The organism is Bacillus sp. AFS012607, from assembly GCF_002558005.1.
Lineage (GTDB): Bacteria > Bacillota > Bacilli > Bacillales > Bacillaceae_G > Bacillus_A > Bacillus_A thuringiensis_S.
Map to the genome: position 1 here is coordinate 346,028 of NZ_NTVM01000006.1, position 115,343 is coordinate 461,370.

Consider the following 115,343-nt stretch of genomic DNA (forward strand, 5'->3'; position numbering starts at 1 on the left):
TGCTTACAATGTAAGTAAGGAAAAGTATTTGGACATATATAGTATAAGTATAGTGATTGTTTTAATTGCCTTAACGGCATTTTTCGTTGCAGCAGAATTTGCAATTGTTAAAGTGAGAAGTTCACGAATTGACTATTTAATTGCAGAAGGAAATAATCGTGCAACATCGGTCAAAACAGTCATTACAAACTTAGACGAATATTTATCTGCTTGTCAGCTAGGAATTACTGTTACAGCTTTAGGAATTGGGTGGTTTGGTAAACCTGCGTTAAAGCAAATGTTTGATACGCTTTTTGCAAATTGGAATATCTCTACTCAACTAGCAGACATTTTTGCTGTAATTTTAGTATTTTTTTTAATTACTTTTTTACATGTTGTAATAGGGGAATTGGCCCCAAAAACATTTGCAATTCAAAAATCTGAACAAGTAAGTTTGCTTGTTTCTAAGCCGTTAATTTTCTTTTATCGTATTGCATTCCCATTTATTTGGATATTAAATGGTTCAGCTCGAATCATTACGAAGCTGCTAGGGTTGAAACCGCCGAAGGGGCATGATGAGGTTCATTCAGAAGAAGAATTACGGTTGTTAGTTTCAGAGAGTTATAAAAATGGTGAAATTAATCAATCTGAATATAAATATGTAAATAAAATTTTTGAATTTGATGATCGGATTGCAAAAGAAATAATGGTACCTCGAACCGAAATGAATATTATAAGTAAAGAAATGCCTGCTGAAGAAGCTTTGCAAAAAATGTCTCGTGAAAAATATACAAGGTATCCAGTTGTTGATGGCGATAAAGACCACGTAATAGGTTTTGTGAATTTTAAAGATATTTTTACTGAGTTTGTACAACATAAAGCTGTTAATAAAAAGACAGTAGAGCAATATATGAGACCAATTATTTTAGTTATCGATTCTATCCCAATTCATGATTTGTTTTTAAAAATGCAAAAAGAAAGAACACATATTGCTATATTGATAGATGAATATGGTGGGACATCTGGACTTGTTACTGTTGAAGATATTCTGGAAGAAATTGTTGGAGATATTCAGGATGAGTTTGATACGGATGAGCAGCCAGAAATTCAACAAGTTAGTGAAACGAAGACGATACTAGAGGGAAAAGTACTTGTTAGTGAAGTGAATACGTTATTTGGTTTAGGGATTGATGATGATGGTGTTGATACAATTGGTGGTTGGATTTTAACGAAGAATATAGAGATTGCTGAAGAGGATTCCATTGAAATTGAAAATTATAAGTTTTGTGTGAAAGAATTAGATGGACACTATATAAAAAGATTGGAAGTTACAAAGATAGTAGAATCGATTGTTATTTTAGAAGATGAAAAACAAATTTCATTACAAGAGCAAATTAGCTCGTAAACTCTGCTAAATAGCAGAGTTTTTTTGAGCATAATGTTTTTTGAGGGATAGGGGCTATGATACAATGACATAAGCCAGACCTTTCACTAGGTGAATTATTGTTCTATACATATATTTGGAAGGAGAAGAAGTATGAAAAAGCATTTATATATAAATGGAGATTGGAAATCTGTAAACACGTATAAACCATTATACGCACCATATTCTGAAGAAATATTAGCAGAAATTGCACAAGGAACGGAAGAAGATGTAAAAGAGGCTGTTATTGCTGCAAAAAATGCAATGACAAAAATGAATAAATTATCCGCATATGATCGTGCGATTATTTTAGAGAAGGTTGCACAAAAAATGGATGAAAGAAGAGAAGAATTTGCAGAGATTATTGCAAAAGAAGCTGCAAAACCAATACGTGCTGCTAGGGGAGAAGTGGATCGTACTGTTCAAACATACAAATTTGCAGCTGAAGAAGCGAAGCGTATATATGGTGAGACATTGCCATTAGACGCCGCACCTGGTGCGGATGGGCGTATTGCATATACAATCCGAAAGCCGATTGGTGTAATAGGGGCTATTACACCATTTAATTTCCCATTAAATTTAGTTGCGCATAAAGTTGGACCTGCAATTGCTGCCGGAAATACAGTTGTGTTAAAGCCAGCTGATCAAACGCCATTATCATCTTATGCATTAGTTGAGTTATTTGAAGAGGCAGGATTGCCAAATGGAGCTTTAAATATCATTTCTGGTCCTGGCTCCACGGTGGGTGAGGCAATCGTTAAAAATGATTATGTTGCTTCTATTACTTTTACCGGAAGTCCAAAAGTTGGAATCGGAATAAAACAAAAGGCTGGGTTAAAACGAGTTACGTTAGAACTAGGATCAAATGCTGCTGTTATAATTGATGAAGATGTAGAGTTAACAGATGAAATCATTGAACGTGTAAAATGGGGAGCATTTGTTAATAATGGGCAAGTTTGTATTTCCGTACAACGTGTTTTTGTACATGAAACGAAAATGCATGAATTTCTTTCGAAGCTAAAGAAAGCGATGGAATCAGTAGTTGTTGGTGATCCACTGCTTGAAGAAACGGATGTATCAGCTTTAATTTCAAAAAAAGATGTAGAGCGAATTGATATGTGGGTTCAAGAAGCAATCAAGGAAGGAGCAACTATTTTATACGGTGGTAAGAAGCGGGATGCAAGAATTTTTGAACCGACTGTATTAACAAATGTTCCAAATCATGTATCTGTGCAGTGCCAAGAAGTATTCGGTCCACTCATGACAGTAAATACATTTAAAGAATTTGATGAAGCGATTGAGCAAGTAAATAATTCGCGTTACGGCTTACAGGCAGGAGTATTTACAAATAATTTATTTAAAGCAATGCGTGCAATCGATGAGTTAGAGGTTGGTGGTGTCATGATTAATGATATTCCAACGTTCAGAGTAGATCATATGCCTTATGGTGGTGTGAAAGAAAGTGGCACGGGGCGCGAAGGAATTAAATATGCAATAGAAGAAATGACAGAAATGAAATTAGTATGTATTAAAAAATAAATTAGAAAAACTTAAACTTTGCGCTAAAAAAACGAGTAGGAAATGTTTACGATTCCATACTCGTTTTTTACGCTTCTAGTAACTATTTAATTAAGTGTAACTTTTACTTCATTTCTTGTTTGAAAATAGTATCTTCTACATAAATTTGTTCTTTATCTACAGCAGTAGCATGAGTTAATACTAAACCGATTGGTGTTTTTGTATCTTTATTTTGAACAATTGTAAAAGGAACATTTTTTTCGTTTGCTAATTTAATGTATTTTGATAAATGTGGGTAAGCAATGCCACCATTTAGGAGGAGTTGTAATGATTGAGAAGAGCGCATGCTACCCGCCACTTCAGAGTATACATTACTTTGCATTACTTGACCGATCGTTAAAGCGATTTCTACACGCTCACGTAATGTAGTTAAATACATATTACGTTCTTCTGGTTTGTTTTGCTTTTGGCCGTAAATGCCTTCTTGGAGATAATCTTCCACATTTTTATTTACCATATTTTTCACACCTTTCATTTTCTATTGTACGCAAGAATTAAAAATGATGCAAAAAAAAGTCGTGTTGACTACGGAAATAATGAAAATGTGTGAAGGAAAAAGGGTATTTGCATACAATTAGTTAAATAAGAAAGAAAAAAATAATTTTATCAACAGAAATTAACAAAATGTGACAAAAATCTATTAACGAATCATCTTTTTTGTGTTAATATTCAAAATATAAAGGGTATTCGTCGTATGGAAATGGAGGGAATGGAGGTTTTTCCAATCGATAAGGATATTAAAGAAATATTTTGTTCACACTTGAAAAACAATAGGCACCAATTCGTAGAGAACTGGAAAAACAAAATGATAATTTCCGAAAAAGATCCATTTAAACTAGAAGTAGTTCAAAATGGAGAGGATTTACTAGAGTTGATTATCGAACTTACTATGGAAGATAAAGATATAAATTATCTTCAACCGTTATGCGAGAAAATTGCTATTGAACGTGCTGGAGCAGATGCGAATATTGGAGATTTTGTTTATAACGCAAACGTGGGAAGAAATGAACTTTTCGAAGCGATGTGTGAATTAGATGTTAGCGCTCGTGAATTGAAACCAATTATGGCAAAAATACATACTTGTTTTGACAAATTAATTTATTATACCGTTTTAAAATACTCGGAAATTATATCGAAGAATTTAGAGGAAAAACAGCAATATATTAATGAAACACATAAAGAAAGGCTGACGATTTTAGGGCAAATGTCAGCTAGTTTTGTACATGAATTTCGTAATCCGCTTACTTCCATTATGGGATTTGTCAAACTATTAAAGGCAGATCATCCGAGTTTATCGTATTTAGATATTATTTCGCATGAATTAGATCAATTAAATTTTCGTATTTCGCAATTTTTACTCGTATCGAAAAAAGAAATGTGGAATGAATCGGAACGGTTTTGGCTTAATGACTTGTTTCAAGACATTATACAATTCTTATATCCGAGTTTGGTCAATGCGAATGTTTCAATTGAAAAGAATTTACCGTATCCAATTCCGCTTGTTGGTTATCGAAGTGAAGTGAGACAAGTATTTTTAAACATATTAATGAATTCAATTGATGCTCTTGAATCAATGAAAGAAGAACGAAAAATTATCATTGATGTATTTGAAGAAGATCAAGCTATTCGAATTGTGATAAAAAATAATGGACCAATGATTCCAGCTGAAAATGTAGAAACGATTTTTGAACCGTTTGTAACTACTAAAAAGTTAGGAACTGGTATTGGCTTATTTGTATGTAAACAAATTGTGGAAAAACATAATGGGTCCATTATGTGTCGATCAGATAACGATTGGACAGAATTTCAAATTGCATTTCAAAAATAAACAGTCTACACCAAATGAATGGTGTAGACTGTTTTAATTTGTGAGTATAACGGCTTCTAATTTAGGATCTTTAGTTGAATAACCTACTATTGAAATTGTATAAATAACATTTGGTTCAACATTGAATTTCGGTATAGTCAATAAAACGTTTTTATTATTTGCGAGTGAAATTTCAATATCCGCTGTACCGGGGCTAACTTGCAAAAAATCTGTTATCTGTTTAAAGAGTACATTTTCAAATAAATGATCTCCATCTTTTAAATCGACATTTACAACAGGGGTATCTGGAGAGAAATGTGCAAAGCGTATTTTGGCTTGACCAGCTGGTAAATGTGTATTATCAAGTATAGGTTGTAATTGTAGGTGATTATCACTATTTATTGCAGCAAGAGTATAAGTATGATTTCCCATTATTGGTACCAATGCTGAAAAGATTGGAGTTTCATTTCCGACAGGGACAATATCTATACGGTATTTACCTTGTACTAATGATAAATAAGGGCTGAATTGCTTAAATGAAATATTTTTAATAACTTTTTGTCCGTTTACTAAAATGTCAACCGCCGGTATATTTGGATCGGCATGAAAAATTCTTATATGTGACGGTAAAGTAGCTTCTTGTGAATCCCTTGTTTCATGCGCCTGTACAAGTTTTGAAAGTGCATCGCAATATTTCATATATAATTCTATATATTTTTTAGGATTACGAAACTGATAGTAACGTGCGAGCTGTTCGTATTGCGTAACTTCTTGTCCATATTTTTCAATTTCAGATTGAGACATGAACATTCCTCCTTTGTCATCATTAAAATTATATGCGAAGCAAGAAAGCGGTTATGCGAAAAAATGATTTTATAAAGGGGAAAATTAAAAATTTACAACAAATATGTTGTCATAAAGAGGTGCTTGTGCTTACGAGTATTTTGCAGAGTAAAGCAGTACATATGATTGCACGAAAGTAAAATAAATGCCAAATTGAAAGTGCATTTCAATAACATATTGAATACATGTCCAGCAATCGCTAGAAAACTAGGGTTTTTTTTAATTATAGGCAAATACACATACAAAGTGATAATTGTCCTACATAAATTATAAAGGAAAGGTAGTTTGAATCTGAGGAAAGGGGTGCCACTTCGGGATAGGGATATCCTGATAGTAATTGTGAATGAAGTTATGAAAAGGTTTTGTGTTATAGGCTGTAGGATGAATTTGTAAACTTGATTTTTCTATTTATTTTAGCAATTGACAGTATTAACCCATAAGAGAGCGTCATGACGAACTGATTAATGTGGTTAATCGGTTCTTTTTTTATAGTTTAAAAATGAAAAATTTACATATTAAATATGAATCTGAACTGATTAGAAAGGTGTAGCGTTGTCGAAATTTGTTTTAAAATATGCAATTTAAAGTAGGATAATAGGAAGGAGTTTAACGGGAGTTCCGTCGAAGTGTACAGAATGTCGGCATTTGAGGGCAGCTGGCATTATGCTATAAAAACATTTGGTGATGTAGTCATTTCATATAAAAGGGAGGGTTACTTGGGCGTATAGAAAAGGGTTGGTCTTCATTTTTAAGTTCTGAATTTTCTGTTTTATAGGTATTTTTAAGCACTCATTTGTATATTTTATAATAGTTTTTTGATAAATTCACTGCTTTTGCAGAGGATTCTTTTTTATGAAAGAAACGTCAATTTTCTTCATATATATATACAAATTGGAGAAATGGGGGAGCGCTATGCGCGATTACTTAATTAAACCACTTGTTGGTCAGCCGTATCCAATGATTTCACATGGAAAAGGTGTTTATTTGTATGATCAAAATGGTAATAAATATTTTGATGGTTCGTCAGGAGCAATTACGGCAGGTATTGGGCATGGCGTAAAGGAGATTGCAGACGTTATTAAAAAGCAAGCTGAGGAGATTGCTTTTGTTTATAGATCACAGTTTACGAGTGAACCAGCTGAAAAATTAGCGAAGAAGTTAAGTGATTTAAGTGTAGGAGATTTGAACTGGAGTTTCTTTGTAAATAGTGGTACGGAAGCAAATGAAACAGCTATGAAAATTGCAATTCAGCATTTTCAAGAGCGAGGTATTCAAGGTAAGCATAAAATTTTATCGAGATGGATGAGTTATCACGGTATTACGATGGGTGCGTTATCGATGTCTGGTCACCCACTACGTAGACAACGTTTCGTATCTATTTTGGAAGATTATCCGACTATACCAGCTCCATATTGTTTCAGGTGTCCTGTTCAAAAGGTATATCCAACTTGTCAGCTGGCATGTGCGACTGAATTAGAAAGATCAATTGAAAGAATTGGTGCAGAGCATATTGCTGCTTTTATTGCTGAGCCGATTATCGGAGCAGCTGGAGGCGCGGTTGTTCCGCCAAAAGACTATTATAAAGTCATTAAAGATATTTGCAACCATTACGATATTTTATTTATTGCGGATGAAGTAATGACTGGGCTTGGTCGTACGGGAGCATGGTTTGCGATGGAGCATTGGGGTGTAGAACCTGATATTATGACACTTGGTAAAGGGCTAGGAGCGGGATATACACCGATGGCAGCGACAGTTGTAAGTGATCGTGTTATGGAACCAATATTACGTGGATCACGTTCAGTAATGAGCGGTCATACGTTAAGTGCAAATCCATTGTCTGCAGCAACGGCTTTAGCTGTTATTGAATATATGGAGAAACATAATCTCCCTGAAAAAACAGCAGAAAAGGGAGAATATTTAATAAAAGGCTTACAGAAAGTTCAACAACAATCGACAATCATTGCTGATGTGCGCGGAAAAGGGTTGCTAATTGGAGTAGAATTGCAACCGTTTACAAAAGCGTCGGAGCTTATTTCGGTTGCAGCTAAAAATGGCCTGCTTTTATACCAAGCAGTTTCAGGGCAAGCAGGAAAAGAAGATAGTGCACTGCTAGTAGCACCGCCAATGACAACTACATATTCCGAGTTAGATGAATTACTTTCAATTTTCTCTAAAAGTGTGGAAGAGATGATGCAAAAAGGAGGGCATAGTATCGCATGACAACTATTACAAATACATTCGGTAAATTAAAAGAAATTGAGGAAGTAATTTCTTTGTTCCATGATGATATGACATTAATGTTTGGGGGATTTGGAGGGATTGGATCCCCTCCATCTTTAATACAGGCAATTTTAGAAAAAGGCGTTACAAATTTAAATTTGGTTGGAAATGACACTGGATTTCCTGATGTAGGTATCGGTCGTCTTGTTACAAATGAAAGAGTTAAATCACTAATTACTTCTCACATTGGCTCCAACCCAAATGCAGGAAGGCAACTAAACGAGGGAAGATTACAAATTGAGTTTTCTCCGCAGGGAACATTAGCAGAGCGCATTCGTGCTGGTGGTGTTGGTCTTGGTGGTGTTTTAGTTGATGTAGGTGTTGATACGATTGTGGAAGAGGGAAAACGAACGGTTGAAATGAATGGTAAGACATATTTAGTTGAAACAGCATTAACTGCTGAAGTTTCAATTGTATATGCGAAAAAGTCAGATCCGTTTGGTAACCTTGTTTTTGACAAAAGTGCACGAAATATGAATCCTCACGTAGCAATGGCTGGGGATATAACAATTGTAGAAGCAGAAGAAATAGTCCCGCTAGGAAGTTTAGATCCAGAGGAAATCGTCGTTCCAGGTGTTTTCGTAAATTATATTGTACCGTCGGAAGGAGTGAACTGGAAATGGGTATGGGCGTAGAAGTGAGAGATAAGATTGCTAGGCGAGCGGCGAAAGAAATACAAAATGGCATGATTGTAAATTTAGGTATTGGCATACCATCGCTTGTACCAAATCATTTGCCTGACGATATAAATGTTATGTTTCATGCGGAAAATGGAATCGTCGGAATGGGACCAACACCAAGTAAAGGGAATGAAGATGAAAATTTGTGTAACGCAGCAGGTTTACCAACTTCTCTTATAACAGGAGCGAGTTATTTCGATAGCTGTACAGCGTTTGGTATGATTCGAAAAGGTTTGCTAGATATAACGATTCTTGGTTCATTACAGGTAAGTGAAAATGGTGATTTAGCAAACTGGATTGTACCTGGAAAACGTGTTCCAGGCATTGGTGGAGCAATGGATTTAGCACAAAAAGCGAAGCGGGTCGTTGTTGTGATGAATCATGTTGATAAGTATGGAAATGCAAAAATTGTTTCAGAGTGTACATTGCCATTAACTTCAAAGAAATGTGTAGATTTAATTATTACTGATATGGCGGTCATGGAGGTAACTCCGAGTGGACTTATATTACAAGAATTAATGAGTCCATACACAGTAGAAGATGTAAAACGACATACAGAAGCTGATTTTCAAATTAGTTCTAACTTACTAGTAATTGAATGAAGGGAGATGTAATATGTGGAGCAATTAAAAAAGCAAGTTTGTGATTATATTGAGAGTCATGAAGAAGAAAGTGTAAAATTTTTAAAGCGATTAATTCAAGAAAAGAGCGTATCTGGTGATGAAAGCGGTGCGCAGGCGATTGTGATTGAAAAATTACGTGAATTAGGTTTAGACCTCGATATTTGGGAGCCTTCTTTTTCTAAAATGAAAGGTCATCCTTATTTTGTATCACCCCGTACAAGTTTTTCAGATAGCCCAAATATTGTAGCAACTTTAAAAGGAAGTGGCGACGGGAAATCTATGATATTAAATGGGCATATTGATGTAGTTCCGGAAGGGGATGTGAATCAGTGGGAACATCATCCTTATAGTGGTGAGAGAATAGGAAATCGTATATATGGCCGTGGAACGACGGATATGAAAGGCGGAAATGTCGCACTCATGCTTGCGATGGAAGCGATTATTGAATCTAGCATTGAATTAAAAGGAGACATCTATTTTCAAAGTGTAATAGAAGAGGAAAGTGGCGGAGCAGGGACATTAGCAACTATATTACGAGGATATAAGGCAGATGGTGTCATTATTCCAGAACCTACTAATATGAAGTTTTTCCCGAAACAACAAGGTTCCATGTGGTTTCGTCTACGTGTAAAAGGGAAAGCAGCACACGGTGGAACGCGTTATGAAGGGGTTAGTGCAATTGAAAAAAGTATGTTTGTTATAGAACATGTAAGAAAGCTAGAGGAGAAAAGAAATAGTCGAATCACAGATCCGTTATTTAAAGGAATTCCGATTCCAATTCCAATTAACATTGGGAAAATTGAAGGAGGGAGTTGGCCAAGTTCTGTTCCCGATGAATTAATTTTAGAAGGAAGATGCGGTGTTGCGCCGAATGAGACTATAGAGGCGGCAAAAGAAGAATTTGAGAATTGGATTGCTGAATTAAATGATGTGGACAATTGGTTTGTTGAAAATCCAGTAGAAGTAGAATGGTTTGGAGCGAGATGGGTTCCTGGTGAATTAGAAGAAAATCATGAACTTATTACCGCACTTCATCATAACTTTGTTGAAATCGAAGGGAACGAACCAATTATTGAAGCATCTCCTTGGGGGACTGATGGAGGTTTATTTACACAAATCTCAGGTGTACCAACTATAGTATTTGGTCCAGGAGAGACAAAAGTAGCACACTATCCAAACGAGTATATAGAAGTTGATAAAATGATAGCTGCCGCAAAAATTATTGCATGTACATTACTAGATTGGTGTGAGGTGAAAAAATGAAATACTATGAATCTTTTAGAGAACAGACGAATTGTTATACAGTAGAAGGCGTTTTAGATTATTTTAATAAACGTATCCGAGTAGACCACTATACAGGAAATGTTGAAAGTATTATACAGACAATTGACGAACTAGCAGAGAAACATTCTTTCACTAAATGTATTATTAAAGGAAAGGGAGAGCATGTTTCAACATGGCTCTCTTTCGGTTTTTTGTTGGAAGCAACGATACCTCATTATTTTCAAGGACACGATGCATACTTTTTTGTGAAATATAATAATGATGAAAGACGAAATAGTATGCATTGGACTGAGGAAGATACTATATTAAGCGGTGTAAAAGGAAAAGAAATAAAAGAAAAAGTAGTTCCAGAGAAATTTCTGCTGAGAAAAGCGACTGAAGAAGATGCAGAAGAATTAGCAACTGTATTCGGAAAAGTATTTGAAGTGTATCCGACACCTTTAAATGAAGCGAGTTATGTATTACAGACGATGAAAGAAGACGATACAATTTACTACGTGTATGAATTTGAGGGGGAAATTATTAGTACAGCATCTGCAGAAATGAATATAAAAGAAGGGAATGCAGAATTAACAAATTGTGCTACTTTACCTGAATATCGTAAACATGGATTTATGAAAAGTTTACTAATTAAATTAGAGGAAGAGCTCCGAGAAAAATCTATTTTCTGTTCCTATACAATTGCTCGATCGCTTTCTTTCGGAATGAATGCTGCATTTCATCAATTAGGCTATACGTATACAGGAAGACTGGCGAATAATTGCTACATTTTCGATAAGTTGGAAGATATGAATATATGGGTGAAAGATTTATCTAGCTATTCGAAAGCAGTAAAAATTCCGCCTCAAAATTCGGCTGTAAAGCAAAATAGTTAGGTGGAGCTGGGTGTTCGAAAAAGCCGTACTAATTAAAATATAAAATTGATCAAAATTATAGAACGGAATCGTCATGCTTACAATCGCACATAGGTATGCCGAAAATTCGGCATGTAATTGCTGGATTTTCGGCAAAAGGGGGGATGACATTGCTAGCAGTTTCGACACAAGAAGTCATTGAAGCGATTTTGGGCAGCATTGATGAGGCTATACACGCTGTAGATGAAAATGGAATTACAATATTTTATAACTCTGTAGCTGCAAAACACGATGGATCCAAGATTGAAAAAGTGTTAGGGAAGCATTTGTTAGAAGTGTTCCCGTCTTTATCAAGGGAAACGAGTACATTGATGAAAGTATTAGATACAAAAAAACCTATCGTACATCAAGTACAGCATTATCAAAATTTAAATGGTGAAGATGTTTGTACAGTAAATACGACGTTACCTATTTTTATAGATGGAAATATTGCCGGGGCTGTTGAAATTGCAAAGGATTACTCTACAATTCAAAAACTTACTGACACAATTGTTGATTTACAGTCGAAAATAAAACGGTCATCTAGAAAAAAATTGATTAAAAAGCATGCTGCATTTGAGACGATAGTGACAAATGATACGCGGTTTAAACAGACGAAAGAGCTAGCACAAAAAGTAGCACCAACAGACGCAAATGTTTTAATATATGGTGAAACAGGAACAGGAAAAGAACTGTTCGTACAAGCAATTCATGAAGCTTCTAAAAGAAAAAACAAGCCATTTATTGCACAAAACTGTGCAGCTTTACCAGAGTCGTTATTAGAAAGTTTATTGTTTGGAACGACAAAAGGAAGCTATACAGGAGCGATTGAAAGAGCTGGGCTATTTGAACTTGTTGATGGTGGTACATTATTTTTAGATGAACTAAATTCAATGCCTCTTGATTTGCAGGCAAAAATGTTACGAGTGTTAGAAGATGGAGTCATTAGAAGAATTGGTGATAATAAGACGAGAAAAGTAGATGTTCGCGTTATTACCGCAATGAACCAGCCTCCAGAAATATGTTTACGAGAGAATAAAATTCGCACTGATTTATATTATCGCTTAAACGTATTTTCATTATATATCCCACCGCTTCGTGAAAGAACTGAGGATGTACTATTATTAGCATCTTATTTTTTGAAAGAATATAATAAAAGTTATAAAAAAGGTGTACTTCAAATTGATGAGGAAGCGAAAGATAGACTGCAAGCTTATCAGTGGCCTGGAAATGTCCGGGAGTTAAAACATACGATTGAACATGCTGTCATAATTGCAGAAGGTAATACATTAACAGCTAATTGTTTACCGCGTACATTTCGGAAAGAGAATCTTCCGAAGAAGAAGAGCATATTGCCACTTAGAGAAGCACTTCATCAAACAGAAAAAGAATTAATAGATCAAGCGTTGATTGAAACGGAAGGGAATATATTACAAGCCGCAAAAATGTTAGGTATCCCTCGTCAAACGCTTCAATATAAACTGAGCAAGTACGACAAAACCGCCGAATAATCGGCGGTTTTTGTGTGTTTGCACGAATAAAAGAGCGTTTACATATATAAAAAGTAATGAATATAATGTTAAGTATTGATTTCATACAACGCTTAAAAATATTTTTTCGCTTATGTAATAGGGTTCTCCGCACATTTACTTATCAACAATGTAAAGTTGGCATAACTATTGCTTATATAAAGGATGAGCGTATAAAAAGGGGGAATAGCAATGTTACATGATGTATACAAACCAAATCGTCACTGGAAGGATATCGAATTATGGAAAGATGTTACTGAAGAGCAATGGAATGATTGGGTTTGGCAATTAACGAATACGATCAAAACGTTAGATGACTTAAGAAAAGTAATTAACTTAACACCTGAAGAAGAAGAGGGCGTTAAAATTTCAACGAAAACGATCCCGTTAAACATTACACCGTACTATGCTTGGCTAATGAATCCTGATGATCCACGCTGTCCGATTCGGATGCAATCAGTACCGATTTCGGAAGAGTTATATAAAACAAAATATGATTTAGAAGATCCGCTTCACGAAGATGAAGATTCACCAGTTCCAGGGCTAACACATCGTTATCCGGACCGTGTACTATTCTTAGTAACAAATCAATGTTCTATGTATTGTCGTTACTGTACACGCCGTCGTTTTAGTGGACAAATTGGAATGGGTGTACCGAAGAAACAATTAGATGATGCGATTGCTTATATTAGTGAAACACCACAAGTACGAGATGTATTAATCTCCGGTGGTGATGGACTTCTAATTAACGATAAAATTTTAGAATATGTATTAAAAAATTTACGAGAGATTCCGCATGTTGAGATTATTCGTATCGGAACGAGAGCACCAGTAGTATTCCCACAACGTATTACAGAAAATTTATGTAACATTATTAAAAAATACCATCCAGTATGGTTAAATACACATTTCAATACATCTATTGAAATTACTGAAGAATCGAAAAAGGCATGTGAAATGTTAGCGAATGCTGGTGTTCCAGTCGGAAACCAAGCAGTAATTTTAGCTGGTATTAACGACAGCGTTCCAATTATGAAAAAACTTATGCATGACTTAGTAAAAATCCGTGTACGTCCATATTACATTTATCAATGTGATTTATCTGAAGGTATCGGTCACTTCCGTGCACCAGTATCTAAAGGTCTTGAAATTATTGAAGGTTTACGTGGACACACATCTGGTTATGCTGTTCCGACATTCGTTGTTGATGCGCCAGGTGGAGGCGGTAAAATTGCACTTCAACCAAACTATTTAATCTCACAAAGTGCAGATAAAGTTGTACTTCGTAACTTTGAAGGTGTTATTACGACGTATCCAGAGCCAGAGAGCTATATTCCAGGAAGAGCGGAAGGATACTTTAAAGAGATTTATCCGAACTACGAAGAAAAACGTTCAGATGTTGGTATCGCAGGTCTTATGAGCGATAAGAAATTTAACCTCGTTCCAGACGACTTACAGCGTATGAACCGTCGTAAAGACTACGAAGATAATGATACTCATGCATCTTTAAAAGATAAACGTGATAAGCGTGATCAATTAAAAGATAAAAAATATCAAGCACAAATGGCTAAATTAGAAGAAAACGACAAAAAAACTGAGGGTGATGCAGTATGAATTGTATGTGGTGTGACAGTACAGAAGCGAAAGAAAGCTTGAATACTGTATATTGGGAATTACCAGATGGTACGAAAGCCATTGAAATCCAAAAGACACCATGTATTTCTTGTTCCTCGTGCGGGATGGACTATCAATCAGACCATACAGTAAAAGAAATTGAAGATCAGTTATTTTTAATTTATACGAAAGATTTACCAAAACAACTAACATATGAAGAATTAATGGGAAGACCACGTCTATTAAAAAGAAATTACTTCGACTTTTAACCAGCTTTTATGCTGGTTTTTTTCTTTTTTGCCTTGTATAATGTACCCAAGTTAGAAAGGTAGGGAATATTTTTGAAAAAGACATTTTACCATTATATGATGAAGCATCGTGCAGCTTTATTTAGAAATGAAATTTCAGATTTAGCAGAGGCGATGTATGATGATTTAAGTTTTCCGAAGCAATCTGAAGACTATGATGAAATTAGTTCATACTTAGAGTTGAGCGGAATGCTAGAAAGTATGTCTATATTTGATGAAGCCTGGGATTTATACATACAAGATAGATAAAAACTATTTGAAAACATACAGAATACATTACTTTATTTAAAGTGAAGTATTCTGTATGTTTTTTTATTGATTTGAAGCTAGTCTAGTTACTAGCTTTTCTTTTGAGTGTAACGTAAATTTTATAAGATTATAATTTTTATTGAAAAAATTTATGAATATAAGCTTCTGTGATAAGCGTTTTTATGTAGGTTGCATATACTGTTATCAAAATCACGACGTCAAAAAAAGGAGAGATAGAGATGGCAAGAAAAAAACAACCTAAATATAACGTAGGGGACATAGTCGTGATTACGCTATATGGAACCGTTGGGAAAATCACAAATATGAAGGTTTTAGATGGAGTTTATGTATACGAAGTCAATAATCACGATGGATTTTACGTAGAGCAAACGCTGCAGCACGTTACAGAGCAAGATATGAAGAAGGGCGATACGGAGTGGATTGAATTAAATTATAATTTCACGTTTGGTGATCTTGTGCAAGTAACTGGATATGATAAAGATGTTTTCCGTATTGTTGGTTTTCGTACAGAAGTATGGAGATATAAGAATGACGCATGGGAAGATACAATTTATGAATTGTCACGGATTACGGATGGTGAATGGTTAGAAGCGGATGAGTCAGATTTAACGTTACTTGCCAATGCTCAAACGGCAAATGCAATTTTGAAGAAACTGAAACAAGATAAAGCAGGTATGAATAAATTAGATTTAGGTAAGTTAAAGTCAATTAACAACTCGAAAAAAGTGAGTGTTAAGACGAATCGTCAAGAAATCATTGATGGATTACTTGATATTTATAACGATTATCAATTATTGTTCGATACATTTAAAGATGAAGAATATAAAATTGTAATGGATGTTGTTCATAATTATTTAGTTAAATTGACAGAGAAAAAATAGTTAACTAGAAAGAGAGAATAAATTGAACAACAACATATGCAGTATAAGGTATGCCTACAATTATTAAAAAAATAAAAAGCCACTTTATAAGAGAGTCTGCCCATTGATCTTCATGCATGAACTCTTCTTTTGTTTGTCCTACTTCATATTGATTTTCCATTATTATTTCCCCCTTTGAATAGCTTGTACTACAATCGTATGCATCTCGTCCAAAGCTTATGACCTATAAAAAAATAAAATCTATTTTTCTAATCTCATATACATAATTTTGAGATTTTTTCATAAAACAGAAATAAAGGAGTGATGCTCATGAAGGAAATTGAAGTCGTGATTGATACGGAAGAGATTGCGGAGTTTTTTTATGAGCAACTAATTGAAAGAGGGTACGTCCCGAAACGAGAAGAAATTGAAGATCTCGCAGATATTACATTTGAGTATTTATTAGAGAAATGCATGATTGATGAAGTTTTTGATGAAGAGGATGAATGAAAGTAACGACGGGCATAACTCGTCGTTTTTTTACTCTTTACAAACCTGTCACAAATATAGTCAATAATTATTGGTATAATTAAAATGAAATTTTACTCAAGAGGTGAAGGGATGTTCAAAAAAATTATTGATTCTTTATTAGGAAAGAAAAAATATCGTTCGTATTCAAGTAGTGATTACCGTCGTAGAGGGCGCTCGTATTCAAGTAGCGATTATAAACGACGTTCATCTGGTTATGGACATCAACATTATAAAAGAAAACGTAAAAGCCGTAGCTTCTTTTCAAGTAGCTGATGAAATGGCGTCGTGTACTAGCATTATTTGATAGACCACTGCGGAAAAATACAATTGTTGCAGAACGTTATAAAATTGAATCAGTAATTGGAATGGGCAGTTATGGGGTCACATATGTCGTTAATGATTTACAAGTAAATAGATATAAAGTCTTAAAACAATTAAGACAAAGTAAACAAAGATATGAGTCTGGTAGAAAATCATTTGAACAAGAGAAAATGATTTTACAAACATTAAATCATCATGCAATTCCTAGTCTGTATGATCATTTCATATGGGAGAAAAAGAGCTTCTTTGTGATGGAGTACATGCCTGGTAAAAATTTTGAAGATTATATTTTCATAGATGGGTATGTATATACAGAACGTGAAGTTTTTGAGATTTTATATGAAATATTAGAAATTGTATCGGTGTTTCATAGTGAAGGCATTATTCACCGAGATTTACGCATTCCAAACATATTAATGAAAGAAAATCAAATTAGTATTATTGATTTTGGATTGGCTAAATGGAAAGGTGAGGGTGATGAGAGAGCTACAACTTACGAAGGTGAACAAGCTTTGATGCGAGAAGTCCACTTTCGTAGCGACTTTTATGCACTCGGTCATTTCTCGTTATTTTTATTATATGCAGGATATGAATCTAATGAAAAACAGGAAAAACCATGGTACGAAGAATTAACTTTGGAAAATTATAATCGCGAAATGCTTATGCGAATGTTACAAATAAAAACGCCGTACTATGAGAATGTACAAGATTTAAAACAAGATGTAGCTTCTGCTTTAGAAAGGATGGAGACTCCATGTTTCAAAAGTTTTTAGCAAGCGTTGGTATTGGGAGTGCAAAGGTAGATACTGTTCTTGAAAAAGATGAGTATATTGTTGGGGAAGAAATAGTTGGAAATGTTCATATAACTGGAGGTTCAGTTAGCCAGCAAATTGAAAGCATTTACTTAACATTATCGACGTCGTATGTACGAGAAGTGGATGATAAAAAAGTAACAGCAACGTATGATTTAGAGCGAGTACGCTTAACAGAACCATTTTCTATAGAACCGAATGAAAAAGTTGAAATTCCATTTTCTTTTCCAATGCCAATTGAAGCACCACTTACACTTGATATGAAAACGGTTTGGATTCATACAGGTCTTGATATTAAACATAGTATAGACCCAAGTGACCGCGACTACGTTCAAGTGTTACCCAATGCATTATTAAGTAGTGTTTTAGATAGTGTAAATGAATTAGGGTTTAAAGCACGTCATATAGAATGTGAAGAATTACCGCATCGATTACGTAAGCAAGTTCCATTCGCACAAGAATTTGAGTTTATTCCAGTTTCTGGAGAGTATTATGGGAAATTAGATGAATTAGAATTATTAATCTTGCCACGTGCATACGATCGACTAGAAATTATTATGGAAGTAGATAGAAAATCTCGTGGTTTAGCTGGATTATTCGCTGAGGCGCTTGATCTTGATGAGAAGGTGATTCGTTTTACCGTAACAAGAGAAGATATCCCTGAGATGAAGCAAAAAATTAATAATTATATTTTTTAATAAACTATGCATAAAAAAGGAATGGAGAGGAAAACTAAAACAACCGCTCCATTTTTTTGCATAGTGAGGTTATGTATGTGAAACGATATCGACATTTATACTTGCTAAGTTTTACGTTACTCATTTGTTTTGTCGTATTATCACTTTCGTATCATACCGCTTGTATTGAGAATTTTGACAATATAGTCGCACATTTTATTCAAAGCTTTCGAAACGATTATTTGACGACCTATTTTACTTGGGTGTCTTTTATCGGTTCCAAAAGGATATTTTTCCCATTACTCATTATTCTTGTAATGTATTTTCTCGTTAGAAAAAAGTTGCTTAGTGCATTGCTTCTAACAATTAATTACTACGGATCTCGTTATTTAAACAGTCTGCTTAAACTATGGTACGAACGAGCAAGACCTGATGTTACGCAGCTTGTTACTGCAACTGGATATAGTTTTCCGAGCGGTCATACGATGAATGCTACGGCTTTTTTAGGATTTATTGCATACGTCACAATTACTGAAGATCGTATTTCGTTGCATAAAAAATTGCTAATTATTCTTATAGCAAGCTTTGTTGTATTATCTATTTCAGTTAGCCGAATATATCTTGGCGTGCACTATCCATCTGACATATTAGCAGGATGGGCAGCTGGCGGTAGCTGGCTCGTTTTATGTGTTATATTCCATAAAACGTTCATAAAAAAAGAACCTATGTCATAATAGGTTCTTTTTTCATTGGCTCAACATGAATGTGTGCATGGTAAATTCCAAACTTTTTGCGAAGCATAGCTTCGATGTTGTCGGTAATACAGTGACTTTCTCCAACATCCATACGAGCATCTACTTCAATTGTAATATCAACGTACGTTTGATTCCCGTACATACGTGCTCGAATATCTACAATGTTTTCCACACCGCCAATATGCTCAATAGCATCAGCGTATTCCTCCATTTTATCAGGGTCAATTCCATCTGTTAGCATATGAGAAGATTCTACGAAAATCTCCCATGCAGTTTTACAAATAATAAGACCAACAATTAAAGCGGCAATAGGGTCTAAAATAGGCATTTGGAACTGAGAACCGACAATACCTACTACAGTACCGATACTTACGAGTGCATCTGATAAATTATCTTTTGCAGCAGCTTCTAGTGATTTACTTTTTGTTCGTGCTGCAATTTTTTTCGTATACAAATACACGCAGTACATAACGACAGCAGAAAATAAAGCAACCCATGCAGCGAGTACATTAGGTGCTGCTTGTTTCGGATTTAAGAAAGATTGAATGGCACTAATAACAACTTCTAATCCGACTGTTGCCATAATGAAGGACGCAACAAGTGATGCGATTTGTTCGGCCCGTGAATGCCCATACGGATGATCTGGGTCACGAGGTTTACGAGATATTTTTAGACCAATTAATATCGCTAAAGAAGCACCGATATCCGTTAAGTTATTTAAACCGTCAGCACGTAATGCGCTAGAGAGGGTAATATAACTGATGATGATTTTCATAGAGGATAAAAATATGTAGGCCATAATGCTGACAATAGCACCTTTATCAGCTTCTTTATGAGAAAGAGTATCCATTTTAATCACTCACCTTTCTTTAAAGGAATTTCTTTCTATAAATAGAGTATCAAACGAAAGTCGTGTGGGTCTATACAAACATTGTTGACGTTTTATAGCTTTTTAAGAAGGGGATAACAAAGTTTCGTGAAGGAAAAATATGTTGAAAAGTACAAAGTCAGGGTGTGAACCTAATTAGAGTTTATTTACTAAAGAGATAGGAGGGTAGATGGATGAAGAAGCGAATACTTTTCTTACTATGTACTATTCTTATAATGACAGGGTGTAATTCATTAAACGATGAAAAACATCAAAAGATAATTGTGAAAACAGATGAAAGCCCTCTGAAAAATATTTTCCAGAGGGCTTTTATTTTAGTATGCTTCTAAAAACTCAGTAACTTGCTCTTCAGTTTTTGCATTAGCACTATGTAAGTGGCCTAGCTTCTCACCATTTTGGTATACAAGTAAACTTGGAATACCCATTACTTGATACTCTTCAGCGATACTTGGAAACTCATCTTTATTAATAGAATACCATTCAAATTTATTGAACTCTTCCATTACATCTCCGATAAAGTTGTCCATACGTACGCAATCTGGGCACCATGTAGTAAAGAACTTAACAACTACTGGCTCCTCGCTTGCGATGATGTCTTTGAATTCTTGTTCTGTTTTAATTTCTTTCATAAGTAAAACTCCTTTCAATATTACACGAATTTATATGCAAAATTCGTATTTGCAAACATGTTGCAAACTTATTATTTGTTTTTTAGTTTTGTAGTTCGTTCACACTTATAAAACTGTATTTTAACTTGTATATAACATGACTGCACTTCTAAGTGTGAAAATAACGGAACCTCACTTTTCTTTATAAGCTTTTTCCAGGATTGTGTCAAACTTCTGAATTGCAGGGTTACCATTTACATTAAATCATCTGTTTTTATTATTAGAAAGTTTCGCCTATTTAAAAAGAAAACAAGAAAGAAAAAACAAATAATTGAATTCTAGATTATTTACTGCAATAAATAACCTAAGCTTGAATAATTCTCTATCATGGGAAGATAAAGATGTTTCTTGTATGTTTCATAAACTTAAGGATTCTATCGCTTGTATCAGATGCGGCATCGCTATTTTAACAGTAGAATTGTATTAAAAGATAAGTAAAAGGCATCTAATTAAGATGCCTTTTTATTTTAATTACAAAAATTGAATAAGGTTAGAAATTATATGATTGTAATGGGAATTAAGGGATATTAATAAAAAAATTTTATTAGGGATTTGCCTTAAACATTTATTGCAGTTAAGAATATTTATAATAATATGAACTAAAAAAGGTCCGATTTTTGTAATGTTGGAGGGGATTATTGTGGACATAACTCAAAGCGTATCAAGAATAGTGGTTAATGGAAAAGATCTTTCTTTCACTTCAGTTCAAACCTCTGCATGGAATCATGGACCTGTAAATGATTTAATTGTTACGACGAATCAGAGAGTGAATGAGCTTTATCAATTCATGTGGTCACAAGTACCGGTTACGATTTCGGTATATTTTCTTCAAGGGGCGGATTTACTGAGGTTCGTTAGGGTTGCGGGAATTGATGAGCGTGTAACAGGAGAATATGTATATCATTTCATTTGGTGATAAGAAGAATTCGAGGTAGTCTAGCAGCTACTTTTTTATTTTGTCATTTGAATATAAGCGAGCGGACTAGCTTTATAGTACCCACTGAAATAAAGAATCATAATATAATTTGTAACAAATTATATGGAAGTGAGTTGAAAATCATGTTTTATTCATATTTTAATTCTCAAGCTGGCATGCGACCAGCGTACGGTACGTCTATAACGTATAGTGGAGCACAAAGTACAGTCCAAGCTATTCAACAAGCATTACAAATGCAACAACAAATGCAAATGCAGCAGCAAGGAGTACAACCATATTACTCATCCGTAGAGTATTTTTACCCAGTACATCATGTTACACCGTATGGAAGTTCTTTTCTTACTATTCCATATGGAACTGTATACAACTTATAACTAGTAAGGAATGAAGTGGTGTATATAAATAAGGGTGCAGGTTAATAGCGCCCTTATGAACAATAAAAATAGCTAGTCCAAACCTTATAAATCAATCTTACATAATATGTAGTAATAAGTTTGAAAGGGGAATTAGTATGTCTTGTTATTACTACTGTAAGTATTGTAAGGAGTATAAAAAGAAGCACCATGATTGTTGTAAGAACACTAGTAAGTGCCATGATAACAAGGACAATCTTGTTAGAGCATCGGCATTTAGAGCTAGAAATACTGTGAATCAAAATGTTCCTGCTAATACTTTTGTGAAAGTGTTATTTCAAAATGAACAATTTGATTTAGCGAATGAGTATAATCCAGCAACATCTATTTTTATGCCGAAGACTAAAGGAGTATATTCTATTATTGGAACGATTGGTTTCTTTCCAAACGATCCAACTTTAAATTATAGAGCGCGTGTAGAAATTCGTGTGAATGGAAACGCAGCGATAGCTATAGATAATGACTTTTTTGGTCCAATAAGTTTTGGAAATGTAGTAAGTGTTTCGACGATTGTTCAATTGAATGCAGGGGATGAAGTTGAGGTTTATGCACAAAGTAGTATAGATGGAGTTTTAAGTCCTTTAGAAGATGGTGCACATTTTGAAGTAGCAAGATTTCCTTCTCCGATTAAATAAAGTCATTAAACATTGAGTTTACAGAAGCTTAAAGGTAAATCCTCACCGAAATGGTGAGGGTTTTTTACTCTATTAAAAATAGTAACAGGTCGTCCAAGCTATTCTAATCTATATAGCATACTATATAAAAATAAGTGTAAAGGGGGACTAACTATGTCTTATTATTACTGTAAGTATTGTAAAGATTACAAAAAGGAAAGTCATGATTGTTATAGAAAAAGTAGTAAATGTGATAGGAAGTATGTAAAGGTGAAGTGTTGTGATGATAAGAAAGAGGAGTTTGTAAGGGCATCGGCATTTAGAGCTGTGAATACAGTTAATCAACCTGTTCTAGCAAATACTCCTGTTAAAGTATTATTTCAAAATGAACAATTTGATCTAGCGAATGAATATAATCCAGTAACATCCATTTTCACTCCGAAAACTAGAGGGGTATATAGTGTATTAGGAAATATAACATTTTCTCCAAATGATTTTAATGTGAATTACAGAGCTAGAGTAGAAATTCGTGTAAATGGAAATCTAGCAATAGCGATAGATAATGATTTCTTTGGAACAGGAGTATTTTTTAATAATGATGTTTCAGTAACTACTATTCTTCAATTAGAAGCAGGAGATTCAGTTGAAGTTTTTGCAGAAAGTAGTATTGCGGGCGTAATTGTACAAAATGTTAATGGTTTAAATACGGTTCACTTTGAAGCGGCAAGATTTCCTTCTCCAATTAAATAAAACAGATCATTAAATGTTTTTTAGTAGGTTTAGTTAATCCCCTTACCAAATGGTGGGGGATTATTATTGTTTTTCTAAAATATATAAGTAAACAGGTAAAAGTGTAGTTTAATTTGTAGAGGCTTTAACCTTATTCAGATAATGAAAAAAATAATATGTAAATAAGTAACATGCTTGTGAAAACTCAGTGTTAGTAAGTTTACTAGTTTTTTTATAGAACAAGAAAGACGAAATACATAAAAGATCGCATCATTACGTTTTTTCTTTACTATATAGAAATTACATATTGAACATAAATTTGTGTAGGGAATGCTAGTACACTGAAAAGAATAACATAAAGGCGATTACACTATATAAAAACAAAATCAATCCTAAGATGAGTAGTATTGGATGCAGCTTGAACATATTTGACCTCCTTGAGTACATAAAGAATTTTAATATATTGTTGGTCAATTTAGAAGGGGACGGTTACATAAAAAAAGAGCATACATAATAAGTACGCTCCAAAGAAAGATAGGTTTTATGAGTGGATAATCTCCATACGATAATATATGTCCTTTTAATAAAAACGTGTAAAAAATCAATGAATTATCAATGGAATATCATAAAATGAGTAATTTTAGTCTAGGAATGCAGTCATTTTCTTTCTCAGTTATTTTAGGTAACAAAGTTGTGAAAATCGTGCATTATGCGGACTAACAACGGGATAACGATCGTACTTCAGTTACATATTTCTTAAAGTCTGGATATTGCGTGATAGTTTGACATTTTGGGGTGCATAGTTGATTAATAATAGACACATTTGTAATTACTTCGTTACAAGGACCGAAAAATGTAACTTTTAGCTTTGAATTTGGTGGGATTTTGAACACGATAGGCTTTTTTTCCATGAAATCAGCTCCTAATATTGAGTATTATAATTTAATGGATATAGAGTCGTATTAGTATAATATGAAATTTCAGTGGATTTGCTTATAATAAAGAATTTCATAGTAGTAAAAGTGCTTAAAGATGTAAAAGGGAAATTGAGAATGCGAAATAAAATGTTTAATTAATATAATCAATAAATACGAAAATAGTTAATATAACTAATACATTTTTTAATTTGTTACATATCATGTTAGTAAGAATTGTATAAGGAGGTAGTATAAAATAGTGGAAGAAAATGTACAAGCTCAGCTTTCGCCACCGTGGATCACATATTTTAATGAATTAAAAAATTCAATAGGTGCTGATCCAACTGTTACAGTTGGGCCACTTATTCCTGTTGGTGGTAATTATATTATTTTAGTGCATGCGTTAAGTAATGAAAAAGCGAGAGCGTTAGCAACGTTTTTAAAATCTTTTGTACAATTTGGGAATGTAAGTGTGACAGTTATTGTAACGAATAATGAGAATGAAATTGTAAATCCATTTCCTTGTCCACTAGATGCATTTGAAATAGCTCATTTATTTCAAGTAGCACTAGAAAACAATCCTTATTTTGAACAAGTTGTGGTACAGCCTCAGTTCCCTGGCGGACCGAATGTTGTCTTTCCGGTGTTCACTGCGGAAGTCATTCAGTTTTTCAATGACGATATTTCTAACTTATGTCAAACGTTTACAGGTGTTGCTGCCAATGTATTTCGTGATGTAATGAATGATGAGGTTTGTGATAGCCCAATATTATTTTCTACAAGTTGTGTTATGAACAGTGAAAATACACAATTACAAAATAAAGATTTAACACCAAAATTGTTTTATTAGACTATAAAAAGACATTTTCAGTAATAGAAAATGTCTTTTTTATGCACCAATAGTGTTCAGGTTGGACAATTGTAGGTTAACAGGAATAATTTTCAATTAATTAAAATTTTTCTAAATCTCATATTTCATGGAAAGATAGTAATTTTGATTTAAGAATATATAGAAAATGAGGAATGATTTTTATTAACTGAAAGGGAATTGATACTGGAAGTTTTAAGTTAATATTATAGGAGGATTTTTTCTAATATCCGTAAAAATGATCAATACCTAAATTGATAGGATGAGACTACATAACAAATAGTAAGGTATATTTCGAATATGATAATATTTTTTGTGACATACATGTTAAAGCTAATAGAAATATTTCTGAAAGAGAATATATTTTGAAAAACAGTAACGATTCTTTTTATTTATATTATAGATAGCTAGTTTTAGAGAGATAAGGCTTACAATAAAACAAGCTATGAATAAGACATTAAAAAGGAGCTGGAATGTATGGGTTATATTGTAGATATTTCAAAATGGAATGGAACTATCAATTGGGATATTGCAGCATCTCAGCTAGATTTAGTGATAGTTAGAGTTCAAGATGGCTCTAATACGGTGGATTTTATGTATCAAAATTATGTTAGTGAAATGAAAAAGTATAGTATCCCATTCGGTAATTATGCTTTTTGCCGTTTTATATCTATTGCTGATGCAAAGAAAGAGGCACAAGATTTTTGGAATCGTGGTGATCAATCAGCTAAGTTTTGGGTGGCGGACGTAGAAGTTCAAACGATGGCAGATATGCAAGGCGGGACACAGGCATTTATTGATGAATTACGCCGTTTAGGTGCGGAAAAAGTAGGATTATATGTAGGGCATCACATGTATTTATCATTTGGAGCACGTAATATTGAAGCTGATTTCGTATGGATCCCTCGTTATGGAGGGAATAAGCCAGCATATCCATGTGATATTTGGCAATATACGGATTCAGGGAATGTTCCTGGGGTTGGGAAATGTGATCTGAATCGATTAGTAGGAAATAAGTCACTTTCTTGGTTTATAGATTCGAACAAAGCAAATCAACCTAACATAGTGTATACACAGCAACCGAATGGCATTGGTATTGCAGTTTCGAAATATCCTGATGGATACGGAATAAATTTATATGAGAACCCTATGAATCCTCAATTTACAGGTGCACTCACTCAGAAAATTCCATATTTAATCTTAACAGGTTATTGGGGAGGCGGTGAGCAAGATATGATTTGTTTAGGGAACGATAAGCAGTGGGCATATTTAAAACATTTTAAGGTGAAATGGTTTTATGCAACTTCGAAATATCCTGTCGGCTACAGAGTAAATTATTATGAAGAGCCTGAATGTATGAATTATAAAGGAAATATAGATGGATCGACATCTTTTCGAGTGTGGGATAGAGTGGGAAATGCGGTAGATATCGGGCAGAATAGTTGGATACCTGAAGAACATGTAATTATTAAGTAACTATAGAAGTTATATTTTTTTGGAGCATATAAAGAGTTTTCTTACTNNAGTAAGAAAACTCTTTATATTTAAAAATGAAAATACATGATGCATAGTCTACTCATATGAAATGAATTACATGTAGAAAACACACTGTTTTCACAATGACTGTGTATAGTTAATTTGCATAATGATAAAAGTGAGGTATTTGAATTGAAAAAGAAAAAGATATTTATTGGAACGATTATTTCATGCTTGATGCTAGCATTATCTGCATGTGGTTCCTCAGACAACGTAGTAACATCAAAAGTAGGAAATGTTACAGAGAAAGAATTAAGTAAAGAATTACGACAACAATATGGAGAAAGTACTTTATATCAAATGATGTTAAGTAAGGCATTGCTAGATAAATATAAAGTTTCAGATGAGGAAGCAAAAAAGAAAGTAGAAGAAGCAAAAGATAAAATGGGTGAGAACTTTAAATCGACTTTAGAACAACTTGGATTGAAAAATGAAGATGAATTAAAAGAAAAAATGAAGCCAGAAATTGCATTTGAGAAAGCAATCAAAGCAACAGTTACAGAAAAAGATGTGAAAGATAACTATAAACCAGAAATGAAAGTAAGTCACATTTTAGTGAAAGATGAAAAAACGGCTAAAGAAATAAAGGAGAAAGTAAATAATGGTGAAGATTTTGCTGCCTTAGCAAAACAGTATTCAGAAGATACTGGTTCAAAGGAACAGGGCGGGGAAATATCTGGTTTTGCTCCTGGGCAAACAGTGAAAGAATTTGAGGAAGCTGCGTATAAATTAGATGCAGGCCAAGTAAGTGATCCAGTTAAAACAACTTACGGTTACCATATTATTAAAGTGACGGATAAAAAAGAATTGAAGCCATTTGATGAAGTAAAAGATAAAATTCGTAAAGATTTAGAACAACAAAGACTAGAAGATACGACAGGTAAATGGAAACAACAAGTAGTCAATGATTTATTGAAAGATGCTAATATTAAAGTGAATAATAAAGAATTTAAAGATACATTTAAATTTCTAGAAAAGAAATAATGACTGTAATCATAACTAGAAAAGGGAACTCATATAGAGTTCCCTTTTCTAATTAGTGTGTGAGTTATAAATAGATAGTAAGACAATACAATATTACATTTAAATATTAAGAATTACAATGGGAAATTATGGGTTTAAATTAAAGGAATTATAATTATTTCAATGGAAGTAGATATGATACGGTTTTCATTATGCAAGTTTGTTACATATATTTACTCTTTAATAATGGGTATCGAACATAATTTACAAAATAATACATATAATGTTTTTGAATAAATATTTAACGTGGATAATTAGTAAAAAGCTGAGCATTCGATTGGAAAGGATGTTCTTTTTAGTATGAAAATTTTAGGATAAAGAATGAATCGCTTTAAACGCGTCATTTACCATATCAATAAATTAAGGTGGAGAGAATATATGAAAGTAATCTTTCAGGGAGAGGGCGGCGCGAAAATTTTTGAGTCATATGATGAAAATATAAGTGATTTATTAGCAATATTAAAAGAAACGAAAGGGATTAAAATAGGGATGGTTAAGTATAAAGTGTTAAAGTACGAACTTAATTATTTTCGTCATCCGAAAAAATCGGATACAGAGAGAGAGTTACATATAATAGTACAACCTATGTAATAAAATATAATAATAAAAATCACCGATTCAGTTTTGCAAAGTTTCATAGAGTATGTAAGAAAAGAGAGTGTTGTAAATGTTCTCTTTTCTTATGCTTTGTGAGTTCGTTCATCATAGTATATGTTTTCAGTTATAGATGGTTAATAAACGAAAAAATTTAAAACTTTTTTGTTTGGGTAGGGATTTTATATATGAATAAATATACTATGAAGTATTTTTTATACGAATATTGGAGGAGTATAAAATGAGTTTAGCTAGTTACATAGGCTGTAATGTAGAAATTCAGTTAACGGTTCCAGATTCTAATGATGTAATTGTTTTTGGACCGTGTTTTTCAGATGAAAGTATGCTTGAAATTGTACAAGAGTATCAATTCCAAACAAATTTCACATATGAGGTTTCAACTAGTTGGGGAATTGAATTTGTCGAGTGGCAAAACGTAAAGGAAAAAAGAAGCGAAAGAAAAACTTTTAACTTTATGCAAGATTATGGAAGGCTATTTGGAAGATGGAGACTATTTCGAATTATTTAGTTGTTGGGTTGGTGATGAAGGTAAGGAATGAGTAGGGGAATTGAAATTAAAAATAAATCATTTTAATATAGATGAATTATGTATTCCAGAAAGAACATTAGTTAGGATAGAAAAATAAAATTTGAAATATTTTTTAGAAAAAGGCGATTTCACTTTGTGTGAAGTCGCTTTTTAGTTGTTATATGTATTTCATTTTACATAAGAAATGAGAAGTTTATTTGATAAAGGAAAAAGAAAGTATAGAGGTAAATAAAATTGTGTTTTTTGTTAAAAAATAATAAGTATGGCTCTTCTCAAAAGAACGTAAGTTCGTGTATAATAAGAACTAATGTTCCTTAGAGGGATAACCTAATTATAATTTAGAAGTAAATCCGAGTTTAGTGAGTATTAAAAATAACTAAGGGATAGTATGACTAAATAAATGTATAAATGATCAAGGAGATAAAAAATGAACGATGTAAAGATACAAAAAGAAGAAAGAGAGTGGGTTCCGTTTACAGTAATATCCGAACAACTTTTAAATATGAGAAAGATTATTGGAGAGAAATTAAAAGTACAAAAACCGCTTTTAACAAATGAAGCAAAAGAGAGAATTTCTGATAAATTATTAAATTCATTACTGTCTGAGAAAGAAATATTGGTAACATATTTTGAAGATGGCTACATATTAACAAGCTACATGACAGTTGTACATATTAATCCGGTAAAACAATTTGTAATTTGTACAGACGCCTTTTATAAAACTTACGTATTTAACGCTATGGATATTATTGAAATAACGTAAAAGAAGCTGAATATTAAATGGCAGCTTCTTTTATTTCTGATTTATGAAATAAATAATACAAGAAAAAGCAGCTAGCTTCGCGCTAGCTGCTGAGCCCCAGGGAAAGGGAGAAAAAGATAGGGTACTCCAAAATCAACAAGAGCTGTCAAACAGCCTGATTATAGTATAGACAAATTAAAATTTTCTATACAGAAAGTTAAACATAAGATTAGGCTGTACCCACTTGGTTTTGATCTGCAAGGTCAGAATCAAATGTATTGGTCGCGCTAACACCGCTAAAAGTATTAACAACAAAACCAACGTTTGATGCGCCGGAGCCATTATAAGCTTTCGTATTTTCTTTCGGAGAAACGTTGTAGAAATCACCTAAGTTAAATGAACCATTACTATTTTGTACAACTAAATTTCCTACAACTGATGGCATAATTTTCACCTGCTTTATAATAAGTTGTTAACATTACTATATGGAGTTATAGTCCAGATGGTTCATACAATAAAAATTGTGGGATAGTAAAACGTTTGGAGCATGGATTTCAATAAAAGTGTGTTAAAATTAATATAATAAAGTTGAGTATTTTTTTGAAAAATTTGTATAATTAATATATATGAAAATAAAGGAGGCAAAATGTAATGAAAGATATTATGAAAAAAGTTGATTTAACAGATGCCAAATCAAGTAATCTTGTTGCACTAATTTATAGTAATGAAGTTATATTAGTTGAAGACGCATTTTGTCCAAATGAAATAAAATTAAAGTTTAATGAAATTGCAATTTTATCTGCAATTAAAACAGCTCATATTGCGAAAGTTTCTATTAGGAAAGAACTTGAAGCGCTTTTTCATGATACGGGTGTTATATTAGTGAAACAAAATGTTGATTATGGTAGTAGTCAATCTATTACCATGCATTTTGAGCAATTTAAAAAATTGCAATATGAGATTGAACATTTAAATAAAAGTATGTCATAAGGCAGCTAAATAAAGGTTCTATCATAAAGGTGGAATGTGTTGTGTTGAAAAAGTGGTTTAAAAATTATTTGGGTGAATCGCATTGTAAACATAAATATATTTTTATTAAGATGCAGGATAATGAGGATTTTAAAAAAAGGTACATTAGGTGTAGTTTATATTTACTAGTGTGAGAAATGTGGAAAAGAGAAGTTGAAATGTAAAAACAATAATGAAATAAACAATAAATTTTTAGATAGGTAGCAAAAAGTAACCATGATGGTTACTTTTTTTGTTTATGTATGCAATATCAAAACTATTACTAAAGTATGAGTTGAGTTGATACTATAGTAAATGGCTGAATAAAAATGAAGAGAGTAATATATAGGGAAGGAGGATGAGCGAAATGAAGAGAAAAGAAATTGGTAAGTCTGTAATTATTACAGGTGTGACACAAGGGTTAGGACGTGCGATGGTTGATCGATTTCATGAATTAGGGTGGAACATATATGGTTGTGGACGCTCAAAAGATAAAATTGAAGAACTAAAAAAACAGTACAGTAAAATACATGATTTCCAAGTAATTGATATTTCAGATTCTCAGCAAGTTAACAATTGGGCAAATTATATACTTAATAGACATAAGGCTCCCAATCTGATAATAAATAATGCATCGATTGTAAATCAAAATGCACAACTTTGGAAAATTACGGCTCAAGAATTTGAAAATGTAATGAATGTAAACGTGAATGGTGTAGTAAATGTAATAAGAGCGTTTGTTCCAGCAATGGTAGTTAGGAAAGAAGGGATTATCATTAATATGAGTTCTAGTTGGGGAAGAGAAGGTGAGGCTGAGCTTGCGCCATATTGTGCCTCGAAATTTGCTATTGAAGGTATCACTAAATCTATGGCCCTGGAATTACCCTATGGCATGGCTGTAGTTGCTTTAGATCCTGGAGGGAGTATTAGTACTCCAATGCTGAAGTCATGTGCTCCACAATATATAAATGAATCACCTACACCTGAAACTTGGTCACATAAAGCAATTCAATATATATTGAATATAACAATAGATAAAAATGGAGATTCGTTGACATGTCCAGCATGCATATAAAAAAGCACCTTTAAGGTGCTTTTTTATATTGGTAGTACATTATATCATTCACAAAATCACATATGAAAAATAAAATAAACGATTAAGGGTGAGATTTGTTTGTTTTGAAAGCTTTAGAAAATATTTAAATAGGTGATAAAAATGAATCCACGCGGTTTAAAAGTGACAGGGGCATGGTTTCAAGTGGGAGGGAACCTTACAGCTGCTATTGGGACGACAAGAGGATTTATTGGAGAAGAGAAAGTTGAATCGGACCTTGTTATTGTAGGGAGCTCATTACAAGCCCTCGGGTATATATTACAAATCATTGCGAGCAAGTATGATGACGGGGAAGAAAAAAGAGAAAATCAAAATATAGGCTTAGAGAATCAAAGTAAATTACTTGATAAAATAGGAATTGAGTTATTAGCATTAGGGAATATATCAAATGTAATAGGAACATATTTTAATATAAATGAACAATTGAAAGAAAATGATTTTCTTATTATTATAGGGAACAGTTTACAATCAATCGGTGCTTTTTTAGGAGTAGAAGCAGCTTTGATGGATATAAATGTACTACAGAAAATTATTATACTAGGTAACTCCATGCAAAGTTTAGGAGCTGGATTACAAGCGTATCAAGGCGTTTCAAATTTATTGAAAGATGAGAGAGAAAATGAAGATAGTATTTTTGATAAGAAGGATGAGAGAATAATTGCACTCATTGGTATTTGGATACAAGCGCTTGGAACGTTAATTTCTGCAATTGGAGTAACTGCAATAGAGGAAGAAAATAGGCTAGCAAACAATGAAAAGTCTGAAATACTTATATAAGTAGAAGGAGAGACATTGATTTTAGAGGCAAGTTAAGATTAAAATAGTAGTAGGTTTCTTTGCGTATATTTTGAAAAGTGATATATAAAATACAAAATAAGGAGTTTTCAAGGGATGATGTATTTATTAGCAATTTTTCTTCCGCCTGTTGCTGTATTATTTTGTGGAAAACCAATTCAGGCAATAATAAATTTCATATTAACACTAATATTTTGGGTTCCAGGAGTTATACATGCAATTCTTGTAGTGCATGATAAAAAAGCTGATCGGCGTTTGAAAAAACAAATTCAAGCATATGATGAAATTAATAAGAGGAATCGAAGGTAATTTATCTGTAAAATATTTTTTAAAAAAAGGAGGATTAACCTCCTTTTTTTAGTGGGTGTTAAGTTTAAATTTTTGTGTGGCGGAAAGAATTTTTAATGTAAGTTTTATGATAATAACTTTTAGATTGTGCATGTAATAGGCCAGTATAGATACTTTCTGGTACATTAAAGAAATCGTACATACCATTCTTTAATTGGATTCGCAAAATCATAGAAAAAGGATTGTAGCCAACAGCAACTATATTTTTTGAAATCACGGGAGATAGCTTCATCATTACGCAACTCCTCACTTTTCATTTTTAATAATTTCTTGTAGATGTTGAGGTTATGAAGTTGAAATCCTTATAATTTAAGAGGTATTATACTTATATGCAATATATTAAATGTTTGTTATACGTAATTATAAGGAAGTTCACACGAAGTACATATCGTTGTGCTATTTTTATTTCACCTTTGATTTATAAATAAGAAAATATTGACCATTTGAAAAAAAGGTATATTATTTATACGAGGTATTAAAAATTCACTTTTTACATTCTATGCTTAAAGGGGCAGCGTTATTAGGAAAAATAGAAGTGAAAATAGTTTGTATAAGAAGTATTCTAAAAATTATAATCTGTGAATTGGGAAAATATTGAATGCTCCAGGTCAATATACTTTCTTAATCAAATTCATTTTAGAAAGTGACCTCAATATTTTTAAGTAAATCAACGGGAGAATTGAAAGGCAGGAGAAAGTAACATGTCAGAAAATTATCGTTCTCGAGAGGAACGACGACAAGTTAAAAAGAAAAAACAGCCAGCGTCTAAAACACAAAAACCAAAAGGTAAAACATCATTCTTTCGCAAGTTTTTAATTACTTGTTTATTACTTGGTATTGTTGGTTTAGTGGCGGGGGTTGCTACCTTTTTTGTAATGATTAAGGATGCACCAAAACTTGAGAAAGCAAAACTTGTTAATCCGTTATCCTCAAAAATTTATGATAAAAACGGGGATTTGGTATATGAATATGGAAAAGAAAAAAGGACGAATGTTACGTATGAGCAAATACCTAAATTAGTAGAAAATGCATTTTTAGCGACAGAAGATTCACGTTTTTATGAGCATAGCGGAGTAGATTTTAAAGGTACTGCCCGTGCTGTTCTAGTAAGTCTTAAAGGAGATTATGGTTCTCAAGGTGGAAGTACGATAACACAGCAAGTTATTAAAAACTACTTCTTATCAATGGACAAAACACCAAAGCGTAAGGCACAAGAAATATATTTAGCTTATAAGCTAGAACAACAGTATTCAAAACATGAGATATTAGAGATGTACTTAAATAAAATTAACTTAGGAAACCGTTCATATGGGATCGCAACAGCAGCACAAAACTACTATGGTAAAGAATTGAAGGACTTAACATTACCAGAAGTTGCGATGCTTGCAGGTTTACCGAAAGCACCGAATAACTATGATCCAACGAAAAAAGAAAATGTTCAAAAAGCAACAGAAAGAAGAAATGTTGTTCTAAACTTAATGAATCGACATGGATATATAACAAAACAGGAAATGGAAGAAGCATCAAAAGTTGACGTAGAAAAGGGACTCAAGCCTGCAACTCAACTACAAACAATGCCATATCCTGCATTTATGGATGCAGTTGTGAAAGAAGTAGAAAAAGAATTGCCAGATGCTAATATAGGTTCTGACGGTTTAGAAATTTATACAACGTTAGATCCGAAAGCACAGAAACTTGCTGATAATATTTTAAATAATAATATCATTGATTATCCGAACGATAAATTCCAAGGTGCATTTACATTTATGGATACGAAAACAGGAGAAGTTCGTGCTATAGGTAGTGGCCGTGGAGAAAATAAAGCTGTATTTAAAGGACACAATATGGCAATTGAATTAGATCGTGCAGCTGGTTCAACGATGAAGCCGATTTTCGACTACGCTCCTGCAATTGAATATTTAAAATGGGCTACGTACCATCAAATTGATGACTCTCCATTTAAGTATTCAACGGGACAAGAAGTACGAAATTCAGATAGAAGTCACATGGGTCCAATTACAATGCGTGTAGCATTAGAAAAGTCACGAAATATCCCAGCAATTAAGACTGCGAAAGAAGTCGGAATTAATAAATCAAAAGACTTCTCTGAGAAATTAGGCATTACATTTAATGCAGCACCGACTGAATCAACAGCGATTGGTACAAATGAAGTATCACCAACTGAAATAGCGGGCGCTTATGCGGCATTTGGTAATGATGGTAAATATACGAAACCGCATTTTGTTAAGAAAGTCGTTTATCCAGATGGTAAGTCACAAAGTTTTGGACAAAAACCAAAACAAGTTATGACAGATTCTACAGCATATATGATTACAGATATGCTTCGTTCTGTAGTTAGATCAGGTACTGGTACATCTGCAAATGTAGCATCTTTAGATGTAGCTGGAAAAACGGGTACGACAAACTACTCATCAAAACAATTAGCTCAATATAAAATTCCAGAAAGTGCAACTCGTGATAGTTGGTTTGCTGGATATACACCGCAATATACGATGGCAGTATGGACTGGGTATATGAAAGATGGCAAAGACGAGTATATTAGTAGTAAAAATACGAAAATTGCACAGTTGATCTTTAAAGAAATGATGAGCGAAATGGCTACAGATAAATCACGCTTTAAAATGCCAAGTAGCGTCATTCAAGAAGGTAGTGAGCTACGTATAAAAGGTGAAAAACGTGATTCATCGCCAAATACTAGCGTACCGGATACAACGGAGCAACCAAAACAAGATCAACAGCAAAAAACTGAAGAAGAGAAAAAGCAAGAAGAATTAAAGAAACAAGAAGAACTGAAAAAACAAGAAGAACAAAAGAAACAAGAGGAACTTAAGAAGCAAGAAGAACAAAAGAAACTAGAAGAGCAAAAGAAACAAGAAGAAGAAAAGAAACAAAATGAACAAAATAACGGAGGAGGCCAAGGAACGACACCTCCAGCGAATAACGGAGGAGGCCAAGGAACGACACCTCCAGCGAATAACGGAGGAGGTCAAGGAACGACACCTCCAGCGAATAACGGAGGAAACCAAGGAACGACACCTCCAGCAAATAGCGGAGGAGGTCAAGGAACGACACCTCCAGCGAATAATGATGGAGGTCAAGGAACTCCAACCCCACCTGCAACAGTACAACCAAATAATGGTGGAAATGCAGGAGAGGTTCCTGCCAATAATGGACAATAAGAAAAATTTATAGAAAAGTTTTCAAAAAAGCACTTAAGATTTGTGGGAATTTACAATCTTAAGTGCTTTTTTCATTTTGCTATAGAAAATTTTATGTTAAGGGCCGGATAGAAGAAAAAGAGTGAATGTAGTTTATGTGAAATGTAACGTAAAGAGAGAAATGATTGTATGTATGGGTTATTCCGGAAAGGGACTAACTGTAATGGATTACATAAAGCATTAAATAAGTGGGAATTATATTCAAGTCTTTAATAAATGTCTTTCTTTAACGGTTACTTTCGTTTGGAAAACAATAAAAAAGTCGAATTTCTTATTTAAGAAATTCGACTTTTTATGTTGAAACTGGATTAAAGGTTCGCTTTATTAAGATGTAGGGTAATACAGTGATAGCTATTAAATGTTAAACGTACCATAAAAATTTTGGAAATAAATTGAAGGGAAATGATAAAAGACTTGAGTCGGAGGTAGTGGAGGATAACTATGGCTATAAATGGTAGTACTACTTGGGTGTGCACCATGATGCCAAAATGAGGGGGTAACTTGACCGGGAATTTGATATTGTTGCCAAGTTGCGGGAAGTTCAATTCCTACATCGGAGCTAGCTGTATGAACTGCAGGAACATGTATCCCAGGAGTCGAAGGAACTACGGCAGTTACTCTTAATGATACCCACATAAAATATTCACTCCTAAGTTGTGTTAATAAATTAGTATATTCTTTTCACACGTATAAAGGTACATATATAGGACTTTCGTTTAAAACATGCGTACAAAGTCTTAAGACTAATGTAAGCTGATGGTGGACTATTTAATATGAAAAGATACGTCTATTTGCGGAGGGAAAAGAGATCAATAAAATGTACAATGAGGTTGTTAATCGTAATATTTTACGAGTGTATGGAGGTATTTTTATGGAACGATTATGGACGAAATCATTTATTAAAATGACTTTCGCAATGTTATTTTTATTTACAGGATTTTATTTACTTGTTCCAACGCTACCGCTCTTTATTAAAGAGATAGGTGGCAATGAATCGCAAGTTGGACTCATGATGGGGATGTTTACGATAGCTGCTGTAGTAATACGACCGATTATTGGAGGAATGCTAGATCAATATGGTAGAAGATCCTTTATTATTTTCGGACTTATCTTTTTTGGATTAACGATGTATTCCTATAATATAGCATCGACTATTGTCCTTTTAGCTGTTTTACGTGTTATTCACGGAGTAACATGGGCTGTTTCTACAACAGCTGTTGGAACAGCAATAACTGATATTATTCCAGATTCACGCCGTGGAGAAGGAATGGGCTGGTACGGGATGGCGATGACAATTGCAATGGCCATCGGACCTATGATTGGATTATGGGTTGTGCAAAATTATTCATTTAATGGTCTATTTTTATTAGCGACGTTGTTATCTTTTATGGCAGTCGTATTATCACTAATAACGAAGATGCCATTTACGCTACAAAAAGAAAAAGGAAAAATTCAGCTATTTGAGAAATCCGTATTAACAATCACGATTGTAGTATTCTTTTTATCGTTTGCATATGGAGGAATAACAACCTTTTTACCGTTATTTGCATCATCAATTCATGTAAATCCGGGAACTTTCTTTCTTGTATATGCAATTGCATTAACAATTGTAAGACCAATTTCAGGGAAACTATTAGATAAGTGTGGAGAGGTATTCATCATACTCCCAGCATTATGTATTACTATTTTAGCTATAGTTGTTTTAACTATTTCAAATGGTTTGATAGGTGTAATTATCGCAGCAACATTATACGGTATTGGATTTGGTTCAGCGCAGCCAGCTTTGCAAGCGGCAATGCTTACAATTGTCGATCCGAGTAAAAGAGGAGTTGCAAATGCTTCATTTTTTACAGCGTTTGATTTAGGAATCGGGTTAGGTGCTATTGTACTTGGAGTTGTTTCACAAATGTTTGGTTATCGTATTTTATTTTCAGGGAGTGCAATTTCAGCATTGATAGCCTTAATTATTTTCGTCTTCTTTGTAAAACAACGATTAGGAAAAAAAGAGTTTGTGTAAACTGGAGGAATAAAGCTGGAAATTTCAATTGATCGTAAAGCTCTGCAATGGTTCCAGGAAGAATTACGTATAAAGCACGGTGAATCTGTACGTGTTACTGTAAGGTACGGAGGGGATAGTTCAATTCAGCCCGGATATTCTTTAGGGGTTGTTGCTGAGAAACCAGATGGAGAAATAGTGTCAGTTGAGAAGGAAGGTATTATATTTTTTGTAGATTGTGATGATCTTTGGTATTTTCAAAACTATGATTTATTTGTAAGTTATCATGAGGAAATGGAAGAAATTCAATTTAATTATGTAAAATAATAACTTTATTAAAAATGAATAAGTTTTATATAAAAATTATATTTAAGAGATAGTGAAATAAATATCATATAGTAACGAGCTGTATTTATGTATAGCTCGTTTTTTTTATTTCTCAAATAAAATTAGAATAATTGTATATTTGGCGGTGTTATATGAAAAATCTTTATATCTTGTTTTTTAAAATACGCAAAGAAGTCTATTCTTTCTTTATAAAACATAAGAATTATTTTCAAAAAATTGTATTGTTACAGTAAGAAAAGTGTAGGAAACTTATCATTATAAAATAAATTGAAATCTTCTAAAAACTCTGATACATTGAAGTAGAAATGTAGTTTCACAATATTGTAAAGGCTTACAGTTATGTGCACGAAGATCTATTAGGATTGGAGGAAATAATGATGAAAGCTGAAGAAAAATTTTCCCCGGGATTAGATGGTATAGTGGCAGCGGAGACGAAAATTTCGTTTCTTGACACAGTAAAAGGTGAAATTGTAATTCAAGGGTATGACTTAATCGAACTCTCAAAAACAAAAGAGTATTTAGACATTGTGCACCTTTTATTGGAGGAACACCTACCGAATGAAGATGAAAAAGCAACACTTGAAAAGAAACTAAAAGAAGAATATGCAGTACCAGAAGGTGTATTCAACGTACTAAAGGCATTGCCTAAAGAGACGCATCCCATGGATGGATTACGTACAGGTGTGTCAGCGTTAGCTGGTTACGATAATGATATCGAAAACCGCTCGTTAGAAGTGAATAAAAGCCGAGGGTACAAGCTGTTAAGTAAAGTGCCAAACATTGTAGCGAATAGCTATCATATTTTAAATAATGAGGAGCCAATTGAACCTCTTAAAGAATTATCTTATAGTGCGAATTTCTTCTATATGTTAACTGGTAAAAAACCAACTGAACTTGAGGAAAAGATCTTTGATCGTTCCCTTGTTTTATATAGTGAGCATGAAATGCCAAACTCTACATTTACAGCTCGCGTTATTGCATCAACACAATCAGATTTATACGGTGCTTTAACAGGTGCAGTTGCATCTTTAAAAGGAAGTTTACATGGCGGTGCAAATGAAGCGGTTATGTACATGCTTTTAGAAGCTGGTAATGTTGAGAAATTTGAAGAGTTATTACAGAAGAAACTATATAACAAAGAAAAAATTATGGGCTTTGGACACCGTGTTTATATGAAGAAGATGGATCCAAGAGCACTTATGATGAAGGAAGCTTTAAAACAGTTATGTGATGTAAAAGGTGATTATACACTATATGAAATGTGTGAAGCTGGAGAAAAGATTATGGAAAAAGAAAAAGGAATTTATCCAAATCTTGATTATTATGCAGCTCCAGTATATTGGATGCTAGGTATTCCAATTCAACTTTATACACCAATCTTCTTTAGCTCTAGAACAGTGGGGTTATGTGCGCACGTTATTGAGCAACATGCAAATAATCGTTTGTTCCGTCCACGTGTAAATTATATTGGCGAGCGACATGTACTTAGTAAATAAGAACAACTGGGGAGTTGTTAGCGCCGCCCGCCAGATGGGTGTTTGACCGACACCCATCATTAATAATAACGAATTTTCGACAGAAAGGGAAGGATAGCATGATTAAAACAAATGAAATTAAGCAAAAAGATGCATTATTAGAAGAGATTACCGATTATGTATTAAATAAAGAGGTTACTAGTGCAGAAGCATTCAGTACAGCTCGTTACGTATTACTTGATACACTTGGATGTGGAATTTTAGCACTGCAATATCCAGAATGTACGAAATTACTAGGACCAGTTGTGCCAGGAACAATCGTGCCAAATGGTACACGTGTACCAGGTACGTCTTATGTACTAGATCCAGTAAAAGGTGCATTTAATATCGGATGTATGATCCGTTGGTTAGACTATAACGATACTTGGCTTGCAGCAGAGTGGGGACATCCATCTGATAACCTAGGCGGAATTTTAGCGGTTGCAGATTATATTAGCCGTGTTCGTATTTCAGAAGGAAAAGAAGCTTTAAAAGTACGTGAAGTATTAGAAATGATGATTAAAGCACATGAGATTCAAGGCGTGCTCGCTTTAGAAAACAGCTTAAACAGAGTTGGTCTTGACCATGTATTATATGTAAAAGTAGCAACAACTGCAGTAGTTGCGAAAATGCTTGGCGGAACACGTGAAGAAATCTTTAATGCATTATCACATGCGTGGATTGATAATTCTAGTCTTCGTACATATCGTCATGCTCCAAATACGGGCTCACGTAAATCATGGGCTGCAGGTGACGCAACGAGCCGCGGTGTTCATCTTGCAATGACTGCTCTAAAAGGTGAAATGGGTTATCCAACGGCCCTATCTGCACCAGGATGGGGATTCCAAGATGTATTATTCAATAAACAGGAATTAAAATTAGCAAGACCACTAGAGTCATATGTAATGGAAAATGTATTATTTAAAGTGTCATATCCAGCAGAATTCCATGCACAAACGGCTGCAGAATGTGCAGTGAAGTTGCATCCGGAAATTAAAGAGAGATTAGATGAAATTGACCGTATTACAATTACAACTCATGAATCAGCAATTCGTATTATTGATAAAGAAGGTCCATTAAATAACCCAGCTGATCGTGATCATTGCTTACAATACATTACGGCAATTGGTTTATTAAAAGGAGATATCGTTGCAGACGATTATGAAGATGCAGTAGCAAACGATCCACGTGTAGATGAATTACGTAATAAGATGGTTGTTGTTGAAAACAAACAGTACAGTTTAGATTACCTTGACCCGAACAAGCGCTCAATCGCCAACGCTGTTCAAGTTCACTTTAAAGATGGCACAGTAACAGAAAATGTGGAATGTGAATATCCACTTGGTCACCGTTTCCGTAGAGACGAAGCAATCCCAAAAGTTGTTCAAAAGTTCACTGCAAATATGGCAGGTCATTATTCTAGTAAGCAACAAGAACAAATTCATGAAGTTTGTTTAAATGAAGAAAAACTAGAAAATATGAATGTAAACGAATTTGTAGATCTATTCTTAATTTAATAATAGGGGGAATTTAGAATGGCTTGGGTTGTGAAAAAGCAGTCAACACAAGAGGAGCTTGCGAATCGATTCCGAGCTTTAGTAGAAGCAAATGAAATTTTGCAAATTCCAGGTGCTCATGATGCAATGGCGGCTTTAGTTGCAAAAAATACAGGTTTTTCAGCTCTTTATTTATCCGGAGCTGCTTATACTGCAAGTAAAGGGTTACCAGATTTAGGTATCGTGACGTCTACTGAAGTGGCTGAGAGAGCAAGAGATTTAGTAAGAGCTACAGACTTACCTGTTCTTGTTGACATTGATACAGGATTTGGTGGTGTACTAAATGTAGCGAGAACAGCTGTAGAAATGATGGAAGCGAAAGTAGCAGCTGTCCAAATTGAAGATCAGCAATTACCAAAAAAATGTGGACATTTAAATGGTAAGAAACTTGTTACTACAGAAGAATTGGTTCAAAAAATTAAAGCAATTAAAGAAGTTGCACCGAGCTTATACATTGTAGCACGTACTGATGCTCGCGGCGTTGAAGGATTAGATGAAGCAATTGAAAGAGCAAATGCATATGTAAAAGCCGGTGCAGATGCAATTTTCCCTGAAGCGCTTCAATCAGAGGAAGAATTCCGTCTATTTAATAGTAAGGTAAATGCACCTTTACTTGCGAATATGACTGAATTCGGAAAAACTCCATATTATAGTGCAGAGGAATTTGCGAATATGGGCTTTCAAATGGTTATTTATCCTGTAACTTCACTTCGCGTTGCAGCGAAAGCGTATGAAAATGTGTTTACTTTGATTAAAGAAACAGGTTCTCAAAAAGATGCACTTTCTAATATGCAAACGAGAAGTGAATTATACGAAACAATTTCATATCATGACTTTGAAGAGTTAGATACTGGTATTGCAAAAACAGTATTATCAGAAGATCAATAGATAAAGCAGTGAAGGCGATGAAAATACATCTTTGGCAAAATAAAATGCTTGATGTGAAAAATCATCGCCTTCTATTTTCAAAAAAAGATATTCCACTCATCGTAGACGAGCATAAGCAAAAAGCTATGAAAGCCGAATGATAGGGGGATACATATGGAGAAAACGAAGTTACCATGGGATGAATTTTTTTCACTCAATAAAGATATAAATCATACTTACTTTACACCAGAAGATTTTTCAGGTGATGAAGATTTAATCGCAAAAACGACAGAACAATTCGTTAAACAAGAAATTGTTCCACAAATGGAGAATATTGAACAACATAACTATAAAGTTTCTCGTCAATTATTTGAGAAAGCTGGGGAACTTGGATTATTAGGCATTGAGGTACCAGAAGATTATGGCGGGTTCGAGTTAGGAAAGGCTGTCTCAGGTCTTGTAGCAGAGAAAATGGGTTACGCTGGTGCATTTAGCGTTTCATTTAATATACACGCTGGTGTCGGTACATTGCCTTACATATATTACGGAACGAAAGAACAGAAAGAAAAATATTTACCAAAAATCGCATCGGGAGAATGGATTGGGGCTTATGCTTTAACTGAGCCAAATGCTGGTTCGGATGCATTAAGTGCAAAAACGAGCGCAGTATTGAATGAAGAGGGAACAGCTTGGAAGTTAAATGGTGAGAAGCAATGGATTACAAATGCTCATATGGCAGATGTATACGTTGTTTTTGCGAAGACAAATAAAGGAATGACAGCATTTATTGTCGAAAGAACATGTGAAGGTGTATCCATTGGGTTAGAAGAAAAGAAAATGGGTATTAAAGGTTCTTCAACGGCGACTCTTATTTTAGAAGATGTTGTCATCCCTGTTGAAAATGTTTTAGGGGAAGTTGGGAAAGGGCATCACGTAGCTCTTAATATTCTTAACTTTGCTAGACTTAAACTTGCTTTTGGAAATATTGGAACAGCAAAACAAGCAATTGGTTTGTCGGTTCAATATGGAAAAGAGCGAAAACAGTTCCAAACGGAATTAGTAGACTTTACGATGATTCAAGAGAAAATTGCAAATATGATCATTGCTACATATGGAGCCGAAAGTGCAGCTTACCGTACAGCAGGTGTAATTGATGAAGCAATTCATGAGAGCGATGAAGATCTTATGAAAAAAATGTCTCAATTTGCAATTGAATGTGCACTAAATAAAGTAAATGCTTCTGAAACACTTGCTTATATTGTAGATGAAGCTGTACAAATTCATGGTGGTTACGGTTATATGCAAGAGTACGAGGTAGAACGATTGTATCGTGATGCTAGAATTAGTCGTATTTTTGAAGGAACGAACGAAATTAATAGATTAACAGTTGCCAAAATGTTAATGAAGCAAATCGAACAATTAGAAGATACTGAAGTAGAAAGTGATGTAGCAAATGTCGAAAGAAACCATCGTTACATTTTATTAGCGAAAAAATTGTTGAAACAATCTTTGAAAACGCTCTCTAAAACTCCAAGTCTAAAAATCGACCAAGAACAAGAATATTCACGTGTAATATCAAATATGTTGACGGACGTGTACGTCATGGAATCAGCGTTTTTACGTACGAGAAAAGCAGTAAGTAAAAATGGTGAGGAAAAAGAACGTACGAAGCAACAAATAACGGATGTTATTTGTGAAGAAGGATATCGTAAAGTAGAAGAAGCGGCGATTTCTGTACTTTCAGCGGCTGTCACAGAAGAAAAAGATAGACATGTGATTTTAGCTGAAATCCGTCAATTATTAGTACCTTTATACACGAACGTATTTATGAAGAAGAGAGAAATTGCGAAAGCTATTATAAATCGTGGGAAATATATTGTGTAAATAGGAGGAAAGCGATATGAAAAAGATTGGTTTTATCGGTTTAGGTAACATGGGTCTTCCGATGTCAAAAAATCTAGTTAAATCAGGTTACACGGTATATGGCGTGGACTTAAATAAAGAGGCAGAAGCGTCCTTTGAAAAAGAAGGCGGAATTATCGGTCTATCAATCTTAAAACTAGCAGAAACATGTGATGTAGTTTTTACAAGTTTACCTTCACCTCGTGCTGTTGAAGCGGTATATTTTGGAGCAGAAGGATTATTTGAAAATGGTCACTCGAATGTAGTTTTCATTGATACAAGTACGGTATCGCCGCAGTTAAACAAACAATTAGAGGAAGTTGCAAAGGAAAAGAAAGTAGACTTTTTAGCAGCACCTGTGAGTGGTGGAGTAATCGGAGCCGAAAACCGTACATTAACGTTTATGGTTGGTGGATCAAAAGAGGTATATGAGAAAACGGAATCTATCATGGGCGTACTAGGCGCGAACATTTTCCACGTTAGTGAGCAGATTGATAGTGGTACAACTGTTAAGTTAATTAATAACTTATTAATTGGTTTTTATACAGCTGGAGTGAGTGAAGCTTTAACATTAGCGAAAAAGAACAATATGGATTTAGATAAAATGTTTGATATTTTAAATGTAAGTTACGGTCAAAGTAGAATTTATGAACGTAATTTTAAAAGTTTTATAGCACCTGAAAACTACGAGCCAGGATTTACTGTGAACTTATTGAAGAAAGATTTAGGATTTGCAGTTGACTTAGCTAAGGAAAGCGAACTCCATTTACCGGTAAGCGAAATGTTATTAAACGTATATGACGAAGCTAGTCAAGCTGGATATGGTGAAAACGATATGGCTGCTTTATATAAGAAAGTTAGCGAGCAATTAATTTCTAATCAAAAATAAATTATACAAAGGAGAGAATACAATGATTACAACTGAAATTAAACGAGTAAAAAATCACATTAACGGTGAGTGGGTTGAATCGACAGGTACGGAAGTAGAAGCAGTTCCAAATCCAGCGACTGGAAAAATTATCGCTTACGTTCCACTATCTCCAAAAGAAGATGTTGAAAAAGCTGTTGAAGCGGCAAAAGCAGCATTTGAAACGTGGTCTAAAGTACCAGTTCCGAATCGTTCAAGAAATTTATATAAATATTTACAGCTATTACAAGAAAACAAAGATGAGCTTGCGAAAATCATTACGCTAGAGAATGGTAAGACGCTAACGGATGCAACAGGTGAAGTACAGCGTGGTATTGAAGCAGTGGAACTTGCAACATCGGCACCTAATTTAATGATGGGTCAAGCGCTGCCGAATATTGCTAGTGGAATTGATGGATCAATTTGGCGCTACCCAATCGGAGTTGTTGCTGGTATTACGCCGTTTAACTTCCCAATGATGATTCCGTTATGGATGTTCCCACTTGCAATTGCTTGCGGTAATACATTCGTATTAAAAACATCGGAAAGAACGCCACTTTTAGCGGAGCGACTTGTAGAATTATTCTATGAAGCAGGTTTCCCAAAAGGCGTATTAAATTTAGTACAAGGCGGAAAAGATGTTGTAAATAGCATTTTAGAAAATAAAGATATTCAAGCTGTTTCGTTCGTCGGTTCTGAGCCAGTAGCTCGTTACGTATATGAAACAGGTACGAAACACGGAAAACGTGTACAAGCGTTAGCGGGTGCAAAAAACCATGCGATTGTAATGCCAGATTGCAATCTTGAGAAAACAGTACAAGGTGTAATTGGATCTGCATTTGCAAGTAGTGGAGAGCGCTGCATGGCATGCTCAGTAGTAGCAGTAGTGGATGAAATTGCTGATGAATTCATTGATGTATTAGTAGCAGAAACGAAAAAATTAAAAGTAGGCGATGGCTTTAACGAAGATAACTATGTTGGACCATTAATTCGTGAATCTCATAAAGAGCGTGTTTTAGGCTATATTAATAGTGGTGTAGCAGATGGGGCAACTTTATTAGTAGATGGCCGTAAAATTAATGAAGAAGTTGGAGAAGGTTATTTTGTAGGTGCGACAATCTTTGATGGCGTGAATCAAGAAATGAAAATTTGGCAAGATGAAATTTTTGCTCCAGTATTAAGCATTGTACGTGTTAAAGATTTAGAAGAAGGTATTAAACTAACAAATCAATCTAAATTTGCAAATGGTGCGGTTATTTATACGTCAAATGGTAAACATGCACAAACATTCCGTGATAACATCGATGCTGGTATGATTGGTGTAAATGTAAATGTTCCAGCACCAATGGCATTCTTCGCATTTGCAGGAAATAAAGCTTCATTCTTTGGTGATTTAGGTACAAATGGTACAGATGGCGTTCAATTCTATACACGTAAAAAAGTTGTAACTGAGCGCTGGTTTTAATAAAGAGTAGACTGTCAAATTAGTTGTGAAATGAAAAACACCACTATTAATAGTGGTGTTTTTCGTTTTTATCAATTACTTTTTTCAAAAGCTAGTTTAACACCAAATCCAATTAGGACGATTCCTGTTAGCCCTTGAATATAACGTTGCGTTTTCGGTTTTTTCATAAAAGCACTAATTTTATCAATTAAAAATATATAAAACGCAAACCAAAAGGCGGTTAAAACGAGGTAAGTAAGGCCCATTACAAGAAGTTGAATAAATGTATTATGATTTGGATTTAAAAATTGCGGTAAAAAAGTTAAAAAGAAGACTGCTATCTTAGGATTTAATAAATTCGTTAGAAATCCTTGGCGAAAGCAAGAAGTATGTTTGTTTTCATTATTTAAAGATATATCATTTGTATCTACGCCTTCTTTATTTCTTACTGCTAAAAGGGCTTTAATACCGATATATATTAAATAGAGAGCCCCAACGTACTTGAAAATAGAAAATAAAAGAGCTGACTTTACAATAAGTGCAGAAAGACCAATTACAGCAGCTAAAGTATGAATTAATAGCGCGATACATGTACCGAACACTGTTTTTACTCCACCGACTTTACCGGCAATCAATGTATTTTTCGTAGCCATTGCTGTATCTGGACCAGGTAAAATGATAAGACAAATAGACATAATGATGAAAAGAAGATAATTTTCTATCATAGCCGTCCCTCCTTTTTATTTTTAGAATATTTGATTAAAATTAGTGTAGCACAAAAGTGGATTTAATAAAATTAAATCTTATTAAAAATCATTAAATAAAAAGGCTATATAGTAGCTGTAATTACACTACTATATAGCCTCGATTTTATCCCGCTATTTGCGGGTAGTAAGATTTCCACCGCACAAGATTTAGCTGAAGCAAAGAAGTTAGGTGGGGGATGAACAAAACACCCACGCATTACAGTTTCATTTTATGCATTAAGTAAGTTAAAGAAACGATTCACATCTTCTTCTGAAACGTCACTTAACTGTTTATATTTATAGTTCGGATTTTGATCTTTATCAACGACAACGGAGCGTACTCCTTCGAAGAAATCTTCATGTCTCATGAAATTTTTAGCAAGTATAAGGTCCGTAGCGAAGCATTCTTCAACGGATTTATCTTGTCCATCAATAAACTGTTTTAAGGTTACTTTTAGTGAAATAGGGGATTTTGATAACAGTGTTTCTTTTGTTTTTAGAGCAAAGGAACTTTCATCTTTCTCCAATGAATGGATGATTTCTTCAATTGTATCGAAAGCAAAATGTGAATTGATTGCTTCTAATGAAGGAGTCAGCTCGCTTTCTAAGTTTGGAGCAGTTGCAAATGTACGAATAACTTCTTTTAAATTAGTATGTACATCATCTTCTTTATGCCAATTTACACTTTCAAGTTCAGTAAGAAACTCTGGTAATGAATCAGATGTCATAAAGTAATCAGCAGCATTAATAAATAATACGTCAGAAGCTTTTAAAATAGATGCTGTTAAAGCAACGAAGCGTCCTGTATATCCAGGTGCTTTATTTAAGAAATATGCAGCTCCGACGTCTGGGAAGAAGCCGATATTCATCTCTGGCATTGCCCATTTCGTACGCTCAGTTACAATGCGATACTTCGCACCATTTGTAAGACCGACACCACCGCCCATTACAATTCCATCTAAACAAGCAATAATCGGTTTTGTATATTGATAAATATATGTATCAATTTCATACTCTTCTTCAAAAAAACGTTCTGCATGTTGCAATGCCACTTCATTGGAACGCGCTTCATAAAGAGTTTTAATGTCGCCGCCTGCACAAAAACCTTTTGTGCCAGCACCTTTTAACACGATAAGTGCAATACGCTCATCGTGTTCCCACTCTTTAAGTTTTTGTCCGATAGGTTGTAACATGTCATAAGATAAAGAATTAAGTGCTTTTGGACGGTTTAAAGTAATTGTTGCAACGCCGTTTTCACTAATAGAAAATAAAACGTGTTCAGTCATAATGCATCCTCCCTTACATATCTTCTTATTCTTAATTCTTGATATGTACTGAAATGTCCTTTATAAATTTTGTCAAAAGTTGACGGTAAATATTAATTTGTTCACCGCATATTTTGACGAGTTATCTTTGCAGGATTTCAGAGACTAAGGGGGAATATTACAACATTACTGTAAGTGTAATTATTTGAAGTTATAATAATAAAAGCGCTATTATATAGGTGTGAATTGTTCATTATCAATTCTAAAAAGAGTGTTTGAAGAAAAAATGAATCGTACAATTGTAATAAAAAACTTTACACTGAATTAGAAATAGAGAAAGGAGAAATCGGAATGCCAGGACCTTTACTATTGTCGGTTATTATTTTGTCTTTTTTAATGATAGGAATAACGCAGTATTTTCATCATACAGATACGACAGAAGAAGTGAAGGATAAAGTACGTCTCGTATTTCCGATTTTTATAATATCTATTTCATTCTGTATTTTATTAAATAAAGATGGGTACATTGTCGCAGTGTTCTCATTTTTCGTCGCAATCGTTTTAATTACCGTTCTATATTATGTAATGAAAGACTTTATACAAAAATAAAGATGTCACAATAGACATTTTTATTTTGGGGAAAATATAAAATTTCACATACCGTATTTTATATAAAATACATAAAACATATAACAATAGAAAAGTGTGTACTTTGCTGTGTATGTACTTGTCAATCTTGCATAGCCACTATACTATTAAAATGTAGAGATTATAAAAAGGGGTTGTATCTATCATGAAATTTGAGATGCACACAAAAATTATTTCAAATGAAAAAGAAGTAAGATTACATATTGAAGAAAATATATTTCAATTAATATTGGATGGTTATCACTTATTTACAATTCAAGAAATATTGCCTTTATATAAATCAAATGAAGAAAGAATTGGAAGTGCAACGATATTGAAGCTAGAGTGGGAGAACGGAAAAACTACAATAAACTATCAACTCGTTTCACTAAAATCAGTAAATTAAAAGGAGTAGAAAAATATGAAGTTATTTCATACAGCGGATTGGCATTTAGGTAAGCTTGTTCATGGCGTGTATATGACTGAAGACCAAAAGATTGTATTAGATCAGTTTGTACAGGCGGTTGAAGAAGAAAAACCAGATGCCGTAATTATTGCAGGGGATTTATATGACCGAGCAATTCCACCTACAGAAGCAGTAGACTTATTAAATGATGTGCTGCAAAAAATAGTTATTGAATTACAAACACCAGTTATTGCAGTAGCTGGTAATCATGATAGTCCGGATCGTATCCATTTTGGAAGTGGTTTAATGAAAAAACAGGGATTACATATTGTAGGTCAATTTCAATTCCCGTATGAACCTGTCGTACTAAATGATGAATATGGAGAGGTTCACTTCCATCTAATACCGTATGCAGACCCAAGCATAGTTAGACACGTGTTGAAAAATGAAGACGTACGTTCTCATGATGATGCGATGCGCATTTTTATGAATGAGCTCTCTGAAACGATGGATAAAGAAGCTAGACATGTATTTGTTGGACATGCATTTATAACTTCTTCAGGAGAAGCGGAGGAGAATACAAGTGATGCAGAACGACCACTTTCAATTGGTGGTGCTGAATATGTAAATAGTCATTATTTTGATAAGTTTCATTACACAGCGCTTGGACATTTACATCAAGCGCATTTTGTACGTAATGAGACGATTCGATATTCTGGTTCACCACTTGCCTATTCTATTTCTGAAGAGAAACATAAAAAAGGTTATTACATTGTAGAAATGAATGAAACCGGTGAAGTAGCAATTGAAAAAAGGTTACTTTTACCACGTCGTAAAATGCGAACAGTAGAAGCGAAAATAGATGAATTATTACAGCACCCAGTAAGTGAAGATTACGTATTTGTAAAATTATTAGACGAAAATCCTGTCTTACAGCCAATGGAGAAAATACGATCTGTATATCCAAATGCAATGCACGTTGAAAGAGCGATGCAACGGCGAGAACTCACAGATACAAATGAAGTAACTGTTTCAAGACATAAAACGGATGATTTATCTCTTTTAAAGGCTTTCTATAAAGAAATGAAAGGGTTAGATTTATCAGAAGAGAAAGAACGCCTATTTATAGATGTATTACAAACAGTGCAAGAACGGGAAGGTGAACGAGGATGAGACCGATTCAGCTTATTATGACAGCATTCGGGCCATATAAACAGAAAGAAGTAATCGATTTTGAAGATCTTGGAGAACATCGTATTTTCGCTATTTCTGGGAATACGGGAGCTGGAAAAACAACGATTTTTGATGCGATTTGTTATGTATTATATGGTGAGGCTAGCGGAGAAGAACGTAGTGATACGAGCATGCTTCGAAGTCAATTTGCTGATGATAATGTTTATACAAGTGTTGAACTAACCTTTCAGTTAAAAGGGAAACGCTATGAAATAAAACGACAACTTGGACATAAAAAACAAGGGAATAAGACTATTACAGGACATGCAGTAGAATTATATGAAGTTATTGATGGAGAAAACGTTCCAGCCGTCGATCGTTTTCATGTAACAGACGTAAACAAAAAAATGGAAGATTTAATTGGGTTAAGTAAACATCAATTTAGCCAAATTGTTATGTTACCCCAAGGGGAATTCCGAAAACTATTAACATCTGAGACGGAAAACAAAGAAGAGATTTTACGTCGTATTTTTAAAACGGATCGTTATAAATTAATGCGTGAGTTACTTGATCAAAAGAGAAAACAATGGAAAGACGTCTTGCAAGAAAAACAAAAAGAGAGAGAGCTCTATTTCCGTAATGTTTTTAAATTACCAATCCGTGATGGAGCATTATTAGAGACATTAGTGGCACAAGAACATGTAAATACGCATCAAGTAGTAGAAGTGTTAGAACAAGAAACAACCGTGTATAAGGCAGAGGTTGAGCAATTACAAGTAGAACAAGATGTTCAAACGAAGCAATTAAAGGATGCAGAAACACGTTTTCATGCAGCAAAATCTGTAAATGAGAAATTTATAGATTTACAACAAAAGAATGAGAAATATAACACTTTACAAGAGAACCGTGCAGCAATTGAAGGGAAAGAAAAATCCTTTAAACGTGCGGAACAAGCAAAACGCTTATTACCATTTGAACAATGGTATGAAGAAGCGATGCAAAATGAGCAGAAAGCTGAAAGTTTGTTAAAACAGATAATCGTCAAACAAGAACAGATAATGAATAGTTTTGAGCTTGCTCAGGAGAAGTATGAAGTAGTAAAGAATAAAGAACTTGAACGAGAAGAGGCTAAAAAACTTGTTCAAAGATTAGAAGAGTTACAAGCGATCATTGAATCATTAGCTGAGAGAAAGCTGAATTTACAAAATGCCGAAATTCAAATAGGGAAATTAAAAGAAAGTATGCAAAAGTTGGATCAACAACTAGAAGAGCATACAAGTCAAAAACAGGGAATGTCTGATGAATTGCAGCAATTAGAACAAGCACTTGAGCAATATGTAGCTAAAGTAGAAGAACTAACCAATATGCGAGAAGATGCAAAAGTTTTAAAGCAAGCATATGATGTTTGGCAAGAAAAACAAAAATTTGAGCAAGAAAAAGAAGCGGCAAATAATAAAATGCAAGTGGCAGTTCGTGCGTATGAAAACATGGAGCGCCGCTGGTTAAGTGAACAAGCTGGTATACTAGCTCTTCATTTACATGATGGTGAATCTTGTCCGGTATGTGGTAGTACGAATCACCCACAAAAAGCTACAGAGCAAAGTAATGCGATCGATGAAAAAGAGTTAAACGATTTAAGAGATAAGAAGAACATTGCTGAAAAATTAAATGTGCAAGTAGAGGAGAAATGGAATTTTTATCGACTACAATATGAACAAGTGATAGAAGAAGTTGTGAAGCGCGGCTACAACTCGGAAAAATTAGCTGAAACATATAGTGCACTTGTTCAAAAAGGAAAACAATTAGCAGCAAACGTGAATACGTTAAAAGCAAGTGAAGAAACACGTAAGCAGATTGCTGTGAACATGAAAAGCGTAGAAGAAAAAATAGAAGAACTTCAGAAACAAAAACGGGAAGTAGAAACAATGCAGCACCGTACAGAAATGGAGTGCATGCAACTTCGTACGTCATATGAACATGATAAACGAAATATTCCAGAAAACTTACAAACAGTACAAGCTTGGAAAGCACAGTTGGACCAAGCTATGCAGGAACTTAGGTTAATGGAGGACGAATGGAAGAAAGTGCAGGAAGCGTATCAGCATTGGCAAAATGAAAATATACGTATTCAAGCTGAACAGAAAGGTGCTTCTAATCAATTTGAAAGTGCAAAATTGAAGAAAGAAGAAACTTTCGCACGCTTTATGAAAGAGCTAGAACAAAGCGGGTTTACAGATCAATTCACGTATAAAGAAGCCAAATTAAGCGATGCCCAGATGGAGATGTTACAAAAAGAAATTCAAGGTTATTATTCATCTCTCGAAGTGCTTGCAAAACAAATTGAAGAGTTAAAATCAGAATTAAAAGATAAAGAGTATATGGATATTACATCTTTAGGTGAACACATAAAAGAACTAGAAATTAATCTCGATATAATTAAAGAAAAACGTCAACGTGCGCAAAATGCGGTAACATATATTTCTGATTTACATGAAAACATTAGACGTATTGACGAACAAATTCACGATGAAGAGAAAGCTTTCCAAGAACTTGTTGATCTATATGAAGTAATGAAAGGTGATAACGAAAGTCGTATATCATTTGAACGTTACATCCTAATTGAGTATTTAGAACAAATTGTTCAAATCGCAAACGAACGACTACGTAAATTATCAAATGGACAATTTTATTTAAAACGAAGTGAGCGAGTTGAAAAGAGAAACCGTCAAAGTGGATTAGGATTAGATGTGTACGATGCATACACTGGTCAAACACGTGATGTAAAAACATTATCTGGCGGAGAGAAATTTAACGCATCACTTTGCTTAGCGCTAGGAATGGCAGATGTAATTCAAGCATATGAAGGTGGTATTTCCATCGAAACGATGTTCATCGATGAAGGGTTCGGTTCATTAGATGAAGAATCATTAACGAAAGCAGTAGATGCCTTAATTGACTTACAAAAATCAGGCCGATTTATCGGTGTCATTTCACACGTACAAGAGCTGAAAAACGCAATGCCGGCTGTATTAGAAGTAACGAAGCAGAAGGATGGGTGTAGTCAGACTAGGTTTGTGGTGAAGTAAGCCTAGAAAATGGAGTAGGGAACCTACCGATACTTTTAGTGTCATATGTATGAATAATAAAACGTCGTCTCTTCATTGGAGACGACGTTTTATTTTATAAAATATCTATGAATTATCTGTAGAAGGCGGCGTATTCTCTAAACGATTATAAGTTTTAAAGGCTGAAATTGCCGAGATAACTCCGCCTACTAAAAATAAAGCGGATCCTCCAACTAAGATGATACGACTGACATATGTTTCCTATGCTTCTTCGACTTCTTCTTGTAACGCTGTAGGCATATGAATTCCCCTTTATAAAAGTTGTTTTATAAATAGTATATACAAACGCCTAAAATGTGTTAAAATAACTGATGATTTTATGCAGTGGGTAATTAGATGAGTAGGATGCGAGTGGCTAAATAAATCTTCATCACAAATTTATGCGAACTTCACATAGAGCACATATTAACATTGTATTATGTATATGTACCAAATAAATAAATAAAGTGAATGTAAGTTCTGTTTTCAAAAATTTAAAATCCTTTTATTTCTATATGAAAGTTTTAATCAAGGGTTTTAAAAAATTTGGAAATAGATCTTATGAATATGGAATTCATATAAAAGGGGAATGTCTTATGACAACATATACGAGTGAAATGAGAAAAACTTTAGTTTCAGAAGAAGATGTAGATATTTTAAAAATTATGGCGCATCCAATCCGCCTGCAAATTGTAAATGAATTAAGTACGAGAAAAACTTGTAATGTAACACAATTAACAGAGTTACTGAATATTCCGCAATCTACTGTTTCACAACATTTATCAAAAATGAAGGGTAAAGTGTTACGAGCAGAGAGAAGAGGTTTAGAAATTTATTATCATATTAACAATTTAAAAGCGAGTAAGATTGTTAATGTTTTAGGGTATATAAACTAGTGAAATATTTTTATATAAAATGGCCCCTGCTGTTGAGCAGGGGCTATTTTGTGTTGTTTTATGTATTTGTATTTAAAACTTTATAGTTTTTATGATTTACAATTGTTCGATCAAATTCAAAAGTACCACCGCTTACATTTGTAATTTCAACTAAGACCGATTCAGTATAAAGTTTTAGTACAGATCCTGTAATCTTTAAATTGTTTCGTTGAAAAAGTATAGTATCCCCTACGTTTGCTTTCATAGTACCTCCTTAAAGACAGAAATATTTTTTATTATATATATTAAACCACGGATAGATATATTAGTGAATATTTAGTTTTATTTATTGGAAAAAAATTTGTGATTTTATAAAAAATAAGGTACATCGAAGTATAAAAATTTTTTCTACTTGTAAAGGGAAATTTTAATTTAGCAATTGTATAACATGAGACATAATTTTTATAAAAGAAGATGATAAAACAGTTGTAAGTTGTATTGAAGCTAAACATTATAAAAGCTACTTATGTATTTAATCAGTAGTTTTTTGTATTTCGTCCTTCGTTTTCTGTAACTGATTCCATGTTTTTGACGCTCTATCTTGTAAGTGCTTACATAGGCGGAAACATCTTATACAATGAAGGTGTTAAATCAAAAGAGGTGACCAAAATGAACATAAAAAAAGTAAATTTAGCGAATAGCATTGAAATAGAAAGAGGAGGCGGAAAGGTATGAAAAAATCAACTGTTAATCCATGGTTTGTTGTTCTTGGCACAGTTATAGTACAGATGGGGCTTGGAACGATATATACATGGAGTTTATTCAATCAGCCTTTAGTTAGTAAATATGGTTGGAGTCTTAACGCTGTTGCGATAACTTTCTCAATTACTAGTCTTTCTTTAGCATTTTCAACTTTATTTGCGAGTAAATTGCAAGAAAAATGGGGACTTCGTAAACTTATTATGATAGCTGGATTAGCATTAGGACTAGGATTAATACTTAGTTCACAAGCGTCCTCATTAATATTGCTTTATGTACTAGCAGGAGTTGTTGTAGGTTATGCAGATGGTACAGCATATATCACTTCACTATCAAATTTAATAAAGTGGTTTCCGGAGCGTAAAGGTTTAATTGCTGGTATTTCTGTCTCTGCATATGGTTCAGGTAGCTTAATTTTTAAATATGTTAATGCACAGTTGATTGAATCAGTTGGTGTATCGCAAGCATTTATATACTGGGGTTTAATTGTTACAGCTATGATTGTAATTGGTGCTTGTTTAATCCATCAAGCCGCAGATCAAGGAGCAGTTCATGAAACAAAAACTAAGGAATACACAACGAAAGAAATGTTAGGCACAAAACAAGTATACTTATTATTTATAATGTTATTTACATCATGTATGAGTGGCTTATACTTAATTGGTATGGTAAAAGACATTGGTGTTCAACTTGTGGGACTTAGCGCAGCAACAGCAGCTAATGCGGTGGCTATGGTTGCAATCTTTAATACGTTAGGTCGTATTATTTTAGGACCGTTATCGGATAAAATTGGTCGTTTAAAAATCGTTACTGGTACTTTTGTTGTTATGGCGAGTTCAGTTTTAGTTCTAAGTTTTGTAGATTTAAATTATGGTATTTACTTCGTATGTGTAGCAAGTGTAGCGTTTTGCTTTGGTGGAAATATCACTATTTTCCCAGCTATTGTTGGTGATTTCTTCGGTATGAAAAACCATAGTAAGAACTATGGAATTGTGTATCAAGGATTTGGATTTGGGGCGCTTGCAGGTTCCTTTATCGGTGCACTTCTGGGTGGATTCAAACCAACATTCATGGTGATTGGTGTATTATGTGTCGTGTCATTCATTATCGCAATTTTAATTCAAGCACCTAAACATAAAAAAGAACAAGAAGAAGAGTATCGCAGCGTAGCATAAGTATATAAATCTTCTATAACACTATGATTACGAAAAAGCATCCTATTCTATTAATTAGGATGCTTTTTTTATGAGTTATTTTAACAAGGTTAAATTACTTTTTGGATTTTTATAGATGTAAAAGTGAGTGAAGTACTTATTTGGATTATATTGGAATATAATAAATTAATACATCGCATTCGAAATATATATTAAATCTTAAATAACAAAGAAGACATTCATTAGTATTTGCAAGATTTGTTTTCAGAAAAATATTGAGAAAATATATACTTGAGTTTTTCATAAAGCGTTGTTAATGAACGTAGCTCTAGTTTATCTTCTTCAATTTTAAAAAGAGGAGTTTGAATTTTATTTATAATATAAGTACTTTTAATGCGTTTACATATGATTTTATTAAGAAACATTAAAATACTTTATCTGAAAAATAAAAAAAGATTGACAAGTTTATTGAGAAACATTATCATTTCGGTGTAAGATAGTAAATGAAAAACATTATCAATAAAATAGATTTTAAAGTAATGCGCACTTGACCAATTAGTTTAGTAAGTGTATTATTTTTTACAACGCTGATGATAATGAAAATCAATATCATTATTATTGCTGTTACTTAATGAAATTAATGTTTATGTGAAAGGATAGAGAAAATGAACTTAGGGGAATTTGATGGGAAAACAGTTTTAGTAACAGGTGCAGCACAAGGCATAGGCAGTGTCGTTGCCAAAATGTTTTTAGAAAGAGGAGCCACAGTTATTGCGGTTGATCAAAATGAAGAGGGGTTAAATGTACTCTTAAATCAAAATGAATTAAATAAAACACGTATGAAAACGTTTCGTTTAGATGTGAGTGATAGCACTGCTGTTGAAGACATTGTAAATCATATTGCAAATGAAATAGCGCCAATAGATATTTTAGTAAACGTTGCAGGGGTTTTACGTATGGGAGCAATTCATTCGTTAAGTGATGAAGATTGGAATAAAACATTCTCTGTAAATACTACAGGGGTTTTCAATATGTCCCGAGCGGTAAGTAAAAATATGATGTTAAGAAAATCAGGGGCAATTGTTACAGTCGGTTCAAATGCGGCAAATACGCCGAGAATGGAGATGGCTGCGTATGCTGCGTCAAAGGCTGCAACAACGATGTTTATGAAGTGTTTAGGATTAGAGCTTGCAGCATACAATATACGCTGCAACTTAGTTTCTCCAGGTTCTACTGAAACTGAGATGCAAAGATTACTATGGGCTGATGAGAATGGAGCTAAAAATATAATTGCTGGTTCTCAAAATACATATAGACTCGGAATTCCATTACAAAAAATTGCACAACCTTCAGAAGTTGCTGAAGCAGTGTTATTTTTAGCTTCAGATAGAGCAAGTCATATTACAATGCACAATTTATGTGTCGATGGCGGTGCTACGTTAGGAGTTTAATAAAAAATCAGGAGGTTATTATATTATGAGTGAACATACAGCTGTAAAGGAATTGTCAGAAAAACTTTTAGAAGATTATAAGACTGAATCTTCGTTCTTTTTTGCTTCACCAACTCGAACGATATTAGCAGAAGGAGAGTTTACTACAGTAAAGCATCGTGAAATTGAAAGTTTCCCAGAGCTTGTGCAAGCGACATTAAGTAATGCGAAACAAGCTGGAAATCCAAATCCTATTGTTATGGGTGCTTTGCCATTTGATCGTAGAAAAGAAGTCCAACTTATCGTACCAGAATATAGTAGAATTTCTGAGCGTTTACAATTGGATACAACCAATCAGCTTGAAACAAATGAGAACGTAACATTTGAAATGACGCCAGTACCAGAACCTGAAGTTTATATGAATGGTGTGAAGCAAGGAATTAAAAAAATACAGGACGGTGATTTGAAGAAAATCGTTCTATCTAGATCGTTAGATGTTAAATCTTCCGAAAAGATTGATAAGCAAAAACTTCTGCGAGAATTAGCAGAGCATAATAAGCATGGTTATACATTTGCTGTGAATTTACCGAAAGGTGAAAAAGAGAACAGTAAGACACTAATTGGAGCAAGCCCTGAATTACTTGTTTCACGTAATGGTATGCAAGTTATTTCTAACCCGTTAGCTGGTTCGAGGCCACGTAGTGAGGACCCAGTAGAAGATGAAAGAAGAGCAGAGGAATTACTTTCTTCTCCAAAAGATTTACATGAACATGCGGTAGTAGTTGAAGCGGTTGCCGCTGCACTTCGTCCGTATTGTCATACATTACATGTTCCAGAAAAGCCATCAGTTATTCATAGTGAAGCGATGTGGCATTTGTCTACAGAAGTGAAAGGTGAACTTAAGGATCCAAATACTTCTTCTTTACAATTAGCAATTGCCCTTCATCCTACGCCAGCAGTTTGCGGAACTCCGATGGAAAAGGCAAGAGAGGCTATACAGTATATTGAGCCATTTGACCGCGAGTTCTTTACAGGAATGCTAGGATGGAGCGATTTAAATGGAGATGGAGAATGGATTGTTACAATTCGTTGTGCTGAAGTACAAGAAAATACACTTCGTTTATATGCAGGAGCTGGAGTTGTTGCTGAGTCAAAACCAGAAGATGAGTTAGCAGAAACATCAGCTAAGTTCCAAACAATGTTAAAAGCTTTAGGATTAAGAGATAGTTCACTTAATGAAAAATAGGGGGAAGAAAGAATGCTAGTAGGTTATAGGGAATGGCCAAAAGAATTTGCCGATCGTTATCGAGAAGAAGGGTGTTGGCTTGGTGAAACATTTGGAGGAGTGTTAAGAGAGCGAGCTGAGAAATATGGAGATCAAATCGCGGTTGTAAGCGGTAAGACGCATGTAACGTACAGTGAACTTGATAAAAAGGTAGATCGTTTAGCAGCAGGTTTACTGAATTTAGGAATAAAGAAAGAGGACAGAGTTGTAATCCAGTTACCTAACATTATCGAGTTTTTCGAAATATGTTTTGCACTATTTCGAATTGGAGCGCTTCCTGTCTTTGCACTGCCTTCACATCGAAGTAGTGAAATTAGTTATTTTTGTGAGTTTGGTGAGGCGAGCGCTTACGTTATTTCAGATAAGGCCCTCGGTTTTGATTATCGAAAACTAGCAAGAGAAGTGAAAGAGAAAGTGCCAACTTTACAACATGTAATTGTAGTGGGAGAAGAGGAAGAGTTTGTGAACATAAATGATCTGTATATGGATCCTATCTCATTGCCAGAAGTTCAGCCCAGTGATGTTGCATTTCTCCAATTATCAGGAGGGACAACAGGTCTTTCTAAATTAATTCCTAGAACACATGATGACTATATTTATAGTTTACGTGTTAGCGCTGAAATTTGTAATTTGAATGCAGAAAGCGTCTATATGACAGTTCTTCCAGTAGCACACAATTATCCAATGAGTTCTCCAGGAACATTTGGAACTTTCTATGCGGGTGGAAAAGTGGTATTGGCAACTGGTGGTAGCCCAGATGAGGCATTTGCTCTTATCGAAGAAGAAAAAGTTACAATTACAGCGCTCGTTCCGCCATTAGCAATGATTTGGCTTGATGCTGCATCTTCTCGTAATGCCGATTTATCGAGCCTAGAGGTTATTCAAGTAGGTGGTGCTAAGTTTAGTGCTGAGGTTGCAAAACGTATACGCCCTACATTTGGATGTACGTTACAGCAAGTATTCGGTATGGCGGAAGGATTAGTGAACTATACAAGATTAGACGATCCGGAAGAAATTATTATTCATACACAAGGTAGACCAATGTCTGCACACGATGAAGTACGAGTTGTTGATGAAAATGACAACGATGTAAAACCTGGCGAAGTAGGTAGTTTATTAACACGAGGTCCATATACAATTCGTGGTTACTATAAAGCCGAAGAGCATAATGCACGATCATTTACAAAGGATGGATTTTATCGCACAGGAGATCTTGTAAAAGTAAATGAACAAGGATACATCATTGTAGAAGGAAGAGATAAAGATCAAATTAACCGTGGTGGTGAGAAAGTTGCTGCGGAAGAAGTTGAAAATCATCTATTAGCACACGATGCGGTTCATGACGTAGCAATTGTATCTATGCCTGACGATTATTTAGGTGAACGCACCTGTGCTTTTGTTATAGCTCGCGGACAAGTTCCAACTGTAAGTGAATTAAAAATGTTTTTAAGAGAACGTGGTATAGCGGCTTATAAAATTCCAGATCGAATTGAATTTATTGAATCATTCCCGCAAACAGGAGTCGGAAAAGTCAGCAAAAAAGAACTACGTAAAGTCATTGCTGAAAAACTTATTACAGTAAAACAATAATAAAAACCGGAAGGAAGTGATTAGATGGCTATCCCATCTATTTCAGTATATAAAATGCCAATTGAATCAGAACTACCAAAAAATAAAGTGAATTGGACACCAGATCCGAAACGTGCAGTACTTTTAATTCATGACATGCAAGAATATTTTCTTGATGCATATAGCGATAAAGAATCACCAAAAGTAGAACTTATTTCAAATATTAAAATGATAAGAGAAAAATGTAAGGAACTTGGTATACCAGTTGTTTATACAGCACAACCTGGTGGGCAAACGTTAGAACAACGAGGTTTATTACAAGACTTTTGGGGTGACGGTATTCCTGCTGGACCGGATAAAAAGAAAATTGTTGATGAACTTACTCCTGATGAAGATGATATATTCCTAACAAAATGGAGATATAGTGCATTTAAAAAGACAAATCTATTAGAAATTTTAAATGAACAAGGAAGAGATCAACTTATTATTTGCGGTATTTATGCGCATATTGGCTGTCTTTTAACAGCTTGTGAAGCATTTATGGATGGTATAGAGCCCTTCTTTGTAGCAGATGCAGTTGCTGATTTTTCACTAGAGCATCATAAACAAGCATTGGAGTATGCATCTAATAGATGTGCAGTAACGACATCAACAAACCTACTGTTAAACGATTTGCAAAGTGTAAAAGGTGATGAGAGTGAAGGAATCACTATACAGGAAGTGCATGAACTAGTTGCACAACTACTTCGTGAGCCAATAGAAAGTATTGATTTTGATGAGGACTTATTAAATAGAGGACTTGATTCGGTCAGAATTATGAGTTTAGTAGAGAAGTGGCGTCGTGAAGGGAAAGAAATCACTTTTGCAGATTTAGCAGAACATCCAACTGTTGCAGGTTGGTACAGTTTACTATCTTCACAAACAGCACAGGTGCTGTAACAAATAGACTACATAATAAAGGGGTAGTAAAGAATGCCTAACAGTCAAAAGATTCGTCATTCGTTATCATCTGCGCAGTCTGGTATGTGGTTTGCGCAACAATTAGATCCGCTTAACCCAATTTATAATACTGGGGAATATGTAGAAATAAACGGAAATATTCATCAAGAAATTTTCGAATTAGCTGTACGTAAAGTTGTAATAGAAGCAGAAGCACTTCATGTTCGCTTCGAAGAGGATGAAATTGGCCCATGGCAAGTTATTGAAGAATCACAGTTTTATATGCATTTTATTGACGTTCGTAAAGAAGAAAACCCTGAAGAAGCTGCTAAAGTATGGATGAAAAATGATTTATCTATGCCCGTCGATTTGAAAAAAGATATTTTATTTACGGAAGCACTTATTCAAGTTGAAAATAATCGTTTCTTTTGGTATCAGCGCATCCATCACATTGTGATGGATGGCTATGGATTTTCACTTCTTAGCCAAAAGGTAGCGAATGAGTATACATCACTTATAGAAGAAACAAACAAGAATGAAAAGCCATTTGGTTCTCTTACAAAAGTTGTACAAGAAGATATTGAGTATCGTGAGTCTAAACAATTTCAGGAAGATCGTACTTTTTGGTTAGAAAAGTTTGCTGATGAACCAGAAGTTGTAAGCTTGGCAGAACGAGCACCGAGAACATCAAATGGATTTTCACGAGAAACAGCTTATTTATCTAGTTCTAGCACGAAAACTTTACTAGAAGATATCAATATTTCGTTAACAAGTTGGCCGGAATTCATTGTCGCTGTAACAAGTATTTATATGCATAAATTAACAGGTGAAAATGATATTGTTTTAGGTTTACCGATGATGGGGCGTCTAGGTTCTGTATCTATTCATACACCAAGTATGGTAATGAATTTAGTACCACTGCGTCTCACTGTAACTCCAAATATAACTCTTGCGGAATTATTGCAGCAAGTTTCTAAAGAAATCCGAGATGTACGTCGTCATCATAAATACCGTCACGAGGAATTAAGAAGAGACTTAAAGTTACTAGGTGAAAATCAAAGGTTGTTTGGACCGTTAGTGAATGTTATGCCTTTTGATTACGGGCTTAATTTTGCTGGAAATCGTGGTATTACGCATAACTTATCAGCAGGACCTGTAGATGATTTATCGATAAATGTATATAAACGTTTTGATCAAAATGAGCTAATGATTCATTTTGATGCGAATCCCGAAGTATATAATGGCGCGGAGCTAGCATTGCATAAAGAAAGATTTATGAATCTATTTGAATTAGTAATAAAGAATTATGAGAAAAACGAGTCGATTGGAAAAATAAATATTACTCTGCCTGAAGAAAATCATAAGGTTTTATTGGAATGGAATGAAACGAAGGAAGATGATGAGTTAATCAGTCTACCTATATCATTTGAAAAACAAGTGCAAAAAAATCCAAATAAACTAGCGATTACTTGTGACGGTATAAACCTTACGTATAAAGAGCTAAATGAACGAGCGAATGAACTAGCACATTATTTAGTAGAAGAAGGAATACGACCAAATCAGTTTGTAGCTTTAGTATTCCCTAGATCAATAGAAATGGTAGTTAGTATGCTAGCAGTCTTAAAGGCTGGTGCAGCATATTTACCAATAGATCCAGAATACCCAGCAGAACGAGTTAATTATATAGTAGATGATGCAAAACCAGTTTGTATCATAACACATTCATCTGTTTCATCTAAGTTAGTTATAGAAAATGGTATGAAAAAAATTGTATTAGATGGCGAAGAAACGAAAATAGCGTTACATACATATTCTCGTATGAATATAGCATGTAAGAATGATGTATTACTTTTAAACCCAGCCTATACAATATATACTTCAGGTTCAACAGGAAACCCAAAAGGTGTAATTGTTCCTATGAGAGGTTTAAGTAACTTTTTAATGGCTATGCAACAAAAGTTTTCGTTAAATGAAAATGATCATTTATTAGCAGTTACAACTTTTGCGTTTGATATTTCTGCTCTAGAAATTTATTTACCTCTTATTAGTGGTGCAAGTTTAACAATTGCGCAAAAAGAAGACATACAAGAGCCTTCTGCATTAACGACACTTTTACAAGAAGAAAGAGTGACCGTTATGCAGGCTACACCGACGCTTTGGCAGGCGTTAGTAACTGATTATCCAGAGAAGCTACAAGGGCTAAACATACTTGTTGGTGGTGAAGCTCTTCCAGCGCATTTAGCAAATAAATTAAAAGAATTAGGTTGCTCAATAACTAATTTATATGGACCAACTGAAACGACGATTTGGTCTACTTTCATGAACATTGATGAAAGTGAAAAGGGTATACCTCCTATTGGAAAGCCAATTTCCAATACAGAAGTGTATGTATTGGATGCAGGGTTACAACCAGTTCCACCTGGAGTTATTGGTGAATTATATATTGCAGGGGAAGGACTTGCAAGCGGATATTTAGGAAAACCTGAGTTAACAGCTGAACGGTTTGTTGCAAATCCTTATGGAGAATCAGGGAAGCGCATGTACCGTACAGGAGATCTTGTGAAATGGCGTAGTGATGGTGCGTTAGAGTACATTAGTCGCGCAGATCATCAAATTAAAATTCGTGGATTCCGAATTGAATTAGCTGAAATTGAAACGGTATTACAACGACATGAAAATATTCAACAAGCGGTAGTAATGGTACGAGAAGATCGTCCAAATGATAAACGCATCATTGCATATATCATTGCAGAAGAAAAGGAACCGATTAATCTTTCAGAAATTCGTTCTTATGTTTCAGAAAGTTTAGCGAATTATATGATACCATCGGCATTTGTTGTGCTAGAAGAATTACCATTAACGCCAAATGGTAAGGTTGACAGAAAGAAATTACCTGCGCCTAATTTTAATGGAATGAACAATGAGAGGGTTGCTAGAAATCCGAAAGAAGAAATATTATGTGATTTATTTGCAGAAGTACTTGGTGTTTCTCGAATTAGTATTGATGATAATTTCTTTGAAATGGGTGGACATTCCCTTCTTGCATCTCGTTTAATGGCAAGAATTCGTGAAACGTTAAGTGTGGAATTAGGTATCGGGAAACTATTTGAATCACCAACTGTTGCCGAACTGGCGAAACAATTAAACCATGCAAAAAGTGCAAGACCAGCTATTCAGAAAGCAAGTAGGCCAAATGAAGTTCCACTTTCATTTGCACAGCGCAGGTTATGGTTCTTAAATTGTTTAGAAGGTCCAAGTCCTACTTATAATATTCCGCTAGTCATTCGTATGAATGGAATATTGAATGAGGAAGCATTACAAGGTGCTTTTTATGATGTAGTTGAGAAACATGAAACACTTAGAACAATTTTCCCTAACGTATTAGGTAGTTCCTATCAGAAAATTTTAGATATGGAAAACTTAAATCTAGAAATGATTATAACAAAAACATGTAAAGATGAATTAGAAAGTGTACTTTCAGAGGCGGTAAGATATAGTTTTAACCTCGATATTGAGCCGGCAGTTCGTTTGCAACTTTTTACAGTGAGTGAAAACGAACATGTATTATTAATTTTATTACATCATATTGTAGGTGATGGCTGGTCATTACAGCCGTTAACGAGAGATTTTACAGCGGCGTATAAAGCACGATGTCAAGGTGACAGAGTTCAGCTGGAGACACTTCCAGTTCAATACGCAGATTATGCACTTTGGCAACAACAATTGCTAGGTGATGAAACGACACCAGAGAGTCTTATTTCAACACAATTAGATTTTTGGAAAGAAGAACTTAAAGGTTTACCAGATCAAATGGAGTTACCTACAGATTTCCAGCGTCCAATTGAGACGAGTTACCGCGGGGAAACAATTCATTTTCATATAGATGAAGGTATGCATAGTAGGTTAGTAGAGCTTGCACGTAAAAATGGAGTTAGTTTGTTTATGGTGTTACAAGCAGGGCTTAGTGCACTATTTACAAGATTAGGTGCAGGCACTGATATACCAATTGGAAGTCCCATTGCTGGAAGAAATGATGATGTACTTTCAGATATTGTTGGTTTATTTGTAAATACATTAGTGTTACGTACAAATACTTCAGGAGATCCAAGTTTTAAAGAATTATTAAATAGAGTGAAGCAGGTAAATCTTGCAGCTTATGAAAATCAAGATGTTCCATTTGAAAGGCTTGTTGAAGTGTTAAATCCAGTACGTACTCGAAACAGCCACCCGTTGTTTCAGGTTATGTTAGCTTTTCAAAATACACCAGAAGCAACGTTTCATGTACCAGGTTTAGAAGCGAGCCTTGAAATTCAAAGCGTCGGTTCTGCAAAATTTGATTTAACATTTGAAATTAGTGAGAGTAACGGGGATGATGGTACTCCGAACGGTTTACATGGATTACTAGAGTTTAGTACCGATTTATATAAACGTGAAACGGTTCAAAAACTAATAGAACGATTCATTTTGTTATTAGATGATGCGGCGACAAATCCGGATCAATCCATTGGCAGATTAGAAATATTAACTTTAGCAGAGAAAAATACAGTATTAGAAAAGTGGAATGGTGGTTTTCAAATTGCACCAGAAATGACATTGCCACAATTATTTGAAAAACAGTCTCATATAAATCCAAATTCTATTGCTGTTGTCTTTGAAGATAAGAAATTAACTTATGAAGAGTTAAATAGAAAAGCAAATAAAATAGCTCGATTCCTAATAGCAAAAGGGATTGGTCCTGATCAACTCGTTGCTTTAGCGATGCCAAGATCATTAAACATGGTGGTAAGCTTATTAGCTGTTCTTAAAGCGGGTGCTGGATACCTTCCGTTAGATCCAGATTACCCAGCAGACCGCATTTCATTTATGCTACACGATGCGAAACCATCATGTGTTTTAACGAATTCAGAAGTGGAAATTGAATGTGACGAGGCACTAAAAGTTTTAGTTGATGATGTGAAAGTAATAGCAGAAGTTGAGAAATATAGTGAAGACAATATTGATGAAGTGGAACGAATTAAGCCATTATCTCCATCACATATTGCTTACGTTATTTATACATCAGGCTCAACGGGTAGACCGAAAGGCGTTATGATACCTCATCAAAATGTAGTAAGACTTTTAGGGGCAACTGATCATTGGTTCCAGTTTGACGGAAACGATGTTTGGACGATGTTCCATTCATACGCTTTTGATTTCTCGGTTTGGGAAATTTGGGGACCTTTATTATACGGAGGGCGTTTAGTTGTAGTGCCACATACTGTAAGTCGCTCGCCGAAAGAATTTTTACAGCTTCTTGTTAAAGAAAAGGTTACGGTTTTAAATCAAACTCCATCAGCGTTCTATCAATTGATGCAAGCAGATCGTGAAAATGAAGAGATTGGCCAAAAATTATCTTTACGATATGTTGTTTTTGGAGGAGAAGCACTTGAGCTAAGTCGCTTAGAAGATTGGTATGGTCGACATCCTCATAATGCACCAAAGCTTATTAATATGTACGGTATTACGGAGACGACAGTGCATGTTAGTTATATTGAATTAGATGAAACTATCGTCTCTTTACGAGCAAATAGTTTAATTGGGTGCAGTATACCTGACCTTAAAGTGTATGTGTTAGACAACTATTTACAACCAGTGCCACCTGGAGTAGTTGGAGAAATGTATGTTGCAGGTGCAGGGCTTGCGCGTGGATATTTAGGAAGAGCAGGATTAACGGCTGAACGCTTTATCGCAGATCCATTTGGCAAGCCAGGTACAAGAATGTATCGTACAGGAGACTTAGCTCGCTGGCGTAAAGATGGGACGCTAGATTATATAGGACGTGCAGATCATCAAATAAAAATTCGTGGATTCCGAATTGAATTAGGAGAAATAGAAGCAGTCATAATGAAGCACCCTAAAGTTGAGCAAGTAGCCGTTATTGTACGGGAAGATCAACCAGGGGATAAACGGTTAGTTTCTTATATCGTCGCATCAAATGATGAAGAGATTGATACGAATGAAATGCGTCAGTTTGCTAGTGGTAGTTTACCAGATTATATGGTTCCATACGCTTTTGTAGTAGTAAATGAGTTACCTCTAACTCCAAACGGTAAATTAGATAGAAAGGCATTGCCAGCTCCAGAATTTATCGCATCATCTTCTAGTCGTGGTCCAAGAACACCGCAAGAAGAAATGTTATGTGACTTGTTTACAGAAGTGCTAAGTGTACCTCAAATTGGAATTGATGACGGATTTTTTGATCTTGGTGGGCATTCACTCCTTGCAGTACAGCTTATGAGCCGCATTAAAGAGGCGCTTGGAGTGGAACTAAACATTGGCACTTTATTTGCAGCACCGACTGTTGCAGGGTTAGCTGAAAGACTTGAGATGGGGAATGGTCAAAGTGCACTTGATGTGTTGCTTCCATTACGAGCAAGCGGGGATCAATTACCACTATTTTGTGTACATCCAGCAGGTGGATTAAGTTGGTGCTATGCAGGACTTATGAAATCTTTAGGAACAGATTATCCAATCTATGGTGTACAAGCACGTGGTATTGCTAAAAATGAAGAACTTCCAAAAACTTTAGAGGAGATGGCGGCGGATTACTTGAAACACGTTCGTGAAGTACAGCCTCATGGACCATATCGTTTACTAGGCTGGTCGCTTGGAGGAAATGTTGTGCATGCAATGGCGGCGCAACTACAAAATGGAGGGGAAGAAGTAGAATTACTCGTTATGCTTGATTCTTATCCTGGACACTTCTTACCGAATACGGAAGCGCCTACTGAAGAGGAAGCGTTAATAGCATTACTTGCTTTAGGCGGATATGACCCAGATAACATGGATGGTAAACCACTTACAATGGAAAGTGCAGTTGAAATCCTTCGTAAAGATGGAAGTGCATTAGCAAGTCTTGAAGAAGAGACTATATTGAATTTGAAAGAAACATATGTAAATTCAGTAGGGTTGTTAGGGAAGTATGTACCGAAAGTTTATAACGGAGATATCTTATTCTTTAGATCTACTGTTATACCAGATTGGTTTGATCCTATTTCTCCAAATACGTGGCTAAATTATTTAGACGGGCAAATTGTGCAGCACGATATTGATTGTAGACATAAAGATCTATGTCAGCCAGGTCCACTCACGGAAATTGGACAAGTATTAGCGAAATATTTGCAGAATAAGAAAGGGGTAAGTAGAGTATGACGAATCCATTTGAAAATGATAATTACACATATAAAGTATTAATAAATGAGGAGGGCCAGTATTCTCTCTGGCCTGCTTTTCTCGATGTACCTATTGGCTGGAATGTCGTATATGAAGAAGCTAGTAGGCAGAGCTGCTTGGAATATGTTGAATATAACTGGAAAGATTTGAATCCGAAAAGTAATCAAGTTCGCGAAAAAACATTAGCAGGAAAACGATAATGAAAGCAAAACTAAATCCAAAAGTAGTTGTAAGTATCGTGTATATAACTGCGATGTTTATGGCTGCGATGGACGCAACGATTGTAAATGTAGCACTGCAAACGATAAGTAGAGAACTACAAGTACCTGCATCTGCAATGGGGACGGTTAATGTTGGGTATTTAGTTAGTTTAGCTGTTTTCCTTCCGATTTCTGGTTGGTTAGGAGATCGTTTTGGGACGAAAAGAGTATTTTTAATTGCTCTTTTCGTATTTACAATCGCTTCTGCTTTATGCGGAATGGCTAACGATATTACTTCATTGAATATTTTTCGTATCATTCAAGGTGCTGGTGGAGGGCTTTTAACACCGGTCGGAATGGCGATGTTATTTCGAACATTTTCACCAAAGGAAAGACCGAAGATTTCCCGGTTCATTGTACTTCCAATTGCTGTAGCGCCAGCAGTTGGGCCTATCATCGGTGGTTTCTTTGTAGATCAAATGTCTTGGCGTTGGGCATTTTATATTAATGTACCGTTTGGAATCGTTGCATTGCTATTTGGACTTCTATTTTTAGCAGAGCATGTTGAAAAATCAGCTGGTCGCTTTGATTCTCTTGGCTTTATTTTATCAGCACCAGGATTTGCGATGCTCATATATGCACTCAGCCAGGGACCATCAAAAGGGTGGATTTCTCCAGAAATTATGAGTACCGGGGTAGCTGGGCTTGTATTCATTGCGTTGTTTATAATCGTAGAACTGAAAGTAAAGCAACCGATGTTAGATTTACGCTTATTAAAAGAACCAGTATTTAGAAAGATGAGCATTATATCATTATTTTCATCAGCTGGTTTATTAGGAATGTTATTTGTTTTTCCACTTATGTATCAAAATGTGATAGGAGTTTCCGCGCTAGAATCAGGACTTACGACATTTCCAGAGGCGATTGGATTAATGATTTCTTCACAAATTGTGCCATGGTCATATAAGAAATTAGGAGCTCGAAAGGTAATTTCTATTGGATTAATATGTACGGCGGTTATATTTGTTTTATTGAGTTTTGTAAATCACGATACGAATCCGTGGCAAATCCGGGCATTATTGTTTGGCATTGGTATTTTCTTAGGTCAATCTGTCGGTGCGGTTCAATTTTCTGCCTTTAACAATATCACGCCGCCTTCTATGGGGAGAGCGACTACTATATTCAATGTGCAAAATCGATTAGGTTCAGCAATAGGAGTAGCTGTTTTAGCTAGTATACTAGCTGGTTTTGGAAGTAATAACGTTCAATCCGATTTTTTACCATATCAAGCAGCATTAATTGGATCAGCAATATTTTTGCTTATAGCACTACTATTTTCTTTACGTATTTCCGATAAAGAGGTAATGTCAAAGAAGAAAGAAAAAACATTATCAGTATCAGAAAAAGAGAAAGTACTTGTCAATGAGTAACAATATACGTATGCTTTTTTATGAAAATTGATATTCGTTGAATAAAGGAGAGTTTACATGATAGAAAGTAAAGTTGTAGATTCTATTCCAACTTTGAATGAGAATGATTGTCAAATATGGTGGGCAAGAATTTCAGATTTACAATCATGGCATTACAATTTACTAAATAATATAGAGCGAGAGAAAGCAAATTCGTATCATCATTCGGCAGATCGAGCTCGTTTTATAATAGGTTGCGTAATTAGTAGATTAGTTCTCGGCAAGATACTTTCTATGTCACCAGTCCAAGTACCAATTGATCGAATGTGTTCCGTATGTAAATTGCAGCATGGAAGACCACAATTACCAGAAGGTATGCCGCAATTATCTGTTTCGCATTCAGGTGAGTGGGTTGTCGTTGCATTTACAAAATCTGCACCTGTTGGCATAGATGTAGAACAAATGAATCCAAATGTAGATGTTATGAAAATGGCAGAAGGTGTATTAACAGACATTGAAATAGCACAAGTTATGAAACTGCCAAATGAACAGAAAATAGAAGGTTTTTTAACATATTGGACTCGAAAAGAAGCGGTGTTGAAAGCGACAGGTGAAGGACTAATGATTCCACCAGTACATATTACAGTATCAGCTCCAAATAATCCTCCAAGATTGTTAGTTTTTAAGGATAAGCAAGAGTTGGCAAATAATACAATGATGGAAGATGTAAGGCCTAGTTTAGATTATATGGCTTCTGTTGCAATATTCAGTAAGGAAGTGACTGAAATTACGCAATTAGACGCGGTAGCACTTTTAAATCTTAAATAAAAAATTATAGAAGAGGTGTTCCTCATGTTAGTGGCGGAAAATAGAAAGAATGAATTCACTTATAATATACAAGCAATTAAAAATATTTTATTTTCTGGAGATACATCATCCATTCACGCTTTAGAAAAGCTTTTAAATGATACAGTTCAGTTTGATGTTCTTGAACAAGAGGCACTTGGTAGACAGTACATTCCGAAAGAAGCAAAGAATTTCTTTGATAAAGATGGAACATTTCTTTACCGTGTATCTAATGTTAGTTATAAAGGTAAGGTTTTATCTGAAAATCTAATTTTTGCAGACACTTCGTTTTTACCGGACGCAATAAAGAGTGAATTAGAGAGTGGAAATATTCCTGTTGAAAAGCTTATAGAAAAGATGGAAGTAAGAAGAAACGTATTATATGAAGGATATCAGCCATCTGGAAATATTATCGAATTGTTTGATGGATGTTCTGTTACAGCGAATGTGTATCCAACTAGAAAGTATCAAATTGTAAGTAACTGCAAATGTGTATTTTATATTTGTGAAGTGTACCATGCAGAGAATATAAAGCAATTGCTTAAATAAAAACAAGAAACCAGCCTATAAAATGGCTGGTTTCTTGTTTATTTAACAGCTTCTTTTAATTCTTTACCTGCTTTAAATGCAGGAACTTTACCAGCTGCGATTTGAATTTCTTCGCCAGTTTGCGGATTACGTCCTGTACGAGCAGATCTTTCGCGCACTTCAAAAGTTCCAAATCCGATTAATTGAACTTTATCGCCAGATTGTAATGCATTAGCAATTGTGTCAAATACGGATTGTACAGCTGCAGAAGCGTCCTTTTGAGAAATATCAGCTGATTGTGCTACGTTTTTAATTAATTCTGTTTTGTTCATGTTTTCACCTCATAAAAAAATTTTTGGAATGAATGTTTTAGTATAATAGATAGTAAAGATAAAGCTATCACTATGATTAGAAAGAATACTATATAATTATGTTAATTTCGTTGCAAGAGACTGAATCCCTTCTATTATTTAGGGATTAATTAAGAATCGATGCATATAAAAAGCTTAAGTTTGAGGATGAGGGGGAGTATAGGAATGATTTTTCGTGAAAAAAATGAGAAGGAAAGTATATTAATTCGTCAACATGATCATGGTTTTTTAGCTGGAGAGATTGCAAAGCATATAAAAGAGGACTTTTTTGAAGGTAAAACATATTTAAAAGAAACAGTTGATGCAATATATGAGCATGACAGAGGATGGATAGAGCTTGATAAAGTACCAATTTTGAATGATGCTAAAAATATTCCATATACATTTATGGATTGTCCAAGCCCATTACGTTTTGTTTTTTATACGATTGGTTTGAATGAAATTGAAAATTCTAATCCATACGGGGCATTGCTTTGCAGTAAACATTTTTTATCATTTCCACTAAACGAGGAAGATGAAGAGATGATGTCATTTTATAAACATGAATTAGAACGACAAAAAAGAATTTTGAAAACGTTAACAAAGGAACAGTTTGCGATGTTTGATAAATATTATAGATTATTAAAGTTTTGTGATGAACTTTCTTTATACGTATGTATGAATAAGCCTGGTGTAAAAAAGAAAGATGAAATTGATTTATTTAAAGATGGTTTTGAAGGAACAGAAATGTTTAATAGTAAGGAGGAGAAACTTATTCAAGCTGAATGGGTGGACGAGGAAACAATTCGGATTACACCATTTCCATTTCAAACGGAATTTCATACGTATGTAAAATATAAAACGATAAATAAACATGAAATGAAAGGAAAAGGGATTGCAAAGGCTGATAGAGAATCGGAAATGAAGAAACAAACCATTCGTTTCATACAATAAGGAGGTAATATAAATTGAAAGATTATATATTAAAACAGTGTGATTACCATGCTTGGGCTAATACTAGATTATTCAATCGATTAAAAGAGTTACCAAACTATGAGACAATTTTTAATGAGCAGATACAGAGTGTATTCCCATCCATTAAGGATACTTTTGTGCATATTTATATTACAGATCAAGTGTGGTTACACATATTGCATGGTAAAAGTATGAATGAAGCAATACAAGACCGAGAAGATTTACGAAAACAAATTGAAACTAAATCGTTACATGAATTAGAAAAAATGTTTGAAAACATGGCAAATCAATATAAAGACTTTTTAATTACAATACAAGACGTGAATGCTGTATTTGTTATTGAGAACCCATATGCAGGGGCATTAGAAACTTCAATTTTAGAGTTAGTACAACATGTCGTAAATCATGGTACATATCATAGAGGAAATATAACAGCGATGATTCGTCAACTTGGTCATTCGTCGACAATGATGGATTTTGTACTGTATTTACATATGGTTAAAAAGCAGGGAGAGTAATATAGTTTGTAAGAAGGAGAGGCTTTAATTATAGAAGTCTCTCCTTCTATTTTATTCCGCATTCATGGTAGATCGACTGATTAAAGTTTTCTTAAGAAGCTTTATTTTCTTGTAATTGCTTAGCGTATTGTACAGCCTTAAATGCATTGACTCTACCATTTTTCCAGTACGTACCTGTACCACTAATTTTATCAGAAGTTGACTCAATAATTTGGCGAATTTGTGTATTGCTATATCCTTGATTTGCTAAAAGAGCAGCGACTCCTGCAACATGAGGTGTTGCCATAGAAGTACCACTTAATGATTGATACGAGCTTCCTTTATAAGTGGAGTATATATTTGAACCTGGTGCTGCAACATCTACCCAGCTACCATAAGTAGAAAATGAAGATTTCTTATCTGCTTGATCTGTAGAAGCAACTGCAATTACTTCGCTGTAATAAGCAGGGTAATTAGCTTTTGTATTTCCAGCATTTCCAGCAGCTGCAACTATAACAGAGCCTTTATTCCATGCATATTGAACGGCTTGTTGTAATGCAGTACCACCATTTGGAGCTCCTAAACTTAAACTAATTACTTTTGCCCCCGAATCAGCAGCTTCTCGAATACCTTGCGCTACAGCATCAAGTGTACCACTTCCTTGATTATCTAATACGCGGACAGCATAAATTGAAGTTTGTGGGGCAACACCAGCAATTCCGACACTGTTATTCGTAAGGGCTCCAGTAATTCCAGCGCAATGTGTACCATGACCATTACCATCATCAGATGTATTGTCGTTATCAACATAATCATGCCCGTAAATTACTTTCGAAGCCAAATCAGGGTGTGAGCCTTGAACTCCTGTATCAATAATAGCTACTTTTACACCAGGATCACTTCGTTGGCTATCCCAAGCTTGTGGAGCTTGAATCTTTTGCAATCCATATTGATTTTTAAAATATGGGTCGTTCGGAGTCCAAAAGGCGTGAATGTAATAATTCGGTTCTGCATATTCTACATCTGGATTATTTTTATAACTCTTTATTTTTTCTTTTACAGTACCTTTCGAAAATTGAACGACTTCAAAACCTAACTTATCATCTTTAGATAAGACATTAGCTCCGACAGATTTATGAAAAGATTGCACGTTACTTAAAGATGCATTTTGCTTGAACTTAACGATTAATTGGTTAGGAACGTAATCAGTAGATGATGTTTCAGCGCTTGAAGTATTCGTGTTAATGAAGAAACCACCAATAATAAATGATAAAACAGATAGGAAAACAATGATTTTGTTTTTCAAAATATTTTTCCTCCCTTTTCTTGGATAAGTTTTTCAGCGACGCTTTAATGTCGCATTCCTTTTCAACTATATAGTTAGACCATACGATTTATGTCATTTATGTGAAAAACTTTTAGTGGAATAAAAAAGGGAAAGATTGATATAAATATATTTTTAATGATATTTACTGAGTAAGAAAACAAAAAAAGGAATGCTCATTATGTATGAGTCATTCCTTTATTATTGATTAACTTGCCTGTTTTTTATGACTTTCTTTTAATTTCTCTGCTTGTAAAAAGCGATTCGTTTCAGCGACAACAATACTACTTAATCCAATTAGACCAATTAAGTTTGGAATTGCCATAAGTCCATTTGCAATATCCGCAAATGTCCATACGATGCCTAATTTTAAATTCGCACCAATAGCAATCATGATGATAAAGATTGCTTTATAATATTTAACAGCACTTTCTCCGAATAAATAAGCTACACATTTTTCTCCATAATACGACCAGCCTAAAATAGTAGAGTAGGCAAATAAAATAATTGCGATACCGAGAATCATACTACCAGCAGTACCGAATACAGATTGGAATGCAAGTGTTGTAGCTTCAACGCCAGTTTTACCTGATTTCCATGCACCTGTTGTAATTAATACAAGTCCTGTAATTGTACATACAATAAACGTATCTAGAAAAGTACCGGTCATAGAAACTAATGCTTGCTTTGCAGGTGAATCTGTTTTTGCAGCCGCCGCGGCAATAGGGGCACTCCCTAAACCAGCCTCGTTCGCAAATACACCGCGCGCCATTCCGATTTGAATAGCTGATGCAACTGTTGCTCCGATAAAACCACCAGCAGCTGCAGTACCAGTAAATGCACCAGAAAAAATAAGTGAAAATGCTTCTGGAATTTGATCGTAGTGATAGAAAATAATAATAAGGCCAGCAATGATATAAAAGAAAGCTTTAATAGGAACGATATATCCTGTCACTTTCCCGATTTTTTTAACTCCGCCTAAAATAACAATAGCGATTAAAAACGACATCAATATACCAGTTAGAGCAGGGGGGAAAGAGAAATTAATTCGCATTGCCTCTGCAACTGAGTTAGATTGCACCATATTACCGATACCGAAAGAAGCAGTTGTACCGAATATGGCGAATAAAACAGCAAGCCATTTCTTTCCTAAACCACGTTCTAAATAGTACATTGGTCCACCCGAATATTCGCCATTTTCATTACTAACACGGTATTTCACCGCAAGAATTGCTTCGGCATACTTTGTTGCCATCCCGAACAAAGCAGTAATCCACATCCAAAAGATTGCACCGGGACCACCAATTGTCACAGCTGTTGCAACACCAGCGATATTTCCCATACCAATCGTTGCCGCCATAGCTGTCATAAGCGCTTGGAAGTGGCTAATATCTCCAGAAGAAGATGTATCTTCTGATTTTTTAAAAGCTAGTTTGTGAGCGTATAATAGTTTACTAAACTGTAAACCTTTTAAACGCACTGTGAGAATGATACCAGTACCAACGAGTAACAACAACGTTGGTAGTCCCCACACATAGTGATTGATTTGTTCTAACACTTTACTTACTGTCTCCATCTGTATTCTCCTTTTTTAGAAAAAAATAAAAACCACTTCAAGTAAATGAAATGGTCTCTGGAGAAACAAGGGATAGAAAAATAAACCGATACAAATCGGCATTTTCTTTCGCTTGTCTCTGTCCTTTTACCTGAGAGATTATCCGCTATAGTAGCGGATTTGCTCCTTCGGTGCTCGTTTTCCTCTGCGCTATATAAAGCGAAAGGGAGTCTCTCCAGAGATTCGTCCCCATGCAGTTCTACTTGTAACCAAGACCTGAGAGTTTCAAAGTTGGTTTTACAACTTTTTGCCCCGTCGGTAGATCAATAGACCTTCTCCTGAATGGTTCATCCGAATTATAAAATTAATAACTTATACGCATTGAATGTGTATAGAATCAATAAAAACATTATAGTTATACAATTAATGAAATGCAATCATTTTTTTATTTTAAAATAGTAAAGAATGCTATTTTTTCAAAAGTCCTAATTTATCCTCAACTTCAGCTAAGGTGGATAAAGCGATGACAATAAGTTGATCGGCAAGTTCTAAAGAGTGTTTAGCATTTTCAATTATTTCATTAGCTGGAGTAGAGCTATTGGCTCCAGTTATAATCAAATCTGCTGCATTTTTCATGAAGTTAGATGCGGTTTTAAATTCAGTTGTGAAATAGGTTAGTTGCTTTTGTATATGTACTTCTACTATGTTTTCTTCAATTTGTAGGGTGTCAATTTCTTTTATGATTGTTTCATATTGCTTTGAAACAGAAATCATTGTACTTAATAGTTTAGTCCTGTCAACCGAATCTTCGTTTATATTAATATCCTCCCAAGCAGGCAACCAATCTTTCTCGATGATGTCATTATAATTTGTAGTTAACTCATCTATTTTAGGTTGCAGGTTAGTTTTGAATGTTTTTGTATCAATTGTTTCTACCGTGGCTTTTTTGTTATGATTTTTATCTATCATTGTGTAGAAAATCGTACTGGCAATAATAAAAATAGAAATTACAACTGACCATTTTTTTGAAAAAAAATTCCTCAATGAGTAACGCCTCCAAAATTTTAAAATCTATTAATTATAATATATAACAATAACAGTATTAATGATAGAGAATATAGTCTAGAATTAATTTTAATTATATTTTTTATATACATAAATAACTAAGATTAGTAAAATGATGAAAGTAATATGTGAGAAAAGAGGGTTTTCAGTGAAAATGAATAGAAAAAAACTAGTTTCAAATATTTCAATGGCTATGATATTAGTTGGCTTATTTGCACTCATATATCTGGACAAAGAATCTAAAATTGAAGATTTTCCAGTACCAATGTCAGCAATCCATATTAACGATGAAAAGGAAGAGGATTATAAATATATAAGTGTAATGCCAATTACAAAGGCGAGTGGCTGGGAGAACTTAGGGGAAAACGGTCATACTGTTAGTTTTAAAAAAGAAAAACGGAAGGTAACGGTAGTACATTATCCAGGAGAAATTACGTATTCTATATTTGAAAAATAATTGATGATAAAAGAGATAGGGAGTAGATGATAATGTAGGATTGTTTACTTCCTATCTTTTTTGGATTTTAATTCTGAATTGTTGGAATTAAAATTATTATGCGTATAGAATAAAATAGTATTTCTTATGAAAATGAGTGGATAGTTTACCAAGTATAAAAAATAGGATGTTTTATTGAATGATATAGATAATCAGTAATATATAATTATGTTATGTAAACTATAAGCGGGATAAGAAAGCAAAGCAAGAGATTTTAATTTTTATATTTTAGATGTATTTTTACCCGGTAAGTATTCCGGTAATCAACTTACAACATTTACGGAGGGCATCAAATTTCTAGTAAGTAATGGAGTTGATAACAAAAAATTAACGTTTGTGTATATGGAAAAATAGAAAGTATGGCGAGTGGGAAATGGATCGGATCATAGGGGGGAATTAAAAATGTTACTAAAAACAATCTACTGTAAAGTGGAAGAAGAGAAAAAAGAATTATTTTCAAGTGCGCAAGAAAAATGGCGTGATATACAGCACCTAGATGGTTTTCATGGACAATTTGGTGGATGGAATGAAGATGAGGCATGTGTATTTACTTTATGGGAAGATAGAAGTGTATATCAATCATTTATGAATGCTTCTCACGATACAATTTATTTAAATAGTAATCAAGAGGATACGTTTCTTTCATGTGAAATTGAATTATTTCAAACGTTGTATGATATAACCGATATGCATTTGGAAGATATTGTAATAGAGGGAGCATTCGTAAGAGTTGCTATATGTGATGTAAAGTTGGAAAAGGAAAAGCATTTTTTACATAAGCAAGAAACAATTTGGAATAAAGGAATGGAAAAAGCAAAAGGAATGCTAGGTGGAGTAGTTGGGAAGTCTTTAAAAAATGAAAATCGTTACATAGTGTTAACGTATTGGAAAGATGAAATAGCGCACCAACATTATGTGGAAGAGATTTTCCCAGATTTATATAAATTAGCTAATATTCATGAAGATATAGAAGAGATAAAAGGAAAACAAGCTGTATGTAAGGAAGAATGGCTTGTATATTAAACGCTGAAAAAGTGCATAAATGATTGTATAATAACGATATTTTCTTATAAACAAGTAATTAATAGAAGACGTTATATACCCTTTCATGTTAATATATTTAAGTTATAATAGGAGGCTTACCCTTTTGTATTGTACGGTAGAAGCAGTGTGAGCTTGAAATTTTTTTAGAAAAGGATGTGCCTAATTTGCGTATCAATAAATTTATTAGTGAAGCTGGAAAAGCGTCTCGACGTGGAGCGGATAAACTAATTAATGAGAGAAGAGTAATTATTAACGGTAAGGTTGCAAAAATTGGTGACCAAGTAAATCCAGGTGATGATGTACGAGTAAATGGAGAGCAGCTTCGAATTGCTCGAGATCACGTATATATCGCTTTAAATAAACCAGTAGGTATTACATGTACGAGTGAAAAAGCTGTAAAAGGTAACATTATCGATTTAGTGAACCATCCTTTACGAATTAGTCACATTGGACGTCTTGATAAAGACTCAGACGGTTTAATTTTGTTAACGAATGATGGTGATATCGTTAATGAAATTTTACGTGCTGAAAACAAACATGAGAAAGAATATATCGTTTCAGTAGATAAGCCAATTACTCCTGATTTCTTAGAGAAAATGGCAGCGGGTGTTAAAATTTTAGGAACAAAAACGCTTCCTTGTGAGATTACACAGCTATCAAAATATGAGTTCCAAATTATTTTAACCCAAGGGCTAAATCGCCAAATTCGCCGTATGTGTGAAGCTTTAGGTTATCAAGTATACACGTTAAAACGTACGAGAATTATGAATATCGAATTGAATAATTTACCAGTTGGACAGTGGAGAGATTTAACGAAGAAAGAGAAAAGACGTCTATTTGCAGACTTAAATTACGAACCACAAGATTGGTAAAATTGTGAAGTGAAACCAAAAAAATTTGGTTTCACTTTTTAAATTAAATAAATAATTTTTTTAAACACTTGCAAAAATAAAATGAATAAGATATATTAAATAACAATAAATGGATGTTTTACAAAAAGCAAAGAAAAGGACACGAGTTATTTTACCCGGTTATACAGAGAAGGAAGGAAAGCTGAGAACTTCCTAACGCAGAAAAATAACTTACCACCTTAGAGCTGCACTAGGGAAATTAAGTATCTAGTGCCGTGTATGCGACGTTATCGCAAAAGAAGCCATTATGTTTTTTGTGATGGGAATCTGGGTGGAACCACGGATATAAGCATATTCGTCCCTATATTTAGGGATGAATATGCTTTTTTGCATTCAATTTCATAATAAGCGAAGAAAAGGACACGAGTTATTTTACCCGGTTATACAGAGAAGGAAGGAAAGCTGAGAACTTCCTAACGCAGAAAAATAACTTACCACCTTAGAGCTGCACTGGGGAAATTAAGTATCTAGTGCCGTATAAACGACGTTACCGTAAAAGAAGCCATTGTATGTTTACAATGGGAATCTGGGTGGAACCACGGGTATAAGCACGCTCGTCCCTATTTTAGGGATGAGTGTGCTTTTTATTATGAAATGGAGAGATGAAAAATGAAAGAACAAATGATTGAAATTAAATTTCCAGATGGTAGCGTGAAAGAATTTGTAAATGGAGTTACTTTAGAAGAAATTGCTGGATCCATTAGCAGTAGTTTGAAAAAGAAAGCAGTCGCGGGGAAAGTAAATGATGGATTATATGATTTACGCCGAAATATTGAAGAAAATGCGGAAGTGGAAATCATTACTATAGATTCAAATGAAGGTGTAGAAATTGCAAGACACTCTGCGGCACATATTTTAGCGCAAGCTGTAAAAAGATTGTATGGTGATATAAATCTTGGAGTAGGGCCTGTTATTGAAAATGGATTTTATTATGATATGGATCTTCCAAGTAGTGTAAACATAGAAGATTTACGAAAAATCGAAAAAGAAATGAAAAAGATTATAAATGAAAATATAAAGATAGAACGAGTTGAGGTTTCTCGAGAAGAAGCAGCTAAGCTGTTTCAAGAAATAGATGATAGTTTGAAATTAGAAATTTTAGAAGCAATTCCTAGTGGAGAAAGTGTAACACTATATAAACAAGGTGAATTTGTAGATTTATGTAGAGGACCACATTTACCATCTACAGGTTATTTGAAAGCATTTCAATTAACTCACGTTTCCGGTGCATATTGGCGAGGTGATAGTAATAACCAAGTGCTTCAGCGTATATATGGTGTTGCATTCTCTTCTCAAAAAGAATTAGAAGAGTATTTACATTTCGTTGAAGAAGCAGCAAAAAGAAATCATCGTAAGTTGGGAAGTGAGCTTGAGTTATTTATGTTTTCTGAAGAGGCTCCGGGAATGCCGTTTTATTTACCGAAAGGACAAATTATTCGAAACGAATTGGAAGCATTTTTAAGAGAAATTCAAAAAGAGTACAATTATCAAGAAGTACGCACTCCGTTCATGATGAACCAAGAAGTATGGGAGAGATCAGGGCACTGGGGACATTATAAAGATAATATGTATTTCTCTGAAGTAGATAATAAAAGTTTTGCATTAAAACCGATGAACTGCCCAGGGCACATGCTTATGTTTAAAAATAAATTGCATTCTTATCGTGAATTACCGATTCGTATGTGTGAATTTGGTCAAGTACATCGTCATGAATTTAGTGGTGCGTTAAACGGATTATTAAGAGTACGTACTTTCTGCCAAGATGATGCACATTTATTTGTAACTCCAAAACAAATTGAAGATGAAATTAAATCCGTAATGGCGCAAATTGATTACGTATATAAAACTTTTGGATTCGAATATGAAGTAGAGCTTTCTACTCGTCCAGAAGATTCAATGGGTGATGATAAATTATGGGAGCAAGCAGAAGCAGCATTAGAAAATGTATTACAATCGCTAAATTATAAATATAGACTAAATGAAGGTGACGGTGCATTTTACGGGCCGAAAATTGATTTTCATATTAAAGATGCTTTAAATAGAAGTCACCAGTGCGGAACAATCCAGCTTGATTTCCAAATGCCAGAGAAATTTGATTTAAATTATATAGATGAAAATAATGATAAGAAAAGACCAGTTGTTATTCACAGGGCAGTTTTAGGGTCATTAGATCGCTTCTTAGCAATATTAATTGAGCACTTTGGAGGTGCGTTCCCGGCATGGGTGGCACCAGTTCAAGTGAAAGTAGTTCCGGTTTCAAATGCAGTACATGAACAATATTGCAGTGAGGTTGCACATAAATTAGCAAAAGCTGGAGTTCGTGTTGAACAGGATGCACGAGATGAAAAATTAGGATATAAAATAAGAGAAGCACAAATGCAAAAAGTACCGTATTTTCTTGTTATTGGGGATAAGGAAATGGAAAGCGGAGCTGTAAATGTACGTAAATATGGGGAAGAGAAGTCAGAAGTTGTTGCGCTAGATGTATTTGTGGCAAGGATTGAAGAGGAAATAAAGAATAGAGAATATTGATTGTAAAGAAAACACACTAATAAAAATTAGTGTGTTTTCTTTTTTATCTTACAAAAATGTAAGGTAAATGTAAGCGAAATCGAGGGAACGAGTTGTAGAAAAATGAGAATATGAAGTAGGAAATAGGTTCATGTTACGGATGTAACTCTTATTGAATGCATAATTAAAAAATTCTTAAGAATTCACATGACAAAATAATAAGAAATATGTGAGAAATTGATTTTATACAAAAGGGATGGAGTGAAAGAGATGTCAACAAATGTAGTTACTGTAGAAAGTGTAGAAAAAACGTATGGGAAAAGAAATGAGAATCAGTCAAAAGCATTAAGGGGCGTATCGTTAAGTATTAAAGAAGGAGAATTTGTCGGGATTATGGGGCCTTCTGGATCTGGAAAAACGACTTTACTTAATGTGATAAGTACACTTGACCAGGCGACAGGTGGTAGTGTGACGATAGCTGGAACAAATATTACTTCTATGAAAGGTAATGCATTATCAGATTTTCGATCTCAAAAATTAGGTTTTATCTTTCAAGATTTTAACTTACTAGAAAATTTATCAATTTATGAAAATATCGCTTTACCACTTTCTTTGCAAGGCGTACCGTCCAGTGAGATTACTGGAAAGGTAAATGACGTTGCAAAAAAATTAGGCATCACTGAAATTTTAACAAAATATCCGACTGCTGTTTCTGGAGGACAAAAACAAAGAACAGCGGCGGCAAGAGCTTTAGTACATAATCCGGCAATTGTATTAGCAGATGAACCGACAGGAGCGCTTGATAGTAAAAACGCAAAAAGTTTATTAGAAGCGATGCAAGATTTACATGAAAATCACAATGTAAGTATTTTAATGGTTACACACGATGCATTTAGTGCAAGTTATTGTGAGCGTATTTTATTTATTCAAGATGGTCTTCTTTATAAAGAATTAAATCGTCAAGGCACTCGAGAGAATTTCTATCAAGACATTTTAGGTGTGCTCGCTCATATGGGCTCAGCTGCTGAGTCTAAGTAGGGGGCGAAACTATGTTATTTAAATTATCACGTCATAGTATGAAAAAGATGTTAAAAGATTATATGGTTTTACTTATTGGTCTCGTTATTAGTATTAGTATTTTCTACATGTTCCAAACGATGGCGATGAATAGTGAATTTACGAAAGATAATAGCCTAATTAGTAGTATTAGACTCGTCTTTTGGGTAGGTGCAATACTATTATCTTTCATTACTGTATTTTATATTATATATGCCAACTCTTTCTTGCTCACGTTAAGAAGAAAAGAACTCGGTATGTACATGATGCTTGGTGCGAAAAAGAAAAAAGTAGCACAGTTATTATTTATTGAAACATTCGGTATGGGGATTGTAAGTATTATTATCGGTATTGTAGTAGGGATGTTACTTGCAAGTGTAGCAGGAAACTTTTTAATGAATGGAATGGAAATTTCAGCAAAAGGTAGTTACGCATCTGTATACACACCAGCAATTTTAGTTACAGCTATTTTCTTCTTAATACTATTTTTCATTACTGGCTTAATGAACAGCGTCCGATTGTTACGTAAAACTGAACTAGAGTTAATTCGTGAAGATGAAACACTAGATGAAGTGAAGAAAAGTAAAACTCGCATTATTATAATGACAGTACTTGGTGTATTACTGGTAAGTACAGGGTACTATTTTATGATCAATGTAAAAATATATGCTGAATTAGGTTTTATTATAGCAACCATCGTTACAACACTTGGCACATATTTTATCTTTAGTTCATTACTCCCATTTTTTGTGATGAAAATTAAAGGGAATAAAAAACGAAATGAAATTGGTCTAAATAGTTTTACATATGCACAGCTACGCTTTCGAGTAAATAGTTTATCGAGAGTATTAGGTACTGTAGCGATGTTAATTGCATTAGGAGCAGGTGCGATGACTGCAGGTATGGCGTTCCAAAAAAATGTAGGTATTATGACAGACTTTTCTCGTGTATATGATGTTGTAATTCATGATCCGAATGATCAAGACAAAGCGGCCTTGAAAGAAATGGAAATTGTTGAAGAGAGCAATTACAAATATAAAGTAGATGGAGAAGCGGTTTATTATTTACGTAACGACTTAACTGCGAAACCACCACTTGTTTCAGACCATTTTGATACAAAAACTTTAAAAGAGCCTGTTCGTAAACGTGTGACTGAACCTTTAACTGAACCTGTATATTCAGCTTTAGAGGCTCCTGAATTAGCAAAATTCCCTCAAATGCCAAAGGATTGGGAAGACGCAGTTGTAAGAGAGATACAAATTACGCATAATCAATTTAGCGGAAAACCAGTAAGAATTGCAGACGAAGAGCATTATAAAGGGATTCAAGGAACAGAACACACTGTAACATTAGCAAAAGTAGATGATATGAAAAAATATAAACCGTTATTGATCGAAATAGACAAGAGACAAAAAGAACAAATTGAAAAAGCAACAGGTGCAAAGGTAGACTTATTTACGAAAATGACAATTTATCAGTTTATGAACAGCTTCATGAGCGGAACAATGTTTATGGGATTTTTCCTCGGAATTGCCTTTTTAGCAATGATGGCGAGTTCCCTTATGTTCAAAATATTAACAGGTGCTTCTCGTGATGTACGCCGTTATGAAATGTTACGAAAAATCGGCGTAAGACGTAGTATGTTAACGAAAAGTATATATAAAGAAATTTCATATTTATTTATCTTCCCAGCAATCATTGGCATCTCTCACGTTTTAGTGGGGCTTAACTTATTCAGCTTTATATTAGTTGATCCGTTTGTAAAAGTGTGGGTGCCAATAGGAATCTTCTTAGTCATTTATTTCATCTATTACTGGATAACTGTTCAACTTTATAAAGGGATGGTAATGCCGAAAGAAGAGGTAGCTAAATAGTTTATGAAAAGAGTCCTTGTTTTGAAAATAGGGCTCTTTTTATGTTTTTTATAAAGAAGGAAAAGATTGATAATGGTCGAAAAACATAATGTTATTTCCAATAAATTACTAAAATGATAATGTTTTATTAAGAGAAACGACCCGAAGTATGAAAGAAATGCTACAGTTATTTCGAAACAAAGTGTATGCACGTTTTTTCTAGGGAATATTTTAGAGCGACTTAGTTCTATGATTGCTGGAATTATTCTTTCTATAGAGAGATAGAAAGAATAAAAAAGATAGCTGAAGACAAATTGTTTTCAGCTATCTTTTTTGTTTAATTTAGTGATGTCCAGCTAGTAGAGTAAACGCTATTATTAGGAGAAAACCACTAGTTGCCCACATTAGAAATGTAAGGAAAGAGAGCTGTTTCTTAGCTTTCCAAAGCATTTCATGAATTGTGACATATCCAAGTGAACCAATAGCACTTCCCATAATGAGGCCTTGCAGGTGACGAGCTTTTCCTTCCATCAAAATTCCAAAAACCGTACCAGTACCGAGAATAAGAGAAAGTAATAAAGTCGTTAATAAAAAGGAAATATATTTATGCTTTGTAAAAAGAAATGGAATAATTAAAGCTAATCCTTCTGGAATATGGTGCACGACGATTGCTATTAAAAAGGGAATGGCAGAGTCATTATGATTTATAAAAGCTGTACCTAACGCAAATCCACTAGGTATATTATGAATAAATATAGCGAAAGAGAGAAAAAGGAAGGTTTGCCATGCTTGTTGATCTTTTTTATGTATCATTGGATGATGACAATAGTTATCTAATAAGCTCATAACTAAAATACCGATGGCTATACCAAGTATAGGCCCAATTATTTCATAGCTTGAAAATGTTTCAGGGATAATTTCAAGTGATAATAACCCGAATAAAATACCACCACATAATGCGTATAAACGATGCATCTTTTCTTCAATGAGTTGGCGTGTTGCTACTCCAACAGCACCACCTAACAGTAATCCACCGAACGAAAAAAATGTTACAATCATTGGGATCCATAAACGTTCCATAGTATCACACTCCGATTCTATTCCCTTATTTTTAGCTTACGAAAAATTAAGTTGGATTAGTCCAAGTAATTGTGTTTGAGTATAGAGAAAAAAGTAGTGATTCGTTATAATTTATATATTAAATTTAAGTGAGAAAATGAAAAGGGGAATTGGTTATGCAACAAATTAAAAAAATAGGAAACTCATTTTGGTATATGACACCAGTTTCTGAAACGGATAGACCTATATTAGGAATGGTTGTTGGAAAAGAAAAAACTTTAATGATTGATGCAGGGAATTCAGAAGAACATGCACAATTATTTTTAGAAATGTTAAAAGAACAAAATGTATCGAATCCTGATTTTGTAGCACTAACGCATTGGCATTGGGATCATATTTTTGGATTATCTGTATTACGGAATGCATTAACTATTTCGCACGCTGAAACGAAAAAAGAAATGCAGGCAATAGTATCTTATGAATGGACAGATGAAGCGTTGGACGCACGCGTAAAAGAGGGTACTGAAATTGAATTTTGTGCGGATTGCATCAAGAAAGAGTTTGAAGAAAAAGCGAGAAATATTAACATTATTCCTCCAACCTTAACGTTCCAGGATCAAATGGAATTAGACCTTGGTGAAGTGACCTGCGTGTTAAAACATGTGGGCGGAGATCATGCACATGATTCTGTTGTTATGTACATAAAAGAAGAAAAGATATTGTTTTTAGGAGACTGTATATATGCAGATATTTTTTCTTCGAAGTGGAACTATACGACGAAAAGAACGTTTAAATTGATAGATGAATTAGAGAAATTTGATGCTGAGACATATATTCTTTCTCATGGGGAAGCGATAAATCGAGAGGAGTTTTTACAAGAGATTCGTATGTTAAAAACAGTAGGAACTTATACAGAAATTCATAAAGGCGATGAAGAGAAGATAAAGGCAGTGTATAAACAAGAACTAGATAGAGAATTAAATGAAGATGAGTTAGAAACAATAACGTATTTTGTCAATGGTTATGAAATGAATAATCAATAAGACACTACATTAATCCAATATAATTAAATTGCACAAAAAGAGTATTGAAATTTAATTCAATACTCTTTTCAATAGTTAAATATGTAGTTTCAACTAAATTCTAAATATAGGGGTTCATCGTCTGAAGTGATTTTATTCTATTTATTTTTCGTATAGATAGTGGTTCAAGTAGAAGCTTTCTTTGCTAATTCAGTAATATATTCAAAGAATACATCACGTTTTACATCATAAACGACATTTACAGGTCGTCCATCAGCAGTTTCCTCTGTACGCCCCTGACTTGGTCCATATGTATGAACGATACTATTAATCGTTTCAGTTTTTGCAAGGCTAGTGTTTCCGACAAGCGCGGTAGTTAGTACATCCCATAAATAATAAGTAGAGTTCGTTGAGAAGTGAACGAGAGGGGGGACCATTGCATAACATTGACCAAGGAAATCAACACCAATATACTTTCTCTCTTTTGCCCACTGTTCACGTATGTTTATAGTTAACGGAACTTGGTTTGTACTTTCTAGTGTCACTAAGTCGATTTTAATTTTTGCATCCCATACACGGGCCACTGCTTCAGGGTCCCAAAACGAATTCCACTCAGCTGTTCCATCATGCTCTGGTTCATGTACATTGCCTGCTGTAAGAAATGTACCACCCATCCAAACGAGACGTTCAATTTTATCTTCGATTATGGGAGCTTCATATAATGCACGAGCAAGGTCAGTTAGGGGCCCAGTAAATAATAAAGTTGTTTTTCCTTCCGTTTGTAGAAGCGTTTCTATTAAATGATGATGCGCGGGTTTTGCCACCACGGGTGTTACAACTTTTCCAGACTCATTTAAAATTGGTAGAGCATCTACATAAAATGCATGCATCCGCCAGTCTTTTGGAAACGGGTTTTGCCCGCGAGAGTTTGAAGCGGCTACTGCAATATTACCTTTGCCGAAGCGATCGATAATTTTACGACTGGCAGACATTGCGGGTTCTAAATAGCAGTCTGCTGGGATAACAGATACACCGGTAAGCTCAACGTTTTCCATTTGAAGTAATAAAAATAATGAAATTAAATCATCTACGCCGCCATCATGATTGAAGTACACTTTTTTCTTCATTGTAATCTCCATCCTATATGATTTAGTTAGAAATTAAATATGAATTGAGGAGAAGTCATCAATAATTTCCACCACTTCAATTTCTCCATTAATCAGTAGCTCAGGAAGTTCATTTCTAATATTTCCTTTCCAATACTCTCTAGCTTGTTCGATTTTTTGAGAAAAAGGAATACCATCTTCTTTTGGTAAAAGATTCCCGTCACCTTCAAAAGAACTTCCGATTACTTGTAGTTTAACAATCTGTAAAACTTCTCGATTGTAAGAATCAAATAATGCTTTCCATTTTAAAGCATCTTCATAGCTTTTTGCAGCGTATAAACAAGATAATCTGGAAGGATATTCAGGGAATTCTTGTAGTCTAACCATTTCTACAATTGTTTCTCTAGCTGCTCTAATTGTTTGATCCATATAACTCATGACTACTTTAGCATTTTCATTATTTATATGTAATTCGTTATTTTTATAGTGTTTATTTAAAATTTGTATGCCATCTTCACCATTAGCATTTAATTGTTCTCTTTCAAAAAAGAAGTGATATAGAGTATTGTGTTGATTTTTGTTAAAAGGAATGATTTGTCCGATATGCATTTTTTTCTTTGTTACGATATGATATACGAAAAATCCTTGTTCATTCATGGTTATCCTCCTAGTAATAATGTAATGCAATGTTAAATTTAGTAATTCAACATTGAAATATATAAAACCTTTATAAGTAAAAGTGAGAATTTGAGTTGAAAGTAAAGAAAATACATGAAAACGTTTTAAATTTGTTCACAAAATGTTCACTTACGAAGGGGGTTTCAATATCGATATAATGACAAAGACTCAAAGAGAAAGGATGATGAATTTTGCCAACAACAAGAAAAGAAAACCTCCAATTTGGTATGATGATGTGCCTTGGGATGGTTATCGTAATGACGTTTTACAATTTACTAATGAATGAAACAGGAGGACCAATTTATATTAAAGAGATTGCATTAGAACTATTAATTGGCTTTATTATTGCGCTATTAATTGAAATATGTATCGTTGGACCTTGTGCGAAAAAAATTGTATTCATGTTGCCATTTGATAAATCTAAGAAAATAAATATTATCGTTGCGATGGCGACAACTATGGTAATCGGAATGGTGTTCTTTATGTCATTTTTCGGTATGGCTATGATGCATTTACATGGTGGACTACAAGGAGCTTCATTTGTTTCAATTTATTTTTCGATTTTTATTAAAAATTTCATAATGGCATATCCATTACAATTAATTATTATGGGACCGCTTGTACGTTTCTTATTTGCAAAGTTTGTTATGAAAAAGAAATCTTTTAATGTAGCGTAATTCAAATTTATAAAATTTTATATATAAATAATAAAGATAAACACATCTCGCATTTTTGAGGTGTGTTTTTTGTTCATTCCAAGTTATTTTCATAGTGATGTGACATTTGTCCTTTTGCCATTATAGGATTATAGCTTTTAATTAAGTCAGAAATAAAAGATGAGGAGATGATTTTTTGAAAGGTATTATATTTGCTGTTTTTGCGGGGATATTTATAACACTTCAAGGAACCTTTAATGCGAAACTTAGTTCACATATCGGTATATGGTCGACGAGTATTATAACCCATTTAATTGGATTCCTTATTGCAACAACTGTATTTTTGTTAAAGAAAGAAGAGAAAGTAACAGATTTAAAGAGTGTGAAAAAAGTATATTTAGCAGCGGGTGCATTTGGTGGATTCATTATTTGTGCAGAAACGATGGCGATATATTCACTAGGAGTTACATTGACAGCTGGCACACTAATGGTTGCTCAATTGTTAACGGCAACAGTTATTGAAATGAAAGGACTGTTTCATATAAAAAAGATACAGATGGAGAGATATCATATTGTGGGAACAATAGTAATGATTATAGGTATTGTTGTATTTAATATGTAAATGAAAGGAGAAATGAATATGGAGGATAAATCAGGTTTAATTACGCATTATTTGAGAACCAATAAAACGCTCGAGATTTTTTTAGAAATAGATACAGTTTATTTTCAATTAAATTACTTTGAAAAAGGCGAGCTTATTTGCAATATAGATGACGAAATGGATCGTTTATATTTTGTTGTTAAAGGTAAAGTAAAAGTTTACACGATTACATCAGAAGGAAAGAAACTAATCCTTCGCTTTATCAATCCATTGGCCATTGTTGGTGATATTGAATTAATTCAAAATAGCAAAGCACATAATGTCGTTGAAGCTTGTTCAGATGTTATAGCTATCTCCATTTCTAATACGGTTATTAGAAACAAGTTATTACATGATCCTATATTTATGAAGTTCTTACTTGAAAACATTGCGAACACGTTAAAAATATCGACTCGTTTTACTGCTCTTAATTTACTTTATCCTGTAGAAGTACGTGTAGCTAGTTATTTACTTTCAATTTCAACAGATAGTAACGGGAATATGTACAAAGGGGATTTGGATACGACTTCGGTAACAAGTATTGCAGACTTTATAGGGGTAAGTTATAGGCACGTAATTCGGGTATTACAAAGATTTTATAATGATAAATTAATTGAAAAGAGTAATGGAGTTATTGTCATTAAAGATTTTTCTAGAATGAAGGAAGTCGCTAAAGATAATATATATGAGCAATGAAAGGGAGAGGAAGATTTTGATTGGATTTAGTTTAGCTATATTAGCAGGAATATTAATTAGCTTACAATCTGTTTTTAATGCAAAAGTAAATGAAAATGTAGGACAGTGGTTAACGACTACATGTGTCCTTGGAATAGGTCTCATTAGTTCTATTCTATTTTATATCATTACAGAAAACAGTATTAACATTAAAGTGTATACTACAAATTATTTGTTTTATGTAAGTGGACTGTTTGGCATCGGGTTAATTATTTGTATAATGGGTGCAATAAAGAGCTTAGGTCCAGCATATACGGTGCTAATTAGTCTTATTACTCAATTGGTCGTTGCGTTATGCATTGATACATTCGGATTATTTGGAATGGAGAGCATTCCATTACAAATAAATAAATTAGTTGGTATAGGTTTATTAATTGTGGGGGTAGGAATTTTTAAAAATCTATTTTTGAATAAGAAAGCTATTCATATAAGAAAGGGTAGGGTCTAAAGAATATAAAGGGAAAAAGTGTGAATGGTCAGAACTTATACATCTAGATAGTAATAAGTGAGCTATAGGGAGATAGGATAAATGAATCAGTTAATGTTGCAAGATGGTGTACACTATTTGAAAATCAATGGGATTATGCATTGGTGTAAAGTTGCAGGGACAGCTCATAATACAGTCCCTCTTATTATAGTACATGGTGGTCCAGGTGGTAATCATTATGTATTCGAAAGAACGCTTGGTTTGAAGTTAGAAGGAAATATGACTGTAGTTTATTACGAACAAAGAGGTTGCGGACGAAGTGAGGCACCAGAAGATGACGGTGAGTACTCAATCAATACTCTAGTCGAAGATTTAGAGGAATTAAGAAAGCAATTACATGTAGAGAAGATAAATTTGTTAGGATATTCTTTTGGTGGACAACTTTGTTTAGAGTATGCTTTGAAATATCCAAAAAATGTTGAACAAATGGTATTACAAGCACCATCGTTAGATGATTTTAATGATATGTATACTGTGCAGATAGAAGGTTTTCTACAAGTAACGAAAGGGGAAATGAAAGAACAAATATTGATAATAAGTAAGTCAGAAATTCCTTTAAAAGAAAGGTATAATCAAGTTTGGAGTATAGTTGATACAGAAAATTTAGATCGACTATTGTTTAAAAATGAAGAATTTGCAAAGCTAAATAGAAGGTTTTGGGAGGAAAGTAAGTTAAGTAATACAGGGAAGATGAGTAAAGTTATTTTTGGAACAAAATCATCTTTACCGCTTATTGAGCGTATTAAAGGTTTAGAAATTGATACGTGTGTCATAGTTGGAGCGCATGACTATAACACGGGTGTAGGAATGAGTTATAGAATAACGAGACAATTGAAAAATGGTAAACTTGTTATATTTGAAAATAGTGGACATTTCCCAGATATCGAGGAGACGGATAAAGTATGTGAAACGATTATTGAGTTTTTGGAATAAAAGGGGGATATTAAGGTCGAACCGAATTAATAGAGTTGAATTGGTTATTGGGATATTAAATCATGTAATATGCTAATTGTTTACTTGTAATTGAGGAAGAATCAATTAGTGTATTTGGAAAATAAGTAAAAAAGACCTCGTAAGGTGGAGGTCTTCTTGATTTATTATTTAATATTTTGAACTTATATGAACGGAAGTAGAAGAGTATGATAAGCACTTTCAGGGAACGAGAATATAACCGAAAATAAAATATTACTTAACATATATAACTAATGAATGCAATGTCTTTTTCAGTTATTAAGTTGTAAATCATTTTATGATAAAATCTTTTACATAATTTAATAAAGGGGTAGTATTCAATGGGTTATTTCTCAAATGGTTTATTAGTTTTGTTTGTGCTAATCGTATGCAGTTGTATATTTTTTGGTTGATAATATAATGAGAGTCTTATATAAAAGAAGTTATCTTAAGTGAGATAACTTCTTTTTATTTTATATTGAGAAGGAATTCTATCTTTCTTATTGAAGTTTGTTCTAGTTATTTTTACATCAATCAGATTTGTGTAAAGGGAATTTTATGAAATATAAACAAGTCAGAGAATAGGGAGTATTTACATGGAAAATAGTATACGCCACACAAGTGAACATCCTACAGATTTTAATGGATTATTATCCTTATACGAATCTTTAGGATGGAATTCTCTTAAATTAACGGTTAACGAGTTAGAACAAATGTGTAAGCAAAGTTGGTATGCAATTTATGTTTTTGATGATAAGAGGTTAGTAGGGATGGGGCGTGTCATATCAGATGGAGTCATAACAGGCATTATTTGTGGAGTTGGTGTATTGCCAAAATATCAGTCTAGTGGCATCGGAAAAGAAATAGTGAAACGATTAATCCAGCACTGTGAACAAAACAAGGTTATTCCACAACTTATGTGTGTAGAAAAATTGCAATCTTACTATGAATCTATAGGGTTTGAAGCATTCTCTATTGGGATGACAAAACATATTATAAGATAAAGGTGCTTTATCCCGCTATTTGCCGGGCAGTAAAACCCCAACGGATTAAAGTTTCACTTTATATTTTCAGTTTACTCGTACATATTTTCAAACTTCAGTATAAAGGAGAATGGCTGTATGGAGATTGCTAAAGGGATAGAAATGTTACAACTTGAATTTCAAGAATTTGTTATTCATCCAATTCTTTTATGGGATGATGAAATGGCAGTATTAATAGATACGGGTTTCCCAGGACAAATTGAAGATATACAAGTAGAGATGGAAAAGGTTGGGGTATCATTTGATAAGTTAAAAGTCGTGATTTTGACGCATCAGGATATTGATCATATAGGTAGTCTTCCGGAGTTGTTGCAGCGCTGTGGAAATAATATTAAGGTTTATGCGCACGAATTAGATAAGCCATATATTGAGGGGGATTTGCCTTTATTGAAGGAAGGAAATGTAGAGAACCGACCAAAAGGAAAAGTGAGTGATACTGTGATTGACGGGCAAGAACTTCCGTATTGCGGTGGAATACTAATTCTTCATACTCCAGGGCATACTCCGGGTCATATTAGTTTATATTTGAAACGAAGTAAAATTCTTATTGCAGGAGACTCTATGTATAGTGTGAATGGGATGTTAGGAGGAATTCACGCCCCAACAACTATAAATATTAAGGAAGCAAAGCAGTCTTTGAAGAAGTATTTAAATTTACATATTGAATCTGTAGTTTGTTACCATGGGGGATTAAGTAAGGAGAATATAAATGTTCAACTTCAAAATTTGTAAAGTTAAAATGGAGTTTTTTGTTAAGTGACATTGAAGTATAATCTGATTATTAGTATATAAATAAATTATAAAAGAGCATGTTTGAAAAAATTAAACATGCTCTTTTATTAAAGTAAATCAGTTTAATATGAATGACCTAACCCATTCCAATAAAAAGAAACGATTTCTTGTGCTAATTCATCTATATTTGCAAGAATAGGATTGTGATTCTCATCTTTAAAATTCCCAATTGATAATAAAGATACGAAAGCATGAGCCGCAAATGTAGCGTTTCCTTTCGGAATTTCTCCGATGTGCATCGCAGTATCGAGTGCTTTTTCTAGTACTTCATACATATTATCTTCAGCATTTTTTAATTCTTTCAATTGTTTTTCAGATAACGACAGTTTTGCATCTTTCATAAAATTTTTCATATCAATATCCATCGTTGCGTGTAAGTAAACTTTAGCGAAGTCTAATAATCTTTCTTCTAACGTTTTGTTTGTAGAGAGTATTTGAGACATATTTTCGCGTATACGTACCATCATTTCGGTCATAGTAGCGGTAAATAAATCGGCTTTTGTTGAATAGTAATAGTAGACAGTTGCTTTCGTAACACCACAAACTTTTGCGACCTCATCCATAGAAACGACTTGATAATTTTGTGTAAGAAATAAGCGGGTTGCCACTTCTAAAATGGTTTCTTTTGTAGATTTTGTATTTTTATTTTGACGCGGCCTTCCGAGAGGACGTTGTTTTTGTTCCAAATACATTCGCTCCTGACATTTATGATTGAGATAATTATAACATAATTTTCAATCATTCTTGATTAATTAACCGACCAGTATATATAATTAATAATGGAGGAAAAAAGGAAGGTGGGTTTTTATGAAAAAGCACCCGTTACATATGTTAGGGAGGCTTGTAGCAGGGAAAAATACGCAATGGATCACTTTATCGGTGTGGGTTCTTATTACATTATTACTTTCATTTACGTTACCACAAGTAAACAGTACGAAAGAACCGAATCCAAAAAATTTACCTGAAACAGCTATGTCACAGCAAGCGGAAGCGCTTATGAAAAAAGAGTTTCCGAATAATACAGGGAATCCATTGTTAGTAGTATGGTATAGAGATGGTGGATTACAGTCACAGGATTATAAACTCATACAAGACGTTTATAAAGAGTTAAAAGCTAGTCCTTTAAAAGAACAATCAACGTTACCGCCATTTGATACAATTCCAGAGCAAGTATTATCAAAAAGTGCATCAAAAGATGGTACATCATTTGTTACACCGGTATTCTTTAATAAATCTGCTGGTACGGATATATTAAAAGGAAATCTGGAAAAACTTGAAAAAATAGTGAATAGTAAGGTGGATGAAGATCCATTTAAACAAAAAATAAGTGAATCTGGTTTACATGTTCGATTATCTGGGCCTGTAGGTATTCAAACGGATGCAGTTAGTTTATTTAGTCAAGCAGATGTGAAATTGTTAGTGGCTACTGTATTATTAGTCTTGGTCCTATTAATTTTGCTTTACCGTTCGCCAATTTTAGCAATTTTACCTATACTTGTTGTTGGCTTTGCATACGGTATCATTAGTCCTACACTCGGTTTTTTAGCTGATCACGGATGGATTAAAGTAGATGCCCAAGCAATATCAATTATGACAGTATTATTGTTTGGTGCTGGAACGGACTATTGTCTATTTTTAATTTCAAGATATAGAGAGTACTTGTTAGAAGAAGAAAGTAAATATAAAGCATTACAACTTGCGATTAAAGCTTCTGGCGGTGCAATAATAATGAGTGCGTTAACTGTTGTACTTGGATTAGGAACATTACTACTTGCTCATTATGGTGCCTTTCATCGATTTGCAGTACCATTTAGTGTTGCTGTATTTATAATGGGAATCGCGGCTTTAACCATTTTACCAGCACTATTATTAATTTTCGGTAGGATTGCATTTTTCCCGTTTATACCGAGAACAACTTCAATGAATGAGGAGTTTGCAAGAAAGAAAAAGAGGGCTGTAAAAGTTGAAAAATCAAAAGGCTCCTTTAGTAAAAAACTTGGAGATGTAGTAGTACGAAGACCGTGGACAATAATTATGCTAACTGTGTTTGTATTAGGTGGATTGGCTTCGTTCGTACCACGTATTCAATACACATATGACTTATTAGAATCGTTTCCAAAGGATATGCCTTCTCGTGAAGGGTTTACGTTAATTAGTGATCATTTCTCAGCTGGTGAACTAGCACCAGTAAAAGTGGTTGTTGATACGAAAGGAAAAGAGCTTCCTATTAAACAAGAACTAGAGAAATTTTCTTTCGTAAATACAGTGAAAGAGCCAAAAGAGGGAAAAGAAAATAAGCAAATACAAATGTATGAAGTTTCTTTAGCGGAAAATCCATACTCAATTGAAGCGTTAAATCAAATTCCTAAATTGAAAAGTAATGTAGAAAAAGTATTAAAAGATGCTGGGATTCGTAATACTGAAGATCAATTGTGGATTGGTGGAGAAACAGCTTCATTATATGATACAAAGCAAATTACTGAACGTGATGAATCAGTAATTATTCCAGTAATGATTAGCATTATCGCTTTACTATTACTTGTCTACTTACGATCGGTTGTTGCGATGATTTATTTAATTGTAACTGTCGTTTTATCATTCTTCTCAGCGTTAGGAGCAGGATGGATATTGCTTCATTACGGTATGGGAGCGCCGGCCATTCAAGGTGCGATACCGTTGTACGCATTCGTATTTTTAGTTGCTTTAGGTGAAGATTATAATATCTTTATGGTTTCAGAAATATGGAAAAACAGAAAGACACAAAATCACTTGGATGCAGTAAAAAATGGTGTAATACAAACAGGTAGTGTTATTACATCGGCAGGTTTAATTTTAGCAGGAACTTTTGCAGTGTTAGGTACACTTCCAATTCAAGTATTAGTTCAATTTGGTATTGTAACTGCAATTGGCGTATTACTAGATACGTTTATCGTAAGACCGTTACTTGTACCCGCAATTACAGTTGTGTTAGGCCGATTTGCTTTTTGGCCAGGTAAACTTTCAAGAAAGAGTGAAGAAATACAAAAGGTGGATGCATAGTTAAAAAAGCCAAGGATATTTTCCTTGGCTTTTTCAATGTAGTTAATTAATTTTTTGAAGTCAAATCATCAGCTGAAGCGTGATCAGCATCTTCAATTGTTGTTTCGGGCATTCCGTATAAGCCGTTCATTGCTTGTTCTTCGATAGCAAGGTTTGCAGTATTATTATTTTGAATAGATGTAGTGTTTTCAGTAACATTTTCTTTTTTATTCATATTTTTGTTATTCATGTATGTATCCTCCAAATTTCATTTGATTTATCTATAGTATGTGGATGGATTTCCAGAAATATGTGAATTGATTCTTACATATGTTATATAATTAAATAAATAATTAGGGTGAAATGTACACTGTTAGGAGTGAATAATTATGGTGAAAGCAAGGGAATTAGCCTTCTAAAATAAAAAGAAAATTTTAGGAGGCTATTAGAATGAAGTTCCATGTAATTGATAGAGAAGATTGGAATAGAGAGCAGTATTTTGAGCATTATTTAAAGTTGAAATGTACATTTAGTATGACTGTGAATGTTGATATCACGATGTTATTAGAGGAAGTATATCAAAAGGGAATAAAATTTTATCCCGTTTTTATATATTTAATTTCTAGAGTAGTAAATAATCATAAAAAATTTCGAACATGTTTTAACGATGAAGGAGTTTTAGGCTATTGGGAGGAAATGATACCGAATTATACAATCTTTCATAAAGATGATAAGTCTTTTTCAAGTATATGGACGGATTATTCAAGTGATTTCCGCACTTTCTATAAAAATTATGAAGACGATATGAGATGCTATGCTAATGTTCATGGTCTTTTCACGAAAGAAAATATTCCGCCTAATGTATTTCCGATTTCTAGCATACCTTGGACTAGTTTTACTGGATTTAATCTTAATATTAATAATGATGAAAAATTTCTATTGCCAATTATAACTTGTGGGAAATATTTTAACGAAGGAAATAAGGTTATGCTACCAGTTTCATTGCAAGTACATCATTCGGTTTGTGATGGATATGATGCGAGTCAATTTATAGAAGATTTACAGCAGTTAAGTAATACTTGCAACGAGTGGCTTAAGTAATATCTAATTTTTAATTATATAAAGTGAAACTTTAATCAGTGGGGGGGTTCAGCCCTCACCAATCGGGCGTTCACGGGCAGCAGGGCCCCACCTAACTTCTTTGCTTTTGCTGAATTTTGAGGTGGGGGTCTTACTGTCCGGCAAATAGCGGGATAAAATTGAAAATGAATAAAAGAAGAGAACATGTTGATATTACATGGTCTCTTCTTTTATTCATTAATACTAAGTAATTGTGGAAAATATAGGGTGATTTGTAGTTTAATAGTAAAGAGAGTGATTAGTATTAATTTTCTTTGTTTTTAAAAATTTAAGGATATAAATGTTTTAATAGGGGGGAATAAAGTGAAATTCTTAAGCATTGAAAAAGATGAAATCTTAATTGGGAATATGGCAAAATTGTATTGTAAAGTATTTGAGAAAACAAATTTCAATGAAATGATCGAGCGAATGAATAGGCATATAGAATATACAGGTTTTAAAGGTATAGTAGCAATAAATGATGAAAATGAAGTAGTTGGCTTTACTTATGGTTATCGCTCAATGGAGGGACAGTACTATAATCAATTAATGAGAGAAGCGTTACATCTAGAGCAAGTAGACGAATGGTTACAAGATTGTTTTGAATTTGTAGAGTTAGCAGTTCACCCACAATACCAAAATGAAGGTCTTGGAACGAAATTACATAATAAATTACTAGAAGGGCTTTCAAATAGAACAAGTGTTTTAACAACACAAATAAACAATGAAAAAGCACGTTCGTTATATGAAAGATTAGATTGGGTAAATGTATTAGAGCCATTTCATCCAAGTAAAAATGATGTTCCATATATAATAATGGGAAAAGCATTAAAAATAAAAGTGAATTGATAATTATGGAATTCACAATAGTTGTTGGTTTGTAATAATGAAAGGGAAAACAACAATGCTATCTATAGAAAAAGCTACAATTTTAGATGCTGAGAAATTAACAGAAATAATGAAAAGAACATTTGATGCAGAAGCAAAACAATGGCTATACGGCCAAGATAATGTCATTGATTATAACATTCAACCGCCAGGATATTCTTCAGTTGAAATGATGGAATATTCCATTGAAGAATTGGATTCTTTCAAAGTTGTCATGGATAAAGAAATAATCGGAGGGATAATAGTTACGATTTCTGGTAAGTCGTACGGTCGAATTGATCGTATTTTTGTAGATCCTGTTTATCAAGGAAAAGGAATTGGATCACATGTTATGAAATTAATAGAAAAGGAATATCCGAACATAAAGATTTGGGATCTCGAAACATCTAGTAGACAAATTAACAATCATCACTTTTATAAAAAGATAGGTTACCAAATGATTTTTGAATCGGAAGATGAGTATTGTTAAGTGAAAAGAATAAAAACAAGCTCAAACAAAGAGAGTGTAGTTACAAATAAAGATATGAAAAATAGTCAATACGAAAACTGTAATTTAGCAAATACAGAGTATTATCAAGTGAATTTAAAAAACAGTTCATTTGTTGGTAGCAATATAATGAATACGAATATGAGTAATTGTAATGTAAGTCAATCAAAGTTTAGAAATATAAATTTTAGAAGGTCATCATATGCAGATTTAAATCTTTCTGGCAGTAAATTTAATTTGGTGACTTTAGGTGGAGTACAATTTAAAAATACAAGTCTCGGAGATGAGAAGGAACCTATTGTATTCGATAAATGTGATTTGGAAGGTAGCACCATAAGTAATAGTAATCTGAAAAATATTGAAATAGAAAATTGTGATATAGTCGGCATGAAACTAAATGGTATTCTGATTGAAAATTTGCTTAATTTATATAACAAGGTGAAAAGTTAACCATATCCATATAGTTGTTAATCTTTTAGGAAAATAAGTATTATATCGAAATAATTATGTGAAAATGACATAAAGAAATACGAGTGAGAAGGTCATTCATACACGTTTCTAGAATACACACAAACAAATATATTGTTATTTATATGGAGGAGAGAAAGATGGGGATCAACGTTAGAGCAGTAGAAATAAAAGATGCTAGAGCAATTCATCGTATATGTATACAAAATGAAGTTTTACCGTATATGGTTTTCTTACCTAGCATGCGTGTAGACGCTATGGAAAATAGAATTCGAAATTTAGCACCAAATCAATTTGAATTTGTTGCAGAATATGATGGAGAAATTGTTGGGTTTGTAGGTTTAACACAAAGTCCGGGACGAAGATCTCATTCAGGCGATTTATTCATTGGGGTCGATAGTGAATATCATAATAAAGGAATTGGGAAAGTACTTCTTCCGAAGATGCTTGATCTGGCTGATAATTGGTTAATGTTAGAGAGAGTAGAACTAGGTGTGTTAGAAACGAATCCAAAAGCAAAAGCTTTATATGAAAAATTTGGATTTGTAGAAGAGGGAGTAAAGATAGGGAATTTGAAAGCTCAAGGAAAGTTTATTAATGAAATTATGATGAGTCGTTTTAGACCGGATGGTTTAATTGTACATAATTAATAGTTAAAAGCATGACAGTATACTGTCATGCTTTTTTATTAGAATTTGGCTGTAATAAAAATAATACTAAACCAATAAAAATAACGGTAATTCCTAGTCCTTGTTGTAAAGAAATGGTCTCATGTAATATAAAGTACGCTAGTATACAAGTTCCAATTGTTTCTCCTAAAATGCTCATGGAAATTAAAGTAGCACTCATCCATTTTAATAACCAATTAAAAATGGTTTGTCCTAAAATTGTAGCAATGAAAGCTAATCCAATAAAGCACAACCAAGTTTGTGTAGAATAATGGATGAAAGATTCTTGTTGCGTGAAAGCAAATATGCCAAGAAAGCCAGCACTACTTCCATAACTAATTACCGAATATGGTATAAGTGCCAAATCTTTACGAACGTGTTGGCTAATGAAAAAATAAGCAGTAATGATACCGGCAGCGATAAATGCTAAAATATCTCCATATAAAGCTGCTCCACTAATTTGGAAATCTTGCCAGCCAATAACGATACTACCTGAAATAGCGATGAGGCAACCAATAACCGCTCCTTTCGTAAATCTCTCCTTAAATAAAAAATAAACACCAATCATTGAGAACAAAGGTTGCAGCGTTACGATAACTGTAGAGCTTGCTACAGAAGTATATTGTAATGATTCAAACCAAAGTACATAATGTGCAGCTAAAAATAGCCCAGATATGGATCCGAATCCCCATTGTTTTTTCGTTAAAGTTTTTAGCTCATTTCGACTATTTTTATTAAATAGTAATAACGGTAACAGAATCAGTGTGGCAAAGAATAATCGGTAAAAAGCAATGATTGTAGCAGGAGCATCTGCCAATTTTACAAAAATTGCAGAAGTTGATAAGGCGAATACACCAAAAAATAAGATGCAATATGAAAGAATAGGTGATTTCAAAGTTTGTCCCTCCGATAGAATGTTTATTATAATAAACTTAATACGATATAATGTACAAAAGTAAGTATATAAGTCCCAGAGATGATAGGGAAGGATTATTTGCCTTTGTTTAGTATGTCAGCACAAAGACAAAGAAACATGCATTATGATGGACGAAAGGAATTTTTACTATGATACATGATAGGCTTGGACAAACGGTATTAAGTTACCGTAAGAAAAATAACATGACAATTCGTGAATTCGCTGATTATGCAGGGATTAGTACATCGTTAATTAGCCAAATTGAAAGAGGGCATGCTAATCCTTCTTTAAATGTTTTGGAATTAATTGCAAAAGCATTAAATGTACCGCTGTTTACACTTTTTATTAACGAAATTGATACAGATTCGCTCATTTCTAAGAAAAAAGATCGAAAAAAAGTATATCGGGAAAACAATAATCACATTGTATATGATGTATTAACACCTGATTTTATGAAAGCACGTATTGAAATGCTAATGATGGATTTAAATAAACAAGCAAACACAACAGAAAGCCATTATTCCCATGAAGATAAGGAAGAGATTGCTGTTGTTATGAAAGGGGAAGTGTATGTGGAATTGGAGGGAAAAGAATATTTTTTAGAAGAAGGCGATGTTGTACGTATTCCACCGAATGTGAAGCATCGATTTTTGAATAAAAGTGATGAATCGAATCACATTTTATTTGTACTGACACCATCTTTAGGGTGAAAATATAGTGATTTTTATCCTGCATTAACGGGCAGTAAGACCTCCCTCAAAATTCAGCGAAAGTAAAGAAGTTAGGTGGGGGATTAACTGCCCATAAATGCCCGATTGGTAAGGGCTGATTAAAGTTTCACTTTATTAGGGGAGATAGAAAATGGAAAACAAAAGTATTTTAAAAGGCGGCCTTTCAATTATTTCTCAATGCAAAAAAGAAACAAATGATATTTGGCATGCGCATTTTGGAGCAGCTGCAATTGCTAGTTATTTTTTTATGAAAGATAATAATATTAATGAAGAAACAGCTCGTAATATGTATTCGCAAACAAGGATGATGCTGAACAAGAAAAAAATTGGTGAGATGATTGATGATAAAAAAGAAATAGATTTTCAAATTGCGGAGAATATGATTATAAAATCTTTAGAACAAACGATTGATGAACTTCATTGGGTGGGGCATAACGTCATTTATGCGTCATTAAGTTTATTGGCTATGAAAGAGCTACAAAAATGGGGCGATAATCAAGCAATTGAAGGGATTACTACTCTTATTTTATCATTTCGAAAAACAATTCCAGGTAGATCGTGGATTGGTTATACGACGAAAGAAGTAAAACAATTAAGTTTTGAAGATGAGATAAAAAGTGAATTGAGTAATCCAACACAAGTATCTCAGTTCATTTTAAATGAGTTATCGAAATTTAATAGTATTTATCGAGCGGAATCGCATCATGATTTAATTGGGCATTTGCTTACTTACTCCCACGCAATTAATATAATGTACGATTTAGGGCATATAGATATATTTCAACGAGGGATACGCCCGCTTTTAAAACTAGTATACGTACTACGAGCTAGCCAAAAGCTCAAGCTGAATACGGGAATAACTTTACACTCACCTATAGATCGATTACCTTTAATTCAATCTAAACGTGCAAATATTTTACCAACTGAAAATATATTTTGGATAAAAGACTATAGTGAATTCGATTGGGATTTTGGTCATGTATTTAAATTCTCATATAGTTATTTTAATCATATAAAGAGAGCTCCAGATTATAAAGATATAACATTAGAAAAATTCCGGTATGTTATTAATTCTTAATGAACGTCAATAATCTGTAAGAGGGAGCTTAATCTAGTTTCTTTTTTGTTAGTAGTATATTATTTTTTCAAATTTGTAAGATTTTACATGCGTATTTTACTTTTACTAATTATGTAAGTAGGCTATACTGAAATACATACATTTTATTTTTGGAGAGATGTAAAACGACATGGAACTAGCGAAATTAGAAAAAGTAATTGAAATAAAAAAAGAAGAACTTTTATATTTAGTATCGGATTATGGAATTCAACATGAAAAAGTATTGGCATTGAGTCAAGAACTAGACAAATTAATCAATTACTTTATGTTTTTAAAATAAAGAGAACTATGACGTGGTTTGTATATGTTATAGTTCTTTTTTATTAGGTAATTTGAAAATATATTCAAATATATTGTCTAATTTCTTACAGAATGCGCAACTTGCTAGTCGAATATAAGGACTTTTGGTTATAATAAAAAGGAATTATTAATTGTATCGGTTAGGAGCGCAGCACATATGAAAACAGTTGTTGTTATCGGTGGAGGTATAACGGGACTTTCTACTATGTTTTATTTAGAAAAATTAAAAAAGGATTATAATATCGATTTAAATTTAATTCTTATTGAGAAAGAAGAGTATTTAGGTGGTAAAATCCATAGTGTGGAAGAAAAGGATTTCATTATGGAGTCAGGAGCGGATTCAATCGTTGCTCGTAATGAATATGTTATGCCACTTGTAAAAGATTTAAATTTAGAAGATGAAATGGTATATAATGAAACGGGTATTTCTTACATATATTCTGAAAACATGTTACATCCGATTCCTTCTGATACTATATTTGGGATACCGATGAGCGCCCAGTCTTTGTTTAGCAGTACGCTAGTCTCAACGAAAGGGAAAATCGTAGCTTTAAAAGATTTCATAACGAAAAATAAAGAGTTTACGAAAGATACATCACTTGCTCTATTTTTAGAAAGTTTCTTAGGGAAAGAGTTAGTGGAAAGACAAATTGCTCCTGTACTTTCAGGCGTATATTCTGGTAAATTGAATGAGCTTACAATGGCATCTACATTACCGTATTTACTGGATTATAAAAATAAGTATGGAAGTATTATTAAAGGTTTTGAAGAGAATAAAAAACAATTTCAATCAGCAGGAAATAAAAAATTCGTATCATTTAAAGGTGGACTATCTACGATAATTAATCGCTTAGAAGAAGTGCTTACTGAAACTGTCGTAAAAAAAGGTGCTATAACGACGGCTGTAAGTAAACAAGAAGATCGATATGAGATTTCTTTTGTAAATCATGAAACAATACAAGCTGATTATGTTGTTTTAGCAGCTCCGCATGATATAGCACAAACTTTATTACAGTCTAATGAGTTAAATGAGCAGTTTAATACATTTAAAAACTCATCTCTTATAAGTATTTACTTAGGATTTGACATACTAGATGAACAACTACCAGCTGACGGCACAGGGTTTATTGTAACGGAAAACAGTGATTTACATTGTGATGCTTGTACATGGACAAGTCGAAAGTGGAAACATACATCCGGTAAACAAAAATTATTGGTAAGAATGTTTTATAAGAGCACCAATCCGGTATATGAAACAATCAAAAATTATAGTGAAGAAGAATTAGTACGAGTAGCTTTATATGATATTGAAAAGAGTCTCGGAATTAAAGGTGAACCAGAAGTAGTCGAAGTTACAAATTGGAAAGATTTAATGCCGAAATATCATTTAGAACATAATCAAGCGGTTCAAGCATTGCAAGAAAAAATGACGAATCTTTATCCAAATATATATTTAGCTGGTGCCTCATATTATGGTGTCGGAATTGGTGCGTGTATTGGAAATGGAAAGAATATAGCCAATGAAATAATGGCTACATTAAATGAATAATACTGTAGAATAAATAAAAACTGTTCCTTCAGCAAAATGGAGGAACAGTTTTTATTTATTTTATTTGAATGGAAATTGTATTGTTTTTTACATTGTTTTCTTTTATTGTTAATGTTATTTCTCCAGACTCTTTAAATGAATACGGTGATAGTTGATAAATATCTTTTATATCATGTTTTTCTTGTAACTTATTTATCGGTATTGATACGATATTTGGCTCCCATGTTTCTTGTTTTCCTGAAGGATATTCTATAAGTATTACCGGATTTTTTAACTGCCTTGTTTTCCAAGAGACGAAATATAGTTGAACTTCTGTATCTTTTTTTAATAATTCTTCGGAGAAATAACCGAATTCGCCTACATTACCGAGAATAGTGTAGTTTTGATTTTTAAATTTAATATCTAAATAACTAGGTTGAAATGTTACTACATGATAAGTTCCATATGAAAGTGAGAGTATGGCAGCGATTAAAATACCGATTGAAAATTTCTTAAAGCTATTGCCTTTAAAGCTAGTCATCATGAATGAGTTTGGTGTGAATTTTTTTGCGAATAAAAAAATAAGTAATATGAGTAAGAGGGATAAGCCGATGAATATATACATAGGAAATTTACACCTCCACAATAAAATAATATATTAACTATATTTTACCATAAATGTATGGGGTAGGTTGGTTGTTTAGAAGGAGAAAATGAAGAAACAATTTCTTTACAGTTCTTGATAATTTAAAATTCGATTTATGGAAATTATAGCGTCATGTTTGAGGTGCAATCAGAAGGTATCTAATTCGTGTATATAGAATTAAGAGAGAATGTGCCATTAGAAATGTTTGATTTATGGAACAATAAGGACTTTACTAATTATACATATTTTTTCTGATATAATGAATGAGTAGAGAGAAAGGAGTGATCCTATGGCATTTCCTATATTAGAAACAGAACGCTTACGTTTAGTTGAAATAGAACAATCTTATTGTCAAAAAATATATGAAATCTTTTCATTGGATGAAGTGACGTGTTACTACGGTATGAATTCTTTTACGGAGTTTGGACAAGCTTCACGTATGATCGAATCTTTTTCAAAAAATTACTTTGAGAAAAAGGCAATACGATGGGGAATTGTGTTAAAAGAAACGAACGTTTTAATAGGAACAATTGGACTAAACAATTTACAATTATGGAGTAAACGATCTGAGATTGGATATGATCTGCATCCTCGCTATTGGGGAAATGGTTATGCTTCAGAAGCAGCTGGAGAAATTATTGATTATGGATTTAAAGATTTAGGTTTGTTTAGAATTGGAGCTATTACATATCCTGAAAATGTTACTTCTTGTAGAATGTTATCTAAAATTGGCTTCCAAAAGGAAGGACTATTGCGCGGATATATTCATCAAGGAAATAAGCAACACGATGCATTATTGTATTCTATAGTGCGAACTGATGTTGAGGACATAAATTTATAATAAAAAAACCTCTTAATTAAAAGAGGTTTTTTTTATTATAAATTAACCTAATTTAGGTAATAAACGTTCTCCGCTTTTCATGCTACTTTTACATAAAGGGCATTTAGGCTCTTCTTCAAATGAAAAGTTCTTTCTCATCCATCCTAAACAATCCTCTGATTCACATTCCCAAACAGGGGTTTGTTCTGGTGGTACTTCTGCTACATCGTTCTTTCGATTGCGATACATGTAACCACTCCTTTTATGTAAAAAATTTTAGTTATATATTAAAAAGGTTGTTAACCTTGCTGGTAACAACCTTTTTATTGTTTGAATTATAGCTTTACAACGTTTTTAGCTTGAGGTCCGCGGTTACCTTCTTCAACTTCGAAGCTAACTTCTTGACCTTCGTCAAGAGACTTGAAGCCGTCGCCAGTGATAGCTGAGAAGTGAACGAATACGTCGTTACCGTCTGCAACTTCGATGAAACCGAAACCTTTTTCGCTGTTAAACCATTTTACTTTACCTGTTAATGTCATGGTAATGCCTCCTAAAAGTAGAAAAATTACAATATGATCGGCCTTATTTGAATGAAAATAAAATTTCACATATTATCAAAAACCCATAAGGAGTACAAACTGTCCCTGATTGATACTTGATAATATGCAAAGAAAATATAGTGTTAAATTGACCTTAATTACTATCTTACAACAAATGGTGGGAAATAGCAAGTGCTGGTAATACCACTGAGTAATCTGGGTGATAATAGTAAAGGCACAAAGGCACCTCTTTTATTTATATATTATTCCTAATTTGGATTTATTCCAAACAAAAATCATTTATATGAAAAAATAAGTTTAAATAAAAGGCTAAATATTATTTTAATATTGCTGATGAGTACCATAATTAGGAGGATAGAATATTGCAAAATAAACAATTTAAAATAATTGAAGCAGCAAAAGAAGGAAGAAGAAAAGTTCATCCTGTTTTTGCTGTCATACTCGCGATTATATTTTTAACTTTAGGTGAATTATTTATGTTGTTTATGCTGATTTTACCGAAAGCAGAAACAACTTTTATGAAGGCGATTTATAGCGACATTGAGATGATATTAACGTTTGGCGGCGCAATATTTTTTGTGTTTTTATGGATTAGATTTGTAGAGAAAAGATCATTTTCATCCATTGGTTTTTGGAGAAATCAATGGATAAGAAAATATTTGAGAGGTACATTAATAGGATTTGTTTTCATTTCAATACCAGTAATTTTACTCCTATTAGCAGGAGTTGTAACATTACAAATACAAAAAATTACAGTAACCGCTATATTGGGTATTGTAGGTTCTTTAGTTGCATTTTTAATACAAGGGGCAACGGAAGAAATTATTGTACGAGGTTGGTTATTCTCGGTTCTTTCTGTTAGAAGTCGTATATGGGTTGGGATTGTTGTGACATCTTTCTTATTTGGTTTTCTTCATTTACTTAATCCAGGTATTACAATTCTTTCAATATCGAATATAATATTAGTTGGTGTATTTGCAGCTTTTTACGTTTTAAAAGACAGTAGTCTGTGGGGGATTTGCGCATGGCATTCCATTTGGAATTGGGCACAATATAACGTCTACGGTTTTGCAGTTAGCGGGATGACCATATATTCAACGCCGCTATTTAAACCTGCAACAAATGGCCCCGAATTCCTTCATGGAGGCACGTTCGGAATTGAAGGTAGTATCATTACAACAATCATGCTCACTGTCGCTTCAATTGTTTTATGGAGAAAGTTATGGGGAAGAAAAGCGAAACAACGAAATTTTAGTTAATGAAAGAGGGAGAAACTATGGGGATAATAGCATTTGAGGGAGCAAGCGCTGTTGGTAAAAGTACCACGTGCCGTGAATTAGAAAAGAATTATGGTGCTTATATAATACCTGAAGTCAATTCTTTATTTGAAAGGCCAAAAAATGAACATAGAACATGGTATTTTGAAAAACAAGTTGAGCGCTGGAATATAGCTGTTCAGAAGTCAGAGCAATATGAATTAGTAATACTCGATGGCGATATATATCAGCCACTTAGTTATAATTGGTGTTTTCATTTTGATCTATTTAATCAGCCATTATCTTTAATAGAAAATTTTTATAAAGAAAAGATGATAAATAGGGAAATTGGTTTTCCGGATCAATATTTTTATTTATATACGAACGATGAAGAACTTAGAAAGCGGAAAGTATCTGATGAAACGAAAAGAAGGAGAAACTTTGAAAAACATTTACATATATCAAAATCGTTTCAGTGTTATTATGAAAATTTAAATTCTGTTACAGATGGGTATTGTAAATTAATTGAGGCGAAAAGTGTAAAATCGAATGAAATAGAAATTGTAAAGAATTTAAACAGTTTAAATGTTTGTGAAGAAAGACGTTTTGATGTTTCGAGGTTAGATGCTATTACGAAGTGGTTAAAAGAAAATCGTGCATAAAGTAAAAACAACGAGTGTTATTTATCGCGCTCGTTGTTTTTTGTTTCTTTATAAATATAAAGGGAAAATTTGTAGAATATTTTCAATATTTAACAGAATAATCTTTCAATTTTAAAGAAAAAGAAATACAATATGAGGAAGTATATATAAATAATATGATAGGGGATGGGATGCGATATTTTGAATGAAGGAACAGTTTTTATATAAGAAGTAATTAGGTAGTAAGAACAGAGATATTTGGGAGGAAACAAGCGCGATGAAAACACTATTTAAAATAATAGGTATTCTAGCTGGTATGGCGGTAATTGGAGTAGGTTTAACATATGGTATGCTGTATTATTTAAATAATAGTAAACCAGCTGCGAAAAAGGCATCACCAGCTGCTCCAGCAGTAGAAGTATTAGCTGATAGTAATGTAAAAGCAGAAGATGCAAAGCTTTTAGAAAATGGCAATTATTCATTGCCGAATAGTGGTTTTAATAAAAATTTTAAATGGACAGATGAGAACATACAGACAGCATTACATGAAATGGCACATCAAAAAGCGAAAGCTGATCAAAAGTGGGGCTATATTTTTATTACACAAGAGCGGATTGAAAGCTTAATTGATATTGTAAAGAGTAATGATCTTGTACAGGGAAGTACATATGTAGAAATTTTAGAACGATGGAAACAAGGAAAATATGAAAAAGTTGATGCAGATCACAATAAGATTTGGAAATTACAAAGCGGGAATTTAGGAGAAGGAAAAGGAGTAATGTCGGAAGCTGAGCAAAAAGAATTAATTAATCAAGTGTTTATGAACAAAGGTACATATTCAGGTAGTAAATTAATTGCAGGCGGGGGACAGACTAATAAATAGTATACTAATTAATGAAAAAGAGTAATTGCTTATTAGGCAATTACTCTTTTTATATGTACGTCTTAATATTTTAGTCTCGTTCAAGTAAAGAAAGAAACGACTGTAATACCGGGGAAATCCATCTGGATTTATGATAGATTACATGACTTTGAATAATGGTTGGAGTTTCGATAGGCTGAAAACATAGTTGTTCTTTTTGGCAACTTTCTTGTACAACGATATAAGGAAGAATTGAAATGCCTAATTCACACATAACGGATTGTTTAATGACTTCAACATTGGAAGTTTCAAATGTTTTAGCTGGAATATTTCCACTTTGACGTAAAAAACGATCTACCATTGGCCTATAGCCGCAGCTTTGTTCTGTAAAAATGAACTGGGTGTCCTGTAATAACTGGAATGGATTTGCGTGTGCAGCGGAATAAGCTGGTAAAATCCATCCAAATGTTTCATTACTAAAAGTACGCGTAATAAAATCATTATGTTCTATACTTTCTCCAATTATGAAGACAACGTCTGTTTCTCCTTCACGTAATTTTTGTAATGCTTGTTCATTTGTGTTTGTTTCAAGTACGATATTTACTTTCGGATTTTTCTGTTTGTAAGTACGTAATAATTGTGGTAATCGGTATACCGCTAATGATTCATTAGATGTAATACTTAATGTACCTTCTAAATAATCTGTATTTTGGGGGATTTCTTGCGCTTTTTCATATATTGCAAGTAATTCTAATGCATAAGGATGAAATTGATGACCTGCTTTTGTAAGTAGCACTTTTTTCCCTAACCGATCGAAAAGAGGAATATGTAAATCGTTCTCTAAAGCTTTCATATGTGCTGTAACAGTAGATTGCGCATAACCTAGCGCATGAGCAGCTTTAGAAAAATTACCATACTTCACAATGGCGCAAAATGTTTTAACATGTCTCATTTCCATAAGCGATCCCTCTTTTATTATCATGATTTGTGAATGATTATATCATGTATTTTAATTTTCCAAATGATTAAATTCCGTATAAAATAAAATTGTGGAAATATTCATTCAAGTGATATTGGAGGAGAAAAGATGATCAAAAAGGGCTATCATGTAGCTGTTGTTGGGGCTACAGGTGCGGTAGGGCAAAAAATTATTGAACTGTTAGAGAATGAAATGAAGTTTAATATAGTTGAAGTTACATTGCTTTCATCAAAACGATCCGCCGGTAAGAAAGTAAGATTCAAAGGACGAGAGATAATTATACAAGAGGCAAAAACAACTAGCTTTGAAGGTGTAGATATTGCCTTTTTTAGTGCTGGGGGAGAAGTATCTAGACAATTTGTAACTCATGCAGTTTCTAGTGGTGCGATTGTAATTGATAACACAAGTGAGTACCGAATGGCACAAGGTGTACCGCTCGTTGTTCCGGAAGTGAATGCGCATACTTTAGAGCGGCATAAAGGTATTATTGCAGTTCCAAATTGTTCAGCATTACAGATGGTAACTGCACTTCAGCCGATTCGAAAATCATTCGGTTTAGAAAGAATTATCGTTTCAACATATCAAGCTGTATCGGGTTCTGGCATTCATGCGATTCATGAATTACAAGAGCAGGCTAAGTCTATGCTTGCTGGTAAAGAAGTGAAAAGTGATATATTACCGGCGAAAAAAGATAAAAAACATTATCCAATAGCGTTTAATGTACTGCCTCAAGTAGATATATTTACAGACAATGATTTTACTTTTGAAGAAGTAAAGATGATTCAAGAAACGAAGAAAATATTAGAAGATGAAAACTTGAAAATGGCAGCTACTTGTGTACGTGTTCCAGTCGTATCAGGGCATTCAGAATCGGTTTATATAGAACTGGAAAAAGAAGCAACCGTTGCGGAAATTAAGGAAGTATTAATGGATGCACCAGGTGTTATTTTGCAGGATAACCCTAGTGAACAGCTGTATCCAATGCCATTATATGCAGAAGGGAAAATAGATACATTTGTCGGAAGAATACGTAAAGATCCTGATACGCCAAACGGATTCCACCTCTGGATTGTTTCCGATAATTTATTGAAAGGTGCGGCTTGGAATTCAGTTCAAATCGCAGAGACTTTAGTGGAAAAGGGGATACTTTAATATAGTTTGAAAAATTGGGGAATCGTTAATGATTTCCCGGTTTGTACTCATTGAAAGTTGGAGGAAGTATGCCGTTTTCTGAGGTGAATGTGAACTTTAAAAATAAAACTTATACTGACTTTTGGAGGGAAGATAAGAATAAATTGATGCCTAAAAGATAAATAGGATAAGATGGTAATATAAAGAGTGCATATACACTGGAGGGATTACCAATGCTAAAAGTTATGTTACCATTTGTTCTTATCTTTTTTCTTGTTATTGCGATGTATATTGCTTATCAAAAGAGAAAAAAATCCGAGATAAAAGGATTGAAAAGTGCGCTAACTTCTATTTGTTTCTTTTCACTCGCAATATTAAATATGTTTGCATATTGGTTTCATTTTGGCGGTGTTTTTACTTGGTTATTTTCAATTGTATTATTGCTAGTTGGTGCATATTTTACAAAATATATTCCAATATCTAAAAAGGTACATTAAAATTTATAAGAGTTTACATGCAATGTTTACTTTTTTGAAAAGAGATTATTCTACTAGATCGTTGTGAAACGATTTCATAGGACAATCTCTTTTGTTTAGTTTTGGAAAGAACGTACTGTGATTTGTAGTTGCTCAATAAATTCTCGAGTGGCAGCACACATATATTTATCTTTTCTATAAATAAGCCCTATTTCAATTATTGGAGTAGGGTTTTCTATTTTAATAGCTTGAATGTTTTTATTTTGTAAAAAGTCTATATATGGTTGTGGTAACACTGTAATTCCCATTCCTTTAGAAACCATTTGGATTAAAGATTCCATCGTACTAATTTCTAAAATTGGTCTTGGTCTAAAGTTGAATTTTTGACAATGAGATGTAATTAGTTCGGTTAAAAAGAAATTTTTAGGTAAAAGAATTAAAGGGTAGTTCTGTAGTTCAGTAATAGATACATGATTACGTTTAGCTAATCGATGACCAGTTGGCACGACCAATGTAAGGTCGCTTTTGTATAGAGGGATGGAGATAATTTCTTTATCTTGCACCGGGAGAAATGTAATGCCGATATCTAGTTCGTTTTGTAATAATTTTTCACGAATATCTCCTGTACGAAGCCCTAATACAGAAAGCTCTATATTGGGATATAAATTATTGAAATTTAAAATAGCTGGTGGTAGTAAATAATTTACGACGGTTAACAAAGCCCCTATTGTTAAGGAACCTTGCTGTAATCCGTTTAGGTCTTGAAGGGCTGAACGAGCTTGTTCGACTTCATGAAAAATGGTTTTACAATGTGATAATAAAATCTTCCCTGCTTCAGTTAAAGATATTTTTTTACCAATTCGATCGAAAAGTGGCATTCCTACTTCATGCTCTAATGCACGTATTTGTTGACTTAGTGAAGGCTGTGAAATATTTAATTTCTCAGCTGCTTTTGTGAAATGTAATTCTTTTGAAACAGCTAAAAAGTATTCAAGTTGTCGTAATTCGATTGAAATCACCTCAAGTATAATAATAGGTTATACCTATCATTATTATATAAAAAATTGAATTGAACAATGATTTTAGAGGTTTTATAATCATCTTTATATAGCAGAGAGGGTTGTAAAAATTAATCGAGAGAAAATACATGTAACACCTTTAAAGGAGGAAATAGAATGGCTAATGAATATCGATTATTATCTTTAAATATAGGATTACCAAAAGAGGTTACATACGGCGGAAAAGTAATTCATACAGGCATAAATAAGAAACAAGTAAAGGAACCGGTATATTTATCCTTTGTAAAGTTTAATGGAGATGGACAGGCGGACTTAGTTCATCATGGAGGAGTAGATAAAGCAGTTTGTGTTTATACTGGTGATCACTATCCATACTGGGAACAAGAATTGAATCAAGATCTTGTATATGGGGCTTTTGGAGAAAATATAACAGTTAGTGGTATGCGCGAAGAGGATGTTTGTATTGGTGATACGTTTGAGCTAGGACAGGCAATCGTACAGGTAACACAACCAAGGCAACCTTGTTTTAAATTAGCAAAAAAATATAATATTCCAAAGTTACCACTATATTTTCAAGAAACAGGATATACAGGATTCTATTTTCGCGTATTAAAAGAAGGATGGGTATCATCAGTCGATACATTAAAAAGACTACAGTCTGATCCAAAAGGTGTTTCAGTAGCGTTTGCTAACCGTATCATGCACAAGGAAAAACAAAATATTGAAGGGATAAAAAGGATATTAGAAGTAAATGCACTTTCAAGTAGTTGGAGAAAGTCTTTTGAAAAGCGT

114 protein-coding genes, 5 pseudogenes, 1 riboswitch and 2 other annotated features (1 of these 122 cut by a window edge) are annotated in these 115,343 nt (G+C 33.8%); of the genes and pseudogenes, 92 read left to right on the plus strand and 27 right to left on the minus strand.

Annotated elements, in window-relative coordinates; translation table 11 throughout:
- The first annotated feature begins 28 nt into the window (after positions 1-28).
- Positions 29-1,384 (plus strand): hemolysin family protein, encoded by a 1,356-nt coding sequence (locus CN409_RS06440; RefSeq protein ID WP_000356245.1) that lies wholly within the window; start codon positions 29-31, stop codon positions 1,382-1,384.
- Positions 1,385-1,516: 132 nt separating this feature from the next.
- Entirely contained in the window at positions 1,517-2,941 is a 1,425-nt protein-coding gene (locus CN409_RS06445; protein ID WP_086391022.1) for an aldehyde dehydrogenase family protein, read from the plus strand.
- A gap of 103 nt (positions 2,942-3,044) precedes the next feature.
- Here the strand turns inward: CN409_RS06445 and CN409_RS06450 are convergent, their stop codons facing one another.
- Positions 3,045-3,437: a YueI family protein gene (locus tag CN409_RS06450; RefSeq protein WP_000247560.1), complete on the minus strand. Its 393-nt coding sequence runs from the start codon at positions 3,435-3,437 to the stop codon at positions 3,045-3,047.
- 237 nt (positions 3,438-3,674) lie between these two features.
- Between CN409_RS06450 and CN409_RS06455 the strand changes: the two genes are divergently transcribed.
- Positions 3,675-4,808, plus strand: coding sequence for a BA2291 family sporulation histidine kinase (locus CN409_RS06455; protein WP_000425087.1), 1,134 nt, complete (start codon positions 3,675-3,677; stop codon positions 4,806-4,808).
- 33 nt (positions 4,809-4,841) lie between these two features.
- Here the strand turns inward: CN409_RS06455 and CN409_RS06460 are convergent, their stop codons facing one another.
- Complete coding sequence (locus CN409_RS06460; protein ID WP_000083279.1) at positions 4,842-5,591, minus strand: DUF4397 domain-containing protein; 750 nt, start codon at positions 5,589-5,591, stop codon at positions 4,842-4,844.
- Positions 5,592-6,542: 951 nt separating this feature from the next.
- On the opposite strand from CN409_RS06460, the gene CN409_RS06470 reads away from it, so the two are divergent.
- The 10 genes from CN409_RS06470 to CN409_RS06515 all read left to right on the plus strand — a co-directional run bounded on the left by CN409_RS06470 (position 6,543) and on the right by CN409_RS06515 (position 15,995).
- Positions 6,543-7,853: an aspartate aminotransferase family protein gene (locus CN409_RS06470; RefSeq protein WP_001205879.1), complete on the plus strand. Its 1,311-nt coding sequence runs from the start codon at positions 6,543-6,545 to the stop codon at positions 7,851-7,853.
- Entirely contained in the window at positions 7,850-8,548 is a 699-nt protein-coding gene (gene atoD / locus CN409_RS06475; RefSeq protein WP_000208111.1) for an acetate CoA-transferase subunit alpha, read from the plus strand. The genes CN409_RS06470 and atoD overlap by 4 nt, the downstream gene beginning before the upstream one ends.
- The gene (locus tag CN409_RS06480) at positions 8,533-9,195 is read left to right on the plus strand and encodes a CoA transferase subunit B (protein ID WP_000525278.1); all 663 of its coding nucleotides are present in this window, start codon (positions 8,533-8,535) and stop codon (positions 9,193-9,195) included. Before atoD ends, CN409_RS06480 begins: the two co-directional genes overlap by 16 nt.
- Before the next feature lie 15 nt (positions 9,196-9,210).
- On the plus strand, positions 9,211-10,479 hold the full coding sequence (locus tag CN409_RS06485) for a peptidase (RefSeq protein ID WP_000436696.1): 1,269 nt from the start codon (positions 9,211-9,213) through the stop codon (positions 10,477-10,479).
- Positions 10,476-11,375: a putative beta-lysine N-acetyltransferase gene (ablB, locus tag CN409_RS06490; protein ID WP_000878599.1), complete on the plus strand. Its 900-nt coding sequence runs from the start codon at positions 10,476-10,478 to the stop codon at positions 11,373-11,375. Before CN409_RS06485 ends, ablB begins: the two co-directional genes overlap by 4 nt.
- A gap of 143 nt (positions 11,376-11,518) precedes the next feature.
- Positions 11,519-12,904: an arginine utilization transcriptional regulator RocR gene (gene rocR, locus CN409_RS06495; RefSeq protein ID WP_014895234.1), complete on the plus strand. Its 1,386-nt coding sequence runs from the start codon at positions 11,519-11,521 to the stop codon at positions 12,902-12,904.
- A gap of 210 nt (positions 12,905-13,114) precedes the next feature.
- Positions 13,115-14,536 carry a lysine 2,3-aminomutase gene (gene kamA / locus CN409_RS06500; RefSeq protein WP_000902145.1) on the plus strand — a complete coding sequence of 474 codons (1,422 nt, stop codon included), beginning with the start codon at positions 13,115-13,117 and terminating at the stop codon, positions 14,534-14,536.
- Entirely contained in the window at positions 14,533-14,805 is a 273-nt protein-coding gene (locus tag CN409_RS06505) for a YokU family protein (protein WP_000995766.1), read from the plus strand. Before kamA ends, CN409_RS06505 begins: the two co-directional genes overlap by 4 nt.
- Positions 14,806-14,877: 72 nt before the next feature.
- Positions 14,878-15,093, plus strand: coding sequence for a YozE family protein (locus CN409_RS06510; protein WP_000750717.1), 216 nt, complete (start codon positions 14,878-14,880; stop codon positions 15,091-15,093).
- A gap of 239 nt (positions 15,094-15,332) precedes the next feature.
- Entirely contained in the window at positions 15,333-15,995 is a 663-nt protein-coding gene (locus tag CN409_RS06515; RefSeq protein ID WP_000101498.1) for a hypothetical protein, read from the plus strand.
- Between the two features lie 4 nt (positions 15,996-15,999).
- On the opposite strand, the gene CN409_RS06520 is transcribed toward CN409_RS06515, so the two are convergent.
- The gene (locus tag CN409_RS06520; RefSeq protein WP_000431485.1) at positions 16,000-16,155 is read right to left on the minus strand and encodes a DUF3930 family protein; all 156 of its coding nucleotides are present in this window, start codon (positions 16,153-16,155) and stop codon (positions 16,000-16,002) included.
- A gap of 149 nt (positions 16,156-16,304) precedes the next feature.
- Here CN409_RS06520 and CN409_RS06525 point away from each other — a divergent pair, with 149 nt between their 5' ends.
- From CN409_RS06525 to CN409_RS06545, 5 genes are all read left to right on the plus strand, one after another.
- A complete protein-coding gene (locus CN409_RS06525) occupies positions 16,305-16,484 on the plus strand; it encodes a YozD family protein (RefSeq protein ID WP_000658451.1) in 180 nt (59 codons plus the stop codon).
- Positions 16,485-16,595: 111 nt separating this feature from the next.
- A complete protein-coding gene (locus CN409_RS06530) occupies positions 16,596-16,778 on the plus strand; it encodes a hypothetical protein (RefSeq protein ID WP_000473371.1) in 183 nt (60 codons plus the stop codon).
- The gene (locus CN409_RS06535) at positions 16,778-17,599 is read left to right on the plus strand and encodes a serine/threonine protein kinase (protein WP_000872072.1); all 822 of its coding nucleotides are present in this window, start codon (positions 16,778-16,780) and stop codon (positions 17,597-17,599) included. Before CN409_RS06530 ends, CN409_RS06535 begins: the two co-directional genes overlap by 1 nt.
- On the plus strand, positions 17,581-18,336 hold the full coding sequence (locus CN409_RS06540; protein WP_000486635.1) for a sporulation protein: 756 nt from the start codon (positions 17,581-17,583) through the stop codon (positions 18,334-18,336). Before CN409_RS06535 ends, CN409_RS06540 begins: the two co-directional genes overlap by 19 nt.
- A 77-nt stretch (positions 18,337-18,413) precedes the next feature.
- Positions 18,414-19,049, plus strand: a complete 636-nt coding sequence (locus tag CN409_RS06545) for a phosphatase PAP2 family protein (protein ID WP_002082842.1) — start codon at positions 18,414-18,416, stop codon at positions 19,047-19,049.
- Here the strand turns inward: CN409_RS06545 and CN409_RS06550 are convergent.
- Both CN409_RS06550 and CN409_RS06555 read right to left on the minus strand, forming a co-directional pair.
- The gene (locus CN409_RS06550) at positions 19,039-19,920 is read right to left on the minus strand and encodes a cation diffusion facilitator family transporter (protein ID WP_000380385.1); all 882 of its coding nucleotides are present in this window, start codon (positions 19,918-19,920) and stop codon (positions 19,039-19,041) included. The genes CN409_RS06545 and CN409_RS06550 overlap by 11 nt on opposite strands.
- Positions 19,921-20,273: 353 nt before the next feature.
- Positions 20,274-20,588 carry a thioredoxin family protein gene (locus CN409_RS06555; protein ID WP_000658787.1) on the minus strand — a complete coding sequence of 105 codons (315 nt, stop codon included), beginning with the start codon at positions 20,586-20,588 and terminating at the stop codon, positions 20,274-20,276.
- Between the two features lie 679 nt (positions 20,589-21,267).
- Here CN409_RS06555 and CN409_RS06565 point away from each other — a divergent pair.
- From CN409_RS06565 to CN409_RS06580, 4 genes are all read left to right on the plus strand, one after another.
- Entirely contained in the window at positions 21,268-21,543 is a 276-nt protein-coding gene (locus CN409_RS06565; protein ID WP_000355694.1) for a hypothetical protein, read from the plus strand.
- A gap of 143 nt (positions 21,544-21,686) precedes the next feature.
- A complete protein-coding gene (locus CN409_RS06570) occupies positions 21,687-21,938 on the plus strand; it encodes a DUF3947 family protein (RefSeq protein WP_000500101.1) in 252 nt (83 codons plus the stop codon).
- Between the two features lie 137 nt (positions 21,939-22,075).
- Positions 22,076-22,612 carry a C1q-like domain-containing protein gene (locus CN409_RS06575; protein ID WP_002162813.1) on the plus strand — a complete coding sequence of 179 codons (537 nt, stop codon included), beginning with the start codon at positions 22,076-22,078 and terminating at the stop codon, positions 22,610-22,612.
- Between the two features lie 153 nt (positions 22,613-22,765).
- Entirely contained in the window at positions 22,766-23,341 is a 576-nt protein-coding gene (locus CN409_RS06580) for a complement C1q domain-containing protein (protein ID WP_086391020.1), read from the plus strand.
- Between the two features lie 695 nt (positions 23,342-24,036).
- Here CN409_RS06580 and CN409_RS06585 read toward each other — a convergent pair.
- A complete protein-coding gene (locus tag CN409_RS06585) occupies positions 24,037-24,231 on the minus strand; it encodes a hypothetical protein (protein WP_000412557.1) in 195 nt (64 codons plus the stop codon).
- Positions 24,232-24,496: 265 nt separating this feature from the next.
- On the opposite strand from CN409_RS06585, the gene CN409_RS06590 reads away from it, so the two are divergent.
- The 6 genes and pseudogenes from CN409_RS06590 (at position 24,497) to CN409_RS06615 (ending at position 29,571) form a co-directional block, all read left to right on the plus strand.
- Positions 24,497-25,087, plus strand: coding sequence for a hypothetical protein (locus CN409_RS06590; RefSeq protein WP_000392278.1), 591 nt, complete (start codon positions 24,497-24,499; stop codon positions 25,085-25,087).
- Positions 25,088-25,582: 495 nt separating this feature from the next.
- Positions 25,583-26,581 (plus strand): glycoside hydrolase family 25 protein, encoded by a 999-nt coding sequence (locus CN409_RS06595; protein ID WP_086391019.1) that lies wholly within the window; start codon positions 25,583-25,585, stop codon positions 26,579-26,581.
- 192 nt (positions 26,582-26,773) lie between these two features.
- Positions 26,774-27,625 (plus strand): peptidylprolyl isomerase PrsA, encoded by an 852-nt coding sequence (locus CN409_RS06600; RefSeq protein ID WP_000727339.1) that lies wholly within the window; start codon positions 26,774-26,776, stop codon positions 27,623-27,625.
- A 417-nt stretch (positions 27,626-28,042) separates the two neighbouring features.
- Positions 28,043-28,255 carry a hypothetical protein gene (locus CN409_RS06605; protein WP_000864274.1) on the plus strand — a complete coding sequence of 71 codons (213 nt, stop codon included), beginning with the start codon at positions 28,043-28,045 and terminating at the stop codon, positions 28,253-28,255.
- A 244-nt stretch (positions 28,256-28,499) separates the two neighbouring features.
- Positions 28,500-28,905, plus strand: a pseudogene (locus CN409_RS06610) (hypothetical protein).
- Between the two features lie 330 nt (positions 28,906-29,235).
- Positions 29,236-29,571 (plus strand): YolD-like family protein, encoded by a 336-nt coding sequence (locus tag CN409_RS06615; RefSeq protein WP_081143251.1) that lies wholly within the window; start codon positions 29,236-29,238, stop codon positions 29,569-29,571.
- Positions 29,572-29,779: 208 nt separating this feature from the next.
- Here CN409_RS06615 and gerPF read toward each other — a convergent pair whose 3' ends face one another.
- A complete protein-coding gene (gerPF, locus tag CN409_RS06620) occupies positions 29,780-29,995 on the minus strand; it encodes a spore germination protein GerPF (protein ID WP_001141569.1) in 216 nt (71 codons plus the stop codon).
- A 206-nt stretch (positions 29,996-30,201) separates the two neighbouring features.
- Here gerPF and CN409_RS06625 point away from each other — a divergent pair, with 206 nt between their 5' ends.
- From CN409_RS06625 to CN409_RS06645, 5 genes and pseudogenes are all read left to right on the plus strand, one after another.
- Entirely contained in the window at positions 30,202-30,540 is a 339-nt protein-coding gene (locus CN409_RS06625) for a hypothetical protein (RefSeq protein WP_000651908.1), read from the plus strand.
- 41 nt (positions 30,541-30,581) lie between these two features.
- Positions 30,582-30,783 (plus strand): annotated as a pseudogene (locus CN409_RS06630) (hypothetical protein).
- Between the two features lie 142 nt (positions 30,784-30,925).
- A complete protein-coding gene (locus tag CN409_RS06635; protein WP_000823053.1) occupies positions 30,926-31,633 on the plus strand; it encodes an SDR family oxidoreductase in 708 nt (235 codons plus the stop codon).
- Between the two features lie 141 nt (positions 31,634-31,774).
- Entirely contained in the window at positions 31,775-32,449 is a 675-nt protein-coding gene (locus tag CN409_RS06640) for a DUF6944 family repetitive protein (RefSeq protein ID WP_001069566.1), read from the plus strand.
- 114 nt (positions 32,450-32,563) lie between these two features.
- Positions 32,564-32,776, plus strand: coding sequence for a YqaE/Pmp3 family membrane protein (locus tag CN409_RS06645; protein WP_000990219.1), 213 nt, complete (start codon positions 32,564-32,566; stop codon positions 32,774-32,776).
- Between the two features lie 64 nt (positions 32,777-32,840).
- Here CN409_RS06645 and CN409_RS06650 read toward each other — a convergent pair whose 3' ends face one another.
- Entirely contained in the window at positions 32,841-33,050 is a 210-nt protein-coding gene (locus tag CN409_RS06650; protein WP_000977080.1) for a KTSC domain-containing protein, read from the minus strand.
- 466 nt (positions 33,051-33,516) lie between these two features.
- Here CN409_RS06650 and CN409_RS06655 point away from each other — a divergent pair, with 466 nt between their 5' ends.
- Positions 33,517-36,015 carry a transglycosylase domain-containing protein gene (locus CN409_RS06655; RefSeq protein WP_001293953.1) on the plus strand — a complete coding sequence of 833 codons (2,499 nt, stop codon included), beginning with the start codon at positions 33,517-33,519 and terminating at the stop codon, positions 36,013-36,015.
- Between the two features lie 393 nt (positions 36,016-36,408).
- On the opposite strand, the gene CN409_RS06660 is transcribed toward CN409_RS06655, so the two are convergent.
- Positions 36,409-36,690, minus strand: coding sequence for a hypothetical protein (locus CN409_RS06660; protein WP_000270162.1), 282 nt, complete (start codon positions 36,688-36,690; stop codon positions 36,409-36,411).
- Positions 36,691-36,925: 235 nt separating this feature from the next.
- Here CN409_RS06660 and CN409_RS06665 point away from each other — a divergent pair, with 235 nt between their 5' ends.
- From CN409_RS06665 to CN409_RS06700, 9 genes are all read left to right on the plus strand, one after another.
- Positions 36,926-38,071, plus strand: a complete 1,146-nt coding sequence (locus CN409_RS06665) for an MFS transporter (RefSeq protein ID WP_000440639.1) — start codon at positions 36,926-36,928, stop codon at positions 38,069-38,071.
- A 15-nt stretch (positions 38,072-38,086) separates the two neighbouring features.
- Positions 38,087-38,377, plus strand: coding sequence for a HesB/YadR/YfhF family protein (locus tag CN409_RS06670; RefSeq protein WP_025989028.1), 291 nt, complete (start codon positions 38,087-38,089; stop codon positions 38,375-38,377).
- A gap of 395 nt (positions 38,378-38,772) precedes the next feature.
- The gene (mmgD, locus tag CN409_RS06675; RefSeq protein ID WP_001987369.1) at positions 38,773-39,894 is read left to right on the plus strand and encodes a citrate synthase; all 1,122 of its coding nucleotides are present in this window, start codon (positions 38,773-38,775) and stop codon (positions 39,892-39,894) included.
- Positions 39,895-39,992: 98 nt separating this feature from the next.
- On the plus strand, positions 39,993-41,429 hold the full coding sequence (gene prpD / locus CN409_RS06680; RefSeq protein WP_000598123.1) for a 2-methylcitrate dehydratase: 1,437 nt from the start codon (positions 39,993-39,995) through the stop codon (positions 41,427-41,429).
- Positions 41,430-41,447: 18 nt separating this feature from the next.
- Positions 41,448-42,356 (plus strand): methylisocitrate lyase, encoded by a 909-nt coding sequence (gene prpB / locus CN409_RS06685; RefSeq protein ID WP_000312638.1) that lies wholly within the window; start codon positions 41,448-41,450, stop codon positions 42,354-42,356.
- A gap of 17 nt (positions 42,357-42,373) precedes the next feature.
- On the plus strand, positions 42,374-42,496 hold the full coding sequence (locus CN409_RS32525) for a hypothetical protein (RefSeq protein ID WP_000690878.1): 123 nt from the start codon (positions 42,374-42,376) through the stop codon (positions 42,494-42,496).
- Positions 42,497-42,509: 13 nt separating this feature from the next.
- Positions 42,510-44,219 carry an acyl-CoA dehydrogenase family protein gene (locus CN409_RS06690; RefSeq protein ID WP_000416004.1) on the plus strand — a complete coding sequence of 570 codons (1,710 nt, stop codon included), beginning with the start codon at positions 42,510-42,512 and terminating at the stop codon, positions 44,217-44,219.
- A 16-nt stretch (positions 44,220-44,235) separates the two neighbouring features.
- On the plus strand, positions 44,236-45,126 hold the full coding sequence (locus CN409_RS06695; protein WP_000719404.1) for an NAD(P)-dependent oxidoreductase: 891 nt from the start codon (positions 44,236-44,238) through the stop codon (positions 45,124-45,126).
- A gap of 22 nt (positions 45,127-45,148) precedes the next feature.
- On the plus strand, positions 45,149-46,609 hold the full coding sequence (locus CN409_RS06700) for a CoA-acylating methylmalonate-semialdehyde dehydrogenase (protein ID WP_000633339.1): 1,461 nt from the start codon (positions 45,149-45,151) through the stop codon (positions 46,607-46,609).
- Between the two features lie 71 nt (positions 46,610-46,680).
- Here CN409_RS06700 and CN409_RS06705 read toward each other — a convergent pair whose 3' ends face one another.
- Positions 46,681-47,313 (minus strand): LysE family translocator, encoded by a 633-nt coding sequence (locus CN409_RS06705; RefSeq protein WP_000572346.1) that lies wholly within the window; start codon positions 47,311-47,313, stop codon positions 46,681-46,683.
- A 251-nt stretch (positions 47,314-47,564) separates the two neighbouring features.
- Positions 47,565-48,620, minus strand: coding sequence for an enoyl-CoA hydratase/isomerase family protein (locus CN409_RS06710; protein ID WP_000134894.1), 1,056 nt, complete (start codon positions 48,618-48,620; stop codon positions 47,565-47,567).
- 330 nt (positions 48,621-48,950) lie between these two features.
- On the opposite strand from CN409_RS06710, the gene CN409_RS06715 reads away from it, so the two are divergent.
- The 5 genes from CN409_RS06715 (at position 48,951) to CN409_RS06740 (ending at position 54,805) form a co-directional block, all read left to right on the plus strand.
- Positions 48,951-49,208, plus strand: a complete 258-nt coding sequence (locus tag CN409_RS06715; RefSeq protein ID WP_001119404.1) for a hypothetical protein — start codon at positions 48,951-48,953, stop codon at positions 49,206-49,208.
- Between the two features lie 184 nt (positions 49,209-49,392).
- The gene (locus CN409_RS06720) at positions 49,393-49,632 is read left to right on the plus strand and encodes a DUF2584 family protein (RefSeq protein ID WP_000667344.1); all 240 of its coding nucleotides are present in this window, start codon (positions 49,393-49,395) and stop codon (positions 49,630-49,632) included.
- Between the two features lie 15 nt (positions 49,633-49,647).
- Positions 49,648-50,805, plus strand: a complete 1,158-nt coding sequence (locus CN409_RS06725; RefSeq protein WP_017763122.1) for an exonuclease SbcCD subunit D — start codon at positions 49,648-49,650, stop codon at positions 50,803-50,805.
- Complete coding sequence (locus CN409_RS06730; RefSeq protein WP_097980869.1) at positions 50,802-53,891, plus strand: AAA family ATPase; 3,090 nt, start codon at positions 50,802-50,804, stop codon at positions 53,889-53,891. The genes CN409_RS06725 and CN409_RS06730 overlap by 4 nt, the downstream gene beginning before the upstream one ends.
- 614 nt (positions 53,892-54,505) lie before the next feature.
- Positions 54,506-54,805 carry an ArsR/SmtB family transcription factor gene (locus CN409_RS06740; protein ID WP_000214801.1) on the plus strand — a complete coding sequence of 100 codons (300 nt, stop codon included), beginning with the start codon at positions 54,506-54,508 and terminating at the stop codon, positions 54,803-54,805.
- 58 nt (positions 54,806-54,863) lie between these two features.
- Here the strand turns inward: CN409_RS06740 and CN409_RS06745 are convergent, their stop codons facing one another.
- Positions 54,864-55,049: a YkvS family protein gene (locus tag CN409_RS06745; RefSeq protein WP_000646793.1), complete on the minus strand. Its 186-nt coding sequence runs from the start codon at positions 55,047-55,049 to the stop codon at positions 54,864-54,866.
- A gap of 466 nt (positions 55,050-55,515) precedes the next feature.
- Here CN409_RS06745 and CN409_RS06755 point away from each other — a divergent pair, with 466 nt between their 5' ends.
- The 10 genes from CN409_RS06755 to CN409_RS06805 all read left to right on the plus strand — a co-directional run bounded on the left by CN409_RS06755 (position 55,516) and on the right by CN409_RS06805 (position 72,136).
- On the plus strand, positions 55,516-56,718 hold the full coding sequence (locus CN409_RS06755) for an L-lactate MFS transporter (RefSeq protein WP_000750108.1): 1,203 nt from the start codon (positions 55,516-55,518) through the stop codon (positions 56,716-56,718).
- A gap of 644 nt (positions 56,719-57,362) precedes the next feature.
- Positions 57,363-58,148 (plus strand): 2,3-dihydro-2,3-dihydroxybenzoate dehydrogenase, encoded by a 786-nt coding sequence (dhbA, locus tag CN409_RS06765; protein ID WP_001048427.1) that lies wholly within the window; start codon positions 57,363-57,365, stop codon positions 58,146-58,148.
- Positions 58,149-58,173: 25 nt separating this feature from the next.
- Positions 58,174-59,373, plus strand: a complete 1,200-nt coding sequence (gene dhbC / locus CN409_RS06770) for an isochorismate synthase DhbC (protein WP_001289295.1) — start codon at positions 58,174-58,176, stop codon at positions 59,371-59,373.
- Between the two features lie 12 nt (positions 59,374-59,385).
- A complete protein-coding gene (locus CN409_RS06775; protein ID WP_000960110.1) occupies positions 59,386-61,002 on the plus strand; it encodes a (2,3-dihydroxybenzoyl)adenylate synthase in 1,617 nt (538 codons plus the stop codon).
- A gap of 24 nt (positions 61,003-61,026) precedes the next feature.
- On the plus strand, positions 61,027-61,920 hold the full coding sequence (locus tag CN409_RS06780; RefSeq protein ID WP_001007261.1) for an isochorismatase family protein: 894 nt from the start codon (positions 61,027-61,029) through the stop codon (positions 61,918-61,920).
- 33 nt (positions 61,921-61,953) lie between these two features.
- The gene (locus CN409_RS06785; protein ID WP_097980870.1) at positions 61,954-69,111 is read left to right on the plus strand and encodes an amino acid adenylation domain-containing protein; all 7,158 of its coding nucleotides are present in this window, start codon (positions 61,954-61,956) and stop codon (positions 69,109-69,111) included.
- Positions 69,108-69,332 (plus strand): MbtH family protein, encoded by a 225-nt coding sequence (locus tag CN409_RS06790; protein ID WP_000184057.1) that lies wholly within the window; start codon positions 69,108-69,110, stop codon positions 69,330-69,332. Before CN409_RS06785 ends, CN409_RS06790 begins: the two co-directional genes overlap by 4 nt.
- On the plus strand, positions 69,332-70,762 hold the full coding sequence (locus CN409_RS06795; protein ID WP_000644938.1) for an MDR family MFS transporter: 1,431 nt from the start codon (positions 69,332-69,334) through the stop codon (positions 70,760-70,762). The genes CN409_RS06790 and CN409_RS06795 overlap by 1 nt, the downstream gene beginning before the upstream one ends.
- Before the next feature lie 57 nt (positions 70,763-70,819).
- Entirely contained in the window at positions 70,820-71,569 is a 750-nt protein-coding gene (sfp, locus tag CN409_RS06800) for a 4'-phosphopantetheinyl transferase Sfp (RefSeq protein WP_000573014.1), read from the plus strand.
- A 24-nt stretch (positions 71,570-71,593) separates the two neighbouring features.
- Complete coding sequence (locus tag CN409_RS06805; RefSeq protein WP_000959120.1) at positions 71,594-72,136, plus strand: hypothetical protein; 543 nt, start codon at positions 71,594-71,596, stop codon at positions 72,134-72,136.
- Positions 72,137-72,174: 38 nt separating this feature from the next.
- Here CN409_RS06805 and CN409_RS06810 read toward each other — a convergent pair whose 3' ends face one another.
- A complete protein-coding gene (locus CN409_RS06810) occupies positions 72,175-72,447 on the minus strand; it encodes an HU family DNA-binding protein (RefSeq protein WP_001043905.1) in 273 nt (90 codons plus the stop codon).
- Positions 72,448-72,651: 204 nt separating this feature from the next.
- Between CN409_RS06810 and CN409_RS06815 the strand changes: the two genes are divergently transcribed.
- Complete coding sequence (locus CN409_RS06815) at positions 72,652-73,419, plus strand: DUF3891 family protein (protein WP_000577287.1); 768 nt, start codon at positions 72,652-72,654, stop codon at positions 73,417-73,419.
- Between the two features lie 14 nt (positions 73,420-73,433).
- Entirely contained in the window at positions 73,434-73,958 is a 525-nt protein-coding gene (locus tag CN409_RS06820; RefSeq protein WP_000656265.1) for a DinB family protein, read from the plus strand.
- Between the two features lie 91 nt (positions 73,959-74,049).
- Here CN409_RS06820 and CN409_RS06825 read toward each other — a convergent pair whose 3' ends face one another.
- The 3 genes from CN409_RS06825 to CN409_RS06835 all read right to left on the minus strand — a co-directional run bounded on the left by CN409_RS06825 (position 74,050) and on the right by CN409_RS06835 (position 77,860).
- The gene (locus tag CN409_RS06825) at positions 74,050-75,243 is read right to left on the minus strand and encodes a S8 family peptidase (RefSeq protein WP_097980871.1); all 1,194 of its coding nucleotides are present in this window, start codon (positions 75,241-75,243) and stop codon (positions 74,050-74,052) included.
- A gap of 226 nt (positions 75,244-75,469) precedes the next feature.
- Positions 75,470-76,837, minus strand: coding sequence for an alanine/glycine:cation symporter family protein (locus CN409_RS06830; RefSeq protein ID WP_000451017.1), 1,368 nt, complete (start codon positions 76,835-76,837; stop codon positions 75,470-75,472).
- 108 nt (positions 76,838-76,945) lie between these two features.
- Positions 76,946-77,065, minus strand: a riboswitch (glycine riboswitch).
- A gap of 219 nt (positions 77,066-77,284) precedes the next feature.
- The gene (locus CN409_RS06835) at positions 77,285-77,860 is read right to left on the minus strand and encodes a hypothetical protein (protein ID WP_001243468.1); all 576 of its coding nucleotides are present in this window, start codon (positions 77,858-77,860) and stop codon (positions 77,285-77,287) included.
- Positions 77,861-77,993: 133 nt separating this feature from the next.
- On the opposite strand from CN409_RS06835, the gene CN409_RS06840 reads away from it, so the two are divergent.
- From CN409_RS06840 to CN409_RS06870, 7 genes and pseudogenes are all read left to right on the plus strand, one after another.
- Positions 77,994-78,338 carry a hypothetical protein gene (locus tag CN409_RS06840; protein WP_044783011.1) on the plus strand — a complete coding sequence of 115 codons (345 nt, stop codon included), beginning with the start codon at positions 77,994-77,996 and terminating at the stop codon, positions 78,336-78,338.
- A 441-nt stretch (positions 78,339-78,779) separates the two neighbouring features.
- The gene (locus tag CN409_RS06845) at positions 78,780-79,400 is read left to right on the plus strand and encodes a YdbC family protein (RefSeq protein WP_000925175.1); all 621 of its coding nucleotides are present in this window, start codon (positions 78,780-78,782) and stop codon (positions 79,398-79,400) included.
- Between the two features lie 185 nt (positions 79,401-79,585).
- Positions 79,586-80,293, plus strand: a complete 708-nt coding sequence (gene rluF / locus CN409_RS06850; protein ID WP_001222160.1) for a 23S rRNA pseudouridine(2604) synthase RluF — start codon at positions 79,586-79,588, stop codon at positions 80,291-80,293.
- A 121-nt stretch (positions 80,294-80,414) separates the two neighbouring features.
- Positions 80,415-80,638: a binding site (T-box leader), on the plus strand.
- 36 nt (positions 80,639-80,674) lie between these two features.
- Positions 80,675-80,897: a binding site (T-box leader), on the plus strand.
- 44 nt (positions 80,898-80,941) lie between these two features.
- Entirely contained in the window at positions 80,942-82,864 is a 1,923-nt protein-coding gene (gene thrS, locus CN409_RS06855; protein WP_000663089.1) for a threonine--tRNA ligase, read from the plus strand.
- A gap of 249 nt (positions 82,865-83,113) precedes the next feature.
- Positions 83,114-83,881: an ABC transporter ATP-binding protein gene (locus CN409_RS06860; RefSeq protein WP_000106426.1), complete on the plus strand. Its 768-nt coding sequence runs from the start codon at positions 83,114-83,116 to the stop codon at positions 83,879-83,881.
- 11 nt (positions 83,882-83,892) lie between these two features.
- Positions 83,893-85,773: an FtsX-like permease family protein gene (locus tag CN409_RS06865; protein WP_000897903.1), complete on the plus strand. Its 1,881-nt coding sequence runs from the start codon at positions 83,893-83,895 to the stop codon at positions 85,771-85,773.
- Positions 85,774-85,921: 148 nt separating this feature from the next.
- Positions 85,922-86,022, plus strand: a pseudogene (locus CN409_RS06870) (MFS transporter); the annotation flags it as partial.
- A 72-nt stretch (positions 86,023-86,094) separates the two neighbouring features.
- On the opposite strand, the gene CN409_RS06875 reads toward CN409_RS06870, so the two are convergent.
- A complete protein-coding gene (locus tag CN409_RS06875) occupies positions 86,095-86,832 on the minus strand; it encodes a ZIP family metal transporter (RefSeq protein ID WP_000440613.1) in 738 nt (245 codons plus the stop codon).
- 155 nt (positions 86,833-86,987) lie between these two features.
- Here CN409_RS06875 and CN409_RS06880 point away from each other — a divergent pair, with 155 nt between their 5' ends.
- A complete protein-coding gene (locus tag CN409_RS06880) occupies positions 86,988-87,854 on the plus strand; it encodes an MBL fold metallo-hydrolase (RefSeq protein ID WP_001184095.1) in 867 nt (288 codons plus the stop codon).
- Positions 87,855-88,018: 164 nt separating this feature from the next.
- Here the strand turns inward: CN409_RS06880 and CN409_RS06885 are convergent, their stop codons facing one another.
- The gene (locus CN409_RS06885; RefSeq protein WP_003261685.1) at positions 88,019-88,972 is read right to left on the minus strand and encodes a nucleoside hydrolase; all 954 of its coding nucleotides are present in this window, start codon (positions 88,970-88,972) and stop codon (positions 88,019-88,021) included.
- Positions 88,973-88,993: 21 nt separating this feature from the next.
- Positions 88,994-89,596, minus strand: a complete 603-nt coding sequence (locus CN409_RS06890; protein WP_001005235.1) for a DUF2441 domain-containing protein — start codon at positions 89,594-89,596, stop codon at positions 88,994-88,996.
- A 212-nt stretch (positions 89,597-89,808) separates the two neighbouring features.
- Here CN409_RS06890 and CN409_RS06895 point away from each other — a divergent pair, with 212 nt between their 5' ends.
- The 7 genes from CN409_RS06895 to CN409_RS06925 all read left to right on the plus strand — a co-directional run bounded on the left by CN409_RS06895 (position 89,809) and on the right by CN409_RS06925 (position 94,861).
- Positions 89,809-90,294, plus strand: coding sequence for a DUF2798 domain-containing protein (locus CN409_RS06895; protein WP_001143403.1), 486 nt, complete (start codon positions 89,809-89,811; stop codon positions 90,292-90,294).
- A gap of 175 nt (positions 90,295-90,469) precedes the next feature.
- On the plus strand, positions 90,470-90,895 hold the full coding sequence (locus CN409_RS06900; protein ID WP_000676020.1) for a DMT family transporter: 426 nt from the start codon (positions 90,470-90,472) through the stop codon (positions 90,893-90,895).
- Between the two features lie 18 nt (positions 90,896-90,913).
- A complete protein-coding gene (locus tag CN409_RS06905; RefSeq protein ID WP_000389682.1) occupies positions 90,914-91,609 on the plus strand; it encodes a Crp/Fnr family transcriptional regulator in 696 nt (231 codons plus the stop codon).
- Positions 91,610-91,625: 16 nt separating this feature from the next.
- A complete protein-coding gene (locus CN409_RS06910) occupies positions 91,626-92,096 on the plus strand; it encodes a DMT family transporter (protein ID WP_000579007.1) in 471 nt (156 codons plus the stop codon).
- Positions 92,097-92,177: 81 nt separating this feature from the next.
- Positions 92,178-93,068: an alpha/beta fold hydrolase gene (locus CN409_RS06915; RefSeq protein WP_001072686.1), complete on the plus strand. Its 891-nt coding sequence runs from the start codon at positions 92,178-92,180 to the stop codon at positions 93,066-93,068.
- A gap of 614 nt (positions 93,069-93,682) precedes the next feature.
- A complete protein-coding gene (locus CN409_RS06920) occupies positions 93,683-94,090 on the plus strand; it encodes a GNAT family N-acetyltransferase (protein WP_000431724.1) in 408 nt (135 codons plus the stop codon).
- Between the two features lie 117 nt (positions 94,091-94,207).
- Complete coding sequence (locus CN409_RS06925) at positions 94,208-94,861, plus strand: MBL fold metallo-hydrolase (RefSeq protein WP_000401471.1); 654 nt, start codon at positions 94,208-94,210, stop codon at positions 94,859-94,861.
- A gap of 122 nt (positions 94,862-94,983) precedes the next feature.
- On the opposite strand, the gene CN409_RS06930 is transcribed toward CN409_RS06925, so the two are convergent.
- Positions 94,984-95,607, minus strand: coding sequence for a TetR/AcrR family transcriptional regulator (locus CN409_RS06930; protein WP_000436036.1), 624 nt, complete (start codon positions 95,605-95,607; stop codon positions 94,984-94,986).
- A 121-nt stretch (positions 95,608-95,728) separates the two neighbouring features.
- On the opposite strand from CN409_RS06930, the gene CN409_RS06935 reads away from it, so the two are divergent.
- On the plus strand, positions 95,729-97,960 hold the full coding sequence (locus tag CN409_RS06935; protein WP_000716584.1) for an MMPL family transporter: 2,232 nt from the start codon (positions 95,729-95,731) through the stop codon (positions 97,958-97,960).
- Positions 97,961-98,006: 46 nt separating this feature from the next.
- Here the strand turns inward: CN409_RS06935 and CN409_RS06940 are convergent, their stop codons facing one another.
- Positions 98,007-98,189 (minus strand): DUF4021 domain-containing protein, encoded by a 183-nt coding sequence (locus CN409_RS06940; RefSeq protein WP_063675315.1) that lies wholly within the window; start codon positions 98,187-98,189, stop codon positions 98,007-98,009.
- 200 nt (positions 98,190-98,389) lie between these two features.
- Here CN409_RS06940 and catA point away from each other — a divergent pair, with 200 nt between their 5' ends.
- The 4 genes and pseudogenes from catA (at position 98,390) to CN409_RS06960 (ending at position 101,551) form a co-directional block, all read left to right on the plus strand.
- Entirely contained in the window at positions 98,390-99,040 is a 651-nt protein-coding gene (catA, locus tag CN409_RS06945) for a type A chloramphenicol O-acetyltransferase (protein WP_000668530.1), read from the plus strand.
- Positions 99,041-99,382: 342 nt separating this feature from the next.
- Positions 99,383-99,907 carry a GNAT family N-acetyltransferase gene (locus CN409_RS06950; RefSeq protein ID WP_000670761.1) on the plus strand — a complete coding sequence of 175 codons (525 nt, stop codon included), beginning with the start codon at positions 99,383-99,385 and terminating at the stop codon, positions 99,905-99,907.
- A 37-nt stretch (positions 99,908-99,944) separates the two neighbouring features.
- Positions 99,945-100,883 (plus strand): annotated as a pseudogene (locus CN409_RS06955) (GNAT family N-acetyltransferase).
- Between the two features lie 158 nt (positions 100,884-101,041).
- A complete protein-coding gene (locus CN409_RS06960) occupies positions 101,042-101,551 on the plus strand; it encodes a GNAT family N-acetyltransferase (RefSeq protein ID WP_097981674.1) in 510 nt (169 codons plus the stop codon).
- Between the two features lie 25 nt (positions 101,552-101,576).
- On the opposite strand, the gene CN409_RS06965 is transcribed toward CN409_RS06960, so the two are convergent.
- Positions 101,577-102,464: a DMT family transporter gene (locus CN409_RS06965; protein ID WP_000841798.1), complete on the minus strand. Its 888-nt coding sequence runs from the start codon at positions 102,462-102,464 to the stop codon at positions 101,577-101,579.
- Positions 102,465-102,634: 170 nt separating this feature from the next.
- Between CN409_RS06965 and CN409_RS06970 the strand changes: the two genes are divergently transcribed.
- The 4 genes from CN409_RS06970 to CN409_RS06985 all read left to right on the plus strand — a co-directional run bounded on the left by CN409_RS06970 (position 102,635) and on the right by CN409_RS06985 (position 106,182).
- Positions 102,635-103,195 (plus strand): helix-turn-helix domain-containing protein, encoded by a 561-nt coding sequence (locus tag CN409_RS06970; protein WP_000581034.1) that lies wholly within the window; start codon positions 102,635-102,637, stop codon positions 103,193-103,195.
- Positions 103,196-103,346: 151 nt separating this feature from the next.
- Positions 103,347-104,294, plus strand: a complete 948-nt coding sequence (locus tag CN409_RS06975) for a hypothetical protein (RefSeq protein ID WP_000428903.1) — start codon at positions 103,347-103,349, stop codon at positions 104,292-104,294.
- A gap of 169 nt (positions 104,295-104,463) precedes the next feature.
- A complete protein-coding gene (locus CN409_RS06980; RefSeq protein WP_000417698.1) occupies positions 104,464-104,613 on the plus strand; it encodes an aspartyl-phosphate phosphatase Spo0E family protein in 150 nt (49 codons plus the stop codon).
- 177 nt (positions 104,614-104,790) lie between these two features.
- Positions 104,791-106,182, plus strand: coding sequence for a protoporphyrinogen oxidase (locus CN409_RS06985; protein ID WP_000860361.1), 1,392 nt, complete (start codon positions 104,791-104,793; stop codon positions 106,180-106,182).
- Positions 106,183-106,237: 55 nt separating this feature from the next.
- On the opposite strand, the gene CN409_RS06990 is transcribed toward CN409_RS06985, so the two are convergent.
- On the minus strand, positions 106,238-106,786 hold the full coding sequence (locus tag CN409_RS06990; RefSeq protein WP_097981672.1) for a hypothetical protein: 549 nt from the start codon (positions 106,784-106,786) through the stop codon (positions 106,238-106,240).
- Positions 106,787-107,096: 310 nt separating this feature from the next.
- On the opposite strand from CN409_RS06990, the gene CN409_RS06995 reads away from it, so the two are divergent.
- A complete protein-coding gene (locus tag CN409_RS06995; protein ID WP_000885387.1) occupies positions 107,097-107,648 on the plus strand; it encodes a GNAT family N-acetyltransferase in 552 nt (183 codons plus the stop codon).
- Between the two features lie 42 nt (positions 107,649-107,690).
- Here CN409_RS06995 and CN409_RS07000 read toward each other — a convergent pair whose 3' ends face one another.
- Positions 107,691-107,876 (minus strand): cold-shock protein, encoded by a 186-nt coding sequence (locus CN409_RS07000; RefSeq protein ID WP_000286203.1) that lies wholly within the window; start codon positions 107,874-107,876, stop codon positions 107,691-107,693.
- 86 nt (positions 107,877-107,962) lie between these two features.
- Positions 107,963-108,166 carry a cold-shock protein CspD gene (gene cspD, locus CN409_RS07005; RefSeq protein WP_000176366.1) on the minus strand — a complete coding sequence of 68 codons (204 nt, stop codon included), beginning with the start codon at positions 108,164-108,166 and terminating at the stop codon, positions 107,963-107,965.
- A 383-nt stretch (positions 108,167-108,549) separates the two neighbouring features.
- On the opposite strand from cspD, the gene CN409_RS07010 reads away from it, so the two are divergent.
- The 3 genes from CN409_RS07010 (at position 108,550) to CN409_RS07020 (ending at position 110,967) form a co-directional block, all read left to right on the plus strand.
- Positions 108,550-109,446 (plus strand): CPBP family intramembrane glutamic endopeptidase, encoded by an 897-nt coding sequence (locus CN409_RS07010; RefSeq protein WP_001180192.1) that lies wholly within the window; start codon positions 108,550-108,552, stop codon positions 109,444-109,446.
- The gene (locus CN409_RS07015; RefSeq protein ID WP_003309476.1) at positions 109,446-110,105 is read left to right on the plus strand and encodes a nucleoside/nucleotide kinase family protein; all 660 of its coding nucleotides are present in this window, start codon (positions 109,446-109,448) and stop codon (positions 110,103-110,105) included. The genes CN409_RS07010 and CN409_RS07015 overlap by 1 nt, the downstream gene beginning before the upstream one ends.
- A 256-nt stretch (positions 110,106-110,361) precedes the next feature.
- The gene (locus CN409_RS07020) at positions 110,362-110,967 is read left to right on the plus strand and encodes a PRK06770 family protein (RefSeq protein ID WP_000853597.1); all 606 of its coding nucleotides are present in this window, start codon (positions 110,362-110,364) and stop codon (positions 110,965-110,967) included.
- A 70-nt stretch (positions 110,968-111,037) separates the two neighbouring features.
- Here the strand turns inward: CN409_RS07020 and CN409_RS07025 are convergent, their stop codons facing one another.
- Positions 111,038-111,904 (minus strand): LysR family transcriptional regulator, encoded by an 867-nt coding sequence (locus CN409_RS07025; RefSeq protein ID WP_000425889.1) that lies wholly within the window; start codon positions 111,902-111,904, stop codon positions 111,038-111,040.
- A gap of 129 nt (positions 111,905-112,033) precedes the next feature.
- Here CN409_RS07025 and CN409_RS07030 point away from each other — a divergent pair, with 129 nt between their 5' ends.
- From CN409_RS07030 to CN409_RS07040, 3 genes and pseudogenes are all read left to right on the plus strand, one after another.
- Positions 112,034-113,077 carry an aspartate-semialdehyde dehydrogenase gene (locus tag CN409_RS07030; RefSeq protein ID WP_000591706.1) on the plus strand — a complete coding sequence of 348 codons (1,044 nt, stop codon included), beginning with the start codon at positions 112,034-112,036 and terminating at the stop codon, positions 113,075-113,077.
- Between the two features lie 44 nt (positions 113,078-113,121).
- A pseudogene (locus tag CN409_RS07035) lies at positions 113,122-113,238 on the plus strand (C45 family autoproteolytic acyltransferase/hydolase); the annotation flags it as partial.
- A gap of 51 nt (positions 113,239-113,289) precedes the next feature.
- A complete protein-coding gene (locus tag CN409_RS07040) occupies positions 113,290-113,553 on the plus strand; it encodes a hypothetical protein (RefSeq protein WP_000921855.1) in 264 nt (87 codons plus the stop codon).
- Between the two features lie 95 nt (positions 113,554-113,648).
- On the opposite strand, the gene CN409_RS07045 is transcribed toward CN409_RS07040, so the two are convergent.
- Entirely contained in the window at positions 113,649-114,551 is a 903-nt protein-coding gene (locus CN409_RS07045) for a LysR family transcriptional regulator (protein ID WP_000623400.1), read from the minus strand.
- 156 nt (positions 114,552-114,707) lie between these two features.
- On the opposite strand from CN409_RS07045, the gene CN409_RS07050 reads away from it, so the two are divergent.
- Positions 114,708-115,343, plus strand: the 5' portion of a protein-coding gene (locus CN409_RS07050) for an MOSC domain-containing protein (RefSeq protein ID WP_001263005.1). The gene runs 54 nt beyond the window's last position; 636 of the gene's 690 nt are visible here — the first part of the coding sequence; its start codon is at positions 114,708-114,710; the stop codon falls past the right edge of the window.

Coding starts and splice junctions, on each gene's coding strand:
- CN409_RS06715 (WP_001119404.1), top strand. CDS start 48,951: ATGCCAGGACCTTTACTATTGTCGGTTATTATTTTGTCTTTTTTAATG.
- CN409_RS06920 (WP_000431724.1), top strand. CDS start 93,683: ATGGAAAATAGTATACGCCACACAAGTGAACATCCTACAGATTTTAAT.
- sfp (WP_000573014.1), top strand. CDS start 70,820: ATGATAGAAAGTAAAGTTGTAGATTCTATTCCAACTTTGAATGAGAAT.
- CN409_RS06550 (WP_000380385.1), bottom strand. CDS start 19,920: ATGGATACTCTTTCTCATAAAGAAGCTGATAAAGGTGCTATTGTCAGC.
- CN409_RS06995 (WP_000885387.1), top strand. CDS start 107,097: ATGGCATTTCCTATATTAGAAACAGAACGCTTACGTTTAGTTGAAATA.
- CN409_RS06535 (WP_000872072.1), top strand. CDS start 16,778: ATGAAATGGCGTCGTGTACTAGCATTATTTGATAGACCACTGCGGAAA.
- CN409_RS06845 (WP_000925175.1), top strand. CDS start 78,780: ATGTTACTAAAAACAATCTACTGTAAAGTGGAAGAAGAGAAAAAAGAA.
- CN409_RS06455 (WP_000425087.1), top strand. CDS start 3,675: ATGGAAATGGAGGGAATGGAGGTTTTTCCAATCGATAAGGATATTAAA.
- CN409_RS06970 (WP_000581034.1), top strand. CDS start 102,635: ATGATACATGATAGGCTTGGACAAACGGTATTAAGTTACCGTAAGAAA.
- CN409_RS06450 (WP_000247560.1), bottom strand. CDS start 3,437: ATGGTAAATAAAAATGTGGAAGATTATCTCCAAGAAGGCATTTACGGC.
- CN409_RS06605 (WP_000864274.1), top strand. CDS start 28,043: ATGAAAGTAATCTTTCAGGGAGAGGGCGGCGCGAAAATTTTTGAGTCA.
- atoD (WP_000208111.1), top strand. CDS start 7,850: ATGACAACTATTACAAATACATTCGGTAAATTAAAAGAAATTGAGGAA.
- CN409_RS06860 (WP_000106426.1), top strand. CDS start 83,114: ATGTCAACAAATGTAGTTACTGTAGAAAGTGTAGAAAAAACGTATGGG.
- rocR (WP_014895234.1), top strand. CDS start 11,519: ATGACATTGCTAGCAGTTTCGACACAAGAAGTCATTGAAGCGATTTTG.
- CN409_RS07000 (WP_000286203.1), bottom strand. CDS start 107,876: ATGTATCGCAATCGAAAGAACGATGTAGCAGAAGTACCACCAGAACAA.
- prpB (WP_000312638.1), top strand. CDS start 41,448: ATGGCTTGGGTTGTGAAAAAGCAGTCAACACAAGAGGAGCTTGCGAAT.
- CN409_RS06655 (WP_001293953.1), top strand. CDS start 33,517: ATGTCAGAAAATTATCGTTCTCGAGAGGAACGACGACAAGTTAAAAAG.
- prpD (WP_000598123.1), top strand. CDS start 39,993: ATGATTAAAACAAATGAAATTAAGCAAAAAGATGCATTATTAGAAGAG.
- CN409_RS06705 (WP_000572346.1), bottom strand. CDS start 47,313: ATGATAGAAAATTATCTTCTTTTCATCATTATGTCTATTTGTCTTATC.
- CN409_RS06795 (WP_000644938.1), top strand. CDS start 69,332: ATGAAAGCAAAACTAAATCCAAAAGTAGTTGTAAGTATCGTGTATATA.
- dhbC (WP_001289295.1), top strand. CDS start 58,174: ATGAGTGAACATACAGCTGTAAAGGAATTGTCAGAAAAACTTTTAGAA.
- CN409_RS06960 (WP_097981674.1), top strand. CDS start 101,042: ATGGGGATCAACGTTAGAGCAGTAGAAATAAAAGATGCTAGAGCAATT.
- CN409_RS06505 (WP_000995766.1), top strand. CDS start 14,533: ATGAATTGTATGTGGTGTGACAGTACAGAAGCGAAAGAAAGCTTGAAT.
- mmgD (WP_001987369.1), top strand. CDS start 38,773: ATGATGAAAGCTGAAGAAAAATTTTCCCCGGGATTAGATGGTATAGTG.
- CN409_RS06665 (WP_000440639.1), top strand. CDS start 36,926: ATGGAACGATTATGGACGAAATCATTTATTAAAATGACTTTCGCAATG.
- CN409_RS06570 (WP_000500101.1), top strand. CDS start 21,687: ATGTTTTATTCATATTTTAATTCTCAAGCTGGCATGCGACCAGCGTAC.
- CN409_RS06615 (WP_081143251.1), top strand. CDS start 29,236: ATGAACGATGTAAAGATACAAAAAGAAGAAAGAGAGTGGGTTCCGTTT.
- CN409_RS06865 (WP_000897903.1), top strand. CDS start 83,893: ATGTTATTTAAATTATCACGTCATAGTATGAAAAAGATGTTAAAAGAT.
- CN409_RS06690 (WP_000416004.1), top strand. CDS start 42,510: ATGGAGAAAACGAAGTTACCATGGGATGAATTTTTTTCACTCAATAAA.
- CN409_RS06445 (WP_086391022.1), top strand. CDS start 1,517: ATGAAAAAGCATTTATATATAAATGGAGATTGGAAATCTGTAAACACG.
- cspD (WP_000176366.1), bottom strand. CDS start 108,166: ATGACATTAACAGGTAAAGTAAAATGGTTTAACAGCGAAAAAGGTTTC.
- CN409_RS06980 (WP_000417698.1), top strand. CDS start 104,464: ATGGAACTAGCGAAATTAGAAAAAGTAATTGAAATAAAAAAAGAAGAA.
- CN409_RS06650 (WP_000977080.1), bottom strand. CDS start 33,050: ATGATGAAGCTATCTCCCGTGATTTCAAAAAATATAGTTGCTGTTGGC.
- CN409_RS06810 (WP_001043905.1), bottom strand. CDS start 72,447: ATGAACAAAACAGAATTAATTAAAAACGTAGCACAATCAGCTGATATT.
- CN409_RS06975 (WP_000428903.1), top strand. CDS start 103,347: ATGGAAAACAAAAGTATTTTAAAAGGCGGCCTTTCAATTATTTCTCAA.
- CN409_RS06525 (WP_000658451.1), top strand. CDS start 16,305: ATGAAGGAAATTGAAGTCGTGATTGATACGGAAGAGATTGCGGAGTTT.
- CN409_RS06925 (WP_000401471.1), top strand. CDS start 94,208: ATGGAGATTGCTAAAGGGATAGAAATGTTACAACTTGAATTTCAAGAA.
- CN409_RS06830 (WP_000451017.1), bottom strand. CDS start 76,837: ATGGAGACAGTAAGTAAAGTGTTAGAACAAATCAATCACTATGTGTGG.
- CN409_RS06875 (WP_000440613.1), bottom strand. CDS start 86,832: ATGGAACGTTTATGGATCCCAATGATTGTAACATTTTTTTCGTTCGGT.
- CN409_RS06940 (WP_063675315.1), bottom strand. CDS start 98,189: ATGAATAACAAAAATATGAATAAAAAAGAAAATGTTACTGAAAACACT.
- CN409_RS06580 (WP_086391020.1), top strand. CDS start 22,766: ATGTCTTATTATTACTGTAAGTATTGTAAAGATTACAAAAAGGAAAGT.
- CN409_RS06595 (WP_086391019.1), top strand. CDS start 25,583: ATGGGTTATATTGTAGATATTTCAAAATGGAATGGAACTATCAATTGG.
- CN409_RS06840 (WP_044783011.1), top strand. CDS start 77,994: ATGATGAAAGTAATATGTGAGAAAAGAGGGTTTTCAGTGAAAATGAAT.
- CN409_RS06815 (WP_000577287.1), top strand. CDS start 72,652: ATGATTTTTCGTGAAAAAAATGAGAAGGAAAGTATATTAATTCGTCAA.
- CN409_RS06785 (WP_097980870.1), top strand. CDS start 61,954: ATGCCTAACAGTCAAAAGATTCGTCATTCGTTATCATCTGCGCAGTCT.
- CN409_RS06480 (WP_000525278.1), top strand. CDS start 8,533: ATGGGTATGGGCGTAGAAGTGAGAGATAAGATTGCTAGGCGAGCGGCG.
- CN409_RS06805 (WP_000959120.1), top strand. CDS start 71,594: ATGTTAGTGGCGGAAAATAGAAAGAATGAATTCACTTATAATATACAA.
- CN409_RS06990 (WP_097981672.1), bottom strand. CDS start 106,786: ATGTATATATTCATCGGCTTATCCCTCTTACTCATATTACTTATTTTT.
- thrS (WP_000663089.1), top strand. CDS start 80,942: ATGAAAGAACAAATGATTGAAATTAAATTTCCAGATGGTAGCGTGAAA.
- dhbA (WP_001048427.1), top strand. CDS start 57,363: ATGAACTTAGGGGAATTTGATGGGAAAACAGTTTTAGTAACAGGTGCA.
- CN409_RS07020 (WP_000853597.1), top strand. CDS start 110,362: ATGAAAACACTATTTAAAATAATAGGTATTCTAGCTGGTATGGCGGTA.
- CN409_RS06745 (WP_000646793.1), bottom strand. CDS start 55,049: ATGAAAGCAAACGTAGGGGATACTATACTTTTTCAACGAAACAATTTA.
- ablB (WP_000878599.1), top strand. CDS start 10,476: ATGAAATACTATGAATCTTTTAGAGAACAGACGAATTGTTATACAGTA.
- CN409_RS06460 (WP_000083279.1), bottom strand. CDS start 5,591: ATGTCTCAATCTGAAATTGAAAAATATGGACAAGAAGTTACGCAATAC.
- CN409_RS32525 (WP_000690878.1), top strand. CDS start 42,374: ATGAAAATACATCTTTGGCAAAATAAAATGCTTGATGTGAAAAATCAT.
- CN409_RS06575 (WP_002162813.1), top strand. CDS start 22,076: ATGTCTTGTTATTACTACTGTAAGTATTGTAAGGAGTATAAAAAGAAG.
- CN409_RS06530 (WP_000473371.1), top strand. CDS start 16,596: ATGTTCAAAAAAATTATTGATTCTTTATTAGGAAAGAAAAAATATCGT.
- CN409_RS06985 (WP_000860361.1), top strand. CDS start 104,791: ATGAAAACAGTTGTTGTTATCGGTGGAGGTATAACGGGACTTTCTACT.
- CN409_RS06720 (WP_000667344.1), top strand. CDS start 49,393: ATGAAATTTGAGATGCACACAAAAATTATTTCAAATGAAAAAGAAGTA.
- CN409_RS07015 (WP_003309476.1), top strand. CDS start 109,446: ATGAAAGAGGGAGAAACTATGGGGATAATAGCATTTGAGGGAGCAAGC.
- gerPF (WP_001141569.1), bottom strand. CDS start 29,995: ATGCCATCAGTTGTAGGAAATTTAGTTGTACAAAATAGTAATGGTTCA.
- CN409_RS07040 (WP_000921855.1), top strand. CDS start 113,290: ATGCTAAAAGTTATGTTACCATTTGTTCTTATCTTTTTTCTTGTTATT.
- CN409_RS06890 (WP_001005235.1), bottom strand. CDS start 89,596: ATGAATGAACAAGGATTTTTCGTATATCATATCGTAACAAAGAAAAAA.
- CN409_RS06725 (WP_017763122.1), top strand. CDS start 49,648: ATGAAGTTATTTCATACAGCGGATTGGCATTTAGGTAAGCTTGTTCAT.
- CN409_RS06740 (WP_000214801.1), top strand. CDS start 54,506: ATGACAACATATACGAGTGAAATGAGAAAAACTTTAGTTTCAGAAGAA.
- catA (WP_000668530.1), top strand. CDS start 98,390: ATGAAGTTCCATGTAATTGATAGAGAAGATTGGAATAGAGAGCAGTAT.
- CN409_RS06780 (WP_001007261.1), top strand. CDS start 61,027: ATGGCTATCCCATCTATTTCAGTATATAAAATGCCAATTGAATCAGAA.
- CN409_RS06635 (WP_000823053.1), top strand. CDS start 30,926: ATGAAGAGAAAAGAAATTGGTAAGTCTGTAATTATTACAGGTGTGACA.
- CN409_RS06640 (WP_001069566.1), top strand. CDS start 31,775: ATGAATCCACGCGGTTTAAAAGTGACAGGGGCATGGTTTCAAGTGGGA.
- CN409_RS06515 (WP_000101498.1), top strand. CDS start 15,333: ATGGCAAGAAAAAAACAACCTAAATATAACGTAGGGGACATAGTCGTG.
- CN409_RS06700 (WP_000633339.1), top strand. CDS start 45,149: ATGATTACAACTGAAATTAAACGAGTAAAAAATCACATTAACGGTGAG.
- CN409_RS06555 (WP_000658787.1), bottom strand. CDS start 20,588: ATGAAAGAAATTAAAACAGAACAAGAATTCAAAGACATCATCGCAAGC.
- CN409_RS06915 (WP_001072686.1), top strand. CDS start 92,178: ATGAATCAGTTAATGTTGCAAGATGGTGTACACTATTTGAAAATCAAT.
- kamA (WP_000902145.1), top strand. CDS start 13,115: ATGTTACATGATGTATACAAACCAAATCGTCACTGGAAGGATATCGAA.
- CN409_RS06695 (WP_000719404.1), top strand. CDS start 44,236: ATGAAAAAGATTGGTTTTATCGGTTTAGGTAACATGGGTCTTCCGATG.
- CN409_RS06755 (WP_000750108.1), top strand. CDS start 55,516: ATGAAAAAATCAACTGTTAATCCATGGTTTGTTGTTCTTGGCACAGTT.
- CN409_RS06645 (WP_000990219.1), top strand. CDS start 32,564: ATGATGTATTTATTAGCAATTTTTCTTCCGCCTGTTGCTGTATTATTT.
- CN409_RS06905 (WP_000389682.1), top strand. CDS start 90,914: ATGGAGGATAAATCAGGTTTAATTACGCATTATTTGAGAACCAATAAA.
- CN409_RS06880 (WP_001184095.1), top strand. CDS start 86,988: ATGCAACAAATTAAAAAAATAGGAAACTCATTTTGGTATATGACACCA.
- CN409_RS06540 (WP_000486635.1), top strand. CDS start 17,581: ATGTTTCAAAAGTTTTTAGCAAGCGTTGGTATTGGGAGTGCAAAGGTA.
- CN409_RS06660 (WP_000270162.1), bottom strand. CDS start 36,690: ATGTGGGTATCATTAAGAGTAACTGCCGTAGTTCCTTCGACTCCTGGG.
- CN409_RS06775 (WP_000960110.1), top strand. CDS start 59,386: ATGCTAGTAGGTTATAGGGAATGGCCAAAAGAATTTGCCGATCGTTAT.
- CN409_RS06935 (WP_000716584.1), top strand. CDS start 95,729: ATGAAAAAGCACCCGTTACATATGTTAGGGAGGCTTGTAGCAGGGAAA.
- CN409_RS06885 (WP_003261685.1), bottom strand. CDS start 88,972: ATGGAGATTACAATGAAGAAAAAAGTGTACTTCAATCATGATGGCGGC.
- CN409_RS06520 (WP_000431485.1), bottom strand. CDS start 16,155: ATGGAAAATCAATATGAAGTAGGACAAACAAAAGAAGAGTTCATGCAT.
- CN409_RS06585 (WP_000412557.1), bottom strand. CDS start 24,231: ATGGAAAAAAAGCCTATCGTGTTCAAAATCCCACCAAATTCAAAGCTA.
- CN409_RS06625 (WP_000651908.1), top strand. CDS start 30,202: ATGAAAGATATTATGAAAAAAGTTGATTTAACAGATGCCAAATCAAGT.
- CN409_RS07025 (WP_000425889.1), bottom strand. CDS start 111,904: ATGGAAATGAGACATGTTAAAACATTTTGCGCCATTGTGAAGTATGGT.
- CN409_RS07030 (WP_000591706.1), top strand. CDS start 112,034: ATGATCAAAAAGGGCTATCATGTAGCTGTTGTTGGGGCTACAGGTGCG.
- CN409_RS06790 (WP_000184057.1), top strand. CDS start 69,108: ATGACGAATCCATTTGAAAATGATAATTACACATATAAAGTATTAATA.
- CN409_RS06710 (WP_000134894.1), bottom strand. CDS start 48,620: ATGACTGAACACGTTTTATTTTCTATTAGTGAAAACGGCGTTGCAACA.
- CN409_RS06470 (WP_001205879.1), top strand. CDS start 6,543: ATGCGCGATTACTTAATTAAACCACTTGTTGGTCAGCCGTATCCAATG.
- CN409_RS06730 (WP_097980869.1), top strand. CDS start 50,802: ATGAGACCGATTCAGCTTATTATGACAGCATTCGGGCCATATAAACAG.